This is a genomic window from Polyangium jinanense (genome assembly GCF_028435265.1).
GTDB classification, from domain to species: domain Bacteria; phylum Myxococcota_A; class Polyangia; order Polyangiales; family Polyangiaceae; genus Polyangium; species Polyangium jinanense.
In genome coordinates this window covers 114,825-228,437 of sequence record NZ_JAGTJK010000005.1, presented here as the reverse complement: position 1 = coordinate 228,437, position 113,613 = coordinate 114,825, and the positions used below count along the sequence as shown (strand labels likewise).

General features: G+C 68.6%; 100 protein-coding genes, 1 tRNA gene and 1 pseudogene (1 of these 102 cut by a window edge). 56 read left to right on the top strand and 46 right to left on the bottom strand.

The window, feature by feature from the left end; genetic code table 11:
* Positions 1-40: 40 nt before the first annotated feature.
* Together KEG38_RS14020 and KEG38_RS14015 are read right to left on the bottom strand one after the other, a co-directional pair.
* Positions 41-880, bottom strand: coding sequence for an HAD-IIB family hydrolase (locus tag KEG38_RS14020; protein WP_272419932.1), 840 nt, complete (start codon positions 878-880; stop codon positions 41-43).
* Positions 877-2,154, bottom strand: coding sequence for a class I SAM-dependent rRNA methyltransferase (locus KEG38_RS14015; RefSeq protein WP_272419931.1), 1,278 nt, complete (start codon positions 2,152-2,154; stop codon positions 877-879). The genes KEG38_RS14020 and KEG38_RS14015 overlap by 4 nt, the downstream gene beginning before the upstream one ends.
* Before the next feature lie 238 nt (positions 2,155-2,392).
* Between KEG38_RS14015 and KEG38_RS14010 the strand changes: the two genes are divergently transcribed.
* Positions 2,393-3,448 carry an outer membrane beta-barrel protein gene (locus tag KEG38_RS14010; RefSeq protein WP_272419930.1) on the top strand — a complete coding sequence of 352 codons (1,056 nt, stop codon included), beginning with the start codon at positions 2,393-2,395 and terminating at the stop codon, positions 3,446-3,448.
* 96 nt (positions 3,449-3,544) lie between these two features.
* Positions 3,545-5,197: an apolipoprotein N-acyltransferase gene (lnt, locus tag KEG38_RS14005; protein WP_272419929.1), complete on the top strand. Its 1,653-nt coding sequence runs from the start codon at positions 3,545-3,547 to the stop codon at positions 5,195-5,197.
* A 13-nt stretch (positions 5,198-5,210) separates the two neighbouring features.
* On the opposite strand, the gene KEG38_RS14000 is transcribed toward lnt, so the two are convergent.
* From KEG38_RS14000 to fsa, 3 genes are all read right to left on the bottom strand, one after another.
* The gene (locus tag KEG38_RS14000; protein ID WP_153822102.1) at positions 5,211-5,525 is read right to left on the bottom strand and encodes an HU family DNA-binding protein; all 315 of its coding nucleotides are present in this window, start codon (positions 5,523-5,525) and stop codon (positions 5,211-5,213) included.
* A gap of 136 nt (positions 5,526-5,661) precedes the next feature.
* Entirely contained in the window at positions 5,662-6,210 is a 549-nt protein-coding gene (ybeY, locus tag KEG38_RS13995) for an rRNA maturation RNase YbeY (RefSeq protein WP_272419928.1), read from the bottom strand.
* Positions 6,211-6,212: 2 nt separating this feature from the next.
* Positions 6,213-6,860: a fructose-6-phosphate aldolase gene (fsa, locus tag KEG38_RS13990; protein WP_272419927.1), complete on the bottom strand. Its 648-nt coding sequence runs from the start codon at positions 6,858-6,860 to the stop codon at positions 6,213-6,215.
* A 219-nt stretch (positions 6,861-7,079) separates the two neighbouring features.
* On the opposite strand from fsa, the gene KEG38_RS13985 reads away from it, so the two are divergent.
* Entirely contained in the window at positions 7,080-9,698 is a 2,619-nt protein-coding gene (locus tag KEG38_RS13985; RefSeq protein WP_272419926.1) for a thrombospondin type 3 repeat-containing protein, read from the top strand.
* A 62-nt stretch (positions 9,699-9,760) separates the two neighbouring features.
* Here the strand turns inward: KEG38_RS13985 and KEG38_RS13980 are convergent, their stop codons facing one another.
* From KEG38_RS13980 to KEG38_RS13970, 3 genes are read right to left on the bottom strand one after another with little or no spacing between them, the layout of a single operon-like run.
* Complete coding sequence (locus KEG38_RS13980) at positions 9,761-11,083, bottom strand: hypothetical protein (RefSeq protein WP_272419925.1); 1,323 nt, start codon at positions 11,081-11,083, stop codon at positions 9,761-9,763.
* 2 nt (positions 11,084-11,085) lie between these two features.
* Positions 11,086-12,111 (bottom strand): PEGA domain-containing protein, encoded by a 1,026-nt coding sequence (locus tag KEG38_RS13975; protein WP_272419924.1) that lies wholly within the window; start codon positions 12,109-12,111, stop codon positions 11,086-11,088.
* Positions 12,101-13,726, bottom strand: a complete 1,626-nt coding sequence (locus KEG38_RS13970; RefSeq protein ID WP_272419923.1) for a serine/threonine protein kinase — start codon at positions 13,724-13,726, stop codon at positions 12,101-12,103. The genes KEG38_RS13975 and KEG38_RS13970 overlap by 11 nt, the downstream gene beginning before the upstream one ends.
* 223 nt (positions 13,727-13,949) lie before the next feature.
* On the opposite strand from KEG38_RS13970, the gene KEG38_RS13965 reads away from it, so the two are divergent.
* Positions 13,950-15,053, top strand: a complete 1,104-nt coding sequence (locus KEG38_RS13965; protein WP_272419922.1) for an alpha/beta fold hydrolase — start codon at positions 13,950-13,952, stop codon at positions 15,051-15,053.
* 9 nt (positions 15,054-15,062) lie between these two features.
* Here the strand turns inward: KEG38_RS13965 and KEG38_RS13960 are convergent, their stop codons facing one another.
* On the bottom strand, positions 15,063-16,781 hold the full coding sequence (locus KEG38_RS13960; protein ID WP_272419921.1) for a flavin monoamine oxidase family protein: 1,719 nt from the start codon (positions 16,779-16,781) through the stop codon (positions 15,063-15,065).
* 112 nt (positions 16,782-16,893) lie between these two features.
* On the opposite strand from KEG38_RS13960, the gene hemL reads away from it, so the two are divergent.
* Positions 16,894-18,168, top strand: a complete 1,275-nt coding sequence (gene hemL / locus KEG38_RS13955; RefSeq protein WP_272419920.1) for a glutamate-1-semialdehyde 2,1-aminomutase — start codon at positions 16,894-16,896, stop codon at positions 18,166-18,168.
* A gap of 15 nt (positions 18,169-18,183) precedes the next feature.
* On the opposite strand, the gene KEG38_RS13950 is transcribed toward hemL, so the two are convergent.
* Positions 18,184-18,963, bottom strand: a complete 780-nt coding sequence (locus KEG38_RS13950) for an SCE4755 family polysaccharide monooxygenase-like protein (RefSeq protein ID WP_272419919.1) — start codon at positions 18,961-18,963, stop codon at positions 18,184-18,186.
* 97 nt (positions 18,964-19,060) lie between these two features.
* The gene (locus KEG38_RS13945; RefSeq protein ID WP_272419918.1) at positions 19,061-19,972 is read right to left on the bottom strand and encodes a DUF2726 domain-containing protein; all 912 of its coding nucleotides are present in this window, start codon (positions 19,970-19,972) and stop codon (positions 19,061-19,063) included.
* A 174-nt stretch (positions 19,973-20,146) separates the two neighbouring features.
* Between KEG38_RS13945 and KEG38_RS13940 the strand changes: the two genes are divergently transcribed.
* Positions 20,147-20,767 (top strand): hypothetical protein, encoded by a 621-nt coding sequence (locus KEG38_RS13940; RefSeq protein ID WP_272419917.1) that lies wholly within the window; start codon positions 20,147-20,149, stop codon positions 20,765-20,767.
* Here the strand turns inward: KEG38_RS13940 and KEG38_RS13935 are convergent.
* The gene (locus KEG38_RS13935; RefSeq protein WP_272419916.1) at positions 20,719-21,252 is read right to left on the bottom strand and encodes a hypothetical protein; all 534 of its coding nucleotides are present in this window, start codon (positions 21,250-21,252) and stop codon (positions 20,719-20,721) included. The two genes, KEG38_RS13940 and KEG38_RS13935, sit on opposite strands and share 49 nt — an antisense overlap.
* Before the next feature lie 108 nt (positions 21,253-21,360).
* Between KEG38_RS13935 and KEG38_RS13930 the strand changes: the two genes are divergently transcribed.
* From KEG38_RS13930 to KEG38_RS13865, 14 genes are all read left to right on the top strand, one after another.
* Positions 21,361-22,392, top strand: coding sequence for a tetraacyldisaccharide 4'-kinase (locus tag KEG38_RS13930; protein WP_272419915.1), 1,032 nt, complete (start codon positions 21,361-21,363; stop codon positions 22,390-22,392).
* The gene (locus tag KEG38_RS13925) at positions 22,389-22,976 is read left to right on the top strand and encodes a hypothetical protein (RefSeq protein WP_272419914.1); all 588 of its coding nucleotides are present in this window, start codon (positions 22,389-22,391) and stop codon (positions 22,974-22,976) included. Before KEG38_RS13930 ends, KEG38_RS13925 begins: the two co-directional genes overlap by 4 nt.
* 44 nt (positions 22,977-23,020) lie before the next feature.
* A complete protein-coding gene (gene gcvPB, locus KEG38_RS13920; protein WP_272419913.1) occupies positions 23,021-24,520 on the top strand; it encodes an aminomethyl-transferring glycine dehydrogenase subunit GcvPB in 1,500 nt (499 codons plus the stop codon).
* A 128-nt stretch (positions 24,521-24,648) separates the two neighbouring features.
* Positions 24,649-24,966, top strand: coding sequence for a p24 family protein (locus KEG38_RS13915; RefSeq protein ID WP_272419912.1), 318 nt, complete (start codon positions 24,649-24,651; stop codon positions 24,964-24,966).
* Between the two features lie 163 nt (positions 24,967-25,129).
* Positions 25,130-26,116 carry an AAA family ATPase gene (locus KEG38_RS13910; RefSeq protein ID WP_272419911.1) on the top strand — a complete coding sequence of 329 codons (987 nt, stop codon included), beginning with the start codon at positions 25,130-25,132 and terminating at the stop codon, positions 26,114-26,116.
* Complete coding sequence (locus tag KEG38_RS13905; RefSeq protein WP_272419910.1) at positions 26,113-27,126, top strand: DUF58 domain-containing protein; 1,014 nt, start codon at positions 26,113-26,115, stop codon at positions 27,124-27,126. The genes KEG38_RS13910 and KEG38_RS13905 overlap by 4 nt, the downstream gene beginning before the upstream one ends.
* Entirely contained in the window at positions 27,123-28,226 is a 1,104-nt protein-coding gene (locus KEG38_RS13900) for a hypothetical protein (protein ID WP_272419909.1), read from the top strand. The genes KEG38_RS13905 and KEG38_RS13900 overlap by 4 nt, the downstream gene beginning before the upstream one ends.
* Positions 28,223-29,359 (top strand): vWA domain-containing protein, encoded by a 1,137-nt coding sequence (locus KEG38_RS13895; RefSeq protein WP_272419908.1) that lies wholly within the window; start codon positions 28,223-28,225, stop codon positions 29,357-29,359. Before KEG38_RS13900 ends, KEG38_RS13895 begins: the two co-directional genes overlap by 4 nt.
* The gene (locus KEG38_RS13890; protein WP_272419907.1) at positions 29,356-30,456 is read left to right on the top strand and encodes a vWA domain-containing protein; all 1,101 of its coding nucleotides are present in this window, start codon (positions 29,356-29,358) and stop codon (positions 30,454-30,456) included. The genes KEG38_RS13895 and KEG38_RS13890 overlap by 4 nt, the downstream gene beginning before the upstream one ends.
* Positions 30,443-31,540, top strand: coding sequence for a tetratricopeptide repeat protein (locus tag KEG38_RS13885; protein WP_272419906.1), 1,098 nt, complete (start codon positions 30,443-30,445; stop codon positions 31,538-31,540). The genes KEG38_RS13890 and KEG38_RS13885 overlap by 14 nt, the downstream gene beginning before the upstream one ends.
* Positions 31,537-33,441, top strand: a complete 1,905-nt coding sequence (locus KEG38_RS13880; RefSeq protein ID WP_272419905.1) for a BatD family protein — start codon at positions 31,537-31,539, stop codon at positions 33,439-33,441. Before KEG38_RS13885 ends, KEG38_RS13880 begins: the two co-directional genes overlap by 4 nt.
* Positions 33,438-34,241 (top strand): outer membrane protein assembly factor BamD, encoded by an 804-nt coding sequence (locus KEG38_RS13875; protein ID WP_272419904.1) that lies wholly within the window; start codon positions 33,438-33,440, stop codon positions 34,239-34,241. Before KEG38_RS13880 ends, KEG38_RS13875 begins: the two co-directional genes overlap by 4 nt.
* Before the next feature lie 65 nt (positions 34,242-34,306).
* Positions 34,307-34,891 (top strand): hypothetical protein, encoded by a 585-nt coding sequence (locus KEG38_RS13870; RefSeq protein ID WP_272419903.1) that lies wholly within the window; start codon positions 34,307-34,309, stop codon positions 34,889-34,891.
* 62 nt (positions 34,892-34,953) lie between these two features.
* Positions 34,954-36,102: a dienelactone hydrolase family protein gene (locus tag KEG38_RS13865; RefSeq protein WP_272419902.1), complete on the top strand. Its 1,149-nt coding sequence runs from the start codon at positions 34,954-34,956 to the stop codon at positions 36,100-36,102.
* Between the two features lie 57 nt (positions 36,103-36,159).
* On the opposite strand, the gene KEG38_RS13860 is transcribed toward KEG38_RS13865, so the two are convergent.
* Positions 36,160-36,600, bottom strand: a complete 441-nt coding sequence (locus tag KEG38_RS13860) for a universal stress protein (protein ID WP_272419901.1) — start codon at positions 36,598-36,600, stop codon at positions 36,160-36,162.
* Positions 36,601-36,838: 238 nt separating this feature from the next.
* Between KEG38_RS13860 and clsB the strand changes: the two genes are divergently transcribed.
* From clsB to KEG38_RS13825, 7 genes are all read left to right on the top strand, one after another.
* Complete coding sequence (gene clsB / locus KEG38_RS13855; protein ID WP_272419900.1) at positions 36,839-38,062, top strand: cardiolipin synthase ClsB; 1,224 nt, start codon at positions 36,839-36,841, stop codon at positions 38,060-38,062.
* Positions 38,063-38,109: 47 nt separating this feature from the next.
* Positions 38,110-38,508 (top strand): hypothetical protein, encoded by a 399-nt coding sequence (locus KEG38_RS13850; RefSeq protein WP_272419899.1) that lies wholly within the window; start codon positions 38,110-38,112, stop codon positions 38,506-38,508.
* Positions 38,509-38,510: 2 nt separating this feature from the next.
* Entirely contained in the window at positions 38,511-40,169 is a 1,659-nt protein-coding gene (locus KEG38_RS13845; protein ID WP_272419898.1) for a protoglobin domain-containing protein, read from the top strand.
* A gap of 7 nt (positions 40,170-40,176) precedes the next feature.
* Positions 40,177-41,574, top strand: a complete 1,398-nt coding sequence (locus KEG38_RS13840) for a sigma-54-dependent transcriptional regulator (RefSeq protein ID WP_272419897.1) — start codon at positions 40,177-40,179, stop codon at positions 41,572-41,574.
* 58 nt (positions 41,575-41,632) lie between these two features.
* A complete protein-coding gene (locus tag KEG38_RS13835; protein ID WP_272419896.1) occupies positions 41,633-42,007 on the top strand; it encodes a response regulator in 375 nt (124 codons plus the stop codon).
* A 69-nt stretch (positions 42,008-42,076) separates the two neighbouring features.
* Positions 42,077-42,916, top strand: coding sequence for an AAA family ATPase (locus KEG38_RS13830; protein WP_272419895.1), 840 nt, complete (start codon positions 42,077-42,079; stop codon positions 42,914-42,916).
* A 349-nt stretch (positions 42,917-43,265) separates the two neighbouring features.
* A complete protein-coding gene (locus tag KEG38_RS13825; RefSeq protein WP_272419894.1) occupies positions 43,266-43,769 on the top strand; it encodes an Hcp family type VI secretion system effector in 504 nt (167 codons plus the stop codon).
* 64 nt (positions 43,770-43,833) lie between these two features.
* On the opposite strand, the gene KEG38_RS13820 is transcribed toward KEG38_RS13825, so the two are convergent.
* Positions 43,834-45,927 carry an MXAN_6577-like cysteine-rich protein gene (locus tag KEG38_RS13820; protein WP_272419893.1) on the bottom strand — a complete coding sequence of 698 codons (2,094 nt, stop codon included), beginning with the start codon at positions 45,925-45,927 and terminating at the stop codon, positions 43,834-43,836.
* A gap of 132 nt (positions 45,928-46,059) precedes the next feature.
* On the opposite strand from KEG38_RS13820, the gene KEG38_RS13815 reads away from it, so the two are divergent.
* The 5 genes from KEG38_RS13815 (at position 46,060) to KEG38_RS13795 (ending at position 51,075) form a co-directional block, all read left to right on the top strand.
* Positions 46,060-46,788 (top strand): glycosyltransferase family 2 protein, encoded by a 729-nt coding sequence (locus KEG38_RS13815; RefSeq protein WP_272419892.1) that lies wholly within the window; start codon positions 46,060-46,062, stop codon positions 46,786-46,788.
* Positions 46,789-46,848: 60 nt separating this feature from the next.
* Positions 46,849-47,769, top strand: coding sequence for a hypothetical protein (locus tag KEG38_RS13810; protein ID WP_272419891.1), 921 nt, complete (start codon positions 46,849-46,851; stop codon positions 47,767-47,769).
* Positions 47,766-48,245 carry a hypothetical protein gene (locus tag KEG38_RS13805; RefSeq protein ID WP_272419890.1) on the top strand — a complete coding sequence of 160 codons (480 nt, stop codon included), beginning with the start codon at positions 47,766-47,768 and terminating at the stop codon, positions 48,243-48,245. Before KEG38_RS13810 ends, KEG38_RS13805 begins: the two co-directional genes overlap by 4 nt.
* A gap of 142 nt (positions 48,246-48,387) precedes the next feature.
* Positions 48,388-49,815: a phosphoglucosamine mutase gene (gene glmM, locus KEG38_RS13800; RefSeq protein WP_308215621.1), complete on the top strand. Its 1,428-nt coding sequence runs from the start codon at positions 48,388-48,390 to the stop codon at positions 49,813-49,815.
* 9 nt (positions 49,816-49,824) lie between these two features.
* A complete protein-coding gene (locus tag KEG38_RS13795) occupies positions 49,825-51,075 on the top strand; it encodes a tetratricopeptide repeat protein (protein ID WP_272419889.1) in 1,251 nt (416 codons plus the stop codon).
* Positions 51,076-51,082: 7 nt separating this feature from the next.
* Here KEG38_RS13795 and KEG38_RS13790 read toward each other — a convergent pair whose 3' ends face one another.
* Both KEG38_RS13790 and KEG38_RS13785 read right to left on the bottom strand, forming a co-directional pair.
* Positions 51,083-53,215: a tetratricopeptide repeat protein gene (locus KEG38_RS13790; protein ID WP_272419888.1), complete on the bottom strand. Its 2,133-nt coding sequence runs from the start codon at positions 53,213-53,215 to the stop codon at positions 51,083-51,085.
* Positions 53,212-54,384, bottom strand: a complete 1,173-nt coding sequence (locus KEG38_RS13785) for a tetratricopeptide repeat protein (protein WP_272419887.1) — start codon at positions 54,382-54,384, stop codon at positions 53,212-53,214. Before KEG38_RS13785 ends, KEG38_RS13790 begins: the two co-directional genes overlap by 4 nt.
* 96 nt (positions 54,385-54,480) lie before the next feature.
* Between KEG38_RS13785 and KEG38_RS13780 the strand changes: the two genes are divergently transcribed.
* Both KEG38_RS13780 and KEG38_RS13775 read left to right on the top strand, forming a co-directional pair.
* Complete coding sequence (locus KEG38_RS13780) at positions 54,481-56,280, top strand: OmpA family protein (RefSeq protein ID WP_272419886.1); 1,800 nt, start codon at positions 54,481-54,483, stop codon at positions 56,278-56,280.
* 32 nt (positions 56,281-56,312) lie between these two features.
* Positions 56,313-56,606 carry a hypothetical protein gene (locus KEG38_RS13775; protein ID WP_272419885.1) on the top strand — a complete coding sequence of 98 codons (294 nt, stop codon included), beginning with the start codon at positions 56,313-56,315 and terminating at the stop codon, positions 56,604-56,606.
* A 309-nt stretch (positions 56,607-56,915) separates the two neighbouring features.
* Here KEG38_RS13775 and KEG38_RS13770 read toward each other — a convergent pair whose 3' ends face one another.
* The 4 genes from KEG38_RS13770 to KEG38_RS13755 form a co-directional block, all read right to left on the bottom strand.
* Entirely contained in the window at positions 56,916-59,297 is a 2,382-nt protein-coding gene (locus KEG38_RS13770; RefSeq protein WP_272419884.1) for a DUF8740 domain-containing protein, read from the bottom strand.
* A gap of 112 nt (positions 59,298-59,409) precedes the next feature.
* Positions 59,410-59,787, bottom strand: coding sequence for a VanZ family protein (locus KEG38_RS13765; protein WP_272419883.1), 378 nt, complete (start codon positions 59,785-59,787; stop codon positions 59,410-59,412).
* A gap of 86 nt (positions 59,788-59,873) precedes the next feature.
* Positions 59,874-59,946: transfer RNA gene (locus KEG38_RS13760), tRNA-Ala, on the bottom strand.
* Between the two features lie 113 nt (positions 59,947-60,059).
* A complete protein-coding gene (locus KEG38_RS13755) occupies positions 60,060-61,229 on the bottom strand; it encodes an acyl-CoA dehydrogenase family protein (protein ID WP_272419882.1) in 1,170 nt (389 codons plus the stop codon).
* A 192-nt stretch (positions 61,230-61,421) separates the two neighbouring features.
* On the opposite strand from KEG38_RS13755, the gene KEG38_RS13750 reads away from it, so the two are divergent.
* Both KEG38_RS13750 and KEG38_RS13745 read left to right on the top strand, forming a co-directional pair.
* Positions 61,422-62,450, top strand: a complete 1,029-nt coding sequence (locus KEG38_RS13750) for an ATP-grasp domain-containing protein (protein WP_272419881.1) — start codon at positions 61,422-61,424, stop codon at positions 62,448-62,450.
* Entirely contained in the window at positions 62,447-63,205 is a 759-nt protein-coding gene (locus tag KEG38_RS13745) for an enoyl-CoA hydratase/isomerase family protein (RefSeq protein ID WP_272419880.1), read from the top strand. Before KEG38_RS13750 ends, KEG38_RS13745 begins: the two co-directional genes overlap by 4 nt.
* Positions 63,206-63,209: 4 nt before the next feature.
* Here KEG38_RS13745 and KEG38_RS13740 read toward each other — a convergent pair whose 3' ends face one another.
* The gene (locus KEG38_RS13740) at positions 63,210-64,967 is read right to left on the bottom strand and encodes a WD40 repeat domain-containing protein (RefSeq protein ID WP_272419879.1); all 1,758 of its coding nucleotides are present in this window, start codon (positions 64,965-64,967) and stop codon (positions 63,210-63,212) included.
* A 235-nt stretch (positions 64,968-65,202) separates the two neighbouring features.
* Between KEG38_RS13740 and KEG38_RS13735 the strand changes: the two genes are divergently transcribed.
* Positions 65,203-66,372, top strand: a complete 1,170-nt coding sequence (locus tag KEG38_RS13735) for an STAS domain-containing protein (protein ID WP_272419878.1) — start codon at positions 65,203-65,205, stop codon at positions 66,370-66,372.
* Positions 66,373-66,432: 60 nt separating this feature from the next.
* Positions 66,433-67,584, top strand: a complete 1,152-nt coding sequence (locus KEG38_RS13730; RefSeq protein WP_272419877.1) for an STAS domain-containing protein — start codon at positions 66,433-66,435, stop codon at positions 67,582-67,584.
* 522 nt (positions 67,585-68,106) lie between these two features.
* Here the strand turns inward: KEG38_RS13730 and KEG38_RS13725 are convergent.
* The 5 genes from KEG38_RS13725 to KEG38_RS13705 form a co-directional block, all read right to left on the bottom strand.
* On the bottom strand, positions 68,107-68,562 hold the full coding sequence (locus KEG38_RS13725; protein WP_272419876.1) for a hypothetical protein: 456 nt from the start codon (positions 68,560-68,562) through the stop codon (positions 68,107-68,109).
* A gap of 186 nt (positions 68,563-68,748) precedes the next feature.
* Positions 68,749-69,213, bottom strand: a complete 465-nt coding sequence (locus KEG38_RS13720; protein WP_272419875.1) for an SUKH-3 domain-containing protein — start codon at positions 69,211-69,213, stop codon at positions 68,749-68,751.
* 274 nt (positions 69,214-69,487) lie between these two features.
* Positions 69,488-70,063 carry a hypothetical protein gene (locus tag KEG38_RS13715; protein WP_272419874.1) on the bottom strand — a complete coding sequence of 192 codons (576 nt, stop codon included), beginning with the start codon at positions 70,061-70,063 and terminating at the stop codon, positions 69,488-69,490.
* A 7-nt stretch (positions 70,064-70,070) separates the two neighbouring features.
* A complete protein-coding gene (locus tag KEG38_RS13710) occupies positions 70,071-70,811 on the bottom strand; it encodes a hypothetical protein (protein ID WP_272419873.1) in 741 nt (246 codons plus the stop codon).
* 211 nt (positions 70,812-71,022) lie between these two features.
* Positions 71,023-71,781, bottom strand: a complete 759-nt coding sequence (locus KEG38_RS13705) for a hypothetical protein (RefSeq protein WP_272419872.1) — start codon at positions 71,779-71,781, stop codon at positions 71,023-71,025.
* A gap of 307 nt (positions 71,782-72,088) precedes the next feature.
* Here KEG38_RS13705 and KEG38_RS13700 point away from each other — a divergent pair, with 307 nt between their 5' ends.
* The gene (locus KEG38_RS13700) at positions 72,089-72,640 is read left to right on the top strand and encodes a hypothetical protein (protein WP_272419871.1); all 552 of its coding nucleotides are present in this window, start codon (positions 72,089-72,091) and stop codon (positions 72,638-72,640) included.
* Positions 72,641-72,690: 50 nt separating this feature from the next.
* A complete protein-coding gene (locus KEG38_RS13695) occupies positions 72,691-73,572 on the top strand; it encodes a DUF6968 family protein (protein ID WP_272419870.1) in 882 nt (293 codons plus the stop codon).
* 21 nt (positions 73,573-73,593) lie between these two features.
* Here KEG38_RS13695 and KEG38_RS13690 read toward each other — a convergent pair whose 3' ends face one another.
* The 3 genes from KEG38_RS13690 to KEG38_RS13680 all read right to left on the bottom strand — a co-directional run bounded on the left by KEG38_RS13690 (position 73,594) and on the right by KEG38_RS13680 (position 76,777).
* Entirely contained in the window at positions 73,594-74,628 is a 1,035-nt protein-coding gene (locus tag KEG38_RS13690; protein WP_272419869.1) for an SDR family NAD(P)-dependent oxidoreductase, read from the bottom strand.
* 77 nt (positions 74,629-74,705) lie between these two features.
* A complete protein-coding gene (locus tag KEG38_RS13685) occupies positions 74,706-76,232 on the bottom strand; it encodes a mechanosensitive ion channel family protein (RefSeq protein ID WP_272419868.1) in 1,527 nt (508 codons plus the stop codon).
* A 32-nt stretch (positions 76,233-76,264) separates the two neighbouring features.
* Positions 76,265-76,777, bottom strand: coding sequence for a hypothetical protein (locus tag KEG38_RS13680; protein ID WP_272419867.1), 513 nt, complete (start codon positions 76,775-76,777; stop codon positions 76,265-76,267).
* A gap of 83 nt (positions 76,778-76,860) precedes the next feature.
* Here KEG38_RS13680 and KEG38_RS13675 point away from each other — a divergent pair, with 83 nt between their 5' ends.
* Both KEG38_RS13675 and KEG38_RS13670 read left to right on the top strand, forming a co-directional pair.
* Positions 76,861-77,370, top strand: coding sequence for a hypothetical protein (locus KEG38_RS13675; RefSeq protein WP_272419866.1), 510 nt, complete (start codon positions 76,861-76,863; stop codon positions 77,368-77,370).
* Positions 77,371-77,402: 32 nt separating this feature from the next.
* Entirely contained in the window at positions 77,403-79,733 is a 2,331-nt protein-coding gene (locus KEG38_RS13670) for an ankyrin repeat domain-containing protein (RefSeq protein ID WP_272419865.1), read from the top strand.
* Between the two features lie 41 nt (positions 79,734-79,774).
* Here the strand turns inward: KEG38_RS13670 and KEG38_RS13665 are convergent, their stop codons facing one another.
* From KEG38_RS13665 to KEG38_RS13645, 5 genes are all read right to left on the bottom strand, one after another.
* Positions 79,775-80,566, bottom strand: coding sequence for a hypothetical protein (locus KEG38_RS13665; protein WP_272419864.1), 792 nt, complete (start codon positions 80,564-80,566; stop codon positions 79,775-79,777).
* Positions 80,567-80,787: 221 nt separating this feature from the next.
* A complete protein-coding gene (locus KEG38_RS13660) occupies positions 80,788-83,031 on the bottom strand; it encodes an ATP-binding domain-containing protein (protein ID WP_272419863.1) in 2,244 nt (747 codons plus the stop codon).
* Between the two features lie 195 nt (positions 83,032-83,226).
* Entirely contained in the window at positions 83,227-83,607 is a 381-nt protein-coding gene (locus KEG38_RS13655; protein WP_272419862.1) for a hypothetical protein, read from the bottom strand.
* 252 nt (positions 83,608-83,859) lie between these two features.
* Positions 83,860-85,167: a monooxygenase gene (locus tag KEG38_RS13650; protein WP_272419861.1), complete on the bottom strand. Its 1,308-nt coding sequence runs from the start codon at positions 85,165-85,167 to the stop codon at positions 83,860-83,862.
* A 20-nt stretch (positions 85,168-85,187) separates the two neighbouring features.
* Entirely contained in the window at positions 85,188-85,808 is a 621-nt protein-coding gene (locus tag KEG38_RS13645; protein ID WP_272419860.1) for a TetR/AcrR family transcriptional regulator, read from the bottom strand.
* 88 nt (positions 85,809-85,896) lie between these two features.
* Between KEG38_RS13645 and KEG38_RS13640 the strand changes: the two genes are divergently transcribed.
* Positions 85,897-86,676 (top strand): enoyl-CoA hydratase/isomerase family protein, encoded by a 780-nt coding sequence (locus KEG38_RS13640; protein ID WP_272419859.1) that lies wholly within the window; start codon positions 85,897-85,899, stop codon positions 86,674-86,676.
* Positions 86,677-86,805: 129 nt separating this feature from the next.
* The gene (locus KEG38_RS13635) at positions 86,806-87,315 is read left to right on the top strand and encodes a hypothetical protein (RefSeq protein ID WP_272419858.1); all 510 of its coding nucleotides are present in this window, start codon (positions 86,806-86,808) and stop codon (positions 87,313-87,315) included.
* A 3-nt stretch (positions 87,316-87,318) separates the two neighbouring features.
* Here KEG38_RS13635 and KEG38_RS13630 read toward each other — a convergent pair whose 3' ends face one another.
* Both KEG38_RS13630 and KEG38_RS13625 read right to left on the bottom strand, forming a co-directional pair.
* Positions 87,319-88,500 carry a PAS domain-containing protein gene (locus KEG38_RS13630; protein WP_272419857.1) on the bottom strand — a complete coding sequence of 394 codons (1,182 nt, stop codon included), beginning with the start codon at positions 88,498-88,500 and terminating at the stop codon, positions 87,319-87,321.
* Between the two features lie 98 nt (positions 88,501-88,598).
* Positions 88,599-90,335, bottom strand: a complete 1,737-nt coding sequence (locus tag KEG38_RS13625) for an aldehyde dehydrogenase family protein (protein WP_272419856.1) — start codon at positions 90,333-90,335, stop codon at positions 88,599-88,601.
* 156 nt (positions 90,336-90,491) lie between these two features.
* On the opposite strand from KEG38_RS13625, the gene KEG38_RS13620 reads away from it, so the two are divergent.
* The 3 genes from KEG38_RS13620 to KEG38_RS13610 all read left to right on the top strand — a co-directional run bounded on the left by KEG38_RS13620 (position 90,492) and on the right by KEG38_RS13610 (position 93,281).
* On the top strand, positions 90,492-91,706 hold the full coding sequence (locus tag KEG38_RS13620) for a hypothetical protein (protein ID WP_272419855.1): 1,215 nt from the start codon (positions 90,492-90,494) through the stop codon (positions 91,704-91,706).
* Positions 91,707-91,945: 239 nt separating this feature from the next.
* A complete protein-coding gene (locus KEG38_RS13615; protein ID WP_272419854.1) occupies positions 91,946-92,401 on the top strand; it encodes a hypothetical protein in 456 nt (151 codons plus the stop codon).
* A 16-nt stretch (positions 92,402-92,417) separates the two neighbouring features.
* Complete coding sequence (locus KEG38_RS13610; protein WP_272419853.1) at positions 92,418-93,281, top strand: hypothetical protein; 864 nt, start codon at positions 92,418-92,420, stop codon at positions 93,279-93,281.
* Positions 93,282-93,291: 10 nt separating this feature from the next.
* Here the strand turns inward: KEG38_RS13610 and KEG38_RS13605 are convergent, their stop codons facing one another.
* Both KEG38_RS13605 and KEG38_RS13600 read right to left on the bottom strand, forming a co-directional pair.
* The gene (locus tag KEG38_RS13605) at positions 93,292-93,918 is read right to left on the bottom strand and encodes a hypothetical protein (protein WP_272419852.1); all 627 of its coding nucleotides are present in this window, start codon (positions 93,916-93,918) and stop codon (positions 93,292-93,294) included.
* Positions 93,915-94,268, bottom strand: a complete 354-nt coding sequence (locus tag KEG38_RS13600; protein ID WP_272419851.1) for a hypothetical protein — start codon at positions 94,266-94,268, stop codon at positions 93,915-93,917. Before KEG38_RS13600 ends, KEG38_RS13605 begins: the two co-directional genes overlap by 4 nt.
* A gap of 476 nt (positions 94,269-94,744) precedes the next feature.
* Here KEG38_RS13600 and KEG38_RS13595 point away from each other — a divergent pair, with 476 nt between their 5' ends.
* Together KEG38_RS13595 and KEG38_RS13590 are read left to right on the top strand one after the other, a co-directional pair.
* Positions 94,745-95,515 (top strand): hypothetical protein, encoded by a 771-nt coding sequence (locus KEG38_RS13595; protein ID WP_272419850.1) that lies wholly within the window; start codon positions 94,745-94,747, stop codon positions 95,513-95,515.
* 659 nt (positions 95,516-96,174) lie between these two features.
* Entirely contained in the window at positions 96,175-97,047 is an 873-nt protein-coding gene (locus KEG38_RS13590) for a hypothetical protein (RefSeq protein ID WP_272419849.1), read from the top strand.
* Here KEG38_RS13590 and KEG38_RS13585 read toward each other — a convergent pair.
* Genes KEG38_RS13585 through KEG38_RS13575 form a run of 3 tightly spaced genes read right to left on the bottom strand, consistent with a single transcriptional unit; the run spans position 96,992 to position 99,223 of the window.
* Positions 96,992-97,570, bottom strand: coding sequence for a DedA family protein (locus tag KEG38_RS13585; RefSeq protein ID WP_272419848.1), 579 nt, complete (start codon positions 97,568-97,570; stop codon positions 96,992-96,994). The genes KEG38_RS13590 and KEG38_RS13585 overlap by 56 nt on opposite strands.
* 23 nt (positions 97,571-97,593) lie before the next feature.
* On the bottom strand, positions 97,594-98,415 hold the full coding sequence (locus KEG38_RS13580; RefSeq protein ID WP_272419847.1) for a hypothetical protein: 822 nt from the start codon (positions 98,413-98,415) through the stop codon (positions 97,594-97,596).
* A 49-nt stretch (positions 98,416-98,464) separates the two neighbouring features.
* Entirely contained in the window at positions 98,465-99,223 is a 759-nt protein-coding gene (locus KEG38_RS13575) for an alpha/beta hydrolase (protein ID WP_272419846.1), read from the bottom strand.
* A gap of 118 nt (positions 99,224-99,341) precedes the next feature.
* Between KEG38_RS13575 and KEG38_RS13570 the strand changes: the two genes are divergently transcribed.
* The 4 genes from KEG38_RS13570 (at position 99,342) to KEG38_RS13555 (ending at position 106,369) form a co-directional block, all read left to right on the top strand.
* Positions 99,342-102,836 carry a nitric oxide synthase oxygenase gene (locus tag KEG38_RS13570; protein WP_272419845.1) on the top strand — a complete coding sequence of 1,165 codons (3,495 nt, stop codon included), beginning with the start codon at positions 99,342-99,344 and terminating at the stop codon, positions 102,834-102,836.
* 233 nt (positions 102,837-103,069) lie between these two features.
* Complete coding sequence (locus KEG38_RS13565; protein WP_272419844.1) at positions 103,070-103,927, top strand: response regulator; 858 nt, start codon at positions 103,070-103,072, stop codon at positions 103,925-103,927.
* A gap of 80 nt (positions 103,928-104,007) precedes the next feature.
* Positions 104,008-104,715 carry a diacylglycerol/polyprenol kinase family protein gene (locus KEG38_RS13560; protein WP_272419843.1) on the top strand — a complete coding sequence of 236 codons (708 nt, stop codon included), beginning with the start codon at positions 104,008-104,010 and terminating at the stop codon, positions 104,713-104,715.
* A 16-nt stretch (positions 104,716-104,731) separates the two neighbouring features.
* Positions 104,732-106,369: a glycosyl hydrolase family 28-related protein gene (locus KEG38_RS13555; protein ID WP_272419842.1), complete on the top strand. Its 1,638-nt coding sequence runs from the start codon at positions 104,732-104,734 to the stop codon at positions 106,367-106,369.
* Between the two features lie 81 nt (positions 106,370-106,450).
* Here the strand turns inward: KEG38_RS13555 and KEG38_RS55995 are convergent.
* From KEG38_RS55995 to KEG38_RS13540, 3 genes and pseudogenes are all read right to left on the bottom strand, one after another.
* Positions 106,451-106,645, bottom strand: a pseudogene (locus KEG38_RS55995) (methyl-accepting chemotaxis protein); the annotation flags it as partial.
* Between the two features lie 94 nt (positions 106,646-106,739).
* On the bottom strand, positions 106,740-107,048 hold the full coding sequence (locus KEG38_RS13545; RefSeq protein WP_443689957.1) for a CHASE3 domain-containing protein: 309 nt from the start codon (positions 107,046-107,048) through the stop codon (positions 106,740-106,742).
* Positions 107,049-107,195: 147 nt separating this feature from the next.
* A complete protein-coding gene (locus KEG38_RS13540) occupies positions 107,196-107,792 on the bottom strand; it encodes a DUF4382 domain-containing protein (RefSeq protein ID WP_272419841.1) in 597 nt (198 codons plus the stop codon).
* Positions 107,793-107,988: 196 nt separating this feature from the next.
* On the opposite strand from KEG38_RS13540, the gene KEG38_RS13535 reads away from it, so the two are divergent.
* Positions 107,989-108,774, top strand: a complete 786-nt coding sequence (locus KEG38_RS13535; protein ID WP_272419840.1) for a CBS domain-containing protein — start codon at positions 107,989-107,991, stop codon at positions 108,772-108,774.
* Here KEG38_RS13535 and KEG38_RS13530 read toward each other — a convergent pair whose 3' ends face one another.
* Both KEG38_RS13530 and KEG38_RS55510 read right to left on the bottom strand, forming a co-directional pair.
* Positions 108,775-109,326, bottom strand: a complete 552-nt coding sequence (locus KEG38_RS13530) for a CAP domain-containing protein (protein WP_272419839.1) — start codon at positions 109,324-109,326, stop codon at positions 108,775-108,777.
* Positions 109,323-111,032: a radical SAM protein gene (locus KEG38_RS55510; RefSeq protein ID WP_272419838.1), complete on the bottom strand. Its 1,710-nt coding sequence runs from the start codon at positions 111,030-111,032 to the stop codon at positions 109,323-109,325. The genes KEG38_RS13530 and KEG38_RS55510 overlap by 4 nt, the downstream gene beginning before the upstream one ends.
* A 156-nt stretch (positions 111,033-111,188) precedes the next feature.
* Here KEG38_RS55510 and KEG38_RS13520 point away from each other — a divergent pair, with 156 nt between their 5' ends.
* Together KEG38_RS13520 and KEG38_RS13515 are read left to right on the top strand one after the other, a co-directional pair.
* The gene (locus KEG38_RS13520; RefSeq protein ID WP_272419837.1) at positions 111,189-112,856 is read left to right on the top strand and encodes a DUF1592 domain-containing protein; all 1,668 of its coding nucleotides are present in this window, start codon (positions 111,189-111,191) and stop codon (positions 112,854-112,856) included.
* Positions 112,853-113,613, top strand: the 5' portion of a protein-coding gene (locus tag KEG38_RS13515; RefSeq protein WP_272419836.1) for a DUF1552 domain-containing protein. 595 nt of this gene lie beyond the right edge of the window; 761 of the gene's 1,356 nt are visible here — the first part of the coding sequence; it begins with the start codon at positions 112,853-112,855; the stop codon falls past the right edge of the window. Before KEG38_RS13520 ends, KEG38_RS13515 begins: the two co-directional genes overlap by 4 nt.

Below are 113,613 nucleotides of genomic sequence, written 5' to 3'. Positions count from 1 at the left end.
CGCGTGACAAACTTCACATTGATGCGTCAACGTCCCGCGTTCAACCGGGATGAACGCGGAGATCCACGAGGGTTGTCGCGAGCTCGGCGAACCCCCGTCCCATGGCAGCCTGGGTCACATACTTCGGCGGAACGGGGAGCGTCTGCAAGTAGGCGCGCACGTTCGCCACGCCGATCGTGGTCGTGAACGCCGCGAAGGCCGCCGCGTCATTGCCGCTGTCGCCCACGAACGCGTGGGTCACCCGCGCACGCGACGGGTCTTCCCCGAAGGCCGCTTCGAGGAGGCGGAGCGTACCCGTGGCCTTGTCGGCCGGATCAAAGGAGAGGTGCAGGTGCACGCTCGACGCGAGCGTGTGAACGCCGCGCCTCGAGGCCTCCGCGCGCATGGCCGCGACGTCCTCGGCCGGCACGCGGCAGTGCTCGCCGATGTCGAGGGTCACGTCCGTGAAGCGCGCGCGGTTGTCGTCCGCGAGCGCCACGGTCGGAAAACGACGGCAGAGCTCCTCCGCGAAGGCCCGGAGCTCCGCGCGCCTCGATCCCGCCGCCGCGAGATCCGTCGGGAACACGAAGCGCAAGCGAGCCGCAGAGCCGGGGCGCCGCTCCTTGACGAGGGCCACCGCGCCGTTCTCGGCGATCGCCGCGTCGAGCGGCCACTGCCGGACGAGCACCTCGGCCCATCCGCCAGGCCGCCCCGTGCACGCGACGAGCCGCATCCCCGCTTCCCACAGCCGGAAGAGCGACGCATACGCGACCTCCGTGAGCTCGCCGTGATCGAGCAGCGTGTCGTCCAGATCGAAGACGAGCCCGGCGAGCCCGCGCGCCTCCTCCGCTGGCATCGCGGCGAGCGCGAGCGGTGCGGCCGAGATCGACGCGGCCGTCACAACACCTCGAGCCGCGCGATCACGCTCTTCAGGTAGAGCCCCTCCGGGAACGCCGCGCTCACCGGGTGGTCCGCGCCCTGGAAGTGCCGATCAAAGATGACCGCGTGCATGCGCGCCTCGCGCGCCCCGAGGGCGAGCGCGCGCGTGAGGTCGTCGATCGAGACCGCGCTCGAGCACGAGCTGAGCACGAGGATCCCGCCCGCCTTCGTGGCCCGACAGCCCGCGGAGGCGAGCGCCTTGTACACGCCGAGCGCGCCTTCCTTCGCGCCACGCGTGGGCGAGAGTTTCGGCGGATCGCAGAGCACGATGTCGAAGCCGCCCTCGGCCGAGGCCCGCGACAGCGCCTGACGCGCGTCGTCGCGCTGGAAGTGGATCCGCCCAAGCAGCCCATTCTTCCGCGCGCACTCCGCGCCGACCTCGATCGCAAGCGCGCTCTCGTCGACCGCGACGACCTCTTTCGCGCCTCCACGCGCCGCCGCCATCGCGAACGTCCCCACGAAGGAGAACGCGTCGAGCACGCGCCGCCCGTGCGCGAGCTGCTCGACCCGCGCCCGAAGCGTGCGTTGATCCAGGTAAAAGCCCGTCTTTTGCCCGAGCGCGAGCGGGATCTCGTACGAAAGCCCGCGCTCCAGGAACGAGAACCTGTCGACGCTCGCATCCCCGCGGACCACGCCCGCGGACGCCTCGAAGCCCTCCTTCTTCGCGAGCTCGGCCGAGGTGCGGTCGACGATCGCGCGCGGCGAGAGCAGCTCGGAAAGCGCGTCGAACACGATCCCCTCGCGCCGCTTCACGCCGATCGTGCCAATCTGCACCACGGCCACGTCCCCGAGGAGGTCGACGACGAGCCCCGGCAGCCCGTCCCCCTCGGCGTGGATCAGCCGATAGGCCGTGGTCTCGTGCCCCGCGATGTGGTTCGGCAGGCCGAGATCACGCCGGTGCTGGATCGCGCGTTCGATACGGCGGCGGAAGAGCGCGCCGTCGATGGGCGAGTCGTCGCGGGTGTAGATGCGGACCGGGATCGCCGACCGGGGGGTGTAGAGGCCGTGGCCCAGGGTCGCGCCGTGGGGGTCTATGACCTTGACCTCGTCGCCGGGGAGGGCGCCGCCCTCGATGCGGGCGATGGCCTGCGCGAAGACCCAGGGGTGTCCGGTCCAGACGGGCCTCACATGGCCCGGCTTGAGGGTGACGATGGGGATGGGGGACCCTGACCTACGCCCCTCGGGGCGGGGAGGACTCGGGTCGGGGGCATGGGCGGATCTCGCGCGCGCGTTCATGAGCGTCCGGTCAGAAGAACGAGGGTCGCCCCCCTCGGAATGCGTACCGATGGGCGGCTGGCTGGGGTATTGTTCTCTTTAGGCAGTCGCTTGGCCACCGTGTGAACCTTTCATCACAGCCCGCCGTGGCAGACGATGCACGCGAGTGCACTGAGATCTCGCGTAAACCGTCTCTCTCAGCGTGCTGGCCGATGGCACTCCGGTTGCTAGGCTGCAAGCACAAACGAGGAGTCGTCCCATGCGCCGCTTGACCCCTGCTTTCATCGTGGCTGCCGCTGCACTGAGCCAACCCGCCGTGGCGTTGGCGGATTGCCCGCCGGGTGCGTGGTTCTGCGAGGACGAGGCTCCCGCGCAACCCGCGCCCCCGCCCGAGGCCGACACGCTCCCGCCTCCGCCGCCCGCGGTCGAGGTGATCGAAGAAGAAGAGGCGCTGCCGCCGCCGCCCGCGCGGCCCGCGCCCCAGGTTCGTCGCTCCCAACCGCCGGTCGTCATTTATCAACCCGCGCCGCAGCAGCCGCAGGTCGTGCAGCAGCAGCCGGCGCAGACGCAGATCATCATCGTCGCGCCGGGTGCCCGGACGCACGTGGTTCGTCGGCACCATCCGGCGGTTCGCGTCGCGCCGCCTCCGGCACCTCCGCCGCCGGCCCGCGTGATGGCCGCGCCCGCGCGTCTGCGCACGCCGATCGTGGCGCCTGCGAAGCGCCGCTGGCAGCCCGAGTGGGGCCTCAACCTGCGCCTGCAGGGCGTCGCGATGGGCAGCGATAACGACCGTCACGACAACGGAGAACAAGGCGCGCATCCCGACGCCGGGATGGGCGGCTTCGGGCTCGGCCTGCGATATCGCCCCGTGCCCGCGTTTGCCGTCGAGGGCTCGTTCGACATCATCGGCGGGACCGACTACAACGGCTTCGATCGCGTCGAGACCCCGTTCACGTTGAGCGGCCTTCTCTACGTGAACCCGCGCAGCCGCGCGCAGTTTTACCTGACCGGCGGCGTGCACTGGTCGAGCGCGACGGTGCAGTCGGAGGACGCGGACCCGCGTTTGTCGCCGAACCCCGAGGGCACCAACTTCTCCACGGAGTACAGCTACTTCGGCGGGCAAGGTGGCATCGGCCTCGAGTTCCGCGTCTCGCGCAGGCTCGCGCTCAACATCGACGCGATCGCGTTCATCCGCAAGCGGACGGACGACAACGCCGCGTCGGGCCCGGCCGAGTTCATCGATCCGAACACGGGTCGCACGACGAACACCTCCGGCGGCGGCCTCTTCCGCGGCGGCCTGACCTTCTGGTGGTGACAGCGCGCGCCGGCCTCCCGGCGCGCGGCCCCCGCCGCTGCTAGATCCTCTCCACGCGGCCCGGCTCTCTCCTCCTCGCCGGGCCGATTCCCCACCATGCAACGACTGCGGCGCCACAAGGCCCTCCTCCTGGCCATCGCCGGGGGAATCCTCTTCGCCCTCACCTCCCCTCCGACCGACCTCTATCCCGCGGTGTTCCTCGGCCTCGCGCTGCTCGCGTGGTCGCTCGAGGACGCGCCGACGGCGTGGCGCGCGTTCGGCCGCGGAGCCGCGTGGGCGACGGCCGCGGGCATCGTGGGCCTGCGCTTCGTGCCGAGCGTGGTCCAGCGCTTCACGCCGCTCGGCTCGGCGGCTTCGTACCTCGCACTCGTCCTGCTCGCCGCGGGGCAATCCCTCATCTGGGCGATCGGCGCGGGCGCGACGCACCTCGTCCATCGCCGCGCGCGCGCGCCGTTCATCCTCGCGTTTGCTATCGGCGTGTTCGTCGCGGTCTCGCTCCCTTCGGTCTTCGCGTGGACGCCGGCCGGCCTCGTGAGCCCGTGGCCTGCGCTCGTACAGCTCGCGGACATCGTCGGTGAACGCGGCGTGTCCGTGATCTTCGCCGTCTCCGCGGCCTTCCTCGCGCGTGCGCTCCAGGCGCTCTTCGCGGAGGACGCGACGTCGATGAAGGCGCGCTTCGACAGGAAGACCACGGTGCCGCTCGCGATCGCCGCCGCGATCCCCGCGCTGCTCCTGCTCCACGGCGCGCTCCGCATTCGCTTTCTCTCCACGCAGCCCTCGGTGGTGCGCTCGATCCGCGTCGCGCTCCTCAACCAGGCCGTCGGCCCGACGGAGCGCTGGGATCCGAAAAATCACGTGGGGATCCTGCGCGATTTGCGGCGCCTTACGAAGGACGCCGAGGCGGGCGGCGTCGACCTCACGGTCTGGCCCGAGGCGGCCTATCCCTACCCGCTCATGCACGGCACGACGCAGGCGCCGCGCGGACCACGCGGGATTCACGGCGACGGCGCGCGTGGGCCGATCTTGTTCGGCCTCATCATGCTGGAGAAGCCGACGGCCACGAGCCCCGGCATCGTCGAGACGAACAGCCGCAACTCCGCGACCCTCGTCCTGCCGGACGGCTCGCTCCAGCCCTCGTACGACAAGCTCGAGCTCCTCTGGTTCGGCGAGACCGTCCCTCTCGGCGCCTACATCCCGTGGCTGCGCCGCATCTTCCAGGCGAGCGGCGGCCTCGTGCCCGGCACCGAGCCAACGGCGCTCGTGCTTCCCCACGCGAACGGCCCCGTGCGCATGGGCGTGCTCAACTGTTACGAGGACACGCTCCCGGGCGTCGGCCTGCGAATCACACGCGCGCTCCAGCCGAACCTGCTCGTGAACGTCACGAACGACGCGTGGTTCGTGGGCACCGCGGAGCCCGAGCTCCACGCGCGGCTCGCGGCCATGCGCGCGATCGAGCATCGCCTGGATCTCGTGCGCGCCGTGAACCTCGGCGTGCTCTCGTGGATCGACGCGCGTGGCATCGTCGTCGCGCGCGACGACTCCACGTCGCCCTCCACGCTCGTCGCGACGCCCACGCTCCGTGACGGATCCCTCACGATCTACGGTCGCTTCGGGGACAAACCGCTCTGCTTCGGATTCGTGGCCGCGATCGCCGCGTTCGTTTGGCGATCACGCCGCAAGGTGGGTTCGAAAAACGAAACCGGCGCGAGCGATGAGGCCCGCGCCGGTTCCGGTAAAGCGGAGACGTAGACCGAAGATTCGGTTACGCGCCCACCTGATCCTTGAGGCCCTTGACCGGCGTCGCGCGGACCTTGCGGCTCGCGGGCTTGCCCTTGATGGTCATGGGCTCCTTCGTGAACGGATTGACACCCTGCCGATCGGCGGTGGCGGGCGTCGCCTTCGCCTTGAGCTTGACGAGCCCCGGGATCGTGATTTCGCCCGGACCATCCGATCCGAGTTGCTTGGCCACGAGCGCCGAGAGCGCGTCGAGGACGCCACCCACGGCCTTCTTGTCGAGGCCGGTGCTCTCGGCGAGAGCGGCCGTGATCTGGGCTTTCGTCAGCTTGCTAAGAGGCATCCTGCCCTCCTCTTGGATCGCCGCCCGATACCGGTGACGACCGCATGAAATGGCTCGGTCCGAGCACGTCCTGGACGCGAGCGGGCGACCGTTTAACAGGCGAAGACTGGCCTCGCAAGGCAAAATCTCGCGAACTTCACCGGGGGCCGTCTGCTACCCGCGCGCTCGCCGCCGCCTCGAGCTCCCGCGTCCGCGCTGTCATCTCGCGGTCCTCGGCATCCGTCCGGTGGTCGTACCCGACGAGGTGCAAAAGGCCGTGCGCGAGCAGCATCGTGAGCTCGGCGAGCAGCGGACGGCTTTGCTCCGCGGCCTGTCGCCGCGCCGTGTCAATCGACAGGATCACGTCCCCGAGGGGCCCTACATGCGGCCATCCCGCGCCGATCTCCGCGCCCTTCGCCCCCTTCGGCTTCCACCCGCGCGGTCGCTCGTGCAGCGGAAAAGAAAGGACGTCCGTGGGTTTGTCCTTGTGCCGGTACGAACGATTCAGCTCGTGGATCGTCGCGTCGTCGACGAGCGCGATGCTGAGCTCGACCCCCGAGAGCCCCAGGTGATCGAGCATCTTGCCGGCGCGGCGGCGGATCACGGCGGGCGAGGCGCCTTCGAACGGCCCCCCCCGCGTCGCGACCTCCACCACGTTTGGCGCGGGCGCGGGCGGGGCGGGTTTGCCCTTCTTTTTGGTCGCCACGGCTACGACTGCGGGATCTTCTTCGCGTCCGCGAGGAACTGCGCAAGCCCGATGTCGGTGAGCGGGTGCTTGAGGAGCTGCTTGATCACCTTGAGCGGCAGCGTCGCTACATGCGCGCCGATCAGCGCCGCCTGCACGAAATGCACGGGGTGGCGCACACTCGCGGTGAGGACTTCCGTCTTGAACTCGTAGTTCCGGTAGATCTGCACGATCTGCTGGATGAGGTCCATGCCCTCCCCGGAGATGTCGTCGATCCGACCGACGAACGGCGAGATGTACGTCGCGCCCGCCTTCGCGGCGAGCAGTGCCTGCGACGCGGAGAAGCAGAGCGTCACGTTCGTCTTGATGCCCTCGGCCGCGAAGACCCGGACCGCCTTCAGGCCCTCGTCGATGAGCGGCACCTTCACGACCACGTTCTTGTGGATCTTCGCGAGCTCCCGGCCCTCACGCAGGATCTCCTGCGCCTCGATGCCGATGACCTCGGCCGAGATGGGGCCGTCGACCACCTCGCAGATCTCCGCGATCGCCACCTTCGTAGGCTTGCCCCCCTTCGAGAGGAGCGAGGGGTTGGTCGTCACGCCGTCGATGACGCCCATCGCCTGCGCCTCTTTGATCTCCGCGATGTCACCCGAGTCGATGAAGATCTTCATGCACGCTCTCCGGCGAGGTGCTTAGCGCGCGCGGCGCGGCGCGTCGATAGCGGAGCGATGGTGACCGAGCCGCCCACGACGGCTGCATCGTTTGGGCGTGACGAACGCGTGACACCGTTCGTCAGGACGCGCGGACGTGCGGCCGGAAGGCTTTTTTTCGCGTAAGATGTATGCATGAGACCGCCGCACCCCGCCCGTCCCTCAATCTTGCTTTGCACATTGGCCCTGACGCTCCCGCTCGCCACGATGGCGGCCGGGTGCAGCGACGAGAACCCCAGTACGAACACGACGAGCACCAGCAACACGGGCGGCGCAGGGGGGCAAGGCGGCGTCGGCGGACAAGGGGGCGAGGGCGGCGCAGGGGGACAGGGCGGCGTCGGCGGGCAGGGCGGCACGGGCGGGCAAGGGGGACAAGGCGGCGGGGGCGGCGGCGGAGGCGCGCCGAGCGGCGTCGTGATCGAGTGTCCAGGCGAGCCGCTCACGCCGCCGGCCGAGGGCACGTGTACCGTCGTGAAGCAGGGGACCACGGGCACGATCCTCCGCGGCACCGTGCTCGCGCCCGATCAGACGTTCCACCGCGGCGAGCTCGCGCTCGACAAGACGGGCAGCGTCGCCTGCGTCGATTGCGATTGCAGCGCCTCGCCCGCGGCGGCCGATCCGACGATCATCGAGTGCGCGGACGGCGTCATCTCGCCCGGGCTCATCAACGCGCACGATCACATCGGCTTCGCGAACAACCCGCCGAAGGCGCACGACGGCATCCGCTACACGCACCGCCATCAATGGCGAAAGGGCGCGCCGGGGCTGCCGAAGATCTCGGTGGCGGGCGGCGCGAGCGGCGACGTGGTGCGCTTCGCGGAGCTTCGCTTCCTGATGAGCGGCGCGACCTCGACGCTCGGCGCAGGCGGTCAGGCGGGCCTGCTCCGCAACCTCGACGTGCAGGGCCGGAGTGAAGGCCTCCCGATCCCGCCCGCGGACTCCGACACGTTCCCGCTCGGCGACAGCGGCGGCCTCATGCTCGAGTCGGGCTGCAATTACCCCTCCCCCACGCTCGCCACGGCGATCGCCGACATCGAGGCGTACGTGCCGCACGTCAGCGAGGGCATCGACCAGGCCGCGCACAACGAGATCACCTGCCAGATCTCGGGCGCGAACGACATCGTCCAGCCGCAGACGGCCATCGTGCACGCGATCGGCTTCAACGCCGACGACTTCGGCGAGATGCGCAAGGACTTCAGCACCGTCGTCTGGTCGCCGCGTTCGAACGTCGACCTCTACGGCAACACCGCGAGCGTCACCCTGCTCGACACGCTCGGCGTGCCGATCGCGCTCGGCACCGACTGGGTGGCCTCGGGCTCGATGAACCTGCTGCGCGAGCTGCGCTGCGCGGACGAGCTCAACACGCTCCACTACGACGGCCATTTCTCCGACCAGGAGCTCTGGCGCATGGTCACGACGAACGCCGCGCTCGCCGCGGGCGCGGGCGACATCGTGGGCATGCTCAAGCCGGGCTACGTCGCGGATGTCACGATCTTCGACGGCAAAGATCGCAAGGATCACCGCGCCGTGATCGGCGCCGGGGTCGAGGACGTCGTGCTCGTCATGCGCGGCGGCAAGGTGCTCTACGGCGACGACGCGCTCGTGGCCGATCCGGGCGTCGGAGGCGGGGACTGCGAGACCTTGCCCGTCTGCGGGAGGGCCAAGCGCGCGTGCGTCGCGAAGGACCTGAACGGCATCACGCTGAACCAGATCCGCACGGCCGGCGAGGCGTTCTACCCGCTCTTCTTCTGCAACGACCAGACGCCGAGCCTCGAGCCGAGCTGCGTCCCCTGGCGCACGGAATACGCGAACGGCATCACGGCCGAGGACGACGACGGCGACGGCATTGCGAACGACGCCGACAACTGCCCCAAGATCTTCAACCCGATCCGACCGCTCGATCAGGGCGCGCAGGCGGACATCGACGGCGACAAGATCGGCGACGTCTGCGACGCGTGCCCCTTCGACGCGAACGACATCTGCACCGCGCTCGACGCGAACGACATCGACGCCGACGGCGTGCCGAACGGCGGCGACAACTGCCCCGAGGCCGCGAACACCGATCAGGCCGATGCAGACGCGGACGGTCACGGCGACGTCTGCGATCCGTGCGCCGAGCCGAACTTCGGCACGCCGGTCTGCCCGCCCAAGCCCACGCTCATCGAGGTGATCAGGAACCCTGCGCATCCCGAGCACCCGGCCGCGGGCTCGACCGTCGCGATCAAGGACGTGTACGTCACGGCCATCCGCCCGAACACGGGCAACAGCCGCGGCTTCTACGTGCAGGATACGTCGCTCAAGCCCTTCAGCGGCATCTTCGTCTTCACGGGCAGCACGGCGCCGCAGGTCCAGCTCGGCAACCGCGTCAGCGTCACGGGCAAGTACGAGGAGTACTTCGGCCTCGGCGAGATCACGAACGCGATCACGACCGTCGACGACCCGGGCACGACGCTTCCGTTCGGCCCGATCGACGTCGCCGAGCCCGCAACCATCGCGACGAACGGCATGTTCGCCGAGGGCTACGAGTCGATGCTCGTGCGCGTGGTGAACGTGGCGATCACGGTCGTGAACTCGGACGCGCCGGGCGACTACGACGAGTTCACGGTCACCGGCAACCTCCGCGTCGACGACCAGATCACCGACGCGGCGTTGAACATGGGCCTCAACAACACGTGCGCGGTGGGATCGCAGTTCACCTCGATCACCGGGGTCCACGGCTACTCGTTCAACAACTTCAAGCTCATGCCGCGGAGCAAGGCCGACGTCGTGTTCGTCGGCTGCGATCCGTTCGTCCCCTGAACGGTCGGCCCTCGAAAGGGGGATGCGCCCTGCATCCCCCTCCCCTCCTCCACGCTTTCAGCTCAAAGGTTCGTCGCGATCGCCGCGCCGACGAGGTTCGTCCCGCCGACGAGCACGGGCGTGGTGAACGCGCCGTTCTGCAGGCGCGCGTGCAGCGCCTTGCCGGTCGTGTCGACGTAGACGAGCTCGGCCTCCGCGTCGCCCGCGCCGAGCGCGAGCGCGGGCTTGCCGAGGGCCTTGGCTCCGAGATTCTCCACGGTAGAGAAGGTCGCGCCGTCGAAGCGTGACCACCGAAGGTTCCCCGTCGCCACCTCGCGGAACACGAGCAGCGCGTCTCCCGAAGGCAACGCGAGCAGCGCGGGATCCGTCGACTTCGCGTCGGTGATGTCGACCGGCGTCGTGCTCCACGTCCCGCCCTTGCGCGTGAGGAACGCGAGCTGCTTGTCCGCGGAGCGCGAGAAGACGAGCACGAGCTCCGGGCCCTGCGCCGACGTGAGCGCCGCGATCGCGGGCGTGCTGTTGTCGACGCCCACATCGTGCGGCGTCGCCGCTTCCCACGTGCCTGCCGCGCGACGCTGCGTGTACAGGTTCGAATCGTTCCACCCGTCGTTCGCGATCACCGGATCCATGCCGAGCACCGTGATCGCCGCGGCCGCATCTCCCAGGCTGTACGTGTCGGCTCCGACTTTGACCTCTTCGTTCGTCGGGGAGAACCCGCTGCCCGGCGTGTACGCGGCGTACCCGTAGCGGTTGTTGCTCACGTCCTGGTAGACGATGTGCGCCGCTGCGCTCGACGCCGCGATCCCGGGCGTGGCGCGCGTCATCACGTTCGCCCCCACGTCCATCACGAGGCCGAAGCCGCCTACTTCGGTCCAGGTCGAGGCGCGAATCCGATCCTTCGTCGCGCCTTCGCTGCTGCGCAGGAGCGCGATGCCCGCCTTCTGGCCGGGCAGGATCACGAACGCCGGCGCATCGGCGCTCTTCTCGGTCAGGGCCGTCTCCATCGTCCAGCCGTCCTTCGACTGGAACCGCTTCGTGATGCCGCCCTGGGTCCCGATCCCGAACATCACGAGCACCGGGCACGCGGGGCAACCGGGCGTGTCGCAGCTCCCGGGCAAGCCGGGTTCCACGGGACACGCGCCGCCCATGCCGCCGCTGCCGCCCGCGCCGCCGACGCCGCCAACGCCGCCCGCGCCGCCGTTTCCGCCGTTTCCGCCGATGCCGCCTTCGCCGCCGCTGCCCGAGCTCGACGACGACGACGTCATGCCGCCGCTGCCGCTGCTCGACGAGCTCGTCTCGCCGACCTGCGCGTCGTCGATCGGGCAGCCGTAGAGCGCCACGCCGAGCAGCGCGAGCGTGATCCCTTGATAGTGCCCTTTCGCCATCGTCAGAACGCTCCCTGGAGCACGAGCCCGCCGCTCCCGCGCCCGACGTACGGCACGACGTGCATGCTCTGCGCCTGCGGTTTCTTCTGCGAGAGCCCGCGCGCGATGCCGAACACCGCCGCCCCGATCCCCACCGCGCCGGCCGCCGTCAGGCCCACGAACAGGTAAAAACTCCGGTCCTTGCGCGCGTTGTCCTCGTCGGGCCGGTACTCTTTCGTTGGATCACAAACGGGTGGCGTGCCCGGACAGTTCGTCTGGATCCGCTCCTCGGCCGCGATCTGATCGAAGCGGAAGTACACGCCGGCGCCGACCGCCGCGAGCCCGAGCCCGCCCGCGACGTACGCCCAGGCCGGCACGCCGCCCGACGCCGGCTTGGGTTTGTCCGGGGGCGACGGCGCCTTCTTCGGGGTCGTTGTTGCGGGCACGAGCGCGAGCTCCACCGTCGCCTTCTGGCCCTCCGCGAGCTCCACCGGCTTCTCGATCTTCTCGTAGCCCGGCGCGCTCGCCTCGAACATGTGTTTGCCCGGGTCGAGCGGGATCGTCTCGCCGAGCGCCGCGAGCGGCAGGCGGATCCCGTCGCGCACGACCTCGAGCCCCTCGGGCCGCGTGTTCACCACGAGCTCCACGCGCGCGAGGCGCGGCTCGAGCGCCTCGATCCCCTCTTTCGCCACCTGCTCGAGCTGCTTCTTGCGCTCCTCGCCGAGCGTGTCCTGGTTGAGCTGCAGCGCGCGGCGGTAGTCGACGACCGCCTGCGCCAGCTTGCCCTCGTGCTCGCGACACTTCGCGATGTTGATGAGCGTGCTCGCCGCGGGGTTCAGCTCCATGCTCGCCTGGAACTTCGCGCAGCCCTCGTCCCAGTTGCCGTCGTTCACGAGCTTGCGGCCGCTCATGTAAAGCGCCTCGGCCGCCGCGGGATCCCGCGGTTGGTCCTGACCGAGTGCGCGCCCGGGACACGCCGAGACGATGAGCAACGCGGAGACGGCAAACGCTCGTTTTCGCGTCGCCGAGATCGGACGTTCAATATTCATCGAGCGGATTTTTCCCCTTGGATGGGGTCTTCGACGTGCCGGTGCCCGCGGGCTTGCCGCGGTTCCACCCGCTGGTCGAGGGGAGCGGAGAGACGGGTTTGTCCGAGGACGTGGGCGCAGCCGACGCGGCAGGCGTGGCCGCCGAAGACGAGGGCGCAGGCTCCGGCGCGGGCACGGTCGACGCGGACGGCGCAGGCTCCGGGTGCGTCATCGGCTCGGCGGTCGCGAGCGCGGCCGGGAGGACGGCCGCGGGCGCGGGGGACGAGGCCGTCAGCGCGGGCGTCGGCGTCGGCACCGCGGTGGGAAGCGTCGCAAAGGGTGCGCCTTTGGGCCAGATCGCGAGCGCGGCGCCGACCGCCCCCACGCCCACGACGAGCAAGAGCAGCGCGAAGATGGGCGACACCGACGATCGCCGCCTGCTCCTTGGCTCGGGCGGCGAGCTCAACGGCTCGCCGCTCGATCGCGTCAGCGCGGGCGCCGAAGGATCCGCGCCGGGCGAGGTCGACTCGCTTGGTGGCTCCAGCGATGAAGGCAGCGGGGACGCTCCGCTCGCCTCGATGGCCGCGACGTGCGGGGGGATGGGCGGCGCGGTCGCGGTGATCGCAGCGTCGGCGGGCGGCGGCTGCGAGAGGGGCAGTTCGCGCGCCGGTTCGAGCACGATCGAAGGCAGGATCGCGCGCGTCCCGGGCGGCGGGGCCGAGGCCGCGGGGGGTTTGACGTCGAACGCCTCGCCGAGCGCCGCGATCATGGTCACCGAGCCGTCGAAGCGCACGCTCGTGTCGAGCGCGGTGGCCCGCGAGAACCAGGCGTCGAACGCCTCGGGCAGGCTCACGCCGAGCTCCTTCGCGCGCTCGCTCGCAGACACCTGCGCGCCGCGCGCGACCAGCATCAGGTACGGATAGAGCCCCTGGGCGCTCTTGCGCTCGCGCGCCCAGTACGGTTTGCCCACGAGCATCGTGAACGCGATGTGGGCGAGCGAGTACCTGTCGACGTGCGGCCCGATCGGGTCGCCGGCGATCTGCTCGGGGGCCATGTAGAGCGGCGAACCGACGCTTTTTGTCGTGTTCGAGCTCGCCGTTCCGTCGGCCACGATTTTCGCGACGCCGAAATCCAGGATCTTGAGACGCGGCGAACCATCGTCCCTTCGCGTGAGGAACAGGTTTTCCGGCTTGAGATCGCGGTGGACGATGCCGGCGGCGTGCGTGCGATCGAGCGCGAGCGCGGCCTGGTGCAGGAGGGTGACGACTTCCTCGGGCGGCAGGCGCTTGCGCACCTTCAAGAGGGCGCCGATCTCCTCGCCCTTGAGGAGTTCCATCACGATGAACGGCATGCCGGTCGCTTCGTCCACGCCGGCATCGAGCGTCTCGACGATGTGCTCGCTCTCGATCCCGGCTGCGACCTTGGCTTCGAGCTCGAAGCGGGCCCGCATCTCGGGGTCGCTCACGAGGCTCGGCAGCATCACCTTCAACGCGCGGCGTCGCTCGGTGGTGTTCTGCAAGACCTCGTACACGGCGCCCATGCCGCCGGCCTTGATGCAGCGCACGACCTCGTAGGCGCCATGAAAGATGGCGCCCGTCGCGAGGACGGCGATGTCCGCGTCTCGGTTCCCGGCCATGGCCCCCCGAGGGTAGCAAAACCTCCCTCCGTTGGGCTCCTTTCCGACGGCGGGAGCAAGATCCAACCCGATTGCTGCATCGCGACAAATTTCTCGCAAACCCCAAGATCGTGATGCCAAACACCTCATCACGAAGTGGAACGCGCGTTTTCCGGGGGCGTGACCGAGGTTATCGTCGTGGGCGTCGCGGGCGCGGGCTCGCGAAAGGAGAAATATGTCGCGCGTGCGGCCCTTTGTGGACCTGCGGACGATGATCGAGCTCGGGCGATGGCTCGGCCCCTGGACGGACGGGCAGGCAACGCCGCGTGACGTGAGCCGCGAGGAACTTTCGCTCGAAGGTCGCCGCGCCGGGGATCGATCGTTTTCGGCCTTCGTCTACCGATCGCGCCGTCATGCGAAGGCGGGCTCGCTGCTGCTCGTGCCAGGGCTGCATTACCTCGGCCCGCTCGACCCGCGGATGGATCGTTTTGCGCGGATCCTCGCGGCCGCGGGCCTCACGGTGCTCGCCCCGCGGCTGCCCGATTTCACGTCGCTCGTGCTCGGCGAACGCGTGTTCGACGACCTCTCGCGCGCCTTTTCGGCCCTGCTCGCGCTCCCGGATCGGCCGCCAGGCAGGCCGGGCGTCTTCAGCATTTCCTTCGGATCGCTTCCATCGCTCTGGCTCGCGGCGCGGCCTCACCTCGGCTCCGAAATCGGCTCCTTGATCGTATTCGGCGGATATGCCGATTTCGGGGACACCCTGCGATTTTGTATCCACGGTCGCCCGGGCGCGGCGCACGACCCGCTGAACCGGCCCGTCGTGTTCATGAATCTCTTGCCATGGCTCGACGACAAACCCGACGATCCCGCGCCGCTCGTCGCCGCGCTGCGAAGGTACGTGGAGGCGACGTGGGGACGGCCCGAAATGAAGGTCGACGGGAAATGGCAAGCCATTGCGCGAGGCGTGGCGGATGAGCTCGCGCCCGAGCATCGGCCGCTGTTTTTCGCCGCGACGGGTGTCGAGGGTGACACGAAGGCGCTCGTCGACGCGGCGCTCGGTCGATCGGGCGACGCGTTCGCGTGGCTCGATCCGGGCCCGTTTCTACGGGACATCCGCTGCCCGGTCCATTTCATCCACGGCGCGGACGACGACGTGATCCCGTACGAACAGGCGTTCGCCCTGGCCAAACGTTTGCCCGAGGGGGTTTGTCGGGGCATTCACGTAACGGGGCTCTACGGGCACACGCACAAGGCGGACGCCGGGACGACGAACGTGCCAGCGCTCGTACGGGAAGGGGCTACGCTTTTGCGGATGTTGTCCGCGGTGGCGCGGTGCGGAGGTGGGTGAGGAATCGAATCAGCGGGCCCGCCGCGGGGCCGCCTTCCAGCGCCGATGCATACGCGCCGCCCGCGCCCGGGAGAGGATCCGGTCACCCGGCAGCCACAACGAGCGCGGCCGCTCCTCCTGCCCGCGCGAGAGCATTTGCGTCGAGATACCCAGATCCGCCGCGATCTCGTCCGCGGCGATCGCGCCCGAAAGCGCGCCGCCCTCCATGTACCCTTGCGCGTCGAGGCTCGTGTGTTCCCCGGCGAAATGGAGGTTCTTGACCCGCTCCGACTCGGACCCGGTGATCGTCGTGTATTGCCCGACCTTGTAGGCCGAATAGCTCCCCTTCGTGAACGGATGCGTCGGCCAGTGGAATCGCACGACCTTGTCGTTGTGGGCCGCTTTTGTTCCGGGGAAAACCTGCTCGAATTGATCAAGGAACTCGGCCGCGCGCTCCTCGGGGGTGCCCATGCCGATCGCCACGCCGCGATCGCCGCCCGTGAAGTTCGTGAGGATGCCGCTCGCGCCCGGCTGTAGTCGGCTCGTCTCCCACGTCGATTGATACGGCAGATCCGAGAACGTCTCGCCATTCGAACCAGCGTCGCGCCACGGCTTCGAGGAAAAACCCACCATGAGCTTCGCGTTCGTGCCGTAGCCGAGCTCGGCGATGGCGCGCTTCTTCACGTCCGGCAACGCGACCTCGATCGAGACCTCGCGCAGCTTCGTGAACGGGAGCGCGAGCACCACGTGATCCGCCGTGACCTCGAAGTTGCCGCTTTCACGCGAGAACGTGAGCACGTACCGCCCGTCCGCCGCCTCCTTGAGCGAGACGAGCGCCGCGTCGAGCTCGATCTGCGCGGGATCGAGAGCCTCGGCGAGGCGCGTGGGGAACGTGTCGTTGCCGTCCTTCGCGTGGAAGAGCTCGTCGCTGTCGCCGAAGACCTCGAAGGACGAGGTGTCCGTCGAGATCAGGAACATCATGTTGAGCACGTTCGTCACGTCGGGCTCGAGGCCGTACTCGATGTTGTACGCGACCTCGAGCAGCGTCCGCACCGGCCCGCTCGCGCCGATCTGATCGAGCCACGCCGAGAGCGAGAGTTTGTCCAGCGCCTCGCCGCCGTTCGGTTTGTTGTAATAAACGAACAGGTCCTCCTGATCCGTGAGCGTCGCGAGGGCCTCGTCGATCTTCGTCGCGATGGGCTCGAATCCCATCAAGATCTCCGCCTCCGTGAGCTTCGCGCCCCCGATGTGGGCGACGAGATGCTCGAGGCTCTGATCGTCGTTCTTGTAATCGAGCAGGTCGATGCCGAGCTCGGCCGCGAGGTCGTGCATCGTTTGGTGCCCGGTGTCGATGAGCTCGCCGCCGAGCTCGCAGTGCTGGCCGTCGGGGAACGTCATCCGATCGGTGAACATGCGGCCGCCGATGCGCTTCGAGGCCTCGTACACGGTCGCGGAGACGCCGAGCTTTTTCAGTCGATACGCGCAGTGCAAGCCCGCGATGCCGCCGCCCACGATCGCGATCGTGGGCTCACCTTCGACCGGAGGGTTCGCAGGGTCGTCGCCACACGCGCTCGCCGCGATCGGCAACGTGAGCGCCGCGGCGCTCATCTCGAGAAAGCGACGGCGCGGCAAGCTCGCGCGCTCGCGTTGCATCTCGAGGAGCTCGGCGGCAGGGACGCCGGTCTGGCGTGCGGCCCGGCTGATCTGGAAGAGACGAGACAAGGATCGAAGCAGCGGTGTTCTCGCCATGAGTTCTCCCGGGTAAAAACGCAGCGGCGAAAAGGCCGCGGCGCGAAGAAAGCCCGCCGCAGGATACCTCGGACTTGCCCTCGAACCCAAGGCGCGCATAGTCACCCGCCTCATGTCCGACACGATCTCCCAGGCCCTCTTCGAGCGCGCCCGCGCTGTCATCCCCGGCGGCGTCAACAGCCCTGTCCGCGCCTTCCGCGCCGTCGGCGGAAACCCCGTGTTCATCGCCCGCGCCAAGGGCGCGCGCGTCTACGGCGAAGACGGCTCGGAGTACGTCGATTACGTGGGCTCCTGGGGCCCGGCGCTCCTCGGTCACGCGCACCCCGACGTCATCCGCGCCGTGCAGGAGGCCGCGGAGGGCGGGCTCTCGTTCGGCGCGCCGACGTCGCGCGAGGTGCGCTTCGCCGAGGCCGTGCACGCGATGTATCCGGGGATCGAAAAACTCCGCTGTGTCTCCTCCGGCACCGAGGCGACGATGAGCGCGATCCGCGTGGCCCGCGGCTTCACGCGCCGCGACGTCATCGTGAAGTTCGAGGGCTGCTACCACGGTCACGCCGATCACTTGCTGGTCAAAGCAGGCAGCGGCCTCGCGACGTTCGGCGTCCCCGACTCGGCCGGCGTGCCCGAGGGCACCGCGAAGACGACGCTGACGCTCGCGTTCAACGACATCCCCGCGCTCGAAGCGCTGTTTTCAGCCCGCGGCAGCGAGATCGCGGCCGTCATCGTGGAGCCCGTCGTCGGCAACATGGGCTGCGTGCCGCCCGAGCCTGGGTTCCTCGAAGCGATCATCGCCCTCTGCCGCAAGCACGGCGCGCTCTCGATCTTCGACGAGGTGATGACGGGCTGCCGCCTCGCGCGCGGCGGCGCGCAGGAGCGTTACGGCCTGCGCGCGGATCTCACCACGCTCGGCAAGATCATCGGCGGCGGCATGCCGCTCGCGGCCTACGGCGGCCGGGAAGACGTGATGAACGTGGTCGCGCCGCTCGGGCCCGTGTACCAGGCAGGCACGCTGAGCGGAAACCCGGTGGCGGTCGCGGCCGGGCTCGCGACGATCGAGCGGCTCGTGCCCGAGGTGTACGAGAAGCTCGAACGGCTCGGCGCCGCGCTCGAAGCGGGCCTGAAAGACGCGGCCGCGCAGGCGGGCGTGCCGGCCACGGTGCAGCGTGTGGGCTCGATGATCACGCTGTTCTTCAACGACAAACCCGTGCGGTCGTGGGCCGAAGCGTCGCAGAGCGACACGAAGCGCTTCGCGACCTGGCACGCGGGGATGCTCTCGCGGGGCATTTACTGGCCGCCGTCGCAATACGAGGCGGCGTTCCTCTCGGCGGCGCACACCGACGAGGACATCACGCGCACGGCCTTAGCCGCGCGCGCGTCGCTCGGCTGACGACCGCCTCTTCGATCACCGCCGCGTCTTCTTGCGCGCCACGCGGGCCACGAGGCCGGCGAGGACGAGCGCGAGCGCGGCGGGAGATCCGGGCGCCGAAGGCGAAGCGCTGCAAACCCCGGACGTCGGGCTCTCCTGGAACGGCGCGGGGCCGGGGCCGACGTCGCCCGGGATCGAGCCGCCCATCCCGCCGCCGCCACCGCCTTCGCCGCCCGCGCCGCCTGCGCCGGACGAGCTCGACGAGGACGCCGCGGTCGAGCTCGACGCGCTGCTGCTCGCGTTCGGGTCCGTGATGTTGACCGCGGCGCACGAGTAGTAATAGGGCTTCGAGGCGCCTTCCATGAACTGGCGGAGCTGGATCACGCAGTTCTGGCAAGGCGTATCGGGCACGGTGATGGTCGCGCTCACGAGCCCGCCCGACTGCGCGTTCGCGTCGTTCGCCTCGTAAAACACGGCGGCGTCGAGATCAGCGCGCTTGACCGTGTCGATCGACTTCGTCGAGAGCGCCACGCGGAACTTGCCGTTGTGGTTGACCGTCTCCTTCCACGTGACCTGGAGCGGCTGACCGACGACGAGGTCCGTGACCTTGTAGCCCGAGGCCGGGCACGCCGTGGCGGAGCCGTCTTCGGCGGGATCCTCCGGCGCCGCGCCGAAATAACAGCCGCAAGGGCCGCTCTTCGCGTTGTCGTCGTTCGTGAGGGGTTGCGGGTTCATCAACACGGCGTGCGCAAACGCGCTCGAACCCGCGAGGAGAACCGCGGCGAAGGCAAAAAAGGCAGGAGATCGTGAATGCATGGCTACCTCGGACGAGCCGAGGGTACCCGAGACCCGCGGGGGACGGGAGAAAAGCCGTTGGACGGGAAAAACCCAGCCAGGCGAGAATGCGAAGGGCTCAGAACGAGCCGGGCGGCATGCTCGGCGGGACGGCCTTGACCTTGTAACGCATGCGGAAGGCCGCGATCGTGGCGCCGAGCTCGGCGCGCGAGACGAGCCGGCCGCGGCCGCGGATGCATTCGAGCAGCTCTTGATAAAGCTCGTAGAGGAGCATCTCGTCGACGAGCGTGTTCGTCGTCGCGGGGAAGAGCTGGTTGCGCACGGCGATCTTCGAGCTCGCCACCGCCTCGTCCGTCACGCGGACGAACCCGACGGCGTGGAAGTTGCCGGCCGCGTCGACGCCGATCACGGACGACGCGACGGGGCTCTTGCATTTGCCCGACTCGTAGATGCGGCGGATGTTCCTGCGCACGTCGCCGAGCGCGCCCGTGGTGGGATCGAATTCCCCCGAGGAAGAAACGGAGCTGGCCGAGAGCGCCGCCGTCGAGCCGGGTCCCGCGGTGCCGAAGAGATCGATCTCGCCGCTGCGGAACGAGCGTGACTTCTCCCCGCCACTCGGCAGGCCCTTCGAGGCGAACCAGCTCTCCAGCATGAGCGTCATGATCTCGATGCTGTGGTGCTTCTTCGAGAGGTGGAAGGCGTGCACCCGCACGAGCGGCAGGAGCAGCTTGCGGCAGATCTCGTTCTCCTGCTGCTGCTTGACGCTCGCCACGTCGGTCGGGTGCGAGGTGCCGTCGAACTGGACGACGAAGAGCGGCGTGCGCTCCGTATCGACCGCGACGTAGTCGAACGTGGCGCGGGCGACGAACTGCAGGAGATCGTCCGAGAGCCCGTTGCCCTCCGTTCGGAAGACGTCTTGCGCCTTGACGCGCATCAGCACGCCTGCGCCGAGCCGCTTGCAGACGGTCGAAAGCCCGAAGCTGACTGCCTCTTCGGTGTGGTGAACGAGCTTCTTCAGATTTCCGTTCATCGCGCGACCGCTTGCCTACGGTAGGCTGATAGCGCGGGTGACCGCAACCGGAGACGACAGCGATCCAAGGTGATTCTCTTTACAGGACCTGACGAAGGCCCAGGTTGCCCGCGAGTTCGCCCGAAAAAGCAGACGGGCGTCACGCCACACGCGGGAAGTCTTCGCGTTGCACTTGTGCTCTTCGCGCTCTTCGTTCTTGCTCCATGCCTCTCGCTCGGATGCCGGTCGGAGACGCCGCACGCGAGTACGTGCCCGGCAGGGTTTCGCGCCGACGCGAAGCGGGCCGAGGGGCTCCTCGCCAAGCTCGGTGAGGTGCCCGCGGGGGCGCGGGCGCGAGACCACGCGCTCGCGAAGGGCGGGGTGTCGTTCTGCTTCGGTCGCATCGCCGTGTCGGCGGTGACGACGTCGGGCGCGGTGCTGATCGACGAGGCGCTCGGCACAGAGGAAGCCGCGGCGCGGGTCGGGCACCTGCTCACGCACGTGGCCGAAGGGCTCCGCGTAGAGCCGGGCGGCGGAGACGATGACTGCGAGGTGATCACGGCGCGTGCGCTCGCGGCAGAGGCGTCGGCGCTTTCGCTGGAGCTCGGGCTGCGCCGGGCGTTCGGGGTCGGTGCATCGGCGCGCATACGGTACGAGTTCGAAGGAAATTTCTGGGCGGCGCCTGCGGAAGCGCGCGAGGGGCTCGTGCTCGACTATCTGCGCGCGCATCCCGACGGCGCGCCGGGCATCGACGCGCTCGCCTCGGGTTATGCGCGGCGCTGTCGCGAAGCGCGGGACGCGGCATCCACGCGCTGACGGCGGCGCGCGAAGGCCGCGGCGCCGAGCCCGAGCGCGAGCGCGCCGAGCGAGGCTTCGAACGACCCGGATGATGCGAGCCGACACCCGCATCCGCTGTCGTTGCCGTCCGAGGAGGACGCCGCGGAGACACACACCTTCTGCGTCTTGCAGGTCGCGCCCTGCATGCACTCGTTGCCGTTCGGGCAGAGGGCTTCGATCTTCGGGGTCTCGAAGTCCATGGGGCTCGCGTCGGGCGGCAGGAGGCCGACGCAGGAGATCGTGGAGACACAAAGCGGCTGATCCTTGCATGTCTCGCCGTTGCCGCATTCCGCGTCGGAGGTGCACTCGATGGGTCTGCAGTAGGGCCCGCCGTGGCAGCTACCGCCCTCGGTGCCCTCGGGGCACTCGTCCGGCGGCGGCCCGACGACGTCCGCGCGCGCGGGCGTGACGAACGCGAGAGCCGAGAGCCCGAAGACCGCGATCCAGAAGGACGAACGCTTCATCGACGAACCTCCACGCATCCTGCCCTACGCGATCCCGCGCGCGCCGTCGACAGCGAACGAGCCGCGTCGCAGCCTCGCGCGCCGCGCGCTACGTTCGGGGCAAGCGTCATGGACTCTCTTCGTGCCCGCATCGCGCGACGCCTCGAGCGTGGGATCGAGCCTTCCCTGCCGGGTCGCGCGCTCGCAAGCGCATGGTCCGCGATCGCCGCTGCGCTCATCGCGCGTCCCGTGACGCTGCCCGAAGGCGCGCGGATCCTCGGCGTGGGCGGCGCGGTCCTTGGAGGCGCGGGCAAGACGCCCGTCGCGATCGAGCTCGCGCATGCGCTCGCGCTCGAAGGTCACGACGTCGCGTTGATCGGACACGGCTACCGTGCGCACGCCGCTTCCGCACGTCGCGTCCTCCCCGCGGATCCCGTCGATCTCGTCGGCGACGACGCCCTCTGCGCGGCGCGCGCGCTCGCCGCCACGGTCGCGCCCGTCTTCGTGGCGAAGCGACGTGCAGACGCGCTCGCGCTCGCGGTTCGGTCCGGAAAAACCCTCCTCGTCGTCGACGGTCTCCTCCAGGCATCGCCGCGCTGCCTCGACGACGCCATCCTCGTGCTCGATGGCGCGTCTCCCTTCGGCGCCGGCCTTTGCCCTCCGCTCGGCGATCTGCGCGCCCCCGCATCCGCGCTCGTCGAAGCGGCCGATCACGTCGTCGCGCTCGGCGGCGCGCGCTCGCCGGCTCTGCCTGCGTCCGCGGTGCCACTCGCCTCCTCGATCGACGGCGCCCTCGACGCGTCCGGCCGCCGCCACGATCTCGCTTCCCTCGTGTCGCGACGCGTCGGCCTCCTCGTGGCCATCGCGCGCCCCGATCGCTTGCTCACCGCGCTCGATCGTGAGGGCATCCACCCTCGCGCGGCCCTTTGCCTGGCCGACCACGCTCGCTTCGACCCTGGGACCCTCGAGCGTGCCCGGGCCCTCCACCTCGACGCCTGGCTCACCACGGCTCGGTGCGCTACCAAGCTCCCGCCCTGGCTCGGCGGTGCTCCGGTCCTCGCCCTCGATCATCGGATCGACGTGGGCCCGCTCCTCGCTCGGCTCTCGTTTCGAGGCTCGCGCGAGGGCGCACCTGCCTGTGCTAGGCTCCCGGCCCCATGAAATGGATGCGTTCGCTCAGGTTGGTCGTGACGGCGATGGCGCTCGTGAGCGCTCCTCTTTCGCTTTCGATTTCGACGGTCGGCTGCTCGGGCGGCTCGGGCGGCGCGAAGGCCCCGGATCTCAACCCCGGTGACATGCCGGCCGGCGCGAGCTGGACCGGCGTCTACTTCAGCGAGCTCTACGGCTACCTGCACCTCGTCCAGGACGGCAACGCGGTCGAGGGCAAGTGGATCCGCCCGCACAAGGACAAGTGGGGCAAGCTGAAGGGCGAAGCCACCGGCGACGTCATCAAGTTCGAGTGGACCGAGTACACCACGGGCCTCGTCGGCCCCAACGCGTCGAAGAGCGGACGCGGCTACTTCAAGTACAAGCGCCCCGCGGGTGACAACGTCGACGACACGTTCGCCGGCGAGGTCGGCTTCGACAAGGACGAGGTCGGCGAGCCGTGGGACGCGGTCAAGCAGCGCAACGTGAACCCGGACCTCGCGTCGATCGGCGGCACGGGAGCCTCCGACCTCGGCGGCGGCGACTGGGATTCGGAGAACAAGGAACAGGGCGCGCCCGAGGAGCCGGCGAACCCCTGAAACAAGGCTCGGGGACGTTCCCTCGCCCGAGCGAGATTGCGACCATGGCACGACCTCAACCGCAAGGAATCAAGTTCCGCGAGCCCCCCATTTTCGAGCGTGGGACCGTGGGGCGCTCGGGCGCCTCGCTCTCCCCGCTCGACGTGCCGGACATCGATCCGGCCGCGCACTTCGGCGCCCTCGCGCGCAAGGAGGCCGCGGGTTTGCCCGAGGTCAGCGAGCCCGAGGCGTTCCGGCATTTCGTGCGCCTCTCGCAGTGGAACTTCTGCATCGACTCGCAGCTGTATCCGCTCGGGTCGTGCACGATGAAGTACAACCCGAAGATCAACGAGTGGGCCGCGCGCATCCCGGGCTTTTTGAAGATGCACCCGGAGACGCCGGACGAGCTCGTGCAGGGCTCGCTCGAGGTCATGTGGCACGTACAGCAGATGCTCAGCGCGGTGAGCGGCATGGACGCCTGCTCGCTGCAGCCCTCGGCGGGCGCGCAGGGCGAGCTCGCCGGCCTCATGATGATGCGCGCCTACCACGAGTCGAAGGGACGCAGCCCGAAGAAGGTCTTCATCCCGGAGAGCGCGCACGGCACGAACCCGGCCTCGTGCGCGCTGAACGGGCTCGTCGCGGTGAAGATCGAGAAGAACCCCGGTGGTGTCGTGACGCCGCAGGAGGTTCTCGCCGCGATCGAGCGTGAGGGCAGCGACGACGTCTGCGGCCTCATGATCACGAACCCGAACACGCTCGGCGTCTACGAGAAGCACCTGCCCGAGATCATCGAGATCGTGCACGGCAAGGGCGGCCTCGTGTACGGCGACGGCGCGAACACGAACGCGATCATGGGCCACGCGCGCCCTGGCGACATCGGCGTCGACGTCATCCACATCAACCTGCACAAGACCTTCACCACGCCGCACGGCGGCGGCGGCCCCGGCTCGGGCCCGGTCTGCTTCAAGAAGCACCTCGAGCCCTTCCAGCCCGGCCCCGTGCTCGTGCGCAAGGACGACGGCACGTTCGCCTTCGATCGCGATCGCCCGCAGTCGATCGGCCGCCTGCGCGCCTTCTACGGCAACTTCGGCATGTTCATCCGCGCGTACACGTACCTGCGCGAGATGGGCGGCGAGGGCCTGAAGATGGCGAGCGCGCTCGCGGTCCTGAACGCTCGTTACCTCTGGGCGATGCTGAAGGACACGTACGCCGCGCCGGTGCCGGAGGCGTGCATGCACGAGGTCGTGCTGAGCGACGTCGACCTGGAGAAGGCGACGGGCGTCAAGACGCTCGACGTCGCCAAGCGCCTGCTCGACTACGGCTTCCACGCGCCGACGATCTACTTCCCGCTCGTCGTCCCCGGCGCGCTCATGATCGAGCCGACCGAGACCGAGACGAAGGAGACGCTCGACGAGTTCATCGACGCGATGAAGGCCATCGCTCGCGAGGCCCAGGAAGACCCGGCCCTCGTCAAGAGTGCGCCCCACAACACCGTCGTCGGAAGGCTCGACGAAGCACGCGCGGCGCGGCAGCCGCGGCTGCGGTGGCGGCCCGAGGCGCGCTGAACATGGGCTCCGGTTCGCCCCAAATTCGCGAACCGGAGTTGTCCGTGCGTACAATGTCGCCCGTCGGTCGCTCGCTCCCTCCCGGGAGCGGGCGATGTCAGAGCGTAAAGGCCTGAACGAGCAACGGCGTGTCCCGGACCATCACCGACAACGTCGGAGAAATCGAGACGATCTGCAAGACCGACCCTGCGCGTGTGGGGGATCTGGTCAAGCTCGTTTTCCGCTCGGACGATGACGCGGATCCGCCGTTCAACGTTCGGATCAAATCGCCCTCGGGCAAGGTGATCATCGAGCGGGTCCTGCGCGATCTGCCCACGGGCAAGCCCCAGAGCGCGCCGCCGATCGAGTTCACGGCCTCGGCCCCGGGCGCGTACAAGATCGAGATCTGGCAGCTCTACGGCAAGATTCGCGGAAACGCGGTGCTCAACGTGATCCCGGCGATGTAGCGAGCGCCGCGCGCCGCTTTCAGGAATAAACGCGCCGCCGCGCCTGTCCAGGCGCCGCGAGCCTTGCTATGTGCACGCCGCACGTCGGTCCCACGCGAGGCGCGGGATCGAGCCACGACGGCTTTGCGGCAACGCCCGCCCAGACAACCCCCCGGTTCATGCCATGCACGACGTCCGCGCCCTGAACGAGCTCGTCGCGAAAGAGAGTGCCTTCGTCGACAACCTGATCGCCGAGGTCGGCAAGGTGATCGTCGGGCAAACCTACATGCTCGAACGGATCCTGATCGGCCTGCTCACAGGCGGTCACGTCCTGCTCGAAGGCGTGCCGGGGCTCGCCAAGACGCTCACGGTCCGCACGCTCTGCGACGCGATCCACGCGAAGTTCTCGCGCATCCAGTTCACGCCCGATCTCCTGCCGGCCGACGTGATCGGCACGGTGATCTACAACCACCAGAAGGGCGAGTTCTCCTCGAAGCTCGGTCCGATCTTCGCGAACCTCGTGCTCGCCGACGAGATCAACCGCGCGCCGGCGAAGGTGCAGAGCGCGCTGCTCGAGGCGATGCAGGAGAAGCAGGTCACGATCGGCGACACGACCTACAAGCTTCCCGATCCCTTCGTGGTCATGGCGACGCAGAACCCGATCGAGCAGGAGGGCACGTACCGTTTGCCCGAGGCGCAGGTCGATCGCTTCATGCTGATGGTGAAGGTCGGGTATCCGACGCGCGCGGAGGAGCGGCAGATCATCGACCGCACGACGGGGCTCGTCGAGGCGAGCGCGAACCGGATCATCGAGCCCGAGACGCTGGTCAGCGCGCGGAAGGTCGTGCGCGACGTCTACATGGATGACCGCGTGAAGGACTACATCGTCGACGTGGTCTTCGCGACGCGCGAGCCGAGCCAGAAGGGCATGAAGGAGCTCGCGAGCATGATCGAGTACGGCGCGAGCCCGCGCGCCTCGATCGCGCTGGCGCTGGCGGCGCGGGCGCACGCGTTCCTGCGGCACCGCGGGTACGTGACACCTGAGGACGTGAAGGCCGTGGGGCCGGACGTGCTGCGGCATCGCATGGTGCTCACGTACGAGGCCGAGGCCGAAGAGGTGACGACCGAGCAGGTCGTGCGGCGCGTGTTCGAGGTGGTCGAGGTGCCGTGAAGGCCGCCGGCCGCACGAAGAAAGGGGCGACGAAGAGCCCGAGCTTCGGGGAGCGCCTGCGTGCGTTCTTCGGGCTCGGCGACGAGCCCCCGCCGGACGAAGCGCCGAACAAGAAGGAAGGCGCGAAGGCCGGCGCCGCGGAGCTCCTCAAGCGGCTGCGCGTCATCGAGATCAAGACGAGCCACCTCGCGAACGAGCAGCTCTCGGGGGCGTACTCGTCGGTGTTCCGCGGCCAGGGCCTCTCGTTCCGCGAGGTGCGCGCATACCACCCCGGCGACGACGTGCGCTGGATCGACTGGAACGTGTCGGCGCGCATGAACGAGGCCTTCGTGAAGGTCTTCACCGAAGAGCGCGAGATGACCGTGATGCTCGTGGTCGACGCGTCGGAGAGCGAGCTCTTCGGGACGCGGCGGGCCTCGAAGGCCGCGGTCGCCGCGGAGATCTGCGCGCTCTGCGCGTTCAGCGCGATCCGCAACAACGACCGGGTCGGGCTCGTGCTGGCCACGGATCGCGTGGAGAAGATCGTCCCGCCGAAGAAGGGCGACAAGCACGTGATGCGCGTCATCCGCGAGATCCTCGGGCACGAGCCGGAGAGCGCGGGGACGAGCCTCCGGGTCGCACTGGAGACGCTGTCGAAGGTGCAAAAACGAAGGAGCGTCGCGTTCGTCGTGAGCGACTTCTTCGACCACGGCTACGAGCGGGCTCTCGCGCTCGCGGCGAGCAAGCACGACGTGATCCCGGTGGTGATCGAGGATCCGCGCGACGCGGAGCTGCCGGACGTGGGTTTGGCGACGTTCGAGGATCTGGAGACGGGCGAGCAGGTGCTCGTCGACACGTCGGACCGGAAGGTGCGGGAGCGGTACGCGGCCGAGATGCGGAAGATGCGGCGCGAGCGGGACAAGCTGTTCAAGAAGCTCGCGGTCGATACGGTCACGATTCGCACGGACCAGAGCTACGTGGAGCCGCTGCGCCAGCTCTTCGCGAAGCGCGCGAGGAGGGCCCGGCGATGACGAGGACGTGCCTCCCGCTCGTGTTCGCCGTGGCCCTGGTCGCCGTCGCCGCGTCGCGCACGGCGTCGGCCGAGGAGACGGACGCGGACGCGGGCGCGCGGGTGTGGGCGTCATGCGTGGAGCGCGTTCCCGACGGCGCGAGCCGGCCGAAGCTCACGGAGACGTTCCCCGAGCGCGGGACGAGCGGCTGGGCCGCGCCGCTCGAAATCACGGTCGTGCACGGCAAGGGGGAGACCGTGATGCCCGGCGGTATCCGGGTCGAGCGCGGCAGCGATCAATACAAGGCGCTCGAAGAGGCAGGGTTCGTCCTGCCCGACCCGGATGGAGGCGCAGGCCCTGTCGCGGTCACGGAGGCGGGCGAGACGTCCTCCACGACGAAGGTGACGATCTCGTTCGTGGCCCTGCCGAAGAACCCCGGCAGAAACGTGATGATGCTGCCGCCCGTGCCGATCACGCTGGCCCGCGCGAGCGGGGATCTCGTGACGGTCTGCACGGCACCGCATCCGATCCTGATCGAGGATCCGATCGCGAACGAGCTCGATCCGAAAGTCCGACCGAACCCCGAGGGCAGGCCACAACGCGAGGAGTGGGTCCTCGCCAAGCAGCTCGCGGTGGGCGCGCTCGTGGGGGCGATCCTCACGGCGATCGGCGCGTGGCTCTTCGTGCGATGGTCGCGACGCCCGAAGCCCGTGCCGTACGTCGCGCCCAAGCTGCCGTGGATCGCGGCGCTCGAAGAGCTCGAAGCGATCCGCGCGTCGAACCTCATCACCGAGGGCAAGAACGACGAGTACTTCGACCGCGTGAGCGACTGCGTGCGCAAGTACCTCGGCGCGCGTTACGGGTTCGATGGCCTCGAGAGCACGACCGACGAGATGCAGCGGACGCTCGCGCGCGTGCGGCCACCTGTGCGCGGGCTCGACACGATCACGCGTTTCCTCGAAGAGGCTGATCTCGTGAAGTTCGCGCGCGTCTTGCCGAGCGAAAACGACTGCCTCGCCGCGCTCGAACGCGGCATCACGATCGTGCGCAACACGACGCCGCCCCAGGCGGGATCCAGCGAGACCGCGGCGCGCAAGGAAGCGGCGGGAGGGCCGACATGAAGCGGTTTGCCCTCGTCCTTTTGCAGACCCTGGTGGTGCTCGCGCTCGCGCTCGCGTGGCCCATCTTCGCGCGGCGCGACGCCTGGGAGAGCGCGAGCTTCGAGCTGCCGTGGCTGCTCCTCGGCCTCGCCATCGTGCCGGTCCTGCTCTGGTGGGGCACGGCGGGTCAGGACCGGCGCACGCCACGGTTGCGCGTCGGTACGATCTTCCCCTTCACCACCGGCCCGCGTGGCGTGCGCGCGAAGCTCCGGGATCTGCCGGGCGTCCTCCGCGCCGTCTCGGTCGCGCTCCTCATCACCGCGATCGCGCGCCCGATCTCGATCCTGCGTGACGAACGCAGCGACGACAAAGGCATCGACATCGTGGTCGCGCTCGACCTCTCGGGCTCGATGCGCGCGATCCTCGACGCCAAACCGGGCGATCTCCCGGGCCGGATCACGCTGCCGCGCGGCAAGCGCCTCACGCGGCTCGATACGGCGAAGATCGTGCTGCAGGACTTCATCTCGCGCCGGAAGACCGACCGCATCGGCGTCGTCGTCTTCGGCAAGAGCGCGTATGTCCTCTCGCCGCCCACGCTCGACTATCACCTCCTGAGCGAGCTCGTCGGCAAGATGACGCTCGACGTGATCGACGGATCGAGCACGGCGATCGGCGACGGCCTCGCCACGGCCGTCGCGCGCCTGCGCAAGAGCGACGCGCAGTCGAAGGTGATCGTGCTGCTCACGGATGGCGACAACAAGGAAGGCCTGGTCTCGCCGCAGTACGCGACGCACCTCGCGACGAGTGTGGGCGCCCAGGTCAACACGATCCAGATCGGCAACGACGACGAGGTCGACGTCGAGGACGGCTTCGATCCGCTCGGCCAGCCGCGCTACGTGCGCCGTCGTTACCCGGTGAACCCCGAGCTGCTCAAGTGGATCGCCAAGACCACGAAGGGCGAGGCATACATCGCGACCGACGCGAAGGCGCTCGCCGAGAGCATGCACGCGGTGCTCGACAAGCTGGAGAAGACGCGCTTCGAGGCGAGCCGCGGATCGTTCGAGGATCTGTTCCCCTTCCTGCTCGTGCCCGGCGTCGTGCTGGTGGGCCTCGACGCGCTCCTCCGCGCGTGGCTGCTCCGGAGGTTCCCGTGATCTTCGGCGCGCCCATCTTCCTCTTCTGCACGGCCCTCGCGGCGCTCGTCGCGCTCCTGCTCGCGCTCGGCGCGATCTATCGGCGGCGCGCGGCGCAGGCCTTCGGTGATCTCGAGCGCGTCGAGGCGCTGCGGACGAGTGACCCTTCCGTGCGACGCGCGTGGAAGGCCGTCCTCCTCGTGATGGCCACGGCGCTCGCGTTCTTCGCGGCGGCGCGCCCGCAGTACGGCAAGGGGACGCGCCTCGTGCCGGCGACGAACGTCGACGTGGTCCTCGTGCTCGACTACTCGAAGAGCATGTACGCGCGGGACGTCGAGCCCTCGCGGATCTTCCGGGCGAAGGTCGAGGTCGCGCGGCTCGTGAAAGAGCTCGAAGGCGCGCGCTTCGCCGCCGTCGCCTTCGCTGGCGAGCCGATGGGTTTTCCCCTCACCGCCGACGGCGCCGCGGTCGCGCAGTTCCTCCGCCAGCTCGACCCGAACGACATGCCCATTGGCGGCACCGCGATCGCCCGTGCCCTGACGCTCGCGCGTGATCTCTTGAAGCGGGATCCCAAATCGTCGGAGCACAAACGGATCATCCTGCTCGTCACGGACGGCGAGGATCTGGAGGGTGATCCGGTGGGCGTCGCGCGTCAGCTCGGGGCCGAGGGGACGACGGTGCACGTCGTGCAGATCGGCGGCCGCACGCCCGAGCGGATCCCCGAGGTCGGCGAGGACGGCCGCGTGGTCGGCTTCCGGACGGACCGGAACGGAAAACCCCTCACGACGGCGCTCACCGTGCATGGTGAGAAGCAGCTCGCGTCGATCGCCACATCGACGCCCGGGGGCGAGATCATCGTGGCGGAGAAGGGCACGACCGGGATCGATCGCATCGCCGCGGATCTGCGCAAGCAGATGAAGAGCGAGCTCGCCGAGAAGATCGAGACGGTTTACGCCGACGTCTACTACTACCCGCTCGGGCTCGCGATCCTCTTGCTCGTGGCCGAGGCGCTGATCACGGACGCGCCGCTCCGGATCCTCCGCCGCAGGGCCGCGCCGAAGCCGATCGCGCCCGCCGGCGAGCGCAAACGAAAGGAGGCGCGTCGTGTCCCGGCCTGATCGCAAAGCACGCGTCGCCCGCACGGATCGTGCATCGACCACGATGCGCGAGCGCGCCAAGACCGCGGCGATCGCCCTCTTCGCGCTCGCCTGCGTCGCCGGCGGCGCGACCTGGCTCGCCTCCGGCTGCAGCGGATGGGACCCGAGCTCGCCGTTCGAACGCAACGCGCCCGCGGTGGATCAGGCCCTCGCCGATCTCGACGCGGGCCGCTTCGAATCGGCCGAGCAGGCGCTCGAAACGTACCTCGGCACCGGCCCGTGCACGGACGCGGGCCTCGGCCTGCCGGATGCGGTCCGCCAGAAGTACAACGGCTCGTTCGATCTCGGCCTCGTGCTGTTCTCGGTCGCGGAGAAGTACGGCCGGCGCTTTGGCGAGGAGGAGCAAAGCGACGGTGGCCCCGAGGAGGAGCAGCTCGCCGCGATGCGCTCGCTCGAGATCGACTGCGCGCTCATCGTCGTGCGGGCGATCGCCGAGGATCCGAAGGTCCCGATCGATCTCCGTGCCCGCGCGCACTACCTCGCGGGCAACCTCGAGTTCTTGCGGAAGAAGTACGAGGAAGCCGTGCGCCACTACGACGACGCGCTCGCGCTGATCCCGGGTTTGCCCGAGGATGCGGCCGCCGACGGGATCGGGCGTGACGCCGCGTGGAACCGCGCCATCGCGCTCCGGCGCATCGAGGACCAGAAGGACGCGGGCCAGGACGCCGATCAAGACGCGAACCAGGACGCGGGCCAGGACGGCGGCGACGACGCGAGTGATGGATCCGACGGCGACGATGGATCCGACGGCTCGGACGGGTCCGACGGCGGCGAAGACGCGGGCCAGGACGGCGGCGACGACGGCGGGAAAGATGCCGGCGACGACGGCGGAGGCGACGGCGGCGACGGGGACGCGGGCCAGGATGCGGGCGGCCAGGACGGCGGACAATCACCGCCCCCGCCGCCGCAACCCGCCTCGCCCGAGCCCCAGCCGGGCCAGGAAGATCGCATCCTCGATCGCTTCGAGGAGGCGCCGACCTACCAGGAGCAGGAGGCCAAGATGAAGGCCGGCACGCGGCGCGGTCGCGTGATGGAGGACAAGTGAGGGCCGGGGCGCTCGCGTGGATCCTCGGCGCGCAGGCCGCGATCGTTTCGGTAGCAACGATCGCGCACGCTGAGCCGCAGGTCACGACCCACGTCAGAGCGCGCAAGGTCGAGGTCGGCGAGCCCTTCTCGGTTCAGCTCTCCGCGCTCGTCACGAACGGCGAGCCCATGCCGAGTGATCCGCGCCTCGCGCCGCCCGCGGGCGCCACGATCCAAGGTGGCCCGGCCATCGGCACGTCGGTGGTCGCGATCAACGGCAACATGCGCGTCGGCATCGACGTGAGCTGGCAGCTCGTCTCGAACGCGCCCGGCCGCGTGAAGATCCCCGCGCCGAGCGTGCTCTGGTCGGGGAAACGTTTCTCCGGACAAGCCGTCGAGGTCGAGGTCGTCCCCGCGAGCGGCCGCCGCAGGCCGCAGAGCCCGTTCCTCTTGCCGGGCGGCCCGGGGTTCCTCGGGCAGTTCGGGCTCGGCGGCTTCGATCACTTCACCGACGACGATGACGAGCCGCAAGCCGCGCTCGACGAGAAGCTCGAGCTCAAGACAGCGCCCGATCCGTACGTCTTCGTCCACGCGCACGCCGACAAGAAAGAGGCCGTGATCGGCGAGCAGGTGACCGTCTCGTTCTACCTGTACCGGGCGTCCGCCGTGGGCATGGACGATCGCCGCGACCCTACGGCCGCGGACTTCCTCCGCTGGTCGATGCTGCCGAACCCCGGCACCGAGCCCCTGTTTCGCGCACGCGCGGGGAGCCGCACGTACATGGTGCAACTCGCCGAGCGCCTCGCTCTTTTCCCGACGCGCACGGGCGATCTCCACGTCGGCCCCTTGCGGTTTTGGTTCACGGGCCGGCAGGTCGGACGCCACGCGCTCCGCGAGAGCGAGGACCTCGTCATCCGCGTGACCGAGCCGCCGCGCGCGGGTCGCCCGCCGGGTTACGCCCTCGGCGACGTCGGTCGGTTCTCGCTCTCGGCCACGGTCGAGCCGCGCCGCCTCACGCAGGGCGGATCGATCGCGGTCACCGTGCAGGTGAAGGGCAGCGGCAACTTCCCGCAGACGCTCGCGGTGCCGGCGCGCACCGGCATCGACTGGCTCGATCCCGAGAAGCGCGAGTCGATCGGCCCGCAAGGCGCGATCATCTCGGGGTATCGATCGTTCGGGTACGTCGTCCGCATCCAGGAGGCGGGCCAGGTCGATCTCGGCAAGATCGATCTGCCGTACTGGGATCCCTCGTCGAAGCGGTACGAGGTCGCGAGCGTCGAGCTCGGTAAGGTCGACGTCGCGCCCTCCGCCGCGCCCGATCCGGCCGCGTCTGCGAGCGCCTCTCCGAGCGCCACGCCCGGCGCCGATCCCGCCGCTCCGAAAGGCGAGGTCGATCCTTTCGCGACCCTCCCTGCCCCGCGCGCCACGCTCGGCGCGTTCATCGCGCCCTCGGCGCCTCTCTTCGACGGCGCGAGCCTCTACCTCGTGATCGCCGCGCCGCCCCTCGCGTACGGCCTGCTGGCCACCGCGGCGACGGGCGCGCGGCGCCTCCGATCCCGCAGGGCCGCGGGCGCTTCCTCGCCAACGCGCCTCGCGAACGTCGCGCTCGACGAGGCCGATCAAGCGCGCGAGCGCGGCGACACGAAGGCCCTCTCGGCGGCCGTCGAGCGCGCGATCCACCACGCGATCAAGGCAGCGACCGATCTCGAATCACGCGGCATCTTGCTCGACGATCTCGCGAAGGAGCTCGAAGACGCTGGCGTCGCCGAGGATCTCGCGGCGCGCACACGCGGCCTGCTCGACGAGGCCTCGGCGCTGCGCTTCGATCCGGGGGCGAGCCCGGCGAGCCTCGAAGAGCTTTCGAAGCGCGGGCGAGCCGTCGTGCGTGATCTCGTCGCCGTCTCCGGGAGGGCGCGGGGATGAGGCGCGGGCAGGCCGTCGCGATCTCGTTCGTGCTCGCGTCCGTGTTCGCGTTCGCGAGCGTCGCGCGCGCGGCGACGCCCGAAGAGCTCCATCGCGAAGGCACCGAGGCCCTCGGGCGCGGCGCCTACGGCACGGCGATCGAACGCTTCGAAGCCCTCGCCGACATGGGCTTCGTGCACCCCGACGCGAGCTTCGGCCGCGGCCTCGCCTACCTCGCGCGTGTGCGTGCCGGTGCCGATCGTCCTGGCGATCTCGGTCGCGCCGCGGCCGCCTTCGAGGAGACGCTTCGCCTTCGACCTTCCGACATCGAGGCCGATCACGCCCTCGACCTCGTCCGCGCCGAGGTCGTGCGAAGGCGCGCGCGGCGCGGCAAGGACGCGACCACGGTGCGGCCCACGCTCGATCGCGCCGTCATCGGCCTCGCGTCCGAGCGCACCTGGAGCCTGCTCGCGCTCGCGTCCTCGATCCTCCTCTCGATCGGCCTCTTCCTCCGGCGGAGCCGCGCCTCTTCGTTCTCCGTTGCCGGCCGCATCATGGCGCCCACTGCGCTCGTGCTCCTCTGCGTCTTCTTGCCGCTCACGATCGCTGCGCGAAGACTCCGGCTCACGACGCGCGCGGGCGTCGTCGTCGTGCCCGAGGTTCACCTCGTCGACGATCACGGCACGGCGCTCGGTGGTGAGCCGATCCCGGAGGCGCATGCCGTCGAGGTCGGCGAGGCTCGCGGCGGGCTCGTTCACGTGCGCTGGGGCGCGACAGAGGGATGGATTCCGAGCGGCAGCGTCCGCCTGCTCTCGCCGTGACGTCCGCCTGGTGGCTGTGGACGATGTCGCGAGAACGCGACGTCGCCGTGTGCTAGGTTTCCGCCGTGTGGGTCCGCCGCGCTGCCATCCGTCCGGTACCGTCCTTCGCGCAGGTCCCTCTGCGGGCCCTCTCGGAGGTCGAGGAGCAGCTCGCGGAGGATGACGAAGAGGCGCGGCAAAAGCTCGACGAAGCGTTCGCTCGTTTCGAGCAGACCCAGCCTGCGATGGCCGATCGCATCGCGCAGGTTCTCGGCGGCCCTCTCGATGAAACCGCGCTCGCGCTTGGATATTTCCTGACGCTCGCCGTCTGGCTCGCTTTCGACAACGTCTTCGGTGAAGACCTCGCGGAGGTCACGCCGCTCGCGCTCGCCGGCGTCGAGGAGTCGCTCAAGCTCGACGAACAGCTTCGCATGGCCGATCCTGCCGAGGCGGTCGATTCCGACGACGTCATCGCGATGGAGCAGCCCGATGTGCTCTCGTTCGTTCACGAGCACGTCGACGCGGCGCTCGAGGCGAACGCGAGCGAGGTGGACGTCGACGACGTACACGAGATTTATCGCATCGTGCTGATCGAGGTCCTCGCGCTGAGCTACGCGGTCCGTCCCCCGACGAACTGGGGGATTCAGATGACGACCGAGTTCACGGCCTGATCACTTCTGCATCCTCGGGTGACTGCGTTGACGCTTCCGCGGCGTCGGCTTACGCACGTCCCATGCAGAAATTCGGCGTTGTCTTGGGCATTGCAGGCCTCGTGTTCGCGTCGGCTTGCACGGGCGGGGGAGACACGGGTCTCTCGGGGACGATCACCACCGGGCCAACGGGGAGCGGCTCGGGTGCGTCGGGTCCGGGTGGCAGCGGCGGCGTGGGCGGGACCGGCGGCGACGGCGACGTGGGCGGCGCAGCTGGCGCGGGCGGCTCGGGGCAAGGCGGCGCGGGCGGCGGCGCGCCGATGGACGTGTTCGATCCGGACAAGGACGGGCCGTTCACGATCGCCGAGATCGACGACAACCAGTGGAAGGCCTCGACCGGCGACACCGTGCCCATGCACGCGGCCTATCCCACGGCGGGCCCTTCGAGCGGACCGTATCCGGTCGTCGTGGTGGCGCACGGCTTCCAGATCGCGGCGAGCCAGTATCACGGCTACTTGAAGCGGCTCGCGAGCTTCGGGTACGTCGCGGTCACGCCCGACTATCCGACCTCGCTCGCCGGCACCGACAACACGAAGGCCACGCAGAACATCATCAGCGGCCTCGATTGGGTCGAGTCGAAGCCCGAGCTCAAAGGCGACACGAAGCTCGCGGGCGCCACGGGGCACTCGCTCGGCGGCAAGCTCGCGGTCTACGCGGCCAAGCTCGACGAGCGCTTCAAGGCCACGATCGTGCTCGATCCCGTCGACGGCGCTCCCTCGAACCCGCTCCAACCGAACCCGACGTGCAACGCGCCTGCGTGCATCGACGTGAGCGCGGAGCTCCCGATCGAAAAACCCACGGGCTTCCTCGGCGAGACGCTCGACAGCATGACCGGCGGCTTCCAGCCCGCGTGCGCGCCCGCGGCGGAGAACTTCATCACGTTCTACGCGAAGGCCATCGCGCCGAGCATTGCCGTCACGATCAACGGCGCGAACCACGTCGGCTTCGTCGACAACACGCAGACCTGCGGCTTTGCCTGCAGCGCGTGCAAGATGCCCACGCTCGACAACGCCACGGTGAACGCGCTTTCCCGCGCCTACGTCACCGCGTTCTACGAGCGCTATCTGCGCGGCAACATCGCCTACAACGCCTACCTCACCGGCGCCGAGGCCCAGGCCCGCTACGTCGACACGGGCATCGCTTCGATCCAGTCGAAGACCTTCGCGCCCTAGAGCATCGATCGGGCCCCGCGTGCGGCGCAGCCCTTGCGCCGCGCCGCACGCCTTGCATCACGACGTGAGCTTCTCGCCGTGCCGGACGACCAGCACCGAGCGATCCGCGTGGTTCACGACCTTCGCGGCCGTCGTCCCGATCAGCCGATCGAGCCCCTGATAGCCGTGCGACCCGATCACGATGAGGTCCACGTTCTCGTCCTTCGCCGCCTGGCAGATCGCCTGCCACGGCGTCCCGACGGCCACCTTCACCGGCCCGCGCAGCTCCTCGGGCACGCGCTCGAGCTCCTTCCCGACGTACCGCAGCGCCTCTTGTTCGAGCAGCCCTTCGAGTGACGACGGCGGCAATGCGTAGGCTTCCGGCGGTAGCTCGACCGGGATCCCGATCGCCCGCATCAGGATGAGCTTGCTGTTCGTTCGCCGTGCCAGGTCGATCGCCGCGTCGAGCACGTCCTTCGCCCGCGGCGAAGCATCGAGGCCAACCAGAATTCGGTGCATACAGTCGCTCTCCTTTTGCGCGGCACGGGCCTAACACGACCCGTGCCATGCGCGAAGCACCCTCGTCTTCCAGGCAACCAGGGTCCACGTTGCTCGTCGCCGAGACCGAGGCCGCGGCAAACAAAGCGGGGCGGGATCGCGCGGCCGTCGCACCGTCTTCTCCGCCGCGGACGTCACCCATCGGCGAGGGGGCTCCGGGCTGATTCTGCGCTACCCTGGGGCTCGAAAGGACAAGCGTTTGAGCCGAGGCGATAGTCTGCCGCTCTCTCCGAGCGTCGACGCCATCCCGTCCATCGACGCCGTGCCGCCGCTGCCCACGACGCTCCTTCGCACGCCGGCCTTCTGCGACATGGTCGTGGGATACCACCGGCTGCGCCTCCTCCACGACGGCGCGCAGACCTTCCCCGCGATGCTCGAAGCCATCGCGCGCGCTAGCTCCACGATCTGCCTCGAGACGTACATCCTGCGCGACGACCACGTCGGCCAGGCCTTCGCGTGCGCCCTCGCGGAGCGCGCGCGCGCGGGCGTCGAGGTCAACCTGCTCTACGACGCCTGGGGTTCGTCGGTCTCGGGGGCCTACGTGGCGAACTTGCAGGACGCGGGCGTGCGGGTCGTCGAGTTCCGCCCCGTACTCCTCGCGCTCCAGAATCGCAAGCTCCTCCGCCACGTGGTCCGGCGAAACCACCGCAAATCGCTCATCGTCGACTCGCGCATCGCGTTCACCGGCGGCATCAACATCTGCGGCGATTACGCGCCGAAGGACATCGGTAGCCCCCCGCCCTGGCGCGACACGCACCTCGAGCTCGAAGGCCCCGCCGCGATCGAGCTCCAATACTTCTTTTTGCGCACCTGGCGCAAAGCGAAGGGCCCGGCGCTCGACGAGCCGCGCTACAGCCACACCGGTCGAAGGCCCGATCCGCGCGTCCGCGTGATCACGAGCGACATGCACCGCGGCCGCGCGGGCATCCGCGACGCCTACCGCGCGGCCATCAAGAACGCTTCCCGACGCATCTGGATCACGAACGCCTATTTCCTCCCCTCGCTCAGCCTCCTCCACGCGCTCTCGGAGGCGGCGAAGCGCGGCGTCGACGTGCGGCTCATGGTCGCGGGCACGACGGACGTCCCGGCCGTCCTCCACGCCTCGCGCTCGATCTACGGGCGCCTCCTCGAATCGGGCGCGCGCCTCTACGAATGGAACGGCCGCGTGCTCCACGCGAAGACGGCCGTCATCGACGGGCATTGGTCGACCGTGGGGTCGAGCAACCTCGACATGCAATCGCTGCGGCAGAACCTGGAGGCGAACGCGCTCATCGAGGACGAGCGGTTTGCGCTGGCGATGGAGGCCATGTTCCTCGGGGATTTGCCTCATTGCGAGGAAGTGACCGCCACGAGCTGGGGGAAACGGCCGCCGTGGGAGCGGGCGGCATCCTGGGCGGCGTATCTGTTCCGGGATTGGCTGTAACGACGAAACGTCGTTCGCGCGAGCGCGTGCAAAGGCCCGCCGGTTGCATGACGGCGGCGACCGTCATGCCGAACCGCAAACCTACGCCTCGTCCCACGCTCCCTGAGGTCCCTCGTCTCCCGATCCGCGTCCTCGGCCCCGGCAAAGGAATGCTCGTCGAATGCCCTCGCCGCGCCGCGGAGGTCCACATCGATCGATGCACCCTCTGCGCGGCGTGCACTGGCCTCTCCATCCGCGACCGATACCTCGTCTGCACCCTCGCTCCGGCCACGCGCGAGGCCGCGGGGAACGAGCCTCCAGGGGACGGGGACGCACCCCTTGCATCCGAGGCGCAGGCTTTGCGCCGCCGCGGCTGCCGGATCGCCTGGTTCGGTGCGGACCTCCCCTTGCTCGAGGGCAGGATCGAGGGCAACGTGGACGACCGTTCGGCGCCGAAGCCCCCGTGATCATGGTCCGACTGGCACCTCTCCGCGCAGAGACCGACGAAAGCCTGGTCCAGGAGCTCCTCCGGTACGTGCGCTTCAGCGACGAGGACGCGCGCCTGCTCCGCGCGCTGAGGCCCCTTGCCGCCCCGCATTTCGAGCGCATCGCCACCGCCTTTTACGACCGCATCCGCGAGCACGACGAGGCACACGACGTCTTCACGGGCGAGGCGCAAATCAAGCGGCTCCAGGGCTCCATGGTCCGCTGGATGGATCGGCTCTGCGCCGGCCCGCACGACGAGGCGTACTTCAAGAAGACCCTCGAAATCGGCCGGATCCACGTCCAGATCGGCCTCCCGCAGCGCTACATGTTCACCGCGATGGCGCTCATCCGCGTCGAGCTCCTCCGCGTCGTCGACGACACGATGGGCGAAGAGACCCGCGCCTGCCGCGAGGCGCTCGATCGCGCCCTCGACCTCGAGCTCGCGTTCATGCTCGAAGGCTACCGTGATCATTTCCTCGCCCGCACGCAGCAGCGCGAGCGCCTCGAACGCGCCGAGGTCGACCTCGCCTTGCGCCGCACCGAGCACCGCTACGTCAGCGCCGTGGAGCTCGCCCGTGTGCTCGTCGTTGGCCTCGATCGCGAAGGCAAGATCCGCCTCTTCAACCGCGAGGCCGAGCGTGTCACCGGCCTCGGCCGCGAAGAGGTCATCGGCGCGCCCTTCCACGAGGCGCTCCTGCCCGAGGCCCTCCGCGACGAACAGGCGGGGCTCCTCCACGCGCTCCTCGAAGGCCGCGAGAGCCGCGCCACCCTCGACGACGTCGAGAGCGCGGTCCGCACCCGCGCCGGCAAGATCCGCGACGTCCGCTGGCAATTCGCGTATGCGCCGGGCGACGACGACGACATCGTCCTCTTTGCCGTCGGCCGTGACACGACCGACGAGAACGCGCTCGCCGTGCGCCTCCGGCAAAACGAAAAACTCGCGGCCGTGGGAACGCTTGCCGCGGGCCTCGCGCACGAGATCCGAAACCCGCTGAACGGCGCCCAGCTCCACGTCACCTTCCTCGAACGAGGCCTGCGCAAGAGCGGCGCCGACGGCGATCAGCTCGAAGCCGTCCACATCGTGGGCGAGGAGATCAAGCGCCTCGGCAAGCTCGTCAGCGAGTTTCTGGATTTCGCGCGCCCCAAACCCCTCGAACTGCGTCCCACGTCGGTGCACGCCGTCTGCGAGCGCGCGAGCAAGCTCGTCGAGGCCCGCGCGATCCAGACGAACGTGACGCTCGCCCTCGAACTCCCCACGACCGAGCTCGTCCTCGACCTCGACACGCCCAAGATCCAGCAGGTCCTCCTGAACCTCCTGCAGAACGCGGTCGAGGCGCTCCAGCCGACGGGCGGCGGCACCGTCACGCTCAGGGCCCGGCGCAGGCCGCGCGACGTGTGGATCGAGGTCGAGGACGACGGACCTGGCCTTTCGAGCCCCGACGCCCCGATCTTCGACCCGTTTTTCTCGACGAAGCCCGAGGGCACGGGCCTCGGCCTCGCCATCGTCCACCGCATCGTCACCGACCACGGCGGCACGATCGACGTCGACAGCCACCCCGGCAGGACGGTATTCCGTGTCTCGCTCCCGGTGCGCCTCGGCGCCCACGATGCCGAGGCGAATGCGGGGAAGATTCTCGCTTGAGGCTCCCATGACGAATACGAAGATCGCGGGCAAACCCAAGGCGCGCGTGCTCGTCGTCGACGACGAGGCGAGCGCTCGCTCCGGCCTCGAAAAGCTGCTCCGACAGGAGGGCTACGCGGTCGACGTCGCCGCCGATGGTCCGAGCGCGCTGCAAATCGCCGCCGAGCGCCCGCCGGACGTGGTCGTGACCGACCTCAAGATGCCGCGCATGGACGGCCTCGAGCTCTTGCAGAAGCTCCGCGCCACGTATCCGAGCGTCCCCGTGATCATGGTGACCGCGTTCGGCGAGGTCTCGACCGCCGTCCAGGCGATGCGCAGCGGCGCCGACGATTTCATCACGAAGCCTGTCGATTTCGACGCGCTCACGCTCTCGATCGAGCGCGTGATCGAGCGGACGAACCTCAAGGCCGAGGCCGAAGAGCTTCGCCGCCAGCTTCGCGAACGCGAGGGCGAGGGGTTCGAGGGCCTCATCGGATCGAGCCCGGCGCTGCAGAAGGTCTACCGCGTCGCCAAGCAGGTCGCCCCGGCCCGCGCCACGGTCCTCATCACGGGCGAGAGCGGCACCGGCAAGGGAGAGCTCGCGCGGGCCATCCACAAGAAAAGCCCACGCGCGAGCGGCCCCTTCATCACGCTACATTGCGCGGCCCTTGCCGAGAGCCTCCTCGAGAGCGAGCTCTTCGGCCATGAACGAGGCGCCTTCACGGGCGCCGACAAACGCCGCGTGGGCCGCTTTGAGCAGGCGAACGGTGGCACCTTGTTCCTCGACGAGGTCGGCGAGATCCCGCCGGCGACCCAGGTCAAACTCCTCCGCGTCTTGCAGGAGCGCACGTTCGAGCGCGTCGGCGGCAACGAGCCCGTCGAGGTCGACGTACGCCTCGTCGCCGCGACGAACCGCGACCTCGCGAAGGACGTGCACGACGGCCGATTCCGCGAGGATCTCTACTACCGCCTGAACGTCGTGCACATCGAGATGCCGGCGCTCCGCCTGCGCGGCGGCGACGTCCTCTTGCTCGCCGAGCATTTCCTGAAGCGCTTCGCGCTCGAGAACAAGAAGCGCATCGAGGGCTTCCATGACCGCGCCCGCGCCAAGCTCCTCGCCCACCGCTGGCCGGGCAACGTGCGCGAGCTGGAGAATGCGATCGAGCGCGCCGTGGTGCTCTGCGAGGGCACGCAGATCGACGAGGATGACCTGCCGATCGACGTGGCCCCGCTGCCCAAGGGTGGCGTGCGCATTCCGGGCGCCACGATGGCCGAGATCGAGCGCTTCGCGATCCTCTCCACGCTCGACGCCACGAACGGCTCGACGGCGAAGGCCGCCGAGATGCTCGACATCAGCGTCCGCACCATCCAGTACCGCCTGCACGAGTACGGCGTCGCCGCGAAGGAAAAAGAGAAAAAGGGCTGATCCTCCGCGCGAAAGCGGCCGGGGTGGCACGGCGTTTGTAGGTGCCCCGCAGGTGGACGTGAAAACGAAGCCGCGGCGGCTGGTGCTCCTGGTGGACGACGACATCCGCTCGGCGCGAGTTTTCGTGCGGATGCTTCGCGAGGACGGCTTCGACGTCGAGGTGGCGCACGACGGCGCGCACGCCATCGGACGGCTCTCGCGCGCGCCCGCGCCCGACGTCCTGGTCACGGACCTTCAAATGCCGCACGCCGATGGCATCGCCGTCGCGAAGTACGCGCGCTCCTGCAACCCCACGCTGCCCATTTTCATGGTCACGGGCTATCCCGAGATCGTCGCGGCCCGCGCCAAGGCATTCGATCCCGAGCCACGAATCTTCACGAAGCCGCTCGATTATCCGACCTTCGCGAAGGAGCTCGATCGAACGGGCACGTGAACGCACGCCTTGCGCTCCGGCGCAAACCGCGCGCCCCGCGGCGGGTTTCTCCGTGCTAGGTTCCCGCCCATGACGGAGTTTCGTCGTTTCCGGGGCACGATTGGTTACCTGACGAACGAATCCCTCGAGGCTGCGGTGAACTGCGCCCTCGCGCTCGAACGCCCCTTGCTCGTGAAGGGCGAACCGGGCACGGGCAAGACCCTGCTCGCCGAGGCGATCGCCCAGACGCTCGAGACCGAGCTCATTCCCTGGCACGTCAAGAGCACCACCCGTGCGCAGGACGGGCTCTACGTCTACGACACGGTCCAGCGCCTCTACGACTCGCGCTTCGGCGACGGCGACGTACGCGACATCCGCCGCTACATCAAGCTCGGCCCCCTCGGCCGCGCACTCGCTTCGGACAAACGGGTCGTGCTGCTCATCGACGAGGTCGACAAGGCCGACCTCGAGTTCCCGAACGACCTGCTCCACGAGCTCGATCGCATGCGTTTCCGTGTGACCGAGACGGGCGACGAGTACGTCGCGAAGGAGCGGCCCGTGGTCGTCATCACGAGCAACAACGAAAAAGAGCTGCCGGACGCGTTCCTGCGCCGTTGCGTCTTTCACTTCATCGATTTTCCCGACCGCGAGTTCATGCGGCAGATCGTGAACGTGCACCATCCGGAGCTCGCGCGGGCGCTCGTCGATCAGGTCCTCGCGGTGTTCTACGAGATCCGCAACATGTCGCGGCTGCGCAAGCGCCCGTCGACGAGCGAGCTCATCGACTGGATCGCCGCGCTCCGCAAAGCCGGCATCGACGAGGTGAAGCTCGAACAGGCGCTCCCTTTCCTCGGCGCGCTGCTCAAAAAAGAGCAGGATCTCGTCGCTTACGCCGATCAGCTCTCGGGCGGACGTAAATACCGCTCCTGACGCGCCGCATCCTGGATCTTCTTTTCCCCACGGTGGGGCCTCGAAGATCCAGGCCTTTTGCCCCACCCTCCCCCCAAATCCACGCAATCACACGGTAGCCGTACGGCATGGCTGCGTCTTTTTGTCGTCTGCGGGGTGGCACGACGACTGCAATGGTATCTGGTCGGCGCCCCTCGAAAGCCCGGCACGAAGATGCTTGACGCCGGCGCGGAAACGGGGGAAAGCCGAAAGACCGAACGCGGGGGTTTTCGAATCTCCGGGTTCGGCTGGGAGACCGTCATCTGCCAGCGCGCAATGAGGCGTAGACTGAGTCCAGGGGACGGCGCGACCAACGGAAGAGGTTAGCACCATGGCTCTCAATGCGTATCTCCGTCTGAAGGGGCAGAAGCAGGGCGAGATCAAGGGCTCCGTGACCCAGAAGGGTCGCGAGAACAGCATCATGGTCATCGCGGTCTCGCACGAGATCATGAGCCCGCGCGATCCGGCGAGCGGCCTGCCGACCGGCAAGCGCATGCACAAGCCCTTCATCGTGACGAAGGAGCTCGATAAGGCGTCGCCGCTGCTCTACAGCGCGCTCGTGAACAACGAGAACATCTCGGAGTGGGAGCTCAAGCACTACACGCCGCAGGTGAAGGCGCAGCAGGGCGTGGGCACCGAGGTGAACCACTACACGGTGCGCCTGATCAACGCGAACATCGCGTCGGTCAACTTCCGCATGCCGAACAACCGGAACCCCGATCTCATGAAGTACGCCGAGTACGAGGAGATCGCGTTCACGTACCAGAAGATCATCTGGACGTGGACCGAGGGCGGCATCACGGCCGAGGACGACTGGGAGACGCCCGCCGTCTGATGTTGGGCTGACGCCCAGCAAAACCAAACGGGCGGCCAAACGGCCGCCCGTTTTCATTTTGTACTCAGCCCCCGGTGCCCGGCAGCGTGGCCGCCGAGAGCCACTGGAAGCCGTCCAGAATCGCGAGCGAGTCGTACGACGAGTCGCCCACGTCCCAGAGCGCGATGCGGATCTCCACGATTTGCCCGGGGATCACGTTGCCCGCGGTCGTCAGCCAGAACGTGCCGCCGCCGATCAGGCAATCACCGTCCGACTCGAATCCCGTGCCCATGAGCTGCGTCGAGCCGAGCGAGCACGAGGTCGCGCTGACGCTCGTGTCCCAGCAGAGCGGCGACGCGGCTTGCGAGTCGCAGACGGCGAAGAGGTCCGTGCCCTGCGCGATGTTGATGCCGATGGGCCATTTCTGGTTGCCCTTCGTGAACGTCATCAGGTTCTTGTCGACCGGGTTCGGCGTCGGAGAGGGCACGCCGCTCGGCGTGTCGACGAGCGCGATGAACTGATCGTTGTAGCTCGTGCAGACGAACTCCGGGTATTCGGCCGACAAGAAGTACGAGTTGAACGAGAATGCCCGCGCATTCGTGGGCGCCCGCAGCCGGAGCACGAGCATGACCGAGTCCTCGGCCTCCGGCGTGTTGCTCGCGTTGCAGCCCGGCGAGTCGGGCAGGCCGTTCGCGGGCTTGAGAGGCAGGTTTGGCGTGGCGAACCAATCCTTGACCGAGTATTGCCCGCCGCCCGAGATGAGCACGTTGCTCTCCGGGATGTGCGACGTCGACACGTTGAAGCCGCCCGGCGCGCCGCCGTTCGGTCCGGGGTTCGTCTGCGTCGCGTCCGAGGCAATCCCGCTCGAGAGCACGACGGCGCTCTTGCCCTCCAGCACGGCCGGCGTGATGCCGCCGAAGCTCTGCCGGATCGACGTCGCCTGCGGATCCCCGAGCGGCGAGCCGTCGGCACGCAAGAGCTCTGCGCTGATGAGGCCCCACGTCCTCTCGGCCTTCGGGGCGTTCTCCGTGGTCACGCGACAGATGCCGAGCGCCTTGGCGTAATCGGTCGCGGCCGACGAGTTCGAGGCCAGCGCGTCGTCGCAGGAGACCGTGTCTTCCAGGTCGAAGAGGTCGGTCTTCGTGTTGCAGTTGTCGTCGATGCCGTTGCCCACGACCTCGATCGCGCCCGGGTTCACCTTCTCGGGCTCGGCGCCGCAGAGGCCGGGTTTGTCGCAGCAATCGCCCTCGCTCGCGAGCCAGCCGTCGTTGTCGCAGTCCGTCGTCGTGCTGTCGCAGGCCTGGCAGGTCCCGTCCACGCACGACGCGCCGGCCGCGCACTTGTTGCCGCACGTCCCGCAGTTCGACGCGTCCGTCGTCGGCGAGACGCAGAGCTGCCCGCACAAGAGGAACGGCGCATTGCATTCGCCGATGCTCACGCACATGCCGCCCGCGCAGAGCTGCCCCGAGGGACAGGCATTCCCGCACGCCCCACAATGCGCCGGGTCCGTGTCGAGGTCCACGCAGCTCGATCCGCACAGGGCCGAGCCGCCGAGGCACGTCACCGAGCAGAGCCCCATCGAGCAGACCTGGCCCGCGGGGCACGCTGTCCCGCACGCGCCGCAATTCGCCGGATCCGTGTCGAGGTCCACGCAGGACCCATTGCAGGCCGTCGCGCCCACGCACGTCGTCCCGCATTGCCCCGCCGAACAGACCTGGCCCTGCGGGCACGAGGTGCCGCACGCGCCGCAGTTGTTCGGGTCGTTCTGGAGGTCCACGCACGTGTCATTGCATTGGGTCGTCCCGCCGAGACAGGTGATCCCGCACTGGCCCACCGAGCAGACCTCGCCGGCCGCGCAGGCATTTCCGCAGGCGCCGCAGTTCTTCGGGTCGAACGTGAGGACCGTGCAGGCGTCTCCGCAGAGCGTCGTGCCGGGCCCGCAGGCCGAGCCGCCGCCTTGCCCTGCGCCGCCCATTCCTGCGCCACCGTGCCCCGACCCGCCCTGCCCCGCGGTGCCGCCCTGCCCGCCGTCGCCGCTGCCCCCCTCGCCGCCGGGGGACATGTCCGAGCCGCTGCTGGTCGCACACCCGGCCCACGCGCCGGCCGATCCCGCGGCGAGCAGCGCCACGAGCGTCGCGTTCTTGAATACGAGGTTGGATTTGTTGGAATTTTTCGCCATACCAGGGTCCCCTGTTTGGAAGGGACGACCTCCTTACCAGAGTTTCCTTCCGGCGAGCGTCTCTTGTCGGCGCGGGGCACGTTTCCGCGTGCGGGTTGAAATCGTCGCTCTGTTTCGCTAAGGCGTCGCCTCGTGTTCTCTGGTGCGCGCATCGCCGTGGTGATCCCGGCTTTCCGGGAAGAAGATCGAATTGCCGATACGGTGCGGTCCGTGCCTTCGTTCGTGGACCATGTCGTGGTCGTGGACGACGCGAGCGACGACGCCACGTCGGCCGCGGCGCGCGCCGCGGGGGACGGGCGCCTCGTGCTCGTGCGACACCCGGAAAACCGCGGCGTCGGCGCGGCCATCCTGACCGGGTATCGCGAGGCGCGGGCGCTCGGGGCCGACGTCGCGGCCGTGATGGCGGGCGACGGGCAGATGGATCCGCTCGATCTGCCTGCTGTCGTCGGCCCGGTCGCGCGGGGCGAGGCCGATTACGTCAAAGGCGACCGCTTGCGCCACCCCTCGGTCTGGACAGACATGCCCCTCCACCGGCTCCTCGGCACCTCGGCGCTCGCGTGGATGACGCGACACGCGGCGGGGTTACCGTCGCTATCGGATAGCCAGTGTGGTTACACCGCGATCGGCGCGGCGGCGATGGATTGTTTGCTCCGCGAAGGGATGTGGGCGCGGTACGGATATCCGAACGACCTGCTCGGCACGCTCGTACGTCATGGGCATCGCGTTCACGAAGTCGCGGTGAAACCCGTGTACCGCGGCGAGGCGAGCGGGCTAAGGCCGTGGCACATTTTTACGATTGGTTACGTGGTGGGGCGCGTCGCATATCGAAATATCATGAGAGCCAGGCCGCGAGACGCCTAGCTTCCGGAGCTACCGTCCTGGTAAGGTAATTTGTCTGTTTCCGGGATGGAGGGCTTTACCATGAATCGCTGTATTGGCTTGCTGCTCGTCGCAGCGCCGCTCGTCCTCGCCGCTTGCGGTGACGCGGAAAATGGCGCGGTCTCCGATCCGGATGTCTTCCGGCTCGATCTGGGGACGTTCACCGCCCCCGCGGGGGAGTCGTTCCTCTGCTCCTACACCGATACCATCACGACGCGGGAGATCAGCGTCATCTCGGCCGAGGGCATCCAGGGCCCCGGGGGTCATCACCTGACCATGTATTACGTCGACAACAAACGGCCCGTCGGGAGCGTGCCGTGCTCGGGGACCACGGAGATGCTGGATTGGCACTTCGTCGTCGGCGCGGGCGGAGAGGGCATGGGAGAGGGTGGCCTCGTGGACCTTGCCGAGGGGCTGGCCATCAAAATCCCCGCTGGCAAGCAGCTCATGGTCCAGGCGCATTACATCAATGCCTCGGGAGCCGATCAAGAGGTCCACGACTGGATGGATATTCGCACCACGGATCCCTCGCGCGTGAAGGCCTACGCGGGTGATTTCGTCGTCCTCGACGATACGTTCGAGATCCCGGCGCACGCGAGCAAGGAGAGCACGAGCATCTGCGAGATCACGGAGGATACGCAGCTCAGCATGCTGCTCGGGCACATGCACGAGACCGGCACGCATTACAAGCTCGAGACGCTGGACGAGAACGGGAGCCCGCTGAAAACCCTCATCGACAACGCGTGGCAGCCGTCGTACGCATCCCACCCGCCCGTGTCGACCTTTACGATGGAGGAGCCGCTCGTGATCCCCGCGGGCACCCGGCTCCGACAAACCTGCTCCTGGGACAACACCTCCTCGACGCCGATGCTCTTCCCGACGGAGATGTGCATCGCGTTCGGCTACTATTTCCCCGGGGAATCGCGGCGCATGTGCGAACGCGTCGACGAGGCGGCTCCTTGAACCTCCGATCCCTCGCGGCGCCCTCCCTGATCGCGGTGCTACTCGCCGTCGCTTGCTCCTCGGAGACGAACGGAGGCAGCGCGGCGAGCTCGAGCAGCAGCGGCAGCGGCGGCCAAGGCGGCGATCCCACCCCCGACGACTCCTGCGTGAGGCCCGGGGACAAGGGCAATAGCAAAGGCGTGGGGGAGTATTGCACTCCCTTCGGAGGCCAGTGTACCGGACAACCGTACGCGGCCCTCTGCCTCGCCGACGTAGGCCAAGATCAGTGGATGTGCACGCGCATCGGCTGCGACGAGACGACCGACTGCGGCGAGGGCGCCGGCTGCTTGCTCGTCGAGAGCCAAGGCTCGGCATGCGTCCCCTGCCGCTGTGACGATCGGGGTGTCGGCTGCACGGACGCTGGCACGGGCGGAAGCGGCGGCACGGGCGGAAGCGGCGGCGCGGGCGGAAGCGGCGGCGCGGACGCCGGTCCTTGATCCGATTCTCCTGCCCAAACGCGGACAACCGGAACCTCCGGACAACCATCCAACCCCCCGAAGCCCGTCGCCGAGGCCAAAGGGGCGCCGTGTGCCCAACAATGGGCTGACGCACGGGCCCTTCCGCGGCTAGCGTGGCGGCGTGGCCAGGACGAAGTCGACCAGGAAAAAGGAGCAAGAGCCTTTGACCAAGGGCAGCGGACGCAAGCTCTTCGGGACCGATGGTATTCGTGGGACCGCAAACGAACCGCCCATGACGCCCGAGATGGCGTTGCGGCTCGGGCGCGCCATCGCGTTCGTCGCGCGGCGCGGCAAGGGTCGCAAGGTGCGTGTCGTCATCGGCAAGGACACGCGCCTCAGCGGCTACATGTTCGAGACCGCGCTCGCCTCGGGCATCTGCGCGATGGGCGGTCACGTCATGCTGAGCGGCCCGATCCCCACCCCGGCCGTCGCGCAGCTCACCCGCAGCATGCGCGCCGACGCCGGCGTCGTGATCAGCGCCAGCCACAACCCGTACGGCGACAACGGCATCAAGATCTTCGGCCCCGACGGCTTCAAGCTGCCCGATGCCGAGGAGGCCGCGATCGAGCGGCTCATGGAGGGCGGCGAGCTCGACGCGCTCCGCGTGACCGGCGCCGCGATCGGCGACGCCATGCGGCTCGAAGACGCGCGCGGCAGGTACGTCGTGTTCTGCAAGAACACCTTCCCCGCGCAGCTCTCGCTCGACGGCGTCAAGCTCGTCTGCGACGCCGCGCACGGCGCCGCGTACAAGGTCGCGCCGCTCGTCTTCAGCGAGCTCGGCGCGGACGTCGTCCCGCTCGGCGTGAAGCCGAACGGCCGCAACATCAACCGCGACTGCGGTGCCTTGCACCCCGACCACGTGGCTTCCGAGGTCGTGCGCAAGGGCGCGGCGCTCGGCATCGCGCTCGACGGCGACGCCGACCGCGTGATCATGGTCGACGAGAAGGGCCAGATCGTCGACGGCGACGCGATCATGGCGCTCGTCGCGCTGCGCCTGCTCCGCCAGGGCAAGCTGCCGGGCGGCACCGTCGTCAGCACGGTCATGTCGAACCTCGGCCTCGAGCGCGCGCTCGCGAGCGAGGGCGGCCGCGTCGAGCGCACCGCCGTCGGCGACCGGTACGTCGTCGAGGCCATGCGCGCCGGCGGCTACAGCTTTGGCGGCGAGCAGTCGGGGCACCTGATCTTCCTCGACCACGCGACCACGGGCGACGGCATCGTGGCCGCGCTGCAGGTCCTCGCGATCATGCTCGAGTCGGGCAAGCCCCTCTCGGAGCTCGCCTCGCAGGCGATGCAGCGCGTGCCGCAGGTGCTGGAAAACGCCACGTTCGTGCGGCGCATGCCGCTCGAGTCGATGCAAACGATGCGGCTCGTCGTCGACCGCGTGGAGAAGACGCTCGGCGGCAAGGGCCGCGTGCTCGTGCGCTGGAGCGGCACGGAGCCGAAACTCCGCGTGATGGTCGAGGGCGAGGACGAGGCGCTGATCGCCAGGTACGCGCAGGAGATCGTCGAGGCCGCGAAGAGTGACGTGTCGAGCGGCGCGGCGGGGTAAATTCCGCGCGTGCTCCTCCTGCTCGACGTGATGACGCGCGCCGCGCGCCTCTTCTTGCTCGCGCTCGCGCCGCCGCTCTTGTCGCCCGAGCCCTCCCCTCCCGGAAACCCGATCGTCGCGGCCATCCTGGCCGTGCTTCTGCTCGGAGCCGTTCTCTACGGCGCCGTACGACTTCGCGCGTGGGGCGCACGAGAGCGTGGGTTCGCGTGGAGCGCGTCGCTCGCGTGGGTCGCGGTCGCGGCCGCGCTCGGCGCCGCGCTCTACTTCCGCGAGGGCCGCGCACCGCTCGGCCAGGGCGTCGTGTTCGTCGCGGTCCCGGCCTGGGCCTCGATCACGCTCGCGGCGTCGACGCTCGCGGCAAAGATGTTCCCTCGCGCCCGCCATGCGCGGCGCTTCGCGGCGCTCGCCGTGCTCACGGCGTCTGCGCTCGTCTTCGCGTCCGCGTCGTCGTGGCTCGCCTCCCCCACGCAGATGTGGTGGGAAGCTCTGCGCCGCGACGGCGAGCACCCTCGCGCGATCGGTGAGCTCACGCGAAAGCCACTCGGATCACGGGATTTTCTCGCCGCGCGCGCCCTCGCGGACGAGTGCTTGCGGCTGCATCCCGGGAGCTGCCGCTGCCAGGGCGAACGCGCCGAGATCGCCATCCGCGCGCGCGACTTCGTGCAGGCCCTCGAGCTCGCGCGCGCCGCGCACGAAACGTGCCCCGGGGATGGCGCTCTGCGCGCGCTCCACGCCGAGGCGCTCGGCTTGAGCGGTCAGGCGATGCGGGCCGAGGAGGAGGCCCGTCGCGCGCTCGCCCTGGGCGGTTCCGAGGCGCGACTCAGGTACGCGCTCGCCCTCGCGCTCGCGGGCCAGGGCAAGGACACGGAGGCCATGCGTGAGGCCAAGCGGGCCGTCGAGCTCGGGGCCGGCCGGAGCGCCGCGCTCTTCGTCGGCTCCTCCGCGCTCGTGAAGGGCGATCTGGACGAGGCTGCCCGTGTGCTCGGCCCGCTCGTCGTGGCCGATCCGGGCGACGCCGAGGCGCAGTACGACCTCGGGCTCGTGGCCGATCGCCGCGGCGACTACAACGCCGCACGCTCGGCCTACCTCGCGGCTCTGCGAGCAGACCCCTCGTTCGCGGACGCGCGCTACAACCTCGCGCTCCTCACGTTCCGCCGCGGCGTCGTCGACGAGGCGAAGCACCACGCGCAGAAGCTCCGCGAGGCGCACCCGAACGACCCGCGCAGCGCCGAGCTCGCCCGGTCGTTGGGCCTCCAATAGTGGGAGCTCAAGGATTCTTGGCCAGGCGCGCGCGCACGGCCTCGGCCGTCTTCGTGTCACCGATGCCCTCGGCCATGCCGAGCATCTTCGTCCAGAGCGGCCGCGCCTCGGCGGGCCTGCCGGCCTGATCGAGCGCCGTCGCGAGCTGAAATGTCGCGCCGTAGTGATCTGGATGGTGCGCGAGCACGGCGCGGAAATGCGCTGCCGCGGCTTCGGGGTTTTTCCTGTTGTAGAGCGCGTCGAGTCCGAGCTGCATCGAGGCCGTCGGATCGGCGAGCGCCAAACCGTTCTGCCGCTCGTCGATCGCGGCCATCCGCGCGCGGGCGTGCTCGGCCGTCTGCGTGTCGCCGATCCCGTCGGCCATCGTCGCCATCTTCTCCCAGAGCGGCCGTGCCCCGCGCGGATCGCCGGCCTGTTCGAGCGCCGTTGCGAGCTGGTACGTCGCCCCGTAATGATCGGGATTTTCCGCGAGCACCTCGCGGAACCGCGCCGCCGCGAGGACGGGATCGCTTCGCGTGTAGAGCGCATCGAGCCCGAGCGTCATCGGATCCGCCGGCGCGTTGGGGCTCCGCGGGGGCGCGGCGCGCGGGTTCAGCGCCGCGCCCGGAAGGCCCACACCGCCCGGTTTTCCGGCCGGAATCGGGCTCGAAGCCTTCCAGGCGATGACGATCGAAAGGAAGGCGACCACGATGGCGCCGAGCCAGAAGGCCACGACGCCCGAGCCGCCGGCCGGTTTCAGCGCGCGCGCGGCAGGCTTTTCGGCGGTCTTCTCGGCGGCCTCTTCGTCCGTGGTTTCTTCGTTGGTTGGGGTTTCCGACACGGCGACTTTCCTCCGGATGACGAGCCCCACGAGCAGGACACCGAGCGCCGCGAAAAAGACGAACGGGAAAGCGCTCGAGCCCGCGCGCGCGGCGGGACCGGGCAGGGCGCCGAGCGCGCGGAGGACGTCGTACGTGGTGGGATCATAGGTGCGAAAGGTGATGAACGTCTCGTGGAACAGGGCGAGCTCGAACACGGCCGACGGGAGCAGCAAGGCCGCGGCGAACCCGGCCCCGCGCGCGCGCCCGGCCCAGGGGAACGAGACGATCGCCCACGCGGCGAGCAGGCGGAGGATCGGGTCGAGCACCACGAGAAACCGCAGGTTCTTGGGCAGGCCCACGAACGCGGCGAGGGAGACGAGCAGGAAGCACGCGAGCCAGAGCGCGCCGCGGTTTTCGCGCGGACGCTCGGCCAGACGCGCGAGCGCGACGATCCCGAGGATGCAAACGATCGGCGCGAGCACGAAGAGATCGAAGAGGGGCCGGTGCGGCGGGCCGCTCTGGTACTGGATGCCGTAGTCGTCGAGGAACGAGGCGCGCGCGAGGCGGACGAGCTCGAAGAAGGCCGAAGCGTCGCGGCCGAGGAGCAGGAAGCCCACGAAGAAGAGGGCCGGCGGGACCAGGAAGAGCAGTACGTCCGCGGGGCGCAGGCGCGAGCGGAGGGCGAGGACGGTCGCCGCCGCGAGAGCTGCATACGGAAAGACGAACGCTTCCTTCACGGCAAACGCGAGCGTCGCGAGGCCGGCAAACAAGGCCATCGGTCGCCATCGCGCGCGCAGCGATTCGCGTTTGTCCTGAGCGAGCCGAACGAGGGCCCACGACGCGGCCAGAAAGACCGCGCAGTACACCTCGTCCTGGAGCGCGCGCCGGGAAAGCGCGAGCTGGAGCGGCGACGTCACCGTGAGCGCAGCCGCGACGAGCCCGGCCCGCGGTCCCACGAGACGCGCGCCGAGCAGGTACGTGAAGACGATCGACACGATGCCCGCGATCGTCGAGAGCCACGCGAGCGTGCGGCCGTCGCACGGCGCGTCCACGGCGCACGCGAGCGTGGTTAGCACGAAGTAGCCCCACCGCAGTGGCGTGGGAGACGCCGCGAGATCCGCGCGTTCGAGGTGCGCCGCCACGAGCCGCGGGTACGCGGACAAACCCTCGCGCTCGAGGAACTGCGCCGCCGACACGTAGTACGCCTCGTCCGCGGGCGCATACGATGCGACGTCGTTCCACCCGATCCGGAGCGCCGCACCGAGCCCCACGATCCCGAAGAGGACCGCGTATGTCCGGACGAACTTCACGAGCGTCGCGCCCCGCGACAGCGCGGTCATCGTTTCGCCTTCGAAGGTTTCTCCTCGGCGGATGCGGCCTTCTCCTGCGCCGCCAAGAGCGCCTCGACGCGACCCTTCGCATCTCGCTGGAGGTCGGCGACGAGCTGCTTCTGCGGACCTTCGAGCGGAAGCGCGAGCAGCCGTCGAAACGCGGCGAGCGCCTGCGGGGTGCGCCCGAGATCCTGGTTCGCCATGCCCACGCCGAACAGCGCCGGCGGCGCGAACGGATCGGCCGCGAGCACCCCTTCGAGCACGTCGAGCGCTTCGAGCGACTTTTTCTGCCGCGAAAGCGTAAACCCGAGCGCGATCGACGTCCCCGCCTCCGGCCGGAGCTCCAAAGACGCCCGCAGCGCCCGCTCCGCCTCGTCGAGCTTCCCCGCGCCGAGCAGCGCTTGCCCGAGCAAACCCAGCGCCTCCGGGCTCCGTGGATCCATCTGCACCGCACGCGAAAGATCCGCCGCGGCCTCGACGTGTTTGCCCTGCTGCAGACGCGCATTCCCCAGCGCAAGCCGCGTCCCGAAGTCGTCCCCCGCCTTCAAAGCCGCGACGAACCGCTCGATCGCGCCGGGCACATCCCCTTCGGCGAGCTTGATCTTCCCGAGCCCCGCGAGCGGCCCCGGCGCGTCGGGCCGGAGCGCGAGCGCCCGCTCCAGCGCAGCCTTCGCCTCCGCGGCGGCCTCGGGCCTCCCGGCGAGCAGCGCCCCGAGCGCCGCGTGCGCCACGTACGCATTCGAATCGGCCTTCACGGCCTCGGCGAGCTTCAGCCGCGCGCCATCCCGGTCCCCGCGCCGCGCGAGCACGTTCCCGAGCGCGGTCAGGCACACCGCTTCGAGGCCCTTCTCCGTCCCGCGCAAAAACTCCGCCTCGTACGCCACGTCTTCCAGCGCATCCGCGGCGACCCGAGCGGGGCTCTCGGCCATGAGGGAGACCCGCGCCCGCATCTGCGCCCGTTGCACGCGCGGATCGTGCGGCGCGAGCTCGTGGGCGTGGGCGTACGCGGCGAGGGCCTCCCCGTACCGACCCTCCGCGAGCGCGCGATCGCCCCGGCCGAGGTGCGTCACGGCGAGGTCGGGGAGCGCGTCGCACCCCACGGCGAGCGCCACGACCAGCAAGAGGGGCCGCATGACGGCTTGGCAAGCCGCGGCGCGAGCGGCGGTTCGGCGATCCATCGGCATGCCGTTGTACTCCGCCGGCTCGCCCTCGCGGAAGCGTCGCGTCTGCCACGCAGCTTGACAGCCCACGCATGGTCAGGGTTTTCTGCGTATATGCGCCTCGATCGCCGCCTGGGGCGGACTCGGTCGATCCTGGCCGGGGCCGCCATCTTCCTGCTCGCGTGTCCCTCCCTCGCGCAGGAGACGAGCGCGACCGGCGCCCTCGAGCGCTTCCAGCCGTCCGTCGCGGGCGATGCCCTCTTCGGCGTCCCCTCCCCGGGCGTGTCCGGACACCTCGTCCCCCGCGCCAAGGCCGTCGTCGACTTCGGCTTCCGCCCGCTCTCGATCCAGGACGGCGACACCCGCTACGCCATCGTCTCGCAACAGACGTTCCTGCACATCAACGCCTCGCTCGCGCTCTGGGATCGGCTGCTCGTCTCGCTCGACATGCCCTTCGCGCTCACGCAAGGCGGCGACAGCCCCACGGTCCTCGGCGTGCCGTTCGCCTCGCCGCAATCGGCCGAGGTCGGTGATCTGCGCATCGGCGCGCGCGTGCGCCTCTTCGGCGCGGATCGCGGCGCCTTCCAGGTCGGCCTCGGCGGTTATCTCGTCGCGCCCACCGGCCCGAGCGGCTACGCGGCCGAGGGCGCGGTCCGCGGCGAGCCCCACGTCGTCCTGGGCGGCCGCGTCGATCGGTTCCTCTACAGCGTCTCGCTCGGCACGACCCTGCGCGCCTCGGCCCGCCCGCACACGTTCGACGCGCGCGCCGGCGCGGCTGTGGTCTTCGGCCAGGACTTCTTCCAGATCGGCCCCGAGCTCTCGCTCTCGACGCCGTTCGCGCGCGAAGTCCTCCTCGACACGCCGGACACGCGGATCTCCGTCGCGTCCCCGGTCTCGGCCGAGCTCCTCCTCGGCGCCAAACTCCGCCCGCTGCCCTTCCTGGTCGTCGGCGCCGCCGCGGGCCCGGGCCTCACGCAGGGCTATGGAACGCCCGTCTTCTCCGCGATCGGCAGCATCGGCTACGAGCCGCAAGCGGCCCCGGCCGACAAGGACACCGACGGCGACGACATCCCGGACAAACACGACGCCTGTCCCGATACGCCGGGTCCGTCGAACGAGGATCCCAAGAAAAACGGCTGCCCGCCCGACGCCGACGGCGATCGCATCCCGGACAAACAGGACGCCTGCCCGAGCGAGCCCGGCCCGAAGAACGACGATCCCAGGAAAAACGGCTGCCCGCCCGACACCGACAACGACTTCATCGTCGATCCGAAGGACGCCTGCCCGAGCGAGCCCGGCCCGAAGAGCGCGGATCCCAAGAAAAACGGCTGCCCGCCCGACACGGACGACGACAGCATTCGCGACGTCGTCGACGCCTGTCCCAAGGATCCCGGCGTGCCGAACGAGGACCCGAAGAAGAACGGCTGCCCGCCCGATCGCGACGCGGACACGGTCCCCGACAAGACGGACGCGTGCCCGGACGTGCCTGGAAAACCCGACGAGGAAGCCGCGCTGAACGGCTGCCCGAAGGTCGAGGTCACGCACAAAGAGATCGTCATCCGGCGCCAGATCCGCTTCCGGTTCGGGCAATCGAGCCAATACCAGACGGTGGATCCGATGAGCGACGACCTCCTCCACGAGGTCCGCGACGCGATCCTCCAGCACCCCGAGATCGAGCTCATCGAGGTCCAAGGCCACGCCGACGCAATGGGCGCCGACGAGTACAACCAGATCCTCTCGCAGAGCCGCGCCGACTCGGTGCGCGCCTGGCTCATCAAGCGCGGCATCCCACCCGAGAAGCTCGTGGCCAAAGGCTACGGCGCGTCGGTGCCCGTCGAATCGAACGAGTCGAAGGAAGGCCGCCAGCAGAATCGCCGCGCGAACTTCGTGATCATCAAGAAAAAGGAGCCTTGAACCTCGCCCGAGGCCGGCTCTAGAATCGACACATGGCTTCCCTCGCGCGTCTCTCGGTCGGATCCCTCGCGATCTTCGCGGTGATGGGCGTTCTCGGCTGCGACGCAGGTGGCCTGCTCGAGGTCGAGGACAAGGACAACCCCACGCCGCCCGTCGCGGCCAAGGGCCACCCCGGGACGGAGATCGTCGCTGCCGGCACGCAGGCGCGAAACGGCAAGTACAAGCTCATCTACACGATGGGCCAGCCGACGCCGCAAAGCGTCCAGAAGTTGCCGGAGGGCAAACGCCTGAACGGCGGCATGCCCGGCTCCACGCAAGCGCCCTGAGGGCCGCCACGCCGGGGCGCCGCCCCGGGCCCCGCGGGGGCTATCCGCCCCTCGACCCGGACCAGGGCAAGCCCTGGACCTTTCGGGGAAGAACTGCGCGATGCGCAGTTCTTCCCACAGGCCGGTGTTGCCGGCTGAAACGCCAGCGCTGCCGTCTTGGTTGGCAGGGCCTTCGCTGGTCTTGACTGCGGCTGTTCGATGAACTGCGCATCGCGCAGTTCATCGACCCCGAGTCCAGCGCTTGCGCTGGTCCGGGTGCAGGGGCGGACAGCCCCTGCTGGGGCCTGGGGCAAAGCCCCAGCGCAGCGGCTATCGCCCGTTGCGCATGAGTGGCAGGAGTGCTTGCAGCCACGTGTGCGACGGATCTGCGGGCGTGCTCGGGCCCAGCGTGCTTGGGACCGTGCTCGGCGCATCGACGCGCGCGGGGCTCGCGGCGAGCGGCTCCGGCGCGATTCCGAAGCGTAGATCCGCGTAATGGGAGAGGCGCCCGCTTGGCGTGATCTCGTCTGCGCGGTTGCAGACGACGTGCCACTGGAAGGGCATGTTGGACGTCCCGCCGCCGAGCTCCACCACGTCGAAGCCTGTCGCGCTCTTGTTCTTCACGACCACGCCGCGCGTTTGCTCGTTTTCTTCGAGCTGAATGAACACGCGGAGCGGGTGACGCTCGTCGATCTGGACATTGGCTGTGAAGATCGGGTCGAGCTCGACGTGGGTGAAGCCGTTTTCGAGCCGCGCCTCGCCGTAGTCCTCGAAGAGAACCTCCGGCGCCTCGGGCGCGTAGAGGGTCACGCGGCGCTGGCCTGCGGCGTCGGTCGGGTCGAGGACGGTGGTCGAGACGGTGCCGATGCCCTGGATCTTGAAGCTCGTGAAGCCGTCCCAGAAGTTGACGCGGACGATGTCGCCGAAGTTGTCGGTGTACTCGGCTTGCGCGACGCCCGAGGAGAGGTTCCTCGAATAGGTGCCCGTCGTCTGGCCGGTGAATGCGCCGCCGGAGCCGGCGACGAGGATGTAGCCGTCGATGTTCTGGCCCGCGCCGTGGATGGCGGTGCCGCTCGTGTTGTTGTTGTCGCCGTACACGGCCGCGAGGCTGCTCTGGCTCGTCACGCCGTACAGGCCGGCACCATTGCCGGTGCCGGCCGCCGCCGTGTTCATGCCGACGATCGCCGCGCCGGTGGTGGTCGTGTTCTCGGAGAGGATCGTGCGGACCGTGCTTGCCGAGGTGGCGTGGAATGGGGAGTTCGGGGCGGTGGTGCCGAGGCCGACGTTGGTGCCGTTGTCGAAAAGCCGCGAGTTGCCGCCTGTCGTGGCGCTCGTGAACTTGATGATGAAGTTCGTCGTGCCGTTGATGTTCGCCGAGCCCGCCGGGCCCTGCGGCCCCTGCAGGCCCTGGATTCCTTGCGGACCTTGCGGCCCCTGCGCGCCTGTCGCGCCCGCCGGACCGATCGGCCCCTGCAAGCCCTGAATACCTTGCGGACCTTGCGGCCCCACAGCGCCGGTCGGACCGAGCGGCCCCTGCGGACCCACGGCCCCGGTCGGACCGATCGGACCCTGCGGCCCCTGGATGCCTTGTGGCCCCTGCGGACCCACAGCGCCGGTCGGACCGATCGGACCCTGCGGACCCACCGCACCGGTCGCCCCCTGCGGCCCCATCGGCCCCACGGCTCCGGTCGGACCGATCGGCCCCTGCGGACCCACCGCTCCGGTCGCCCCCTGCGGCCCCATCGGCCCCGCGGCCCCGGTCGGACCGACATCACCTTGCGGACCCATCGCGCCGGTCGGACCCATCGGACCGACGTCGCCCTGCGGCCCCATTGCGCCGGTCGGACCGATCGGACCCATCGGCCCCTGCGGGCCCACCGCACCGGTCGCCCCCTGCGGCCCCATCGGCCCCGCGGCTCCGGTCGGGCCGACATCACCCTGCGGACCCATCGCGCCGGTCGGACCCATCGGACCCATCGGCCCCACAGCGCCAGTCGAACCGGTCGCGCCGGTCGGCCCCACCGGCCCCATCGGCCCGATTGGACCTGCCGGGCCGATCGCGCCGGTCGGACCCATCGCGCCCATCGGACCCGCCGGACCCACTGCTCCGGTCGCGCCGGTCGGACCCATCGGCCCGACCGGACCCAGGCCGCCCGTCGGACCCGCGGGGCCCATCGCGCCATCCGCGCCGACCGGACCTTGCGGCCCCGTCGCACCCGTCGGACCCACGAGCCCCGTCGGCGGACCGACCCACTCCCCGTTGTTGTTGATGACCTCGGTCCCGTTGATCGTGACGCTCGTCGGGTGGATGTCCCCGTTCACGTCGTTCGCGAGCAGCGCGTACGGCACGCTCTGGATGGGCGCGCGCGGCTGGAGCTCCGGATCGCTTTCGATCGTGATCCCCAGGTACCGCACCGAACCGTCGAAGAGTTTGTCGAACGGCACGATCGAGCCGAGCGAGACGGAGTAAAACCCCTCGTCGAAGTCGACCTTGTGCTCCTCGCTCCAGAGCGGCGTCTGCGCGTTCGCCGCGTCGTAGATCGCGAACGTCACCGTGAGCGAGCCGTTGATCGGCGCATCGTCCGCGTCGAAGAGCCGCCCCTGGTTGGTGATCGTCACGGGCACGGCCGCGTGCGCGTGCATCGCCGCCATCGACACGCTGCCTGCGAGGAGTGCAGCCGTGAGCCACCGCCGGATCGTGGGAGTCTTCATGTCAAGCGCTCCGCCGCGTCGAAAGAGCTAGAAGCCGATCCGCGAACGCGCGCTCGTGCGATCGGGCGCGCATGGATCTCCTCTCGATCGTAAACGCCTCGCGAGAAAGCAGTCAATCGCCGCGGTGGCTCCGCGGACGTGATCTTCCGAGCCAGCCGAAGACGATCACGCCGAGCAGGTTCGCCGCGAGATCGCCCAGGCTGAAGGTCCGCGTTGGCGAGAACGCCTGCGCGCACTCGTCGATCGTCGCCACGATCCCCACCACGACCGGCCCCGCCGGCAGCCCGATCCGCGGCACGCGCGCGTCGTCCGTGGCCCGCCGCGCGAGGAACGAGGCGCCGCCGAGCAGCACGAAGTGCAGCACCTTGTCGAGGTACGGCGTCGACAGCACCGACAGCGGCAGCCCCCGCGCGTAGGCGAGGCCCGAGATGACCCCGAGCAGCACCACGTAGCCTGCCAGGGCGAGCTGCCACGCGCGGACCGAGCGCATCGTGTCCCTCTTCGGATCCGACCCCTGAAACGACGAAGGGCGCCGCATCGTATCGATTGCGGCGCCCTCGTCGTCCTTCGTGCCGGTGGAGCTGAGGGGAATCGAACCCCTGACCTCCTGACTGCCAGTCAGGCGCTCTCCCAACTGAGCTACAGCCCCGTCGTGCTTGGGAGGCGCAGTATCTACAGCCTCCCAGCCCGTTTGTCTCCTCTTTTTTTAGCGATCCAACCTACACCAGAGCACTTTTCTGGTCGGAGGGTCGGTCCGGACGGTCAGAAGCCCATCAATTTGGCGATGTAGTACTTCATGGTCTCGGTCGTCCCGCCGCCGATGCGGAAGAGCCGCTGGTCGCGCCAGGCCCGGGCGATCGGGAAGTCCTCGATGTAGCCCCAGCCGCCGTGGAATTGCAGACACGTGTCCATGATGTCGCTCACCACGTCGCCCACGAGCACCTTCGACATCGAGATGTATTTCACCGTGTCGAAGCTGACCGGCCCCTTCTTGACGTATCGCTCGTCGTTGTAATGGTCGACGCACTTGTAAACGAAGGACTTCGCCGCCTCCGCCCGCGTGTAGAGGTCCACGAACTTGTGCTGCCAGACCTCACGCTTGAGGATCGGCTTGCCGAACGCCACCCGCTCGCGCCCGTACGCGACCGCCTGCTCCAGCGTGTAGAAGGCGCCGGCGAGCGCGCTGACCGAGCCGATGAGCCGCTCGCTCTGGAAGTTCTGCATCAGATACATGAAGCCCATGTTCTCCTCGCCGAGCAGGTAGCGCTTCGGCACCCGCACCTCGTCGAGGAAGAGCTCCGCCGTGTCCGAGGACTTGTTGCCGATCTTCTTCAGCTTCTTCGAGACGCTGAAGCCCGGCAGGTTCGTCGGGACCAGGAAAAACGAACAGCCGTGCGCTCCGCGGTCGGGGCTCGTCTTCGCCAGGAGCGTCACGAAATCGGCCCGCGTCCCGTTCGTGATGAACGTCTTTTGCCCGCTGATCACGTAGTCGTCGCCGTCCTTGCGCGCCGTCGTGAGGATGCCGGCCACGTCGCTGCCCGCCGCGGGCTCGCTCACGCCGAGCGAGATCACCTTGTCGCCCGCGAGCACGGGCTTCAAAAACTCCTCGATCTGCTCCTTCGTCCCGAGGTCGCTGATCACCGGGGTCGCCATGTCGGCCTGCACGAGCAGGCCCATGGTCACGCCGGCCAGGCGCGACCGCGGCAGCTCCTCGGCCTTCGCCGCGCTGAACCAGTAGTCGAGGCCTTGCCCGCCATGCTCCTCGGGGAAATGGGCGCCCAGGATGCCGAGCTCACCGGCGCGCTTGAACACCCAATTCGGGAAGCACTCCTCCGCCTCCCATTCCTCCGCGTGTGGCGCGAGCTCCTTCTCGGCGAACGCGCGGACGGTCTTCCGGAACTGCTCGTGCTCCTCGGTGAAGGGCTGCCACATGGCCACGGTCTCCTCGTTGTTGCCGGCCAGAGGGGCGCTCCTACCCCACGATTTCCCGGCGTTTCGAGAATGATTCGTACACGAAACATTCGCGAGCGCAAGAGGAAGAAATGTGAGGCTGTATCCAGGGCTGCGAAGCCGAGGGAACCGCGCGCCCCCGTCCCCAAGCTCTGCTAGCCTCGGTCCCCCCGGATGCGGTTCCTCCTCCTCTCGCGTAACGCCAATCTCTATTCGACCAGCCGGATCGTCCTGGCCGCCCGCGCGCGTGGCCACGAGGTCACGGTCATCGACCCGCTCGACCTGCAGATCGTCGTCTCCAAGGGCCGATCGAGCCTGCTCCACGAGGGCAACCCCGTGCCCCGGTTCGACCTCGTGATCCCCCGCATCGGCGCGAGCATCACGAACTACGGCCTCGCCGTGGTGCGCCAGTTCGACCTCATGGGCGTGCCCGTGCTGAACAGCGCCGTCTCCATCGCCCGGAGCCGCGACAAGCTGCGCGCGCTGCAGCTTTTGAACCGCAAGAACATCGACGTCCCCGCGACGATCTGCGCCAGAAGCCCCGCCGGCGTCGATTCGGCCCTCGCCCTCGTCGGCTGTCCCGCGATCGTCAAGCTCCAGCAGGGCACGCAGGGCATCGGCACCATGATCGCCGAGACCCCTCAGGCCGTGCACTCGCTCCTGGAGACGCTCTGGGCGATGGGCCAGGACATCGTGCTGCAGGAGTACGTCCGCGAATCGAAGGGCCGCGACATCCGCATCATCGTGGTCGGCGGCAAGGTCGTCGCCTCGATGCGCAGGGTCGCCAAGCCCGGCGAATTCCGCTCGAACCTGCACCGCGGCGGCAAGGGCGACAAGGTCAAGCTCCAGCCCGCCTACCGCAACGCGGCCATCCGCGCGGTCAAGGTGATGGGCCTCGAGGTCGCCGGCGTCGACATGCTCGAATCGAAGAAGAAGCCGAAGATCCTCGAGATCAACAGCTCCCCGGGGCTCGAAGGCATCGAGCGCGCGAGCGGCATCGACGTGGCCTCGGCCATCATCGAGCACGCCGAGAAGTACGCCCTGACGCACGGGCGCATCTCGCAACGCGAGGTCGATCTGCGCATCACGAACGTCATCCACGACGAGCGCATGCCGCCCCGGCGCATGCCGCCCATCCCCGCTCGCTTGAACGGCCGCGTGAACGGCCGCATGAACGGCCGCGTCCGCGGAGCGCCGTCTTGAGCCTGCGGATCGAGCCCACGGGCGACGCGCTCGTCCTCTCGCTCGACCGTCCGAAGACCAAGAACGCCCTCGACCGGGACCTCACGCGCCGCCTCGCCGAGGCGGTCCGCACGGCCGAGGCCGACCCTCGGGTCCGCGGCATCGTGCTCACGGCGACGGGCGAAGAGACGTTTGCCTCGGGCGGGGATCTCCACGAGATCGCCCGCGCCGTGCGGGAAGGCGCCGGCCCGTCCGGCGTGCTCGACATGTACGAGGACCTCGTGGTCCTGGAGACGTGCGAGCTGCCCGTCGTGGCCGCGGTGCAAGGCGACGTCTACGGCGGCGGCTGCGAGCTCCTGCTCCTCTGCGACATGGTGCTCGTCGAGGCCCACACCTCGCTCGCGTTCCGGCACGCCCGCATGGGCCTCTCGCCGGCCTGGGGCGGGCTCACGCGGCTCGTCGAGCGCGTGGGGCCGATCGAGGCGCCGCGGCTCTTGTTCTCGGCCGAGAAGATCGGCGCCGAAGAGGCCGCGCGGATCGGGCTCGTGAACGAGGTCGTGCCGAAAGGAACGTCGCGCGAGCGGGCGCTCGAGCGCATCGGGCGCATCGCCGGGGGCGCACGCGCCGTCATCGCAGCGCAAAAACGCGCGCTCCTGGCCGTCCGCGCGGCGATGCGCGGCGACGCGATCGAGCGCGAGCGGGCCATCTTCGCCGAGGTCTGGGGCGGCCCGGCGCATCAGGCTGCGATCGACGCGTTCTTCCGCCGCCGCGGCTGACCCCTCAAGGGACGTACACGAACCCGCTGCCCCCGCGCCCCACGCGCCAGCGCCTCGTCGCCGCGTCCCAATCGAACGACGTCACGGGTCCGCTGCCTCCGGCCGTGCCCACCTTCCGCGCGCCGCGTGGGCTCGCCGTGATCTCGTAGACCTCGCCCGCGGCGTCGACGTACCCGTGCGTCTTGCCGTCCCGCTTGGCGTAGTGGCCGCCGAGCGAGGCTTCGGCGGGCGTGTCGATCGGCGCCTCGAGCCCGCCGCCGGGCGCGAGGTACACGAGCCGGATCTTGTCCTCCTTCGTGGTCACGAGCGCGCGTGTGCCGTCGTCGAAGGGCAGGATCGACCGCGTGCCGCCCCCCGGAAGCTCCCCGAGAATCTTGGTCTCCACGTCCGGGGCCGGCGCGCCGTGCGTCGCGCGGTGCACCATGCACGTCCCCCCGTCGCAGAGCACGTACACCGTGTCCGCGTCGAGCACGCTCGCCCCGAGCGTCGACGGCGCGGCGTAGTCCGCCGAGCGCAGCGACTCGCCCGAGCGTGGATCCCAGCGGAACAGCGCACGTTGAGGCGCGATGATCACGTCGCCGGAGGGCAGGAGCGCGATGCGGATCTTGAACGAGCCCACGCTGCCCACGAGCGGCCCGAACTGCGGCCCGGCCCGCCCGTCGAGCGCCACGGCGCGCACCTGGAGGTCGTCCACGGCCACGTAGGCCGTGCGCTCCGCCGCGGTTTGTCCCGCGCAGCAGGCGATCTCCACGACGTTCCCGCCGAGCTCGATGGGCGCGCGGATCGACGGGCTGCCGCGCAGGTCGTCGACCCGCCAGAGCATGTTGTCGTCGCCGCCGCCGAGCAGCACCTTCGTGACGGGATCGAAGGCGACGGCCTGCTGATCACGCATCGTGAAGAAGGACCTGCTGCTGCGCCAGCCCTCGACGAGCGGCTCCGAGCTGAACACCTTTCGGCCCTTCGACACGTCGGCGATCGCGAACTCGTCGTCGTCCCCTGCGTACGCGATTTCGGAGGGCCGATCCGGCATGGGGAAGACGTCGTTCACGTCGTCGTCCGTGTCGAACTCGGTCGTCTTGCCCGTGGCGACGTCGAGCAGGGTCACGTCGTCGCTCTCCGAGCCGGACACGACGCGCTGGCCGTCTGCGGAGAACCGGATGCGCACGGGCACGTCGATCGTGGCCGCGGCGAGCTGCTTCAGGCTCGGGTACGCGACGACACGCACGGTGCCGTCGGGGCTCGAATACGCGAAACGTGTCCCGTCCGGCGGCGCGGTGACGTCGATCGCGCGCGTGGAGACGAGGCGCGAGCGTTTGGCGAGGGTCTTCGTGTCGTGCAGCCAGATCCCGGTCGCGCCGGCCACGACGAACGAGGAGCCATCCCCGACGGGCGCCGCGGCCTCGGCCGTGTGCGGCACGAAGACCGTCTTGCCCGCCTGCGCCTGGATCGCGCCGCGGATCGGGACCCGGGCGTCGAGCTGCAAGCTCGGCCGCTTCGCGTCTCCGTGGACGGGCGCTCGTTCGGCCTGCCCCGTCTCGGGCGCAAGCGGCGCGGTCGGCTCTGCCTCCTCGGCCTCGCCACCGCCGCCCACGCCGAGCGAGGGCCCCGTCGAGGGCGGCGACGACCCCGGCCCCGGCAGACTCTTCATCAGCGACGAGCACAGCCCCATCGGGCAGCCGCAGCACCCTGAAGCGCCGAGCACGAGAGGAAACAGGATCCCGGCCGTGACACGCGCGAGGAGGGTGAGAGCTTGCAAACGCACCCGGACATGAGAGCGAAAGGACGGCCGCGTGGGAAGGGGCCCCGCGAGCGAGGCGTGGAAAGCACGCCCTCACGGCCCCCTGCGGAAGCGGGGAGCCTGCTCCGGCGGACTGCCATTCTCATGACGGATCCATGGCATATTCCTCCGTCACCGAGGTGACATCCGAAGAATACACATTGCAACATTGCAATGTCGCGCGGGTTGGTGGTACCCACAGAGGATGGCGGGAGAGGTCATGCAGCAGTCGTTTCTCGACGCGTGCCCGGGGATCTATTTCGTGACCAGCGCCGCGGGTGTCATTACAATGGCGAACCGCGAGGCCACGCGCGCCTTCGGCGGCCATGGCGCCGAGGGCCGCTCGCTCCTCGAGAGCGTCCACCCCGAGGATCGTGGCTACGTCGAGGCGCTCTGGACGCGCCTGCCGGAGGACGGTGAGCCGCTCCGCGCCGTGAGCCGGCTCCGGGGGACGGACGGGCATTATCAGGCGTATTCCTTCAGCGCGCGCCGGGCGGCCGAGGGCCCCGAGATTCACGCCGTGCTCCTGCCCGCCGCGCCCGCGGACCCCGCCGCCGTGCCGCGCCCCGAGGCTCCGGAGCTGCTTCTGCGCCGTATCCTCGACAGCCTGGAGCTGGCGGCCTGGATCGCGTATCCGGACGGTCATTGCAGCTTCAATGACGGCAAGAGCCTCGATACGAGCGGCATCGGCCGGGGCTACCACGTCGGCAAGAACATGTTCGATATGTACGCGTCGGATCCCCTCATCCAGGACAACCTCCGGGCCGCGCTCCGAGGCGAGGAGCGCCACTACGTCGTCGAAGCGCTCGGCGCGCTCTGGGAGAACTGGGTCTGGCCCGTGAAGGATGCTCGCGGCGAGGTCGTGGGCCTCATCGGCGTGTCGCTCGACAAGAGCGAATCGAGGCGCGCGATGCAGGAAATGCAAAACAAGCTCGACCTCATCGAACGGCAGCAGGAGGTCATCCGGAACCTCGAAACGCCGATCATCGAGGTCTGGGACCACGTGGTCACGCTCCCCATGGTGGGCGTCGTCGACAGCGAGCGCGCGGCGCGCGTGATGGACGACCTGCTCGCGGCGGTCTCCCGGAAGGGCGCGCGCTACGCGATCCTCGACCTCACCGGCGTCGATATCGTGGACACGGCCACGGCGGCCCACCTCCTCGGCCTCGTGTCCGCCCTGCGCCTGCTTGGCGCCGAGGGCATCATCACGGGCATCCGGCCGAACGTCGCGCAGACCGTGGTGAGCCTGGGGCTCGACCTCTCGCGCATGATCACGTGCGCGAACCTGCGCGAGGGCCTAAGGCTCTGCATCCGGCGCATGCACGCGCTGGCGGGCGCGGAACCTCGCAATGCCGCCCACGGCGCAATCCATTCTCCGTCAACGGGGTGACGCCCCAGAAACCGAAACGCAACATTGCAATGACGCAATGTTTGGTGGTACGCACGAACGATGGCGGGAGAGGTCATGCTGGAGTCATTTCTCGACGCGTGCCCGGGCATCTATTTCGTGACGAACGCCGAGGGCGTCATTTCAATGGCGAACCAGGAGGCCGCGCTCGCGTTCGGCGAACATGCCGCCGAGGGGCGTTCGCTCCTGGAGAGCGTGCACCCCGAGGATCGGGGTAGCTTCCAGGCGCTCTGGACGCGCCTGCCGGACGACGGCAAGGCCCTCCGCGCCGTGAGCAGGCTCCGCGGGACCGACGGGCAATACCAGGCGTACTCCTTCAGCGCGCGCCGGGTGAAGGGGGGCCCCGAGATTCACGCCGTGCTCCTCCCCGCCGCGCCGAAACCCCCGCCCAGCGAAAAGGATCCGGAGAAGGTCCTGCGCGTGCTCCTCGACAACCTTGAGCTCGCGGTCACCGTCCTGGATCGAAACGGCGTTTGTACGTGGAATGAGGGCAGGAGCCTGATCACGAGTGGCCTCGGCCCGAACTTCCAGCTCGGCAAGAACCTGCCCGAGGCCTACGCGAACGATCCCGTGATCCGGGAGGGCAGCCTGGGCGCCCTTCGAGGCGAGGACAAGTACTACGTCGTCGAAGCGCACGGCGTCCTCTGGGAAAACTGGTTTGTCCCGGCCAAGGACGAGAACGGCGAGATCATCGGCGCCATCTGCTTGTCGCTCGACAAGAGCGAATCGAAGCGGGCCACGCAGGAGCTGCAAAACAGGATCGATGTGATCGAGCGGCAGCAGGAGGTCATTCGCAATCTGGAGACGCCGATCCTCGAGGTCTGGGACCGCGTGGTCACGCTGCCCATGGTGGGCGTCGTCGACAGCGCCCGCGCGGCGCGGGTGATGGACGACCTGCTCGCGTCGGTCTGCCGGCTCGGCGCGCGTTATGCGATCATCGACCTCACGGGTGTCGACATCGTGGACACGGCGACCGCGGCCCACCTCCTGAACCTCGTGTCCGCCCTTCGCCTGCTCGGCGCCGAGGGCATCATCACGGGCATCCGGCCGAACGTCGCGCAGACCGTGGTGAGCCTGGGGCTCGACCTGTCACGCATGATCACGTGCGCGAACCTGCGCGAGGGCCTGAGGCTTTGCATTCGGCGGATGCATGCACAGGCGCAGGCGGATGCGGCCGTGGGGGCGCTGGTCTGAATGTACTCAGGTGCGCGAGGCAGGAGGTGGGTGGGGGGCCGCTCCGCGTTTCGCGTCGGCACCCACCTCGGGGGTCTGTGACCTCTCCAGACTCGACCCGGAGGACCACCCCCAGGGTGGCTCTCCGCTATGGACTTACCTCGTTGAGCCTGGGAGGGGGTGCTCTCGCTCTGTCTGTCTTGCGAGAAGGACCTGCCTCAGGGTGGCGAGGCTTTATGCAGGGAGGGACGGGCGCCCTCCCCTGGGTGGCTCGGCTCTGTGCTCCCAGAGGCAGGAGCCACCCCCAGGGCCGTCATGCGCAGTGGATTGACAGAGGGCCAGCAGGCACGGGGTGGCTTCGGGGCGGAGGAGCCTGACGGAAACCCCCACGCGGGGCCTCGGCGTTGTGAGGGTCCGGGAGGGAGGACCCTGTCCGGGGTGGGTGGTGGCTTTCGGGAGAGGGGGAGGAGCCTCGAAGGGGATCGACCGGGCGTTGCCATCACACGCCGAGTTCGGACTCGGCCTCGTGCTTGAAGGATTGCTTCATGCGACCTCCCGACAAGGAAGGTACTTGCGGACATCCACCAGCCGTTCATGAGCGAAGACCACCTCGCTCAACCTCAGGTGCACCGAAAGCACCGCAAGGTCCTCGGGTAACGCGCGGGTCGTGATGGGACGAAGGGGGACAGCCATCGCCTCGTACGCATGGAGCATGTCACGCGACACGCGATGAACGTCGCTCCAGTCGTAAACGAAGAACCCACGCTCGGCCATGGCGATGAAGTCATCAGGGCGCTTCACGGTCACCAGGAGTCGACCGGATGAGGTGCTCGGGAGATCCCAAAGCCGCTCCTCGATGTCTTCAACGGCGAGAGCGGCTTGGTCGAGGGCATGCGTCGGGATCGGACCGACCCCCGCCGTGAAGAACGCGCCGATGTTGCCATTTCGATCGGAGGTGATCCACGCGCAGTCGAGGCCGCCCGGATATCGGTGATTCATTTTCCAATCTCCAGCGCGGCGCCTCCAGAACCTCAGCCTTCCGTCGTGCCAGGACCGGGCGCCGCGCCCGCGGGCGCCTCCTCGCTGCCCGCCTTGTCCTTGCTGGGCTTCGTGCTCTCCCATTCGCGGATGGGCCGGAGCATCCCAAAGGAAACCCGCCATCCGTGAAGCCGCATATGACACAGGCTATGCCCCAGCGATATCCCTCGGCAAGCGCCCCACCAAGATGGAGTCCAGCGCGCTATAGATATTGGCCCCAGCCAGTTGAATCCTGTCACCGAGAAGATAGACGCGGCCGACACCATCGATTGCGAGAAACACCTCACCATTGTATGCCTCGCCCAGTGGGAAGAGATCACTCCCCACCGGATCCTGGAAGGCGCCGAACCGGTCCTCTTCGCCGCTCGCAAGCTCCGGGTCCAAGTCGAAGCCCGCCCGGGCGCACTCGAGACCGGGCCCTTGGCAGTCCACACGAATACCGCCAAACTCCTCCAGAGCTTTTTCGGCCGCAACCGACATTCGAAACCCGTTTGGTTTTTCCAACTTTCGCCGCCACAGTGCAACACGCTGCGTATCACTGCGACCTTTGTGCCATCCGGCGGCCACCAGTTGTGCTTCGGTTTCTGCAGACCATTCCAGAGACTTGACCATATCGCCCTCTGTTCCCCCGACTTGATCCCGAACGCCTCCTGAAGCTTCGCACAGCTAGCACACGCCGAAATTGTGGTTCCGTGATTCGGATCCCCAGGCGCTCGCACACGAGCCGCCGTCATGATGGCCCCAGCGGGATTGACGCCAGCCTCGAGAGCCCTCGTGCTGCGTCCTCGTCACGCCCCCCGGGGAGACGCGCCCCTGACGGTTCTCAGGTCGACGGCTCGCCGCCCTTTCGTTGGGCTTCGAGCTTGTCCCGGAGCTCGCCCAGGATTCAGTCTTCTTCCGGGGTGCTGCGGCGCGCCTCGTCGATCCGACGCGTCCTCTTCCCCGGGATTTGTTCGCCCCTTCGTTGGGCCAGGAGCTCGTCACGGAGCTTCCGCAGAGATTCGAGGTGGTATTCGTAGAACTCCGTGGAGCTCTGCGTCGCCCTTGCTTCTTCGAGCCCTCGCTGAAGCTCGGCGATGAGCGGCAAAAGCACGGCGAGCCCCTCCTCGGGGTTCTCGTCGTACGCGCAGCAATTCGCATAATACCAGGTCATCCTGCATTCGAGGTCAATATCCGTGAAACCGAGGAGAACGCGAGCGTTCCAAGCATCCCGACAGGTCTGGAAGGGGGGGCGCTTCGATTCTGTCAGTCTGATGATATCTTCCGCGATGCGGCGCTTTATTTCGAGCACACCGAACTCACTGTCGCCCATGCGCGCCACGAACTCCGCCTCGAGCCGACAGTAGTCTTCAACGGCCTCGGCGAAGCTGCGAGTCCGCTTCAAAGATTTAACCAAGAGAGCGCCGCTCACTTTTGCGAACTCCTGGAAAATCTGCTCAATTCTTTCGTCTTCCGTCGTCATGTTCGTCCTACCGCGGCCATCCGGGCAACCAATACTCGCAGGATCCCTTGCCGCGCGTCAGCGGAATAGATTTGGGCCACTCTTTCTCCCCTCTACACTTGTCGAAGCACATCTTGCATCTCGTTTCTCCAATGACGCTACCCGGTCTGTCCGCCAGGGGCTTGTTCAGGCAGGCGTTCAGGTGCTCTTGACACGGGTCGTCGTCATCCGGATCGTCCCTCTTTCGAACCGTCTCCACAATATCCGCCTTGCTGACCTCCAGCGAAGCGGCACACACGATGATGACGGCGGGGCCCACTTCGATGATGAGGTCGGCGAGGGCGACCGCCACGACCACGAGCACCCCGGGGTGCCCGACGAGCCCACCCTCGGCCGGCGTCTGCCCGTTCGCAGGTGCGGGCGATGCGGGCAGGCGCAGCTTGCGCAGCCGGAGCAGATCCTCCGGGACCGTCATGGCGCGCAGCGCGATCCGCATGCATCCCGCGAGATCCGCGTGGGGCACGCCCTTCGACACCACATCGACCACGCGGCCCTCTTCGTCGACCCTCACCGCGACGTCGAACACGTAGTACCCCCGGGGAAGGTCGCCACCGAACTCATCGACGCACTCTCGCAGGCGCTCCGCGGTGGCGTCCGGCACGCGCGGGCCCTCGCTCGCTTCCGGGTATCTGATCTTGGCCCCGCAGCCGAGCGGCACGAGCGCTGTCGTCGCGCAGCCGAGGAGCCCAAGGGAGAGGAGGGTTCGCACACGCCGGGACGTCATTGCCGGAATGTGACCAAGAACCCCAGTTTCTGTCAATGCGTCGAGTATCCACCCCCACAGTGCGTGCGCCCCCGCAGCGAGCGAAGCTGAGGGTGCGCGTATGCGGGGAGGGTATGCGGGAGGGGGGAACTCGCCCAGCACAGGCACGAACGCGTATCAACGCGTAACGAGCCGGACGCGTGGCGCCTTCAGAAGCTCAGCCTTCGCCCGTGCCAGGCCCGGACGCCGCGCCTTCGGGCGCCTCCTCGCTGTCCGCCTTGTCCTTGCTGGGCTTCGTGCTCTCCCATTCGCGGATGGGCCGCAGCAATGCGTCGGCGCGCGCGGCCGTCTCGGGCTTGCCGCGCTTGACCGTGCCTGCCACCTGGATCACGTACGCGCGAATCGAATCGAGCAGCGTGTCCTTGCTCTCGCGTACCTCCGGCGCCTCCTCCGGGACGTCCGTCGTACCGATGACGGCTCCATATACGGCCTGCATCTGCTTGAGCAGCCCGAGGACCGGCGCCGCGCCAATGGCGTCGATCTGTGTTCCGAGCCCCTCGCGGTCAATGGTCGCAAGCTTGGTCTCGACCGCCGCCCACTCCTCTTTCACCTTCAGGTTCACGAACCTCCGGCCATCGGCGAAGACGCGATCCATGAGGACCTGCGCGTCCTCCCCCTGCGGCAAGAACTCCGCGAGCGAGGCCCACGCCGCGCAGATATCGTGGAAGGCGCCGCCGACCTTGTCCACGCGGCGATCCGCTTCCTTGACCGTGACGAGGCCGCCGGGGGTCTTCGCGACGGCCTGATGGACGACGATGCGATCCGCGACGATCTGAGCGACGGCCTCCGTCACGCTCGCAGGAAGGTCGTTGTACTTGGATGCGGCCGATTCGACGGCGCTCGCGAGAGCGATGGCGCCATTCGAATCAACACGGGGGAGCTGGACGAGATCAACGGGAGTGAATGTACGGGACATAGGTGCCGCAGCGTACGAGCCCCGGGCGGCCCATGTCCAGCCGTTTCAGACCGGCGGCTCCTCGTTGTTTGATGCCCGTCGGACGTGAGGGTAGACACGCGCCACGTTGACAGAATCCGACATGTCTGATCGCCTTTGGTGGTGACGCCTCCACGCCTGCGTAACCTGCTCTCGTTTGGGCTCCTCAGTTGCGCAACGGCGGCGCTCGTGCCGCTCGGCTGCGGGGCCACGGTCAGACCACTGGCGCAGCAGGACGACCGCCCGCGTGTGCCGGACGCCACCGCGGAGCGCCTGCGTGAATGCGTCGATGAGTTCGGTGGCGACCTTCGCGGGGGGGTACTACACGTTCGACGTCGCGGTGAAGGTCGATGAAGAGGGCCGCGTAGTCGATGTGGAGGCGAAGGGCGTGCCCCACGCGGATCTCGCAGGGTGCACGCGGATCGCGCTGCGAGGCATGACCGTCCCGGAGGACCTGCTCAGGCTGCGCAAGCTGCGCCTGTCCGCGTCGCCCGCTCCTGCGAACGGCCAGACGCCGGCCGAGCGTGGGCTCGCCGGGCACCCCGCGGTGCTCGTGGTCGTTGCGGTCGCCCTCGCCGACCTCGTCATCGAAGTGGGTCCCATCCTCATCGTGGTGGCCGCGTCGGTGGAGATCGGGAAGGGTGATATCGCGGAGGTGGCTCGGAAGAGGCCCAAGCCGAACTTGAACCGCTGCCTCGACGCTGCCGCGGGGGGCGGTGCGCTGTGGGACGAGTTCTGCCGAGCGATCCCCGACGACATCGATCGTGCGGTATGTTGGAGCGAAGTGAATGAGAGCGAGCAGCACAAGCGCGGCTGGTGCAGGAAGAAATTCGGAAAATGATAGTATCCAAGCCTGAAAATACCACCTCAAAAACCAAACGAACACGCTGGATGGCCGAGCGCCGCCTCGAGCGACGTGATGCCGTCGGAGGCATCGTCGTGGTCCGCGTCGGTTTTCCTGAATGGCCCCCTGGCGCCGAGGAGTGGAGATGCCCCTTCAGGATCTTGGGATTGGGTGATGACTCGATCCAGCTTGCTCGCAGCGTCGACTCGATAGCCGCCATCCAAAATGCCATACGGGGCATTTACCGGAAGCTCGTGCAGAGCGGTGTTCCGCTTCGACGGGAGGGGTTTGATGACGATGACGAAAATGATACTGGGTTTTCCCTGGAAGCGGACAGAGGTTGGGGCCTCGCGTTTACACAACGTATCGAACAGATGATCCTCGACGAAGAGGCGAAGCTCCCCGGGCCCACGCGCGAGCGCCAGAAGCGGAAGGCTCGCCGCAAGGCGCCGGCGAAGCCGCGAATGAGAACCATATCCGACGCCGAACGACCACGCTGGATAGCCGAGCGCAAACTTGTGCGATGTGATACCGTCGGTAGCATCATCATGGTCCGGCTCAGTTATCCTGAATCATACGCTGACGAGAATGTGTGGAAATGTGCATTTACATTCGAGGGACTGGACGACGATTTGATTTACTTTAGCCACGGCGACGATTCGATGGGGGCGCTCCAAAAGGCCTTGAGGGGCATTCGTTCCAAGCTCGTGCAGAGCGGAGTTCCGCTTCGATGGGCGTTGTCGGGGCTCGAGGAGAATGACATTGGATTTTCCATGGAAGCGGACAGAGGTCATGGCCTCGCGTTTACGCGCCGTATCGAGCAAATGATCCTCGACGAAGAAGAAAAGTACCTCCAGCGCTCCATGCGCGAGCGCCAGGAGCACCGCGAGGCCCGCCGCAAGGCGCGGGCGAAGCCGCAACCGAAATGACGCACGACGGAGCGCGACCTTTCAGACCGGCGGCTCCTCGTTGTTCTCCCGCGCCGCCCTGTCCCCGAGCTCCAGCAAGAACGACCCTGGCAACGTCGAATTGATCTCCCGCCCCCTCCACCGCTCCGCGCTATGGCCCGGCGGCGGCAAGAGGCGCGCAATCGCCGTGGAGATCACCCCGAACAGCCGCGGCGCCAGGCCGTGCAGCACCGGCAAGATCCGCCCCACGAGCCCGAGGTGCACCTCCCTTTGCCCTTCCCGCGCCGCGCGCACGATACGCTCGGCCGCGACCTTCCCATCGATCGAGAACAGCGGCAGCGACGACAGCACGCTGAACCAGGCGAACTCCTCCCTTTGCCGCCCGAGGAACTCCGCATTGTAGAACGAGCCCGTCCGCATCGGACCCGGCACCACCGTCGTCACCTTCGTCCCGCGCGCGCGGAGCTCGGCGGCGAGCGCCTCCGAAAAACCCACCATCGCGAATTTCGAGGCCGTGTAGCCGATCATGTGCGGCAGCGGCACGCGGCCGCCGACCGAGGTCACGTTCACGATCCGCGCGTCCGGCCCGAGGTGCGGGAGCGCCGCGAACGTCATGTGCGCCGCGCTCCAGAAATTCGAGCGCATCGCTTCATCGAGCTTCGCCGCGTCGATCATGTCGAGCGGGGCCACCTGGATCACGCCCGCGTTGTTCACGAGCACGTCGATCCGCCCGAACCGCGAAACCACGCTGTCGACGAACGCGGCCGCTTCGGCCGGATCCCCGAGGTCCCGCGCCTCGCCGAGCACGTCCGCTCCGTGCCGGCTGAGCAAAAGCTTCGTCGCGCGGTCCACGGCGTCCCCATCTCGCCCGCAAATGGCCACGCGCGCCCCCTGCCGGACGAGCTCCTCGGCCATGAGCAGCCCGAGCCCCCGCGACCCGCCGGTCACGACCGCGACCTTGCCTCGCAGGCTGATGGCGCGCGCCCGACGAGCGAGCCAGCCGAACGACAAACCCAGCACCGCCAATCCGGCCAGCGCGGTACCCCCCGACATGCGCCCGTGTAGAAATCGCGCCACGGCTCCCTCCCTGGCTTTCGAGGGGCAAACCGCGTACCATGACGAACAGGCGACCGGGCCCGACGTCCAGCAGAATGTTATAGTTGAAAAAACTGCCGGATCTTGGCAAGCAGCGCCGAGCTCTTCGCGTCGGCCTCGGCCCGCGAGCTCCTCGATGCGCGCGCGGAAAGGTTCTCTTCCAGGGCGATCTGGCGATCGACGAGGGCGCGCGTGATCTGCTCGAGGAGGCGGGGATCCGCGGCGAGCACCTCCTGGAAGGCGCCTTTGCTCACCTCGACGAGCTCGCAGTCCGTCGTCGCTTTCACCGTGGCGGCGCGCTTCTCGCCCGTCATGAGCGACATTTCCCCGAAGAATTGCCCGGGGCCGAGACGGGCCACCTCGGCGACGCTCCCGCCCTCGCCGCGGCCCACGATCACCGCGAGCTCGCCCTTCTGCACGATGAAGAGCTCGCTGCCCATCTCGCCCTGCCGGATGACCGCCTCGCCGGGCATGAAATGGCACGTGCGCGAGAGCGCCGCGAGCCGCTCCAGCGATGCCTCGGGCAGCGGCTCGAGGAAATGAACCGCCCCGAGCGCCGCCATTCGCCGCGTCGCGTCCTGCTTCGTCTCCTCCGCGCGCGACTCCGCCGTCACCGCGTGCGTGTGCACCGTCCGCATCGGGTACGGAATCGAGATGCCGGCGCGCTTGAACGCGTACCAGATCCGGTGCCGGACCATGGAGTCGATCCGATCGCGCAGCGCGAAATCCTCGATGAAGTAGTTGACCACGTACTGGATGCCGCTGTCGGCGAAGTCGCGCGTCTGCGCCGTGGGCGCCGGTTGCGTGAGGATGCCGGGGACTTCATGCACCGCTTCGAGCAAGGCCTCCTCGACGCGGCGCGGGGAAACCTCGTAAGGCGCCTGCACCGTCACCGTGCGTCGCGCGATGTTCGTCGGCTTCGTGAAATTGCGGATCGTCGTCTTCGCGAGCACGCCGTTCGGGATGACGAGCTCGACCTGCTCCAGCGTTAGCACCGTCGTCGCGCGCCAGTTGATCTCGACCACCCGGCCGATGAGCTTCGGATCGCCGTCGATCCCGATCCAATCGCCGACCTCGAACGGCGTCTGCGCCTGGATCGCGAGCCCGGCGAAGAGGTTGCCCAGGGTCTCCTGCAAGGACAAGCCGATCACGGCCGTGAGCAGGGCGGACGTCGTGAGCAAGGAGCCGGGCTCGACGCCCACTTCGCGGAGGACGATCGCGACCGCCCCGAGGAAGACGAGCCCCTGCACGATGTCGCGGATGATCCGCGGCAGCGGCTTCGACAGCCGCGCACTGACGACCACGTCGACGACCAGCACGAAGATCGCGCGGGCCAGCGACATGAGCAGGAAAAACAGGCCGAGGACCTCGAGCCCGCGGTTGATCTTTCCTTCCGGCAGAGGCAGCCGGACGAGCACGGTCAAGGCGTGCAGCCCGAGCAGGACGAGCGGCGTGCGCAGCGTGGCTTTTCGCTCGGCGCGCGGCAGGGCGAGCGCGCAGAGCAGGAGCACCGCCGCGCCGATGCCAATGCCGATCGCGCCCGCGCCGAGGGTTTGCAGGATATGCTGTGGGGGTTCGGTGCTCATGGCTTGCAAGAAAGTTCAGGTTGACGGCGCCCTCAGGGGCAGCCCTGGCCCGCGCCGTCGCAATCGTTGAAACAGGACTGGCAAACGAGGCAGCTCGCGGTCTCGTTGTAGAGCGCGATCCCGTCGGGGAACGTATCCAGGCACTTGTCGAAGCAGATCTGGTCCTGGCAGCTCGGGAGGCAATTCAGGAGACCCTCACACGACGGGGTCGCGAGGCACTTCGTCCAGAGCCCGTTGCAGATCGAGTTCGTCCCGCACTCGATACAGAACGGGCAATCGCCCTGGTTGTCACAGCTCATGGGGCCGGTCGCGGAGCTGCTCACGACGCTCGGGCCGGAGCCAGGACCAGGGCCCGGGCCGACGCTCGACACCATGGGGCCGGGACCCACGCTCGTAATGGGCCCCGGGCCGTCGGACGAGGACTGGCTCGTCCCGCCGGCACCGCCCGCTCCCTCGCCAGGCGTGTCCACGACGACCTTGGCGCCACAACCCGCGGCGAACGCGAGCCCGAGGGCGACCATCGAAAGAGCGACGGCTTGCTTCATCGCGCGCAGCATACATCCACTCCGCCGGGAGCCAGCAGGATCTTTCTTCCCCTGGGCCCCGGTTCGAGGCATGAATGGGGGCGATGGGCGAGGCCCTCTCCCGCGTCCTGGATCCTGCCGCGCTCGACGCCTGCGACAAGCCACGCGGGCGGCTCGTGATCGAGGTGCCCCGCGGCTGGGCGGGCGCCGTGATCGAGGTCGTGATCCCCGCGCGCGTCGCCTGCGCCCGCTGCGACGGCGGCGGCTGCGACGGGTGCGGCCGGCGTGGCGGCCATCGTGTCCCGGGAGATCCGACGACACGCCGCGTGCGCGTGCGCTTGCCGAGCGAGCTCGAGAGCGGCGTCGTGCTGCGGATCCTGCGGCCCTTCGGCGAAGACGGCGCGGGGATCGCGCAGCTCCACCTCGAAGCGCGCGCGGGCGCCGCCGCGAGCGAGGGCGTCACGTGGTGCGAGCCCGCCATGACGGACGCGCCGCGCATCGAGCCAGCCGCGCCGCGTGCCAGCGCTTCGCCGCTCGACACCTGGAGGGCCGCGACGTACGCGACGATCGCCGTCGCGCTCGCCGCGCTCGTCGCGTTCGCCGTCGGCCGCTGACATCCGCGCCGAGCGGCGTGTACGATGCCGCCATGTTGCTCGCCTTCGGCACGCGCGCGCGCGCGTTCGCCTCGTGGTCTTCGCTCGTCCTCGCGGCGGGGCTCGTCGTCGCTTGCGACAAACCCGCGGCCGGCCCGCCGTCCCCGGATGCTTCCGCGTCGGCCTCCGCGTCCGCGCCCGCGCCCATCGCCAAGCCCCGGGAGCCGCGGACGGGCGAGTACGACCAGCCGCGCCGCGTCCTCGCGCGCATGCAGGGCAACCTCGAACGCGTGGTCGACGGAAAAGAGCCCGTGAAACTGCCTGCCGGCGTGGAGGCGCACCCGTTCGAAGCGCTCGTCGGGGCGTACAAGGCCGTGCTCGACGGCGATGCGAGCGCGGCGGACAAACTCGCCGCGGTGGCGAAGGAGGCGCAATCGAAGCTCGACGCGCTCGTGGGCGGCTCGAACGACGCCAAACCCAAAGACGGCAGCAATGCCGATTATGTGCGCCGCGTCGGGGCGATCGCCGCGGCGAAAGCCGAGGGGCCCGAGGGGACGATGATCCGGCTCGTGGCCACGATGCGGCTCGTCGACGCCGCGCTCGTCCTCGCGAACGGGGAGGACTTCCAGAACGCCGATTACAACCTCTTCAAGCGGTACGAGGGGGTCGTCCTCCGGGAGACGGACCGGTTCCGCGACGGCGATTGGCTGCGCCTGCCCTGCCGCACGATCCTCGGCCGTCGCGCCCTCGTCGAGGCGGCCGCGAAGCGCCTCGAAAAGGCCGCGGGTCCGGTTCTCGGCTGCCCGACGCCCAAAGGCCGGGAGCTCGATTTCGACCTGATGGAGCGTTTTGCGAAGGACCCAGCGGGGACCGTGGCGGACGTGCTCCCCAAGAAACCCGAGCCGCCGAAGGAAACGCCCGCCGCCGCCGATCCGGCGGTGCCCGCCGAGCCCTGGGATCGCGGCGACGCGATCGTGTTCATGGGAGAAAAACCCGACGCGGCGGAGAAGCCGCTCGAAGCGGCGTCGAAGAAGGACGCCGTGGGCAAGCTCGATTACGCGCTCTTCTTGCACGCGTTTCGACCGCAATCGGCGGCGCGTGACGCGAAGATCAAAAAGCTGCTCGGCGAGGTCGAGAAAGCGAGCCGCGCCGCCGCGAAGAAAAACCAGGACGAGGTCGTCCTGGAAGACAGCTCCATCGACCTCCGCGCCTACGATGGCACGGACGAGAGCTTGCTCGGCATCCTCCGGGTCGCCTCCTCGACCGAGGCCGCGAATACGACGTCGGCGTTTTATGCCATCCCCTGCGCCGTGCTCCTCGCGCGGCCGAAGATCCTCGAAGCGACGACGCCGCTCTTCGGAGGCAACCGCGACAATTTCCTCCCGCGCTCGGGCTGCGCCTGGGGACGCGGCTTCGTGCGGGGCTTCCCCGACCGGGAGCTCGCAGCGTACACGGAGGCGACCGTCGAGGCCGACGGCAATTTCTACGTCAATCACGGGGGCACGATGCGCTTCGCGCTGGCAGCCGCGCTCAAGCAGAGAGAGGAGACGATGCGGGTCGCCCCGAAGGAATTCCTCGACAAACCCGAGCCGGCCATGGCGCCTTACGAGACCTGGTCGTACATGACGCCCGAGAGCCGCGTCATCTTCGGCCGGCTCTCCCACCTCGCCGAGGCCCTGGAGAAGAAGCTCGTCGCGCATTACCAGACCCGGGGGCTCGACGAGAAGCAGGCGAAACACGCCGCGCACGTGGGACTTTTCGAGGTCGTCTGGGGCGCCTCGTGCGGCGACGCGCCGCCGCCCCGCTCCTTGCGCAAGCTCGTCGCGGATGGCGCGCCGGCCGCGGAGATCCGCGCGTTCATCGAGAAGGGCGAGCACAAGGACGCGGCGCGCCTCGCGCCGTTCGACAAATGCGCGGCAAACACGGGCCGGGATCCGCTCCTCCACATGGCGGTGCTCGATCCGGCTGCACTGCCGGTCCTGTTGGAGATCTCGGCCGAACCCGGCAAGGAGAAAGAGCTCGATCTCGAGGTCGATCCGAACGAGCGGAATGATTTTGGAAAAACCCCGCTCATGGCGGCCGCGCAGCAGGACCGCGTGGAGTCCGCGCGTATCCTGCTCCAGCGCGGCGCGCTCGTGGACGATACGACGTTCAGGTGGGGTTCTTTCAGAATCGCACACGACGCGCGCACGGCGCTCATGTACGCGGCCGCGCGCGGGTCGCTGCCGATGATCCGGCTGTTGCTCGACGCGGGCGCCGACAAATACGCGGCCGATACGAAAGGGCTGCGCGCCGTGGATTACCTGGTCGGCCACGGGCCGGTGCCGGCGAACAGCGTCCTTTCGCCGGCGGAGCTTGCCGAGGCGGTGAAGCTGCTTTTCTGAGGGAACGATTCAGGGGGGATTTGACTGGATCTGTCCGGGGCTCAGAAGAGGCGCGCGCGCACCCCCAAGTTACCTGTCGTCGCCTGGCCCGTCAGATACCACGAGTCCGTGATACGATCGCAGTGAATTTTATCGGCTCCGCTATCCAAGCTTCCGATGATCCTGGTCAAGCCGCAAGAGTATCCCTTCGTCGACCCCACATACTGTGCAAGATCGTCGGTGCCCCAGGAAACTTCACCGCTGTACGAGGGGACGGATACGCACCGCGCGCCAGCTCGGAGGGCAGGTCCGCCGGTTTTGCCTGTCATGTACCAATCCCCGCCCGACACATAGAGGTGGACCCATTCGCTGCCGTTATTGAACCCTCCCTGAATGCGGGTGAGAAAGCACACGCGACCGGTCGCAGTGCCCATGTGTTTCGGGTAGTTGTCGACTGCCGAGTCCCAGGTGTATTCCCCCGTGTAGGTGCCAGCGGCAGCGTACGCGCAGCTCGCCCAGGCGCCCACCCCCGTCTGCGCCGAGTCCACATCCAAGTACCAGGAGCCGCCGCTCGTGTAGACTCGGACACGCTCCGTAAGCCCCGCAAAGTTGCCCTTTATACCCGTCAAAAAGCAGACGCGGTCCGACGTGGGGCCCAGGCCCACCACAGGTTGCCCCTGCGCCAACCCCACTTCTCCCGTGGATTGAAGTTCCTCGCTGGCCGTGCCCGTGTCTTCCGTCGTGTCCTCGTGCCCGACTGCCAGTTCGGCGGCGAGCTCATCATCCATAGCCTCCACCACGCATCCAGAAGTACCCAGGAGCAGCACACACGCGAGATGGTACGAAAGTTTCATCGTATTTCTTGGCCTTCGAGTTCGAGCTTGGTTCGTGCGACAGGTGCGCGAGTTTCCGCGATCCCAAGAGGGATCGCGGAGTTCATCGCTTCGCACGTGTTCCCAAGTAACACGTCACCTGGGAATCAAAAAATACGCATTTATGCGTAGAAGCCCCAACACGAGCCCCCTCGTCCGCAACGCTGGTTACACCGTTCAGCTCACCAAACCAACGCGGCACCTCATTGCGAAGGCAAAATCGGCGAGGGCTCCCCGGGCGACAGGATCCACACCCGCCGCATCGCACGCGTCACGGCCACGTGGAGCGCCCGTCGATGATCCGGGGCGTCGGGCCAAACCTTCGCGCTCGCATCCGGGACGATGACGTAATCGAATTCGAGGCCTTTCACCTCGGACACCTCCGTCACCTCGATCCCCGGCCCGAACGAAAAGTCCCCGTCCCGCACGAGTCGGCACGGCATGCCCCGGGCGACGGCCTCGTGCACGGCCCGCGCAGAAGGCTCGTCGCGCGCGATGATCGCCACCGACGCATACGGATCGTCGGCGCGCAATTGCCGGAGCGCCTCGCAAAGGACCGCCGCGGCGTGCCCCTCGCCGGGTACGATCGTCCGCAGCACATCCGCGCCCTCCCGCGGCGCGCGCGGCACCTCGGCAGGCGCCTCCGCGCCGAGGATCACGTGGGCAAACTCCACGACGGGCCGCGGCGAGCGGTACGACGTCTCCAAAAACGCCGGCTCGCTCCGCACGGAAAGCGCCTCCATCACGGCCTCCCACGAGCGGAAATGGCCCGACCGATCGATTCGTTGCGCCGCGTCCCCGGCCACGGTCACGCTGCCCTGCGGATCGAGCGCCCGCCCAATCACGCGGAGCTCGATCGGCGCGAGCTCCTGGGCCTCGTCGAGCACGATGTGCGCATACCGGGAGAGCGTGCCGGCCTTCGTCGCGCCCGCGCCCGTCCGGCGGTAGAGCAATTCGAAGAGGATCGCATAATCCTCCACGTCCACCGTGCCCGACGTCTCCTCGGGCGTGCCAGCATCGAGCGTCCGCCCATCGAGCGTGGCGAGCCGGTCCGCGTCCACGTGCGCATACGCCTCCTCGCTCGTCATCGCGAGCTGCTGCTTCGTGTGCGCCGCGACCTGCTCGACGATCCCCGCCGGCAGATCACCCTCCGACGCCTCGACGGCACGCGCGAGCAACGCCCGATCCCCCACGAGCCTCCGGTGATCGCCCCGCACCCGCGCGAGTTTGTCCTGCTCCTCGGCGAGCGCCTCGCAGAGGAGCCGCCCTTTCTCGCCGGGCGTTTCCCTCGCCAAACCCGCCTCGATCGCCTGCAGCCGTTCCCGCAGGATCGGCTCATTCCGCGCTTCGAGTTCCTTCCGCAGCGCACCGCGGAAGCCGAGCAGGCGGTCGAGCTTGCGCGCGAGGGCGCTCGTGTCCTCGTCGATCAGCCGATCGATCGCCGCAAAAAGCGCCGGGTGACGTTTCAAGCGGCACGCGGCGAACGGCGGATCCGGCGGCTCGTGGTGCGGGAGCCACGAGAACACGCGGCGCGCCTCGGCGCGAATCCAGTCCTCGAATGTGCGGACAAGCACGCCCTCCACCGCGAGTCCTTCGAGAATCCGCTCGGACAGACGACGGAGCCCTGGCTCGGGGACGAGCACGAGCATACGTTTGGCCGGAAAGACATCCGGAAACCGCCGACGCAACGCGGCCACGCGGTGGAGCGCCACCGTGGTTTTTCCCGAGCCGGCCGAGCCGAGCACGAGCAGCGGCGCGCATGGCTCCCGATCGACCAGGGCCTGCTGCTCGGCATCAAGCGTGATGAACGGATTGCGGGTCTCCGGCGTCCGTCGCGGGGACGTGGGGTCCACGAGCCGGGGAGCCCATGCGCGCGGCTCGAAGCGCCACGTGTCGCCCTCGCGCAGCAGCACGCCGCCCGGGACGGTGATGCTCGCGAGCGCGCCGCCCTCGAACGTGAGGAGCCGCCGCTCTTCAACCTTGCCCTCGATGATGCGGCCGTCCACCTCGATCTCGTAGTCCTCGCCCTCCTCGCACGAGAAAAACACCTCGGCGATCGGCGATTTCCGCCATTCCACGATGGTGACGCCGCGCTTGCCGTCGAGCAGCGGCGCCGCGCCGAGCATCACGTCGCGCGTCCGACCCGCCACGCGGACACGCAGATGCGCAAAATAAGGCGCCGCCGGATCCGGGAAACGATCCTCGCGCGCCCGCTCCAGCCGAGCCTGCTCCTCGTGCATTTGCGCGAGCAATGCGGGCCTGTCCTCCTCGCCGGCCGTGTTCCATGCGTCCCGGAGCGCGCGCAGGCCTTCCCCGTCCGGCCGTGCGCCGCGGCGAGGGCCTCGCGCCTCTGCGAGGGCCTCACGTGTCCTCGCGAGGAGCCTTAGCTCCTCGGCAACGACGGACCCGGGTTCGCTGGAAATGGGCCGTTCGCCCGTACCTTCCATGCTCCCTCCCGCCGGGTGACGAAAAGGTCACCGGCGAGGCGGAAACTACGGGTTAGGCCCGGTTCCAGCAAGACTTGAAAAGAAGAATGTTTTTGCTAGGATATATGTCGTCGGCGAGGGGGCACGCCGCGAGCCGCGGAAGCCGCGAGCGTCACGCGCCGACGTGCCCCCTGCCGAAGCCCACCTCGCGCCGAGCTACGGCTTCGGGGGGTAATCGGGGTAGTCAGGATATTCAGGGGGCTTGGGGGGGACCGGTTGCCCCGGGCATGCGCCCAGCGTGTCGCCGTGAGCCAGGTGCGCGGGCACGGCGTGGTCGTCGACGCACAGGGTAATGTCTTGGAACTGCGGCACGACGTGGCAGATGAGCACCTTATTGTTGCTGGGCGGCCCGCACGATTCGACCGGAGGAATCGGCTCCGGCTTGTCGGGCTTGTCCGGCAGCTCGGGCTTGGCTTCGACGCTCAACGGCTGCGAATCCGTGAATTCGAGCGACATGATGTCGTCGCGATCGGCCACGCAGCCGATCGCAAAAAGACAGCAAGCGACCGACACCATCCCGAGCTTCGCAAAACCCATGGCGTGACTCCTGTGTGGAACCTCGAGCACCCTTCGAGGCCCCCAAGTGACAATCCATTTCGCGGCGGAAGTTAGGCGCGATTAACGCCGCGAACCCTTCGAGGATCCCTTAGAATCGTTTGGAGTCAAGCGAATGAATAGAGATCCCCGAGGTCGGAACCATCCGGCAATGGCGGCCGTCGTCTGCTCGGGATGATCAGGGAGCCTGCGATCGCCGTAGCTCCCCGTAGGGCATCGCGCGTCCAGGTAGGGTCATTCGCTGACGTAGACCGTTCCGAGACACATTTCGTCGTTCGTCCCCTCGCCCCAATTTATGTCGTACATCTCGGTGTTGTCCCAGGTGCACTTCAGATGAAGTTGATCGCCCGGCTCGAAGCGAGTGGGCGCTTTCAACGCATACGACCCCTGCCAGTGGAAATTCCAGGATGGGATGTCAACCAGGCATTCCTCCGCATCACCCCGCACGACCCGGAGCGAGCCGCTCTTGCCGCGCGTGTGCATGTGCACGCCACCCGTGTAGATGTTGACGGGTGTGTTCGACGGCAGGGCGCCGCCCGTGGCGATATTCAAATACGGCGACGGATCGGCCATGACCTCGTGCATGACGTCGCTCGTGTGCGCGGGGATCGTCATGGTCTGCTGCGTGACCCAGGAGATCTTCGTGAACGGCATGATCGCGGCCTTCTTCTCCACGGTCTTGTCCGTTCGCACGAGGAGCTTCGTCTGATCCGGCACCGCCGCCGCCGCCGAGGTGTTGTAATGCATCTGCACGATGAGCTTCGATCCCGGGGGAATCTCGATCCCCGTGCCCGCCGGATAATCGGCGCCGGTGCTGCCGGGCACCCACGCGCCGACCCAGCCCGCCGACGAAGGACCGCCGCCGGGGCCGCCGTAGCAGGTCCAGCCGACGCCCGGCTCGGCGTCGTCGAGCGCCTGGAAATCCGCGAGGTTGTCGGGCTTCGCCACGAACGCGATCACGTGATGGACGATCGACCTCTCCCCCGGCTCGACGCCCATGCCCGTGATGTACGTCGTCTCCTCCGCGGGCCAGTCGACGAAGAAGCAATGGTAATCGTCGGGCGAGACCTTCGGGGTGTACGCCTCGGGGATGGGCAATTCGAGGTCGACGCGGGAGAGCGTCTGCGCGGTGTCCTCGACCGGCACGGGCGCGTCCGCCGGGTTGCCCTCGGGCGCCCCGTCCGCGATCCAGCGCGAGATCGTGTCGATTTGCTCGTCCGTGAGCGACCTGTTGCCGAGGTACTCGTTGCAATCGTTGTCCGCGGGCCAGGGCGGCATCGTTTTCGCCACGATGGCGGCCTCGACGGCGCCGCGCATCGCGTGCACCTCCTCGTACGTCGTGAGCGCGAACGGGCCGACGCCGCCCTCCGCGTGGCATTTGCCGCATTTCGTATCGACGAGCGGCTTGATGTCGCGATGGTACGTCAGGGCTCCCGCCGCGGGCGTACCCGGGCCGCCGCTACTCCCGCCATTCGTGCAGCCCGCCAAAGCACCGAGCGCCACGAGCACACACGCGATCCGAACACCGTCGAAAGCAAGCATGTTCTCCTCCTTCACCGCGCCTAATTCCGCGCCGCGCGCTCGAGCATTCCCTCGAGCTCGATCCGCACGGCGCAGGTCGCCTCGTCCACCGAGAGCTCCTGGTTCCTCCGAAGCTCCTCCCACATCGAAAAACTCGCCGCCGCCGCGAGCCCCGCGAGCAAGACCGCCCGCGTCTCCTCGGGCGCCGCCTCGATCTCGGCCTCGAACACCGCGCGAATGGCGGCCCGATGCATGCGCGCCGCCTCGCGGAGCTGCCCCGCGAGGAATGCCAGGTCGTGCGCGAAAAGCACGGCCGCGCGGCGCACGGGCGCGACGTGCTCGTGGAACCGACCCACCCCCTCGGCGACGGCCCGCGCCCGCTCCGCCGCCGTTCCGTCCCGCGGTAGCTTCGGCCAGAGCGGCATGACCGTCTCCATCCGCCGCCGCGCCGCGCACGCGAGCAGATCGTCGAGGTCGGTGAAATGGTTCCAGATCGCCCGCCGCGACACCCCCGCGCGCTCGGCGATTTGCTCGCCCGAAGGACGCAAGACGCCCTCCCCGAGCAGCGCGAGCAGTGCCTCCACGATCGCCTCCCGCGTGCGCTCGGCGCGCGCGTGGCGCCCATCGGCCGGCGTCTGCGTGGCGGGCTCCTTGGTGTGCATCGCGACGATGACTCTACCTATCTGCACTCCGAGTGCAAGTAGTTTTTTTGCACACCAAGTGCATGTTCTATCGTGTTAGAGGGCTCGCATGCCCGACGTCCACCTCGAACGCGACGGCGCCGTCGCCACGCTCGTCCTCGACGACGTTCGCCGAAAAAACGCCATGAGCCCCGAGCTCGGGGACGCGCTCGCCGCGCGCGTGCGCGAGATCGCGCGTGACGCGTCCGTCCGCGCCGTCGTGCTCGCGGGCGCGGGAGACGCATTCTCCGCGGGCGGCGACCTCGCCATGCTGGAGCGCCTGCGCGCCGCGAGCTTCGCGGAGGCGCGGGCCTTCATGCTCGGGTTTTACCACCGGTATCTGTCGATCACGGAGCTCGACGTGCCCGTGGTCGCGGCCGTGCGAGGGCCGGCGATCGGCGCGGGGCTCTGCGTCGCGCTCGCGGCCGACCTCGTGGTCGTCGACGAGGACAGCCGGCTCGCGGTGAATTTCGCGTCGCTCGGCCTGCACCCGGGCATGGGCGCGACGTACCTCGTGCCGCGCCGCGTGGGCGCCGAACGCGCCGCGGAGCTCCTGCTCACCGGCCGCCGCTTCACGGGCCGCGACGCCGCGGCCTGGGGCATGGCCCTCGAAGCGCTCCCCGGCGATCGCGTGCGCCCCCGCGCCGCGGAGCTCGCCGCCCAGATCGCGGAATCCGCCCCGCTCGTGGTGCGCGCGCTCAAGCGCTCCCTCGGCATCGACCGCGGCGCGCTCGCCCATGCCCTCGACCGCGAGGCTTACGAGCAGGCCGTGAGTTACGCGAGCGAGGATCTCGGCGAAGGTCTCCGCGCCGCCAGCGAAAAAAGAAAACCGGCATTCTCCGGTCGCTGATTCCGCGATTCTCGCGGTTCCCTCGAATCGATCCGAGCCGCACGGACGGCCGCCCTCTTGCATGGCCGGATGGACAATGCCACCGGACGGAACACGCACGTCCGTTCCATTCGACAAGGGGGAAACATCATGAAACGTACGCTGGGAGCGGCTCTCGCCGTGCTCTCGGGCGCCGCCGTCGCGCTCTGCGCCGGCCAGGCGGCAGCCATGAATCTCTCCATCGACGACGCGACGATCGACGAATTCGGCGACCTCTCGCTCGATATCTCCGAGATCTTCCTGCCTCAGCGCTCCGAGGTCGGCTACATCGGATCGGCCCGCGCGCTGGCCACGTTCGTGTGCGTCGATCACCGCGGCCAGCCCCTCGGCGGGCCGCGCGGCCAGCGCATCGCGAGCATTCCGGTCGACGACGCGCGGCTCGCCCGCGCCGATGTCCGCGGCAACGTGCGCACGACGCTCACGCTGCGCGTCCAGGATCACATGCCCGAAATCGATTGTCCGGGCCGCTCGTACGCGCAGCTCGCCCGCATCCAGTACACGAACATCCTCGTCCAGCGGCCGGGTGCATTCACCACGGGGCGCACCGTGTCGCGGGATTTCATTCCGACGGTGCGGGTGCGGATCGACCGCGGGCGTTGACGATCACCGCTTCGCGCCCACCGCCCGCGCCGGCACGCGCATGCTGGCGCGAAGCGCGGCGCGCAGGTCCGGCCACGTGCGCGCGCCGCCGAGGTCGGCCGAAAGCGAAACGAGCGCCTGCGCCACCTTCGGCTGCATGCCCGAGAGCGCGCCCTCCGCGCCGAGGAGCTGCACGGCTCGCAGGATCCGCACGATGTGCTCGGCCACGGCCCCGTCGACCTCCTCCACGGCCGTGAGATCGATGATCACGTGCTGGCTCTGCGTCCGCACCACGGTATCGAGCAATCCCTGCATGATCCGCTCGGCGCGCTGATCGTCGAGTTTGCCCACCACGGGGAGCGTGATCACGCCGTCCCAGACCTCGATGATCGGCAGCGAGAGGTGCTGGATCTGCTCCTTTTGCTCGGCGATCACGCGGAGCTTCGCCTCGAGCTCCTGCTTGGCCAGCATGCGCACGGTCACGTCCGTGATGAACCCTTCGAGCGCGAGGAACACGCCCGACGTATCGAACACGCCGCGCCCCTGCTCCTCCACCCACCGCGCCTCGCCCGATTTCGTGCGGATCCGGTACTTGAGATGGTAGGGCGCGCGCGCGTCGATCGCGGCCTGCACATCTCTCCAGACGCCGCCCCGGTCCTCCGGGTGGATCAGGTCGCCCCAGGAGACCTTCGCATTCTCGAGCATCTCGTCGACGCCGTACCCGCAGACGGCCTCGCATCCCGCGCTCACGAACTCCATGCTCCAATGCGAATCGTTGCGACACCGGTAGGCCATCCCCGGGAGGTTGCCGAGGAGCGTGCCGAGAAACCGCTCTCGCTCCCGCGCCTCCGCCTCCGCGCGCCAGAGCGCGGTCACGTCGTGCGCGACAATGCGAAAAACCCGATGCTCGGGGAAGGTGACGCCGCGCCATTCGAGCCAGCGGAGCTCTCCCTCGGGCCGCACGAGCGGGAGATCAAACGTGACGACCTCCCGCGCCGCCCCGCGCGCGAGCGCCGCCGATACCTCCGCGCGGGCATCGGGCGCGAAGAGCGCGACGAGGCCCGCGGCCTGGAGTTCGTCCTCGCTCCGCCCGGCGACCTGACAAAACGCCGGGTTCGCGGCCCCGATCGCTCCGTCGAAATCGACCTCGAGGCAAGGAGCGGACTGGAACCGGAAAAAACGCTCGGCGCTGGGATCTCGATGCATCGTCGTGCAAAACGCAAGCGCGTCCGAGATCCATCAGAACCGTGGGGTCGGCCCGGGTCAAGACCAACCTGGGAGAAATCGTGCACGAAGAGGAAACGTCAACCGCGGAGTGCCGCCATTGCGACGGCCGGAATACGCCCCCATCCGGGCCGGGCATAATACCGGAGGAGCCGCTCCGCCGTGACGGCCATGTTGCGGTGATCGTAGAAGAAGGGAGGCCGCGGGAACGTCTTGAGCGGACCCCGGAGGACGGCCTTCTCGATACGCCCGAGCATGACCGTGTTGTGGACGAAGCCGATGCCGCTCTTCACGTCGGCGAGCGTCACGCTCGGATGACCGCCCCACGGGGCCGTGACGGTCCCGTACACGAGCCCGGGCCAGTGATTCACGGCGACGGCACCATAACGGAGCTCGTCGATGGCGCGCTCGAGCGCGGCGGAGGCGACGGGATCGTCCTCCAAAATGCTCGGACAAACGATCGACGCGGAGAGCGTGCCCCAGAGGGTGTCGTTGCAGAAACGCGTCGCGGCGGCGAGGAACTCGGCCGGGTCGTCGGAGCCGACCGAAACCTCGCTGACGATGCCGCAGAAGGGCTCGGTGGAAAAGAGGGGCTCGCGCGCATCCGCGGGGTCGAGGTCGGTGATCATCGTCCAGGGCAAGACACCGGGGCTCGCCTCGCCGATGAAACGCACGCGGTCGTGCCCCTTCACGAGCGAGGCGTGACGCTGCTCCGCGCCCGGGTAATACGCTTTCCGCGGGCGCACCTCGCCGAGGGCTTGCTGGAGCTTGTCGAGGAACAGATCCCGCTGCGCCCAGCCGCGGGCGAGGACGAGCATCTTCGCGGCGTTGCAGTTGAACGAGGCGTTGTTGACGATCTGCGTGGCGATGCTGCGCGCCTGGAACCAGAGCTCGTCCTCGGCGTAGAGGTAGGGCACGACGACGACGGGGCTCACGTTGCCGAGCTCCGAGGTGATCGGCTTCTTCAGGACGGGATCGTTCGCCGCCCGCCGCGCGTCCTGCTCCGGCCCGGGTTTGCCCCAGACGATGATGTCGTGCGTGTGCTGCGAGCCCGTGATGTGCACGTGCGAGACCAGGCGGTGCGACGCGAGGTAGCTGCCGACCTCCGGCCCGCCGTGCACGATCCGCACGAACCCGCGCGAGATCAGGGGCGCGAGCATGTCCTCGAGGATCGGGCCGAGGTAAGCGTTGACCGGGCTCGTCTTGAGGAGGACGACGCGGCCCTCGTTGAAGAGCGTGTGCAGCGTATCCATCGGCCCGATGCTCGCGACGTTGCCGGCCCCGAGCACGAGGGAGATGCCGCCCTCGGGATCGGCTTGCCGGTAAAACGTGGCCTGCTCGGCGCGGACATCGGCGCGGCGCACGCCTCGTTCGAGGTGCACGTCGCAGGTGAACCCGGAGAGCAACGCGCCGTCCGCGCCGCGCATCGGGAAGACGCGGACCTTCGTGCGGCCGTTCTCTTCACGGACCGCGCGGAAGGGCAAGCGGGGCGCGCCGCGCGTGGCGATCTGGTCGAGGGCGTCGGCGAGGGCGGCGACGTTGCTGGCGATGGTGCAGGGGCCGGCGAGCCACTCCTCGCCGGCGATGGGGGCGGCGGCGTCGATGCCTTTTTCGTGGCAGCTCGCCTGGACCATTCGCAGGGCGGAGGCCTCGACGCGGGGCAGGACCTCCTCGCGGAGGAGCCGGGCCTTGTCCCGCGGGGGCAAACGCGCGAAGGCGCGGGCGCTGTCGCCGAGCTCGGCGAGGGCGCGGTCGAGGTCTGCGTGGTTCGGCTCCACGCGGGACAGAGGGCGGTCTTCGGCGACGCTGACGGTCATGGGGGTGGCGAGGGTAGCCCAGACGGCGGAGGGATTCGACAGGGGGCTTGGGGGCGGAGCTCCGATCTCGGAGCGGAGCCCCCAAACGTCGACGACGCGCTGGAGCGTTGCTTGTGTCGTGGCGCGCGGGGCGCGGCTCCGGTACATTCGCAGACGATGGCACTTCGTTCTTCGCCCTGGATCTTGCTCGCGACGGTCACGACGGCGCTCAGCGTGACCGCGGCCGCGCCGGCGCAGCAGCCCGCCCCCACCGCGCCGGCCCCGACCGCGCTCCCGACGCCTCCGCCGCAGCAGGCCGCGCCGCCGCAGCAAGGCACGCCGCCCCAGCAGGGACAAGCGCCGCAGCAAGGACAAGCGCCGCAACAGGGCGCGCCTCCGCAAGGGCAACCGCCGCAGGGCACACCGCCGCAGCAGCCGGGCTACCCGCCGCAGCAGCCGGGGTATCCTCCGCAGCAACCGGGATATCCTCCGCAATATCCCCAAGGGTATCCGCAGCAACAGCCGGGCTACCCGCAGCAGCAACCGGGATATCCGCAACAATATCCGCAGGGGTATCCGCAGCAACAGCCGGGCTACCCGCAGCAGCAACCGGGATATCCGCAACAGCAACCCGGCTACCCGCAGCAGCAACCCGGCTACCCGCAGCAGCAACCCGGTTACCCGCAACAGCAACCGGGGTATCCCCAACAGCAACCGGGATATCCGCAGCAAGGGTATCCGCAGGGGTATCCGCAGGGGTATCCGCAAGGGTATCCGCAAGGGTATCCGCCGCCGCAAGGGTATCCGAACGCGGCGGGCGCGGGCACGGGCACGGGCCCGACGCCTCCGCCTCCGCCGCCGCCCCCGAAATGCTGTCGCTGGTCGGCCCGCGTGAATCCGTTCGATTTGCTCTTCCGGCGCCTGAGCTTCGAGGCGGAGGTGGCCGTCTGGGGCCCCATCGCGCTGCAAATCTCGCCGACGTGGATCTGGGGTTCGCCGACGGAAAACCTCGACGCGAGCGGCTGGGCCCTCGCCGGCGATGTCGGCGTGTATTTCGAGGGCAAGGCGCTGCGCGGCTTCTGGCTGAAGGGCCACGTCGGCTACGAGAGCTTCGACGCGACCGTGACGCACCCGCAGCTCACGAACGTGAGCGCGACGCAAAACGTGAGCTCGATGATTCTGGGCGGCATGATCGGCAACACCACGGTATTCACGCGCGACGGCGGATTCTCGCTGTCCGGCGGCATTGGCATCGGCGTGGCGCTGGCCGATCCGGTCACGGTGATTGCGGAGTCGAAGGATCCCCGCTTCCCGAGCGTGGGGGTGACGTTTTACGATAAAGAAGGGGCGATTCAGATTTTGGGGACGTTCGGGCTTGGCGTGACGTTCTGATCATTGCGGGGTGAAATCGGGCATGCCGGAGGCCTTGCTCGGTTCCACCCCGTAGCGCGGCGATGACGGGAGCGCGACGGCCACCTTGGCCGCACGGGGGCGGCGCCTTGCAATACTTGCAAGGCGAAAACCGCCCCTGATACGTTTCCCCCGTGACGAACCTTCCTCCCTGTCGCGTTCACCGATGGATGAACTGGATGCCTGCCCGGATCGTTCGGGCAGCGGTTCGGCGAGCATCCGTGATCACGGCCGGTGCCATGGCGGCGTCCGCCCTCGCGGGCTGCACGTTCGGGGACGTGCCGGAGGAAGCACAGCCCAGCTTGGGGCCCTGGTTCGATGACAACTGCGTCCCTGTGGAGTGCTTGGTCGAGTGTTGCCAGGGGTGGAACTACTCCGAGAAACCGCTCCTCCACGGGGGACAGGTGTATGGCCCTCCGTGCGACGAAGTCCGCCAAAAGAATGCCACCTACTCGGAGTATGTTTATCTGATGCAGCAGTTTCAAAATTATTGCAGTCGGGATTTCGTCTACTTCGAATCGGGGTATTGCCATGTCATCGATCCACCTGACGTGGTCAAAGAATTCAGCCCCGATGGCCAGATCGTGTACGCGGGGTTGAACTTCTTGGTCTGCCCAAAGCGGGGACAGTATGCGGCGCACCCCATGGACGATGTGGAGATCATCCTCCAAGAGTGAGGGGCGTGGGCTGATCATGCTCGTGCGCCTCCTCGCGATCTCCGGCATCGTTTCCACCTTCATCTGCCCCGCGGAGGTGTTCGCCCAGGAGGGCCCCTGCGCGCCCCCCGAGTCCTTTCAGGGGTACTGGGGCGCCGGGCAGGTGCAAGTTAGAGAGCGCGTGGCGGGGATTCCGGTCCTCGCCACGTCGCGTTTTTCATACAGGCAGATGCGGTACTCTCCCTGCGCCAGCGGGACGCCCGTGCTCCCTCCTGGGGTCGGCGAAGCGAGCATCAGTGTGGGTATCCCTCTCTTCGACAACCGGCGTGGCGGGTGGATCCTGCAAATGGCCGCCCGCGGGCAAGGCTCGCAGAGGCCGAGCGAGCCCGTGAGCGGCATCGTCACGGGCGCCCCTGCCACGGCCGGCCACCTCAATCTCTGGGAGACGCCGCTGCCGTTGATCCAGCTCACTGGGGCGGCGTCTGCAGCCATCCTGCCGTGGTCCCGGGACGTTCCCCTGTCGATTGCGTATCTCGGCGGTATACGGGTCTACGCCGTTTACCTGAAACACGCGCAGGCGAACCTGGGGTTCATGGTCGGCGGTACCAACGTCAGCGTCGACATCGTACCCTCGTTCGCGTTCCGGGGGAGCGATCTGACGATAAGGCGTTACAGGATGGCGATCGGCTTCGAGCTCCGCTCACCCATCACGTTCTCTTCTGGCCCGGTACCTCTTCAGTGGCGGCTCTGGGGTGCCTTGACCCTCGCGCTCGAAAAGCTCGACGAAGGCAGGACCGACCGTGTCCGCGGAGCACAGACGCAGCCGCCTTCCTCCGACCTGGTTCGTTCTCCCCCCGAAGCAGCCCCGCCCGCCCAGACGGCCTGGGAGATGACGTTGTGATCGCGTTCGCTCATTCCTTGGGCAGCGCCCAGATGCGACGGCACTCGCGGCGTGTCCATTGCATGCCTTCGACCAAGTTTTTCTTGCTCTGAGCGTCGTGCTCGATGAGGGATTCGTAAATTCTTGCCGATTCACTTCGCGTCAGCTCGTCTTCGTCCAGATGGGCAGGAAACTCATCGAACTCAGCGCACTTGTCGAGGCTGTTGAGAAGGTACTCTCCAATCCCCGGAGGGTCCGCGCACAACGTGCCGTGTGCCAGGACGTGATAGAAGTTGATGTGATCGCCGATGGTCCCGCAAACATAAGCATTCTGCAAAGTCTCTCGCACCCTGCATTCCTGGACCTCTCGCCGTAGAGCCTCGACCTTGGCCACCTCCTCCGGCGCGGCGTCTTGCGTCACAGCGACAGGCGGAGCGATCTGCTCCTTCGCGAGCCGTCGCAATTCCTTTCGACACGCCGCGATCTCTTTCTTCGCCTCCTTCGCGGAGACAGGCTCCGCGCTCTTCGATCGGGCCGGCGGCCTTCGCTCTCGGGTCGCCCAACCGACCAGCACGCCCCCGCCGAACACGAGGGCGACCACGGTCAGCCCGACGAGGAGACGCACGACGAGGCCGGCACGCTCGGGACGCTCGTTCACAGGGGAACCTCGTTGGGCTTCCGCTGCTTCGACCAATCCACCCCCGGAGGGTACTTCGGGGGCGTCTCGGTACACGTGAAGACGAACTCTTTCAGACGGCGGAGCAGCTCTTCCTCCGTGAGCGTCCGATGGATCCGGACCGCCTCCGCGACGAGGCTCGATTGCTCCTTCGTGAGCTCGTCGGCGCGAACGTCGGGGGGAACGTCTGCGAACGCGGCGCAACGCTCGAAGTTCTCCTCGACGAGATCCGCGGCCCGCGACTTGGGCCCGCACATCAAGCCATCCTTGGGCAAGGCCATCAACGCATGGAATTGACGGGCCGCGGCGACGCAGACCTCCGCGCTGGTCAAGAACGCGCGCCTCTTGCATTGCGAGAGCTCCCCTCCCAGCGCCTCGACGGTGGCGGGCTTCTCGGCCGCGTCTCGGTTCGCTGCCTCGGGAGGAGCCGCGGCGTCCGAGGGGGTCGCTCGTGCTTGCGAATGGGCCGCCAGTTTTTCTTGACACGTCGAAAGCTCTGCCTGCGTCGCGCGATCCGCAGGCCGTTCCGCTGGGTCCTTCGAGGAAGCCGATGGTTTTCGTTCCGGAAGCGACCTGCCGACGAAAATGCCAGCACCGAAGACACAAACGAACAGAACGGCCGCTGCTATGAAAGCAAGCCGGGGACGCGGTTTCTTGGCACGATCCATCATGTATTCGGTCTCTTGTCATCCTAGTCCTCGGCCAGCACCTGTCCAGAGGGCTGCCGTGGACCGCACGACGACGGCGCCTTCACGTGACGACAACACCACCCTTCCCCCTGCCCGCCATTTGTGTTAAGCGGGCTCACATGTCCCAATCTTCCCTCGATCCCGCCCTTTACGCTCGCGCCCCGATCATGACCCTCGAGGGCGGTATCACCTTGTGCCGCGTCCTCGCGGAAGCTTGCCCCGCGGGGATGCCTTCCTCCGTGGAAAAGGCCGCCAAACGGCTCGTCGAAACGGCCGAGGCCGCGCAGGTCGCGCATACGGCGCGCAAGAAGGCGCTCGGCAAGGGCACGGACGAGGATTCGCGGCCCATCGACCGTGCGGGCGACAATTCGTGGAGCGCGCTGCGCGGGCGGCTCCAGTCCTATACGTTGCTCCCCGAGGCCACGTATCCGGACGCGCGACGCTCGAATGAGATCCTCGCGAATCTGTTCGGCGAAGGCGGCCTCTCGTTCCTGACCGAGTCCTACCCGGAGCAATATGCCATCGCCGAGTCCGTGCTCCGGCGCATCGACGGCGAGGGATTCGCGACCGATATCGACCGGATCGCGGGCAAGGAGTTCCTCGACAACGTGCGCACGCAGCACGTCGCATATGGCAAGATGGTCGCGGGTCTCCTCCAGCGCGAAACGGCGCTGACCGAGGACCTCGGCGAGCACGTGCGCGCCATGGGGGAAGAGCTCGTCGATTACGCGACGAAGGTGCTCGCCACGGTGGAGCGAGACGAGCCGGCGACAATCACGCGGGCCCGGACGGCGCTGCGGCCGATCGACGCGTTCCGGGAGGCCACGCAGAAGCGGCCTTCGGGGGGAAACGCGGTCCAAGAGGCCGGAGGGTCTGCCGCGAACGGGTGAAGGCAACACGCGGCAGCCGATCGGCATGTCCGAAGCCCCCGCAAGGGGCGCGAGGAGGCCGATCGGGTGGGTGGCGCAGCTTCGATGGCGTTCCCGGGAGGCCGCGAGGTCCCCGGAACCGGGCTGAACGGGTTGCGGAGAGCCCGAACGGGCTGTTTGCGGCGGTTGCGGCCTACCCGGGTAGGCCATTTGGCTTGCCAGATCACAAAGTGGGGCGGTAGAACCTGCTTGTATCCTGGAGAAGCCTGGGGGTAGCCTTACAGCCCGAGGTGGGGCATGGGGAACATCGGGCAACGTGTGCGTGGCGGCGTCGCGGGGGTCGTGGCAGTTTTGGTCGTGCTCAGCTTCCTCCCTGGCGCCCATGCACTGGTTGAGAACGGACGAGCACCGGCTGCGTTGCAGGCCGACCCGCCGGTGGTCGCAGAGACCTGGGCTGAGCTTGTACAGCCGGACGTTCGGGTTGCCTGCGCCATGACGGACGGTTGTCAATCCGACCCGACCCCGGAACAATGCAAACGCGCGCACAGCGATTGCGCTTACGCATGCTACAAGCATGCCTGTATCAAAGAGGGGCGCGAGTGCGATCGTTGTCGAACCTGTTGCTCGACGCAACTCGACCGATGCCTCAACGAAAAGAAAGCTGACTTTGGGGGTTGCCAGTGATCGGTCACATCAACGCGCGACCAGCGAAGGATCTCCTTTGGCTGCGTCGTCTCTTCGTGGTCTTTGCGGTGCTGACGACCGGCTCGGCAGCTCGCTCGTATTGGGTGAATCGCGGGAATTTCGACCATTTCGATCTACTTTATAGCGCGACACTCCTTCCGCTGGCATGGGGCGCGTGCGTGGTCGCATGGCGTGGCCTCTGGTCGGCGTTCGTCCTGCTTGCGGTCGTATACAAGTCGATCAGTGCGTTCGGCGCGTTCGTGTACTTCCTCGACATGGCACTTCCCAGCTCGATGTTTCACTCGAGCAACCACCCCGAGTACCTTGCCTGGAACTTCGCGAGCCTGGCGCTCTCCGAAGCGATCCTCATCTACCTCTGTCGGAAGTATCCTCCCGACGTCCATGGGTTCGCCCCCCGAGAGTCCGTCGGCCCAGCGCTCAGGGTGCTGCAAGGGGGCTTCCTCCTCGTAGCCATCGCCATGACGCTCGACATCGCGCCCACGGTGGGTAGGCACATGACCCAGGAAGGCACCCACGACCACAACTGTGCCTGGGTGTTTGCGGATTTGTCGATGGTGGTCTTGCTGGGCTACGCCGGTATCGCAGGACTGCGGAACAACTGGCGAGCCTTCGTGTCGATGGGCCTCATCGGTCAGACCCTCACGGCATTCACGAATTTCACGCATCTGAAAAGCGACTACGAAGACGCTTACGGCACCGCCTACGCCCCCATCGACCTCTCCCGCAACCTCCCCGTCTTCGCCTTCGCGCTCTTCAGCGTCGTCTACCTCGCCCTGCGCTTCCCGCCCCGCCTCACCGCCCCCGCGACGCCCTCTGCCTCCGCTGCACCCTCTCCCGCAGCAGATTGAACCCGAACACCGAAATCGCCGCGAGCACCGCGCCCATCGCCAGCCGCTCGTCCCACGCGTGGAGCTTTCCCCACGCCGCCTCGACCGCTTGCCCGAACAGATACCCGAGCCCTGTGACGATCACGGCCCAGAGCGCCGCCGACATCACGTTCAGCACGAGAAAACGGGCCATCGAAATGCGGCTCAGGGCGATCGCGACCGGCGCCACGTTGCGGAGACCATAAAGGAAGCGGAACCCGAACATGAAGAGCACCGGGTGCCGCTCCAGGAGCGACGTCGCCCGCGCAATGTGCGGCCCGAGCTTCGGACGCCGATCCACGAAGGATCGCCCATAACGCCTGCCGAGGAAATACGCGGACTGGTCCCCCAGGACGGACCCGACGAACGCCGTCAGCACGACCAGCGAATACCGCAGATGCCCCTGGTGGGCCGCGAAGCCCCCGAGGATCGCCACCGTCTCCCCCTCGAAGAACGTGCCGATCAGCACGGCGACGTACCCGTACGTCTCGATCAGATGTTCCACGTCCCCCCCGTGGCGTCACCCGCTCAGAACACGATGCGCCCCATTTGAAGCCGCACGCCCGCCGATTTCGGCGTCGCTTGCACGAGCTTGATCTCCGTCTTGTTCAAAAGGACGAGCGTGATCCCCGTGGCCACCATCGCCGCGCCCACGCCGAGCGTGACGAAGCCGCCCGTCGTGAGGGATTTGTTTTCCCCCTGGGTCACCTTTCCCTCGTTGTTCAGCGTCGCGCCATCGGCGCTGTACCCAATGCCCAGCATGATCGCGCCGCCGAGGACGGCCGCGCCGCCGAAGCCGCCGAAAAGAAAGCCGAGCTGCCTCCCGAAGAAGCTCCCGCCGTTCACGTGCGCCACGACGTCGCCGCCCACGTTCGACAGGACGAATCCCCGCGACGGCACCATTCCGTCGGCGCCGAAGAAAAAGACCTGATCCTTGCGCCCATCCACGATGCGGTCGCAAGGCGCCTCGCATGCCGTGCGCACGAAGATCCCCTCGCCCGCCCGGTCCGAGACCACCCCCGAGATGCGCAAGAGCTTCACCCCCGGCCGATCCGCCTCGATGTGAATGCGCGGCGTGCCTTTTCCCGGCTCCTGCGCGGGCTCTTTGGCCGGCTCCGCCGCGGGCGGCGGCGCAGGAGGCGGCGGCTCTTCGGGTTTGGCAATGCCGGACGGCGGCGCCGTGGGCTCGGCGGCCTCGGGCACCTTCGGCGACGCCGGGTCCTGCCCCGGCGTGGGCGGGGCGCCGGGCGGCGCCGCGGGCGCATCGGGCGGGCCCGGGACGGCCTGGGCAAACGCGGGCGGCGCGAAGGCAAGGGCGACGAGGACGGAGGCAAGGCAGGCAGAGCGCATGAGGCTCTCCGATACTGGCGAAAGGCGCCTCCGGCAAGGGGAAATACGATCAGCGGCGCCACTTCCGGCCGAAGAGGAATCGAATCGCGCCGGGCGCCCGCCGCCGCCAGTGCTTTTCGTTGTGGGCGCCGCGCTTTGCTGCGACGAACTTGAGCGAATGTGGATCATACCCTCGCTGGGCGAACTTGTGCGCGAGGCGCTCGGCCGCCCGCAAGAGCCCGCCCCCCGCCTCGAGCGCGCCCGCGTCGAGGTAAATGCGCGAGACGCGCGGGCGCGGCTGCGAATCGATCCAGTCGAAGATCGCGCCGTGCCCGATCTGCAGCGACGGCGACATGCTCATCGCCAGGCCGAACCGATCGGGCGCGCGGAGGTGCACGTAAAGCGCGGCGAGGCCGCCCATCGAGGAGCCGCCGACGCCCGTGTCGGCCGGATCCGTGGATACGCCGAAATGATGTTCGATCTGGGGCCCGAGCCCGCCGCGCATCCAGTCGAGCAAGAGCTCGAGCCTTCCGGGACCACTTTTCGTGGGGAACGGCGAGAGCTCTTCGATGCGCTCGTGCCCGCCGTGGTCGATGCCCACGATGACGGGCACGCGCTCGCCGCGGGCCGCAAGCCGCGCGCCGACCTCGTGCAGATGCCAGCCGCCGACGAACGAGGGTTCGTCGTGAAAGAGGTTCTGCCCGTCGAAAAGGTAGAGCACGGGCGGCTTGCCCGGCGTGCGTCGCGGCGGGACGTACACGCGCACATGGCGCGCCGAAAGGCCGGGGACGTGAAACGGGCCGAGGAGATGAACGGTAGGTGCGGACATGAGGTAATCGAGATCGCGCGTACAGGACACACATGCGCCGCGCGAGGGCGCGGTGTTGTTCCACATTTTCGGCGGTCTTGCGAGGCCGCGCGCATGGATGGTAAGGGACGTATCGATAATGAGCCATGAAATCGAAGGCTTGATCCGCGAGGCCGGCCTGCTCGAAGGCCTCGGGCAGGAGGCGACGAGCGCCCTGCTCGAGCGGATCGTCGTCCAGCGGTACGAATCCGGCGCGCAGATCGTGCGGGAGGGTGAAATCGGGGACGCGGCCTTCGTCCTGGTCGAGGGCATTTGCCAGGTCTTCGGCGCACGGCCGGGCGGAGGCGTGATCCGCCTCGCGCGCCTCGAACCCGGCGCGCTCTTCGGCGAGCAAGCTCTGCTCGGCCGCGCGGGCGGGCGAAGGGCGGCCACCGTGCGCGCGACGGGCCCCGTTGCCGTGGCCCGTATCGCCGCCCAGGATTTCCGCAATGCCCTGCCACCCGACCACCCCCGCCGCGAGGCCCTCGTGCGCCTCGGCGAATCGCAGCTCCGCGACCGGCTCGTGCAGCAATCGAGCCTGTTTCGAGCGCTGCGTGAGCTTGGGGGGGCCGAGGATCTCGAACAAGACGGTCTCGGCGCCACGCTCGTCACGTACGAACGCGGCGAGGCGCTTTTTTATCAGGGCGAGCCTGCCGACGCCGTATACGTCGTCATCTCGGGGGCCGTGGGTGTTTATGCCGAGAAAGGCGGGCGCCCGCAGCTCCTCTCACGCGTCGAGGCCGGCCATTGCGTCGGCGAGCGGGGCCTTTTGCGGCGCGAGGCCCGCTCCGCCACGGCCCTCGCCGACGAACCGGTCACGGCGTTCCGCGTCCCCGGCGATCGATTCCTCGCGATCCTCGAACGATCCGCCGAGCTGCGGGAGTATTTCGACAGCCTGGAGAGCGTGTACGAACTGCCCCACCGCGGATTCGTCACCATTTTCGCGGGCCGGTTCCTGGGCAAACCCTGCATCACCTCGCTGTATCACCTGCCCCGCGGCCGCCACGCCGTCGCCTCCCACGTCCCGGGCGAGGAGCTGCACCATCTCGCCGTCAGCGAGCCGGGGCTCGAAGGCCCGCCCGACGAGCGCGGCAAATATCGGTTCATCGACGCGCGCCGCGGCCTCGAACGCGAAATCGTGGTCACGCCCGACGACGGCCGCATCCTCTCGTTCACCGCCCGCGGCGACTGGGTCGATCTGCCAAAACTCTTCGCGCTCGCCCTCGAAGGCGGCTCGCTTTCGCCGTGGCAATGCGCCGCGTTCACCGAGACGGGCTCCATCGACCTCGAATCGCCGCCCTCGCTCCGCCCCGACGACGAGATCGTCTGCACCTGCATGCGCGTGCGCCGGCGCGATCTCCGCCGCGCCATCCTCGCCGGCTGCAATACGCCCGAGGCCATCCGCGACCGCACGCGCGCCGGCAGCGCGTGCGGCGCGTGCCTGCCCCGCATTGCCGACATGCTCGGCAAGAGTGCCTGGACGTCGGCCGAGATCGTCTCCGCCATCGATGTTTGTCCGGGCGTGCGCGCCTTCCGCCTCGTCCCCCGCGACGGCGAGGTCCTCCCCGCCGAGCCGGGCCAGCACATCGTCATCCAGGCCGAGATCGACGGCCGCTTCATCGAGCGGCCCTACACGCTCTCGGCGCCCACGTCGAACGGCCATTACGAGATCACGGTCAAGCGGCTCCCGGGCGGCGTGTTTTCCACCTGGCTCTTCGAGCGCCGCCCCGAGGACGCGCTCATCCGCATCTCGGCGCCCGGCGGCCATTTCACGATGCCGCCGAACGATCGCCCGGTCGTGTATCTCGTCGCCGGCATCGGCGTGACGCCCGCAATCGCCGCGTGCCGCGCGATCCGCAAAACTGGAGGCTCCCGCCGCGTCCACGTCGATTACTCGGCGCACAGCCCCGCCTCGGCCCCTTATGCCGACGAGCTCCACGCGCTCGCCGCCGCGAGCCCGAACGTCACGGCGCGCATTCGATTCACCGAGGTCTGGGGCCGACTCGGCGCCGCCGAGGTCGCCTCGCTCGTCGACGCCCATCCCGACGCCGAATGGTTCCTCTGCGGCCCGATTCCTTATCTCCGCGCGATGAGCCAGCTCCTGCTCGAACAGGGCGTGCTCGATACGCACCTCCACATCGAGGAATTCATCGCGGGCAACGTCGTCGTCGCGCAGCCCGGCCGCAGGCCTTCCTTGCTCGCGCCCGCGACCATCGTGCCCCCCTCCGTGCACGTGCCGCCGCTGCATCTGCCGCCTTCCTTTCCCGCGAGCCTGCTCCCGAAACCCCCGCCGGCCGTCAATATCTCTTATGTGCCGGGCTCCTCCGCGCCCCCCGCCGCGCCACCTCCCGTGAGGCCGCCGAGCGTCCCCCCGCCGCCCTCGTCCGTGCCAGCTTCCTCCAAATCACGTACGGACGGCGTTTGTCCTTTCGCACACGGCACCCACCGCGAGGACGGGATCGGCGTCATTCCACCGGTCGTCGCGGGACAGGATACGGGCGTCGCCGAGGAGGCGCGGGCCTATCTCGCCCAGTTTTACCGGGAAAAGGGCGCGCCGCGGGCCTTCGAGGTGCGATGGGCTCAGGTCTCCGCCGAGCTCGAACGAACGGGTACCTACGTCCAGACCTACGACGAGCTCTCTTTCGGCGCGAAGCTCGCCTGGCGCAACTCCACCCGTTGCATCGGTCGCCTCTTCTGGAACGGGCTCGAAGTGCGCGACATGCGCCATCTCACGGACGAAGACGAGATCCTCTCGGCCCTCGTCGAGCACATCGAGCTCGCCACGCACGGCGGGAATCTGCGCGCCATGATGACCGTGCTCGCCCCCGCGAATCGCGCGGGCGAGGGTCCACGCATCTGGAACGGCCAGCTTCTGCGATATGCGGGCTACCCGAACCCGGATGGCACCATCACCGGCGATCCGGCGAACGTCGAGCTCACCACGAAGGCGCTCGAGCTCGGCTGGAAAGGCGGCCCGCGCACACGCTTCGACCTCTTGCCGCTGATCGTAAAGTTCCCCGGCCGCGAGCCGCGGTGGATGGAGATCCCGCGGCGCGTCGTGCGCGAGGTGCCGCTCGTGCACCCGGATCTCCCGTGGTTCGCCTCGCTGGGGCTCCGCTGGTACGCGCTTCCGGCCGTGTCCGAGCTGCTGCTCGACATCGGCGGCGTGAAGTACCCGGCCGCGCCTTTCAACGGCTGGTACATGGCGACCGAGATCGGCGCGCGTAACTTCAGCGACCCCTATCGCTACAACATGCTCCCCGCGATCGCCGAGCGGCTCGGCCTCGACACGCAGCGCGCCTCCTCGCTCTGGCGCGATCGCGCGCAGGTCGAGCTCGTGCGGGCCGTGGTTCACTCGTTCGAGCGCGCAGGCGTCAAGATCGTCGACCACCACACGGCCGCCGAGGACTTCGTGCAGTTTGCCCAGGCCGAGCAGGGCCAGGGCCGCTGCGTGCACATGCGCTGGAGCTGGATCGTCCCGCCCATCGGCGGCAGCGCGACGTCGGTGTTCCACATGGACGAAGACCACCACCCCGACGTCATGCTCAAGCCGAACCTCTTCTATCAGCCGAAGGCCTGGGCGCCGCCCAGTTGATCCTCCGCCATTACGGACGACGAATTTCTGACGGGGACATGCGTCATCGCACTGGCATGATGCCACAAATCAGCACTATTCCGGCGTAAGAGGGGGTTACCCTACGGAATTCTCAATGGAGTAGCGTAGTTTTCCTGCCTATTGTTTCGTAGACGTGTCGAGACAGACTATGCAACGGGCGAAAACCATGTAGGCTGCTTGCTGGGATACGATTCACCGGGAGGTCCGCTTCAATGGCTCCGCACGTCCTTCTCGTCGATGACAGCACCACGGTTCGCATGGTCATCGCGGCGGAGCTCCGCGAGGCGGGTTTCCGGGTCACACCCGTCCCCACGCTGGATGCCGCGCGCCGCGCGTTCGCGCAGTACCGCGAGCGTGACCCGTTCGACCTCGCCATCCTCGACGTGCTCCTGCCCGATGGCGACGGGATCGACCTTCTGCGCGAGATCCGTCGTGATCCGGCGCTCGAACGCCTGCCGGTCATGATCCTCTCGAGCGACGCGCGGTTCGGTTCGCGACTGCGTGGCCTTGGCGTGGGCGCCGACGATTTCGTGGGCAAACCCCATTCGAAATCGTTCCTCATCAGCCGCGCCCACATCCTCACGGGCAATCCGCAGGCGGAGGCGGCCCCGCGCGCCTGGCGTGTGCTCGTCGTCGACGCCGACGCCGGCTTGCGCGAGGCGCTCGAGAAGGTCCTGCGCATCGGCCACGGCTGCGACGTCGTCTCGCTGGAGAGCGTCGACCAGGCCGCGCAGTTCCTCGACCTCGAAGGCGCGGGCGTCGACGGCGCCGTGGTCGACCGGCGATGTTTCCTCCGCGTGCTCGGCCTCCTCCGCTCGAAGCAACCGAACGGCGTGCCCATGATCGTGCTCGACGATTCCCCCTCGGCCACCTGGCCGCCCGTGGCGGCGGCAAAGCGCAATTCGGCCGTCGCTGCCGCGCTGGTCATGCCTCGCACGATCGAGCCGAGCACCGTGGCCGAAGTCATGATGCACAGGCTGGTCGAGGATGCCCCGTCTTCCGTGTCGTCGAGCAGCAAAATTCCGATCACCACCATTGACGCCGTGCGTCGACTCGCGCGAGGCGCCTGAACCATTGGTGGGTTCACCCTCACCGAAATGACAGAAAGCTGAAACTCGTGGGCGAGGGTGGCGGGTAGCCTTCGTTTGCCTTGTCCAAGTCCACCGTCGATCCGACCGCGCTCGACATCGAGCTTCCTGCGGTGCCTTTTCCCTCGGTGCCTGCGCCGGCGCCCATGCCGCCCGCCCGGCCCGAAAACTGGACGCGCAGCCTCTTCCACGTCGCCTCAGCGTTGCTTGCGCTCGTCATGCTCCGCATCGTGCCGAGCCGCGGGTGGCTGATCGCTGCGAGCGTATCGCTGGCCGTGTGGGCCTGGTCCTGCGAGATCGCAAGGCGCCTGAGTCCGGCCGTCAACGAGCGGCTCATGCGGTTCTTCGCGCGCGTCGCGCACCCGATGGAGCGGCACCGGGTCAACTCGTCCACGTGGTACCTCACGGCCCTGGTCGGCCTGTCGATCTTCGCGCCCTTCCAGGCGGCCGAGCTCGGCGTCGTGGTCCTCGGCCTCGCCGATCCGGCAGCGGGCTTCATCGGTCGGCGCATCGGGCGCACGAAGATCCTTGCGAACCGCTCGCTCGAAGGCACGCTCGGCTTCTTCGCCGTCGGCACGCTCGCCGCGCTCGCAACGCTCACCGCCTTCCACGGTCTGCCGCTCCCCGCGATGTTGCTCATCGCCTCCGCGGGCGCGGCCGCAGGCGCAATCGCCGAGCTCGTCTCCTCACGCCTCGACGACAACTTCACGATCCCCGTCACGGTCGCGATCGCCGCCTCCATCGCGGGCGCGTTCGTCCCGGCGTCCTGATCTATCCTGGGCGCCCATGCGCCCGCTCCTCGGCTTGCTCGCCTTCCTCCCTTGCCTCGCCGCGTGCAGCGACGAGCCGCCCGGCGCCGACGCGCCGCCCGCGCCCGACGCGGGCACCGACGCAGGCCCGGCCTCCTTCCGCAGCGCTCTCTACCCCGAGGACTGGACGCCCTCCTTCACGGACGCCGAGGGCCACTTCCTCCACGACTTCTCCTACGCGGGCTACCACCACGCCGAAGCCCCGCCCGGCGCGCCCGCGGCCGCGCCGACCTTCGACGTCGTCACGCACGGCGCCGATCCCACCGGACAGACCGACGCGACCTTGGCCGTGCAAGCCGCCATCGACGAGGCCGCGGCCCAAGGCGGCGGGATCGTCACGTTCCCCGAGGGGCTCTATCGGATCGACGACAAGCTCGTCGTCGCCGCGTCGGGCGTCGTGCTGCGCGGCGCGGGCCCTGCGAAGTCGCGGCTCCACTTCACGCGATCGGCGGGCATGAGCTACGACGCGCACCTCGCCTTCGTGGGCAAGGCCGAGCCGAACCTCGAGCTCCCGCTCGCCGCCGACGCGATCTCGCGCGCCGACGTCGTCGAGGTCGAAAACGCCGAGGACCTCGCGCCCGGCGACGACGTCCTCCTCGGCTTTGTCATCACGCCCGCCTTCATCGAGGAGCACGGCATGACGGGCACGTGGACGGCCTTCAACGACACGTGGCAGCCCTTCTTCCGCCGCACCGTCGTCGCCGTCGACAAGGCCCAGACGCCGCACCGGATCACGCTCGACGCGCCGCTCCGATACCCGGCGAAGCTGCGCGACGGGGCGAGCCTGCGCCGCGTCACGGGCCTCATCCGCGAGTGCGGCGTCGAGTCGCTCGGCGTGTCGAACGCCGTCTCCTGGGCCGAGGCCTGGGCCGAGTCGCAGGTGCACGCGATCGACCTCCGGCGCGTCGTCGACTGCTGGATCAAGGACGTCGCCTCGTTCCCCTCGCCCACGGCGCCCGCCGAGGGCCCGGGCAGCGGCGCGCACCTCGCCTCGGGCGGCATCCTCCTCGAAGAGGCCACGCGCGTCACCGTCGACCACGTCTCGCTCGGCCTCGCCCAGAACCGCGGCGGCGGCGGCAATGGTTATCTCCTGGAGATCCGGCGCTCGAACGAGATCCTCGTCGCGGACAGCGAGGGCGACGGCGGCCGGCACAACTTCATCCAGAACTGGGGCTTCGGCACGACGGGCTGCGTCTTCTTGCGCGGAAAGAGCCGCAACGGGAAATCGCTCACCGACATGAACGACGCCTCGGGCTTCACGGGTTTGTCCGAGTTCCACCACTCGCTCGCCACCGCGAACCTCATCGACGCTTCGACCTTCGACGACGGCTTCTCCATCGTGAACCGCGGCGACGAGAGCACGGGCGCCGGGCACACGGGCACCGAGAACGTGCTCTGGAACAACCGCGGCAAGGGCGCGCTCCGCTCGCTCCAGTTCGGCACGGGGTATGTCATTGGGACCGAGGGCCTCTACGTCACCACCGCGTCGCCGCTGCCCATGGCCGAAGGCACGATGCCCGTCGACTGGGTCGAGGCCCTCGACGAGGGCGACACGCTCGACCCGCCCTCGCTCTACGAAGATCAGCTCCGCCGCCGCCGCGCCCGACTTCGCTAGGCCGGAGCTCGCGCCCACGTCCGCGAACCTGCGCGTGCTCGCCTCGACCGCCTTCGCGCCGTTTTCCGTGGCCATGACGGTCGCGTTCGTCGCGCCTCGCACCTGCTCGACCAGGTGCTTCTCGTCCGCGACCACGCCGAAGCGCCGCCCTGCGTCACCCGCGCCCGCGGCCTCGATCGTCGCGTTGATGGCGAGGTTGTTCGTCTGCTCGGCGAGCTCGCGGATGATGTCCACGATGCCCCCGATCTCCTGCGATCGCTGGTTCAAGCCGAGCATGTGCGTCACGACCAGATCGACCTGCTTGCGCGTCCCCTCGACGGTCTCGCGCTCTCGGCGATCTGACGCGACGTGACAGTGAGCTCGCGGATCGTCACCGACACCTGCTGCGAGGTCGCGACCTGCTCGTTCGTCGAGCTCGCTTGTTGGGTCGCTGCGGTCTCCTTATGATCATCTCGTCGATGTGCCGGCGGATGGTGTCCATCGTGCGCTTGCCGTTGCCGGTCGCGACCACCTTTGCCGCCGCCTCGAGCCCTTCGCGCCTGCGGAGATCGATGACGCTCGCGAGGTAGCTCTTCTGCCGCGCCACCAGCGGACGCAGGTCCACAAGGCGCTGGCGCTGATTATCGAGGGTCAGGCGCGCGACCTCGGCGATGTCGCCGTCGACGACCTGGCTCGCCATTTGGTACGGCTCGAGAAATCGCGGTCAGGACCTCACGGTACACGCTCGGTGTCGAAATGCGCCGTAAAAATGTTTCCGATTGGCAGGTCGGGGTGGGGCGAATCTCGCGTTGTGCGTCGGCGTGTACCGGGACACACCTTTTCGAGATCAGGAGTCGTCGTCTTCGTGGGTGACGCTCTTCAAGGCGAGCACCGGCGTGAGGCGGAAGTTGCAGGCGGAGACCTCCTCGATCGATTCCTCTGCGATGAAATCGACGACAATCGTGGTGCGCCCGCCGCGCGCGACCTCGATGGGCTCGGCGCTCTCCGCGATCTTCAAGGTCGCCTCGGTCACGCCGGAGGTATCGAGCGCGCAGGTCGTCCCGTCCTTCAGGATCACCTGGTTCTTCCCTGCGGCGTCGATTTCCAGGCGAATGCCCCGCACATCGCCTCCCACCTCGACCTCGCCGAGCGGCGCCGTCACGCCATCCCGCAACGACAGCAAATCAAACGTGCCGGCGTTTTCGTTCACCGTCGTCCACTTCCCTTCCCGCTCGCGGCCCGCGCGGGCGTCGTGTGCACCCCCGCCGTGGCAGGAATGGCCACTCTGCACATCGACTTTTCCGAACGATACCTCAATTTTTTCGATCGAGTTCAGGGTCACCGGAGCATCCGTGAGTTCGATCGCGACCGTGCTCCCGCCACCACAGGCCGCGAGCGCGACCGACGTCACCGCGAGGAGCCCCAAGGAACGAAACGAAACCATACGCGCCTCCTTTTGCAAACGAGCCTACGCAGGATTCATGACGGTCGTGTAAAGTTTCATGAAGAATCCGTGTTCGTCTCTTGCCGGCGGAACGCAACCGTTGCACGCATCACGCAAAGGTTGCACAAAGGGGCTCGACAAGCGGGACGTGGGCCCTGTATATGACTTGGCAAACGTCTTGCCAGGCGCCGCCACCATGACCACGCCCTTTCTCGTCTCGACGCTGATGAAATCCCCCGTGCTGTCGGTGACTCCCGACACGCTCGTGGATGAGGCTTACCTCTTGCTCGCGTCGCGACGCATCTCGTCGGCGCCCGTCGTCGATGGAACGGGCAAAGCGCTGGGCGTCGTCTCGCTAACGGATCTCCTGCGCATCGGCCGCCTGCAACCGGCCTCGCTCGCGGGCATCCAGCCGATCGACCTGCCCACCGAACCCGTCTCGGATCACATGCACAAGGGCGTCATCACGGTCTCGCCGAACGCGCCCGTGACGGCGGCGGCGCGTGTCATGGCCGACGAGCGCGTGCATCGCGTGTACGTCGAGCAGGAGGGCAAACTCGTCGGCGTCTTCAGCATCGAAGAGGTGCTCTCCTCCGTGCGCGCGCTCCGCCTCGAAGGGTCGATTGGCGAGGTGATGACGAAGCCCGTGATCTCGCTCCCCGTCACGGCCACGATTGCCGAGGCGACCTCGCGGCTCGATCGCGCGCACGTGACGGGCCTCGTGATCGTCGACGAATATCGTCACCCGGTCGGCGTCTTCACGCAGGTCGAGGCCCTCGCGGCGCGCAGCTTCGATCCCTCGACGAAGGTCGAGGACGTGATGAACTACGGCATCCTCACGCAGCACGTGAAGACGCCGCTCTACCGCGCGGCGGCGCACGCCTTCGAATCGCGCGCGCGCCGCGTGCTCGTGCTCGAGAACGGCGAGCTCGTCGGCGTGATCACGGGCCTCGATTTTGCCCGTGTCCTCGCCGCGACCTGATCAATACGGCTTCTGCCCGATGTAATTGCCGGGCGGATCGTAGTTGCAGACCCAGAACTCCCAATCTCCCCCGCCGAGCGGCGAGCCCTTGCTGCATTTCGCCATGCCGCAGCCGAGCTTCGTCGTCTTCGCCCAGACCACCTGGGTGTAATGGCCGCACACGGCCGAACACTCGTTCGACGAGTAAATGTAATCGGCCTTCTCGGCCACCCAGTTCGAGACGACCTGCTCCGCGGTCGAGCTGTTGGAGCTGGCGTAGAGATTCTCGCCGTAGTCGTTCGAGCTGTGCTCCCAGACGCAGTTCTCCGCGTACGCCTGCGCGACGGCGGCGAGCTCCGGCGACCAGACGAGAGGCGGCAGCGGCTCCGGGGCCGGCGGATCGACGGACGCGCGCGCCGCGTTGTGGGCCTCGGTGATCCCTTGCATCGAGGCCGGCTCGCCGCCATTCGTGTTGCCGCTACTGTCGCCGGATCCTTCGTCGTCGGAGCAGCCCGCGGCCGCCACGAGGAAAGAAACGAGGACGAGCCCATAGAAAGGTGAAAAGCGCTTCATGGGCCGATCGTTGCATGACGCGCCGCCGGGGCGCAAGCCACCTCGGGGCACGCGCGCCGGATCGGCGCGGGGGTCCTGGAAAGCGCTGCACGACGCAGGTCCTGCATCACCTCTCCGTTCCAGAGCGAAACGAGCGGCGAAGACGCGAGGGATCCGATCGCGGGCGCCTCGTACGCCACGGGATGCACGGTGCCGTCCGGGTCGATGCACGCCTGCTCCCATTCCATGCGACACGTCAGGAAGCGTGCGCGATTGGCGAAATCGTCGGCCGCGCGGAAAACACGCAACGCGGGGTCGTCGCCGGCGGCGCAGGGGCAATCGCCGCGGGGATCGAGGTGGTCCACGAGCACGACCCCCGCGGGCGCGAGGATCGAGCCGAGCGCACGGACGGCCCGCGAGATCCGCTCGCCCCGCGGATCGATCCATTCGACCTGCGCTCGCGGCGTGCACGGAAACACCTCCTCGACCTTCAACCAATCGACCCCGAGCGAAGCGGCGAGCCTTCCGAGCGCGGGCAATTCGTCCACGTTCGAAGCAGTCACGACCGCCGAGATCCCGATCCGCACGTCGACCCCGCGCGCAGCGCGACGCCGCAGCATTCCCTCGATGTTCTTCACGATCGTCGCGAACCGCCCGCCGATCCGGAGCCCGTCGCTCGTCGCCGCGGTCGCGCCGTCGAGCGAAATCGAGAGGCTCGTCAGGCCGAGATCACAGAGCGCGTCGAACCGCCCCTCGTCGAGCAACATTCCATTCGACAGCAAATGCACGTCCGTGCGGCCCGGACGACCTGCGCGCGCCCTCTGGATCGTCGCGAGCACCTCCGGAAACATGGGCGCCACGATCGCCTCGCCGCCGTGCACGAAGCCCACGTAATCGGCCGCGGCGAACGGCTCCCGCAGCGCGTCGAGAAGCCACGGCTGCATCGTCCGTGCGCTCCCGCTCCGCGTCTTCTCCGGCGCGTCCGTGATGCAATGGGCACAACGCAGGTTGCACCGCTCGGTCACGGTGACGTAAAGCCGTACCGGGAGCGGCGCGACCACGCGCCCCGCGCGAAACGCATCCCCGGACGCTTCCGGCCCCGCATTCCCCTCGATCGAAATGCCCGCCGCTCCCTCCCCACGCCCCGCGCCCTTCGGCGCCTCAGGCCGCGCAATCAAAAACCATTGCCCCGCCCCACCCGCGCGCCCGACGAGCCGCCCCGATTCCAATCGAAACACGTACGCCACGCGCCGCGCCGACGCCGGCAGCCGCGCCTCGAACACGACGTGCTCGTCCTCCTCCGCCGCAACCCGCATCGCCTCTTCGCGCGCCCCTGCGCCCTCGTCCCACCGCACGACGAGGCCCTCTCCGTGCCCACGACGCAGCGCCGAGCGAATGCAAAGCCGCCCGTCCTCCTCCACAGCCACGAACGGGCTCACCGGCGCGTGCAGGATCGGCTCCTCCGCGCCGCCCACGACGAGCACGTTGTTCCGCAGCCCGCCCCGCGACCGCGTCCGCGGATTCTCCGGATCGAGCTCCCAGCGCGCGCCCTCGACGTGCAGCTTGTACTCGTACACCCCGATCGCGGCCTCGATCGTCACCTCGAACGACCCGTCGCCGCGCCGCGCCATGGGCGTCGGGCGAAACGCCGACCATTCCCCGCAGAGCGAAACGAACGCCGCGGGCCGCTCGGGCCGGTAGAAGAACGTCACGGAAACGGAAACCACTTGGCCACCATACGCGAATCTGCGCCGCGCGGCAGGCCCCTCCGACCTCGCGGGACTTCTTCACCTGGAACGTCTCCGCGCCCCGGAAGCCTGGACAACGGCCCTCTCTTGTCTCTTCCCTGCCCGCCGGCTCCGCTGTACCCTTCGCCGAAGGCCATGGTCCAAAGACGTCCGCATCCTGGGCGATCCCGAGCGCGGTGGCTCGGGTTTTTCGCCCCAATCGCCGTCCTCGGCGCTTCGCTCACCGCATGCGTCGGCGTCATCGGCGACGCGGACGAGGATACGACCGAACAAGAGTCGCTCGTCCTCGCCGCGCCCGCGCTCCCCCGCCTCACGGCCGCGCAGTACCGCAATACGCTCGTCGAGCTGTTTGGCGCGAGCATGCCCCAGGCGCCGCTCGAGGACGACACGAAGCCGTTCCTCTTCTACAACATCGGCGCATCGAGCACGACGCTCTCCGAGTTCGGCGTCCAGCAGTACGAGGAGTCCGCCGACGCCATCACGCGTCATGCGTTCGCCGACCCGGCCCGGCGCGCGGCGTTCGTCGGCTGCGAGCCCGCCGCGCCCGGCGATGCCTGCGTCGAGGGCTTCCTGCGTCGTTTCGGCCGACGCGTCTTCCGGCGCCCGCTCACGAACGAGGAGGTCGCTCGCTGGGTCTCCGTCTCGCAGACGCTCGCGGATCCGAGCGCGTGGGAGGGCCTGCGCCTCGCGGTCTCAGGCCTGCTCCAGTCCCCGCATTTCGTTTATCGTGTCGAGGTCGGCGCCCCCGACGATGCTTCCCCCGGACGGCGCAAGCTCACGGGCTACGAAATGGCCACGCGCCTCTCGTTCCTCCTCTGGAACCAGGGCCCCGACGACGCGCTCCTCGACGCCGCCGAAAAGGGCGAGCTCGACAAACCCGAGGGCATCGCCGCGGCGGCCGAGCGCCTGCTCGACGATCCCCGCGCGCGCTCGGCCATGCAGGCGTTTTTCCGGCAATACCTCGACCTCGGCCGCCTCGACGGCATCCAGCGCGACCCGGCTGCGTATCCGTACTTCACGCCCACCATCAAGGACGCCATGCGCCGCGAGGTCGAAATGCTCGTCGAGGACGTCGTCTTCGAAAGCCGCGGCGACGCGCGCAGCATCTTCAGCACCCGCAAGACCTTCGTGAACGCGGACCTCGCGGCGCTGTACGGCATCGAGGCCCCCGGCGCGAGCGTGGACACGTTCGTCCCGGTGGAGCTGCCCGCGGATAGCCCGCGCGCGGGCATCCTCACGCTCGGCGCATTCCTCACCATGAATGCCCACGAAACCCGCACCTCGCCCACGGCGCGTGGCAAATACGTCCGCGAGCGTGTTTTTTGCCTCGAAGTCCCGGCGCCGCCTCCGGGCGTCGACACGACCCTCGATCCGCCGATGGGCGAACCCAAAACGGTCCGCGAGCAAATGGAGGCGCACCGCACGAACCCCGCCTGCGCCGCGTGCCACACCTTCATGGACCCGCCCGGCTTCCTCTTCGAGCATTTCGACTCGTCGGGGTATTACCGCACCGTCTTCGAGGGCGACTTGCCGATCGATTCCTCCGGCGACCTCGACGGCAAACCCCTCGCGAACGCGCGCGAGCTCGCGACGGTCCTCGAAACCGAGCCCCGCGTCGGCCGTTGCATGGTCCAGCAGCTTTATCGCCACGCGCAGGGCCGCATCGAGACGAAGGGCGAGCGCCTCGCGCTCGAAGACCTCGCCTCGCGCTTCGCCGGCGCATCCTTCGATTTCCGCACCCTTTTGATCGAGCTCGTCGCCCACGACGCGTTCCGTTACATCGGCGAAGAGGAGAGCCCGTGAAGACCACGCCCCTTTCCCGACGAACCTTTCTCCGGGGCGCCGTGGGCGGCACGGCCGTCGCACTCGCCTTGCCCACCCTCGAAGCGATGCTCGGCGCGCGCGGCGCTGAAGCCGCGTCCACGGGGCCGATCTTCGGCATCTTCTTCTGGGGCGGCGGTTTGCCCTGGCACGACGGCCACGGCGCGCCCCAGGCCGGCCATCCCGACATCTGGACGCCCTCCGCGACCGGCAAGGATTACGCGCCGAGCGAGCTCCTCGCGCCCCTCGCGCCATACCAGCCGAGCGTCGTCACGGGATTGACCCCGCACACGGCGGTGCCGGATACCCCGCCGGGCCAGAGCGACGGCCATATGCGTGGCTTCATGGTCTCGATGACCGGCGATCGCGTACGCCCCGAGGGATTCGATCACCCCTCGCACACGCTCACCGCGCTCCGCCCCACGCTCGACCAGTACGTCGCGAAACACCCGGCCTTTTACGGCCCGGAAAGCCCGCGCTTCCGCTCCCTCATCCTCGGCGCGAGCACCGCGCGCTTCCACGATTACGGCCACTGGAACGCGATCTCGTACAATGGCCCCGACGACCTGAACCCGCCGATCCTCGATCCCGGCCAGCTCTACGATCTCCTGTTCGGCGTGGCGGCGGATACGGCCGGCTTGAAGCGCCGGGCGCTCCTGCTCGACGCGGTCATGGAGGACGCGAAGCGCCTCTCGAACCGCGTCGGCGCGGCTGACAAGCAACGCATCGAGGCGCACCT

Excerpts from the sequence above, each read along its gene's own strand:
- KEG38_RS14015 (WP_272419931.1), bottom strand. The coding sequence starts at position 2,154 with ATGAACGCGCGCGCGAGATCCGCCCATGCCCCCGACCCGAGTCCTCCC.
- KEG38_RS14010 (WP_272419930.1), top strand. The coding sequence starts at position 2,393 with ATGCGCCGCTTGACCCCTGCTTTCATCGTGGCTGCCGCTGCACTGAGC.
- lnt (WP_272419929.1), top strand. The coding sequence starts at position 3,545 with ATGCAACGACTGCGGCGCCACAAGGCCCTCCTCCTGGCCATCGCCGGG.
- KEG38_RS14000 (WP_153822102.1), bottom strand. The coding sequence starts at position 5,525 with ATGCCTCTTAGCAAGCTGACGAAAGCCCAGATCACGGCCGCTCTCGCC.
- fsa (WP_272419927.1), bottom strand. The coding sequence starts at position 6,860 with ATGAAGATCTTCATCGACTCGGGTGACATCGCGGAGATCAAAGAGGCG.
- KEG38_RS13980 (WP_272419925.1), bottom strand. The coding sequence starts at position 11,083 with ATGGCGAAAGGGCACTATCAAGGGATCACGCTCGCGCTGCTCGGCGTG.
- KEG38_RS13975 (WP_272419924.1), bottom strand. The coding sequence starts at position 12,111 with ATGAATATTGAACGTCCGATCTCGGCGACGCGAAAACGAGCGTTTGCC.
- KEG38_RS13970 (WP_272419923.1), bottom strand. The coding sequence starts at position 13,726 with ATGGCCGGGAACCGAGACGCGGACATCGCCGTCCTCGCGACGGGCGCC.
- KEG38_RS13960 (WP_272419921.1), bottom strand. The coding sequence starts at position 16,781 with ATGGCGAGAACACCGCTGCTTCGATCCTTGTCTCGTCTCTTCCAGATC.
- hemL (WP_272419920.1), top strand. The coding sequence starts at position 16,894 with ATGTCCGACACGATCTCCCAGGCCCTCTTCGAGCGCGCCCGCGCTGTC.
- KEG38_RS13950 (WP_272419919.1), bottom strand. The coding sequence starts at position 18,963 with ATGCATTCACGATCTCCTGCCTTTTTTGCCTTCGCCGCGGTTCTCCTC.
- KEG38_RS13945 (WP_272419918.1), bottom strand. The coding sequence starts at position 19,972 with ATGAACGGAAATCTGAAGAAGCTCGTTCACCACACCGAAGAGGCAGTC.
- KEG38_RS13935 (WP_272419916.1), bottom strand. The coding sequence starts at position 21,252 with ATGAAGCGTTCGTCCTTCTGGATCGCGGTCTTCGGGCTCTCGGCTCTC.
- KEG38_RS13930 (WP_272419915.1), top strand. The coding sequence starts at position 21,361 with ATGGACTCTCTTCGTGCCCGCATCGCGCGACGCCTCGAGCGTGGGATC.
- KEG38_RS13925 (WP_272419914.1), top strand. The coding sequence starts at position 22,389 with ATGAAATGGATGCGTTCGCTCAGGTTGGTCGTGACGGCGATGGCGCTC.
- gcvPB (WP_272419913.1), top strand. The coding sequence starts at position 23,021 with ATGGCACGACCTCAACCGCAAGGAATCAAGTTCCGCGAGCCCCCCATT.
- KEG38_RS13910 (WP_272419911.1), top strand. The coding sequence starts at position 25,130 with ATGCACGACGTCCGCGCCCTGAACGAGCTCGTCGCGAAAGAGAGTGCC.
- KEG38_RS13900 (WP_272419909.1), top strand. The coding sequence starts at position 27,123 with ATGACGAGGACGTGCCTCCCGCTCGTGTTCGCCGTGGCCCTGGTCGCC.
- KEG38_RS13895 (WP_272419908.1), top strand. The coding sequence starts at position 28,223 with ATGAAGCGGTTTGCCCTCGTCCTTTTGCAGACCCTGGTGGTGCTCGCG.
- KEG38_RS13875 (WP_272419904.1), top strand. The coding sequence starts at position 33,438 with ATGAGGCGCGGGCAGGCCGTCGCGATCTCGTTCGTGCTCGCGTCCGTG.
- KEG38_RS13865 (WP_272419902.1), top strand. The coding sequence starts at position 34,954 with ATGCAGAAATTCGGCGTTGTCTTGGGCATTGCAGGCCTCGTGTTCGCG.
- KEG38_RS13860 (WP_272419901.1), bottom strand. The coding sequence starts at position 36,600 with ATGCACCGAATTCTGGTTGGCCTCGATGCTTCGCCGCGGGCGAAGGAC.
- KEG38_RS13850 (WP_272419899.1), top strand. The coding sequence starts at position 38,110 with ATGACGGCGGCGACCGTCATGCCGAACCGCAAACCTACGCCTCGTCCC.
- KEG38_RS13845 (WP_272419898.1), top strand. The coding sequence starts at position 38,511 with ATGGTCCGACTGGCACCTCTCCGCGCAGAGACCGACGAAAGCCTGGTC.
- KEG38_RS13840 (WP_272419897.1), top strand. The coding sequence starts at position 40,177 with ATGACGAATACGAAGATCGCGGGCAAACCCAAGGCGCGCGTGCTCGTC.
- KEG38_RS13830 (WP_272419895.1), top strand. The coding sequence starts at position 42,077 with ATGACGGAGTTTCGTCGTTTCCGGGGCACGATTGGTTACCTGACGAAC.
- KEG38_RS13825 (WP_272419894.1), top strand. The coding sequence starts at position 43,266 with ATGGCTCTCAATGCGTATCTCCGTCTGAAGGGGCAGAAGCAGGGCGAG.
- KEG38_RS13820 (WP_272419893.1), bottom strand. The coding sequence starts at position 45,927 with ATGGCGAAAAATTCCAACAAATCCAACCTCGTATTCAAGAACGCGACG.
- KEG38_RS13810 (WP_272419891.1), top strand. The coding sequence starts at position 46,849 with ATGAATCGCTGTATTGGCTTGCTGCTCGTCGCAGCGCCGCTCGTCCTC.
- KEG38_RS13790 (WP_272419888.1), bottom strand. The coding sequence starts at position 53,215 with ATGACCGCGCTGTCGCGGGGCGCGACGCTCGTGAAGTTCGTCCGGACA.
- KEG38_RS13785 (WP_272419887.1), bottom strand. The coding sequence starts at position 54,384 with ATGGATCGCCGAACCGCCGCTCGCGCCGCGGCTTGCCAAGCCGTCATG.
- KEG38_RS13780 (WP_272419886.1), top strand. The coding sequence starts at position 54,481 with ATGCGCCTCGATCGCCGCCTGGGGCGGACTCGGTCGATCCTGGCCGGG.
- KEG38_RS13775 (WP_272419885.1), top strand. The coding sequence starts at position 56,313 with ATGGCTTCCCTCGCGCGTCTCTCGGTCGGATCCCTCGCGATCTTCGCG.
- KEG38_RS13770 (WP_272419884.1), bottom strand. The coding sequence starts at position 59,297 with ATGAAGACTCCCACGATCCGGCGGTGGCTCACGGCTGCACTCCTCGCA.
- KEG38_RS13765 (WP_272419883.1), bottom strand. The coding sequence starts at position 59,787 with ATGCGCTCGGTCCGCGCGTGGCAGCTCGCCCTGGCAGGCTACGTGGTG.
- KEG38_RS13755 (WP_272419882.1), bottom strand. The coding sequence starts at position 61,229 with ATGTGGCAGCCCTTCACCGAGGAGCACGAGCAGTTCCGGAAGACCGTC.
- KEG38_RS13750 (WP_272419881.1), top strand. The coding sequence starts at position 61,422 with ATGCGGTTCCTCCTCCTCTCGCGTAACGCCAATCTCTATTCGACCAGC.
- KEG38_RS13735 (WP_272419878.1), top strand. The coding sequence starts at position 65,203 with ATGCAGCAGTCGTTTCTCGACGCGTGCCCGGGGATCTATTTCGTGACC.
- KEG38_RS13730 (WP_272419877.1), top strand. The coding sequence starts at position 66,433 with ATGGCGGGAGAGGTCATGCTGGAGTCATTTCTCGACGCGTGCCCGGGC.
- KEG38_RS13725 (WP_272419876.1), bottom strand. The coding sequence starts at position 68,562 with ATGAATCACCGATATCCGGGCGGCCTCGACTGCGCGTGGATCACCTCC.
- KEG38_RS13720 (WP_272419875.1), bottom strand. The coding sequence starts at position 69,213 with ATGGTCAAGTCTCTGGAATGGTCTGCAGAAACCGAAGCACAACTGGTG.
- KEG38_RS13715 (WP_272419874.1), bottom strand. The coding sequence starts at position 70,063 with ATGACGACGGAAGACGAAAGAATTGAGCAGATTTTCCAGGAGTTCGCA.
- KEG38_RS13705 (WP_272419872.1), bottom strand. The coding sequence starts at position 71,781 with ATGTCCCGTACATTCACTCCCGTTGATCTCGTCCAGCTCCCCCGTGTT.
- KEG38_RS13700 (WP_272419871.1), top strand. The coding sequence starts at position 72,089 with ATGAGTTCGGTGGCGACCTTCGCGGGGGGGTACTACACGTTCGACGTC.
- KEG38_RS13695 (WP_272419870.1), top strand. The coding sequence starts at position 72,691 with ATGGCCGAGCGCCGCCTCGAGCGACGTGATGCCGTCGGAGGCATCGTC.
- KEG38_RS13685 (WP_272419868.1), bottom strand. The coding sequence starts at position 76,232 with ATGAGCACCGAACCCCCACAGCATATCCTGCAAACCCTCGGCGCGGGC.
- KEG38_RS13680 (WP_272419867.1), bottom strand. The coding sequence starts at position 76,777 with ATGAAGCAAGCCGTCGCTCTTTCGATGGTCGCCCTCGGGCTCGCGTTC.
- KEG38_RS13675 (WP_272419866.1), top strand. The coding sequence starts at position 76,861 with ATGGGCGAGGCCCTCTCCCGCGTCCTGGATCCTGCCGCGCTCGACGCC.
- KEG38_RS13670 (WP_272419865.1), top strand. The coding sequence starts at position 77,403 with ATGTTGCTCGCCTTCGGCACGCGCGCGCGCGCGTTCGCCTCGTGGTCT.
- KEG38_RS13665 (WP_272419864.1), bottom strand. The coding sequence starts at position 80,566 with ATGAAACTTTCGTACCATCTCGCGTGTGTGCTGCTCCTGGGTACTTCT.
- KEG38_RS13660 (WP_272419863.1), bottom strand. The coding sequence starts at position 83,031 with ATGGAAGGTACGGGCGAACGGCCCATTTCCAGCGAACCCGGGTCCGTC.
- KEG38_RS13655 (WP_272419862.1), bottom strand. The coding sequence starts at position 83,607 with ATGGGTTTTGCGAAGCTCGGGATGGTGTCGGTCGCTTGCTGTCTTTTT.
- KEG38_RS13650 (WP_272419861.1), bottom strand. The coding sequence starts at position 85,167 with ATGCTTGCTTTCGACGGTGTTCGGATCGCGTGTGTGCTCGTGGCGCTC.
- KEG38_RS13645 (WP_272419860.1), bottom strand. The coding sequence starts at position 85,808 with ATGCACACCAAGGAGCCCGCCACGCAGACGCCGGCCGATGGGCGCCAC.
- KEG38_RS13640 (WP_272419859.1), top strand. The coding sequence starts at position 85,897 with ATGCCCGACGTCCACCTCGAACGCGACGGCGCCGTCGCCACGCTCGTC.
- KEG38_RS13635 (WP_272419858.1), top strand. The coding sequence starts at position 86,806 with ATGAAACGTACGCTGGGAGCGGCTCTCGCCGTGCTCTCGGGCGCCGCC.
- KEG38_RS13630 (WP_272419857.1), bottom strand. The coding sequence starts at position 88,500 with ATGCATCGAGATCCCAGCGCCGAGCGTTTTTTCCGGTTCCAGTCCGCT.
- KEG38_RS13625 (WP_272419856.1), bottom strand. The coding sequence starts at position 90,335 with ATGACCGTCAGCGTCGCCGAAGACCGCCCTCTGTCCCGCGTGGAGCCG.
- KEG38_RS13620 (WP_272419855.1), top strand. The coding sequence starts at position 90,492 with ATGGCACTTCGTTCTTCGCCCTGGATCTTGCTCGCGACGGTCACGACG.
- KEG38_RS13610 (WP_272419853.1), top strand. The coding sequence starts at position 92,418 with ATGCTCGTGCGCCTCCTCGCGATCTCCGGCATCGTTTCCACCTTCATC.
- KEG38_RS13595 (WP_272419850.1), top strand. The coding sequence starts at position 94,745 with ATGTCCCAATCTTCCCTCGATCCCGCCCTTTACGCTCGCGCCCCGATC.
- KEG38_RS13580 (WP_272419847.1), bottom strand. The coding sequence starts at position 98,415 with ATGCGCTCTGCCTGCCTTGCCTCCGTCCTCGTCGCCCTTGCCTTCGCG.
- KEG38_RS13575 (WP_272419846.1), bottom strand. The coding sequence starts at position 99,223 with ATGTCCGCACCTACCGTTCATCTCCTCGGCCCGTTTCACGTCCCCGGC.
- KEG38_RS13570 (WP_272419845.1), top strand. The coding sequence starts at position 99,342 with ATGAGCCATGAAATCGAAGGCTTGATCCGCGAGGCCGGCCTGCTCGAA.
- KEG38_RS13565 (WP_272419844.1), top strand. The coding sequence starts at position 103,070 with ATGGCTCCGCACGTCCTTCTCGTCGATGACAGCACCACGGTTCGCATG.
- KEG38_RS13555 (WP_272419842.1), top strand. The coding sequence starts at position 104,732 with ATGCGCCCGCTCCTCGGCTTGCTCGCCTTCCTCCCTTGCCTCGCCGCG.
- KEG38_RS13545 (WP_443689957.1), bottom strand. The coding sequence starts at position 107,048 with ATGGCGAGCCAGGTCGTCGACGGCGACATCGCCGAGGTCGCGCGCCTG.
- KEG38_RS13540 (WP_272419841.1), bottom strand. The coding sequence starts at position 107,792 with ATGGTTTCGTTTCGTTCCTTGGGGCTCCTCGCGGTGACGTCGGTCGCG.
- KEG38_RS13535 (WP_272419840.1), top strand. The coding sequence starts at position 107,989 with ATGACCACGCCCTTTCTCGTCTCGACGCTGATGAAATCCCCCGTGCTG.
- KEG38_RS13530 (WP_272419839.1), bottom strand. The coding sequence starts at position 109,326 with ATGAAGCGCTTTTCACCTTTCTATGGGCTCGTCCTCGTTTCTTTCCTC.
- KEG38_RS13520 (WP_272419837.1), top strand. The coding sequence starts at position 111,189 with ATGGTCCAAAGACGTCCGCATCCTGGGCGATCCCGAGCGCGGTGGCTC.